111 protein-coding genes (2 of these 111 cut by a window edge) are annotated in these 114,091 nt (G+C 74.4%); 49 read left to right on the top strand and 62 right to left on the bottom strand.

The genetic code is table 11. The features are described from left to right. Positions 1-203: the start of a cyclase family protein gene (locus tag C8D89_RS10005; protein ID WP_243417989.1), read on the bottom strand. It extends 754 nt beyond the left edge of the window; 203 of the gene's 957 nt are visible here — the first part of the coding sequence; its start codon is at positions 201-203; its stop codon lies beyond the left edge, outside the window. 101 nt (positions 204-304) lie between these two features. On the opposite strand from C8D89_RS10005, the gene C8D89_RS10010 reads away from it, so the two are divergent. Beyond that, positions 305-1,102 (top strand): alpha/beta fold hydrolase, encoded by a 798-nt coding sequence (locus tag C8D89_RS10010; RefSeq protein WP_165825625.1) that lies wholly within the window; start codon positions 305-307, stop codon positions 1,100-1,102. Here the strand turns inward: C8D89_RS10010 and C8D89_RS10015 are convergent. Next, on the bottom strand, positions 1,097-1,948 hold the full coding sequence (locus C8D89_RS10015) for a DUF368 domain-containing protein (RefSeq protein ID WP_116707974.1): 852 nt from the start codon (positions 1,946-1,948) through the stop codon (positions 1,097-1,099). The genes C8D89_RS10010 and C8D89_RS10015 overlap by 6 nt on opposite strands. Positions 1,949-2,086: 138 nt before the next feature. Beyond that, the gene (locus C8D89_RS10020) at positions 2,087-2,344 is read right to left on the bottom strand and encodes a hypothetical protein (protein WP_133251864.1); all 258 of its coding nucleotides are present in this window, start codon (positions 2,342-2,344) and stop codon (positions 2,087-2,089) included. A gap of 384 nt (positions 2,345-2,728) precedes the next feature. On the opposite strand from C8D89_RS10020, the gene C8D89_RS10025 reads away from it, so the two are divergent. Continuing rightward, positions 2,729-3,925 carry an acyl-CoA dehydrogenase family protein gene (locus C8D89_RS10025; protein WP_116707976.1) on the top strand — a complete coding sequence of 399 codons (1,197 nt, stop codon included), beginning with the start codon at positions 2,729-2,731 and terminating at the stop codon, positions 3,923-3,925. Between the two features lie 12 nt (positions 3,926-3,937). Here the strand turns inward: C8D89_RS10025 and C8D89_RS10030 are convergent, their stop codons facing one another. Next, positions 3,938-5,323: a cytochrome P450 gene (locus tag C8D89_RS10030; RefSeq protein WP_243417990.1), complete on the bottom strand. Its 1,386-nt coding sequence runs from the start codon at positions 5,321-5,323 to the stop codon at positions 3,938-3,940. 59 nt (positions 5,324-5,382) lie between these two features. On the opposite strand from C8D89_RS10030, the gene C8D89_RS10035 reads away from it, so the two are divergent. From C8D89_RS10035 to C8D89_RS10055, 5 genes are all read left to right on the top strand, one after another. After that, positions 5,383-5,844, top strand: coding sequence for an SRPBCC family protein (locus C8D89_RS10035; RefSeq protein WP_243417991.1), 462 nt, complete (start codon positions 5,383-5,385; stop codon positions 5,842-5,844). 1 nt (position 5,845) lies between these two features. After that, positions 5,846-6,385 (top strand): metallophosphoesterase family protein, encoded by a 540-nt coding sequence (locus C8D89_RS10040; protein ID WP_116707978.1) that lies wholly within the window; start codon positions 5,846-5,848, stop codon positions 6,383-6,385. A 336-nt stretch (positions 6,386-6,721) separates the two neighbouring features. Next, positions 6,722-9,496, top strand: coding sequence for a glycosyltransferase family 2 protein (locus C8D89_RS10045; RefSeq protein ID WP_207787153.1), 2,775 nt, complete (start codon positions 6,722-6,724; stop codon positions 9,494-9,496). After that, positions 9,493-11,451 (top strand): radical copper oxidase GlxA, encoded by a 1,959-nt coding sequence (glxA, locus tag C8D89_RS10050; protein WP_243417992.1) that lies wholly within the window; start codon positions 9,493-9,495, stop codon positions 11,449-11,451. The genes C8D89_RS10045 and glxA overlap by 4 nt, the downstream gene beginning before the upstream one ends. 174 nt (positions 11,452-11,625) lie before the next feature. Continuing rightward, positions 11,626-12,738: a glycoside hydrolase family 6 protein gene (locus tag C8D89_RS10055; protein ID WP_243417993.1), complete on the top strand. Its 1,113-nt coding sequence runs from the start codon at positions 11,626-11,628 to the stop codon at positions 12,736-12,738. Positions 12,739-12,773: 35 nt separating this feature from the next. Here C8D89_RS10055 and C8D89_RS10060 read toward each other — a convergent pair whose 3' ends face one another. From C8D89_RS10060 to C8D89_RS10070, 3 genes are all read right to left on the bottom strand, one after another. Beyond that, positions 12,774-13,628: an NAD(P)-dependent oxidoreductase gene (locus C8D89_RS10060; protein WP_116707979.1), complete on the bottom strand. Its 855-nt coding sequence runs from the start codon at positions 13,626-13,628 to the stop codon at positions 12,774-12,776. 9 nt (positions 13,629-13,637) lie between these two features. Then, a complete protein-coding gene (locus C8D89_RS10065) occupies positions 13,638-14,216 on the bottom strand; it encodes a peroxidase-related enzyme (RefSeq protein WP_116707980.1) in 579 nt (192 codons plus the stop codon). 116 nt (positions 14,217-14,332) lie between these two features. Beyond that, complete coding sequence (locus tag C8D89_RS10070; RefSeq protein ID WP_116707981.1) at positions 14,333-14,791, bottom strand: hypothetical protein; 459 nt, start codon at positions 14,789-14,791, stop codon at positions 14,333-14,335. Between the two features lie 149 nt (positions 14,792-14,940). Here C8D89_RS10070 and C8D89_RS10075 point away from each other — a divergent pair, with 149 nt between their 5' ends. The 5 genes from C8D89_RS10075 (at position 14,941) to C8D89_RS10095 (ending at position 19,294) form a co-directional block, all read left to right on the top strand. Then, entirely contained in the window at positions 14,941-15,279 is a 339-nt protein-coding gene (locus tag C8D89_RS10075) for a DUF3024 domain-containing protein (RefSeq protein ID WP_165825626.1), read from the top strand. Next, on the top strand, positions 15,276-15,893 hold the full coding sequence (locus tag C8D89_RS10080) for an NUDIX hydrolase (protein ID WP_116707983.1): 618 nt from the start codon (positions 15,276-15,278) through the stop codon (positions 15,891-15,893). Before C8D89_RS10075 ends, C8D89_RS10080 begins: the two co-directional genes overlap by 4 nt. A gap of 132 nt (positions 15,894-16,025) precedes the next feature. Beyond that, on the top strand, positions 16,026-17,603 hold the full coding sequence (gene asnB / locus C8D89_RS10085; RefSeq protein WP_279323366.1) for an asparagine synthase (glutamine-hydrolyzing): 1,578 nt from the start codon (positions 16,026-16,028) through the stop codon (positions 17,601-17,603). Between the two features lie 97 nt (positions 17,604-17,700). Then, positions 17,701-18,531 carry an aldo/keto reductase gene (locus tag C8D89_RS10090; protein WP_116707984.1) on the top strand — a complete coding sequence of 277 codons (831 nt, stop codon included), beginning with the start codon at positions 17,701-17,703 and terminating at the stop codon, positions 18,529-18,531. Between the two features lie 133 nt (positions 18,532-18,664). After that, a complete protein-coding gene (locus C8D89_RS10095; RefSeq protein ID WP_116707985.1) occupies positions 18,665-19,294 on the top strand; it encodes a TenA family protein in 630 nt (209 codons plus the stop codon). Here the strand turns inward: C8D89_RS10095 and C8D89_RS10100 are convergent, their stop codons facing one another. Further along, entirely contained in the window at positions 19,295-19,678 is a 384-nt protein-coding gene (locus tag C8D89_RS10100; protein ID WP_116708184.1) for an HNH endonuclease, read from the bottom strand. 106 nt (positions 19,679-19,784) lie between these two features. On the opposite strand from C8D89_RS10100, the gene C8D89_RS10105 reads away from it, so the two are divergent. Continuing rightward, on the top strand, positions 19,785-20,309 hold the full coding sequence (locus C8D89_RS10105) for a hypothetical protein (RefSeq protein ID WP_116707986.1): 525 nt from the start codon (positions 19,785-19,787) through the stop codon (positions 20,307-20,309). Between the two features lie 73 nt (positions 20,310-20,382). After that, on the top strand, positions 20,383-22,008 hold the full coding sequence (locus tag C8D89_RS10110) for a glycoside hydrolase family 13 protein (protein ID WP_116707987.1): 1,626 nt from the start codon (positions 20,383-20,385) through the stop codon (positions 22,006-22,008). Here the strand turns inward: C8D89_RS10110 and C8D89_RS10115 are convergent, their stop codons facing one another. Further along, on the bottom strand, positions 22,009-23,340 hold the full coding sequence (locus tag C8D89_RS10115; RefSeq protein WP_116707988.1) for a DUF4032 domain-containing protein: 1,332 nt from the start codon (positions 23,338-23,340) through the stop codon (positions 22,009-22,011). It lies immediately after the preceding gene. Beyond that, positions 23,337-24,404: a LacI family DNA-binding transcriptional regulator gene (locus C8D89_RS10120; protein WP_243417994.1), complete on the bottom strand. Its 1,068-nt coding sequence runs from the start codon at positions 24,402-24,404 to the stop codon at positions 23,337-23,339. Before C8D89_RS10120 ends, C8D89_RS10115 begins: the two co-directional genes overlap by 4 nt. 222 nt (positions 24,405-24,626) lie before the next feature. Between C8D89_RS10120 and C8D89_RS10125 the strand changes: the two genes are divergently transcribed. The 4 genes from C8D89_RS10125 to C8D89_RS10140 all read left to right on the top strand — a co-directional run bounded on the left by C8D89_RS10125 (position 24,627) and on the right by C8D89_RS10140 (position 29,015). Next, positions 24,627-25,898, top strand: a complete 1,272-nt coding sequence (locus tag C8D89_RS10125) for an extracellular solute-binding protein (RefSeq protein ID WP_243417995.1) — start codon at positions 24,627-24,629, stop codon at positions 25,896-25,898. An 88-nt stretch (positions 25,899-25,986) separates the two neighbouring features. After that, positions 25,987-26,946 (top strand): carbohydrate ABC transporter permease, encoded by a 960-nt coding sequence (locus C8D89_RS10130; RefSeq protein WP_207787154.1) that lies wholly within the window; start codon positions 25,987-25,989, stop codon positions 26,944-26,946. Continuing rightward, on the top strand, positions 26,946-27,779 hold the full coding sequence (locus C8D89_RS10135; RefSeq protein ID WP_116707991.1) for a carbohydrate ABC transporter permease: 834 nt from the start codon (positions 26,946-26,948) through the stop codon (positions 27,777-27,779). The genes C8D89_RS10130 and C8D89_RS10135 overlap by 1 nt, the downstream gene beginning before the upstream one ends. Positions 27,780-27,782: 3 nt before the next feature. Then, positions 27,783-29,015 carry an ABC transporter ATP-binding protein gene (locus tag C8D89_RS10140; RefSeq protein WP_116707992.1) on the top strand — a complete coding sequence of 411 codons (1,233 nt, stop codon included), beginning with the start codon at positions 27,783-27,785 and terminating at the stop codon, positions 29,013-29,015. A 165-nt stretch (positions 29,016-29,180) separates the two neighbouring features. Here the strand turns inward: C8D89_RS10140 and C8D89_RS10145 are convergent, their stop codons facing one another. Together C8D89_RS10145 and C8D89_RS10150 are read right to left on the bottom strand one after the other, a co-directional pair. Further along, positions 29,181-30,146, bottom strand: a complete 966-nt coding sequence (locus tag C8D89_RS10145) for a hypothetical protein (RefSeq protein WP_133251865.1) — start codon at positions 30,144-30,146, stop codon at positions 29,181-29,183. Positions 30,147-30,180: 34 nt separating this feature from the next. Then, on the bottom strand, positions 30,181-31,536 hold the full coding sequence (locus tag C8D89_RS10150) for a sodium:proton exchanger (RefSeq protein WP_116707994.1): 1,356 nt from the start codon (positions 31,534-31,536) through the stop codon (positions 30,181-30,183). A gap of 167 nt (positions 31,537-31,703) precedes the next feature. On the opposite strand from C8D89_RS10150, the gene C8D89_RS10155 reads away from it, so the two are divergent. The 3 genes from C8D89_RS10155 (at position 31,704) to C8D89_RS10165 (ending at position 34,401) form a co-directional block, all read left to right on the top strand. Beyond that, positions 31,704-32,570: a mechanosensitive ion channel family protein gene (locus C8D89_RS10155; protein WP_116707995.1), complete on the top strand. Its 867-nt coding sequence runs from the start codon at positions 31,704-31,706 to the stop codon at positions 32,568-32,570. Positions 32,571-32,644: 74 nt separating this feature from the next. Continuing rightward, the gene (locus C8D89_RS29130; protein WP_165825627.1) at positions 32,645-33,562 is read left to right on the top strand and encodes a serine hydrolase; all 918 of its coding nucleotides are present in this window, start codon (positions 32,645-32,647) and stop codon (positions 33,560-33,562) included. Between the two features lie 23 nt (positions 33,563-33,585). Continuing rightward, on the top strand, positions 33,586-34,401 hold the full coding sequence (locus C8D89_RS10165) for a serine hydrolase domain-containing protein (RefSeq protein ID WP_116707996.1): 816 nt from the start codon (positions 33,586-33,588) through the stop codon (positions 34,399-34,401). Positions 34,402-34,552: 151 nt separating this feature from the next. Here C8D89_RS10165 and C8D89_RS10170 read toward each other — a convergent pair whose 3' ends face one another. After that, entirely contained in the window at positions 34,553-35,320 is a 768-nt protein-coding gene (locus tag C8D89_RS10170; protein WP_116708186.1) for a YaaA family protein, read from the bottom strand. A gap of 31 nt (positions 35,321-35,351) precedes the next feature. Here C8D89_RS10170 and C8D89_RS10175 point away from each other — a divergent pair, with 31 nt between their 5' ends. The 6 genes from C8D89_RS10175 (at position 35,352) to C8D89_RS10200 (ending at position 44,096) form a co-directional block, all read left to right on the top strand. Then, the gene (locus C8D89_RS10175) at positions 35,352-36,227 is read left to right on the top strand and encodes a phosphotransferase (protein WP_165825628.1); all 876 of its coding nucleotides are present in this window, start codon (positions 35,352-35,354) and stop codon (positions 36,225-36,227) included. 35 nt (positions 36,228-36,262) lie between these two features. Further along, positions 36,263-40,402, top strand: coding sequence for a TIGR02680 family protein (locus tag C8D89_RS10180; protein WP_165825629.1), 4,140 nt, complete (start codon positions 36,263-36,265; stop codon positions 40,400-40,402). Then, positions 40,399-41,868, top strand: coding sequence for a TIGR02677 family protein (locus C8D89_RS10185; RefSeq protein ID WP_243417996.1), 1,470 nt, complete (start codon positions 40,399-40,401; stop codon positions 41,866-41,868). The genes C8D89_RS10180 and C8D89_RS10185 overlap by 4 nt, the downstream gene beginning before the upstream one ends. Positions 41,869-41,974: 106 nt before the next feature. Beyond that, the gene (locus C8D89_RS10190; RefSeq protein ID WP_116707999.1) at positions 41,975-43,135 is read left to right on the top strand and encodes a TIGR02678 family protein; all 1,161 of its coding nucleotides are present in this window, start codon (positions 41,975-41,977) and stop codon (positions 43,133-43,135) included. A gap of 105 nt (positions 43,136-43,240) precedes the next feature. Next, positions 43,241-43,639: an ArsR/SmtB family transcription factor gene (locus C8D89_RS10195; protein ID WP_116708000.1), complete on the top strand. Its 399-nt coding sequence runs from the start codon at positions 43,241-43,243 to the stop codon at positions 43,637-43,639. Further along, positions 43,620-44,096 carry an SRPBCC domain-containing protein gene (locus tag C8D89_RS10200; RefSeq protein ID WP_116708001.1) on the top strand — a complete coding sequence of 159 codons (477 nt, stop codon included), beginning with the start codon at positions 43,620-43,622 and terminating at the stop codon, positions 44,094-44,096. Before C8D89_RS10195 ends, C8D89_RS10200 begins: the two co-directional genes overlap by 20 nt. Here C8D89_RS10200 and C8D89_RS10205 read toward each other — a convergent pair. After that, positions 44,087-44,836, bottom strand: coding sequence for an EI24 domain-containing protein (locus C8D89_RS10205; RefSeq protein ID WP_116708002.1), 750 nt, complete (start codon positions 44,834-44,836; stop codon positions 44,087-44,089). The two genes, C8D89_RS10200 and C8D89_RS10205, sit on opposite strands and share 10 nt — an antisense overlap. Positions 44,837-44,970: 134 nt before the next feature. On the opposite strand from C8D89_RS10205, the gene C8D89_RS10210 reads away from it, so the two are divergent. Further along, positions 44,971-45,852, top strand: coding sequence for an ABC transporter substrate-binding protein (locus C8D89_RS10210; RefSeq protein ID WP_116708003.1), 882 nt, complete (start codon positions 44,971-44,973; stop codon positions 45,850-45,852). Here C8D89_RS10210 and soxR read toward each other — a convergent pair. Genes soxR through C8D89_RS30165 form a run of 3 tightly spaced genes read right to left on the bottom strand, consistent with a single transcriptional unit; the run spans position 45,845 to position 47,917 of the window. Continuing rightward, positions 45,845-46,300 carry a redox-sensitive transcriptional activator SoxR gene (soxR, locus tag C8D89_RS10215; RefSeq protein WP_116708004.1) on the bottom strand — a complete coding sequence of 152 codons (456 nt, stop codon included), beginning with the start codon at positions 46,298-46,300 and terminating at the stop codon, positions 45,845-45,847. The genes C8D89_RS10210 and soxR overlap by 8 nt on opposite strands. A 29-nt stretch (positions 46,301-46,329) precedes the next feature. Further along, complete coding sequence (locus tag C8D89_RS10220) at positions 46,330-46,722, bottom strand: hypothetical protein (protein ID WP_116708005.1); 393 nt, start codon at positions 46,720-46,722, stop codon at positions 46,330-46,332. Between the two features lie 4 nt (positions 46,723-46,726). After that, positions 46,727-47,917 carry a DUF2786 domain-containing protein gene (locus tag C8D89_RS30165; protein WP_116708006.1) on the bottom strand — a complete coding sequence of 397 codons (1,191 nt, stop codon included), beginning with the start codon at positions 47,915-47,917 and terminating at the stop codon, positions 46,727-46,729. Between the two features lie 149 nt (positions 47,918-48,066). Here C8D89_RS30165 and C8D89_RS10230 point away from each other — a divergent pair, with 149 nt between their 5' ends. Beyond that, positions 48,067-52,653 carry an AAA domain-containing protein gene (locus C8D89_RS10230; protein WP_116708007.1) on the top strand — a complete coding sequence of 1,529 codons (4,587 nt, stop codon included), beginning with the start codon at positions 48,067-48,069 and terminating at the stop codon, positions 52,651-52,653. A gap of 108 nt (positions 52,654-52,761) precedes the next feature. Here the strand turns inward: C8D89_RS10230 and C8D89_RS10235 are convergent, their stop codons facing one another. From C8D89_RS10235 to C8D89_RS10255, 5 genes are all read right to left on the bottom strand, one after another. Continuing rightward, positions 52,762-53,829: an EcsC family protein gene (locus tag C8D89_RS10235; RefSeq protein WP_165825630.1), complete on the bottom strand. Its 1,068-nt coding sequence runs from the start codon at positions 53,827-53,829 to the stop codon at positions 52,762-52,764. 135 nt (positions 53,830-53,964) lie between these two features. Further along, positions 53,965-54,693: a uracil-DNA glycosylase gene (locus C8D89_RS10240; protein WP_116708009.1), complete on the bottom strand. Its 729-nt coding sequence runs from the start codon at positions 54,691-54,693 to the stop codon at positions 53,965-53,967. 1 nt (position 54,694) lies between these two features. Further along, positions 54,695-55,099, bottom strand: a complete 405-nt coding sequence (locus tag C8D89_RS10245) for a nitroreductase family deazaflavin-dependent oxidoreductase (protein WP_116708010.1) — start codon at positions 55,097-55,099, stop codon at positions 54,695-54,697. 18 nt (positions 55,100-55,117) lie between these two features. Then, positions 55,118-56,461, bottom strand: a complete 1,344-nt coding sequence (locus tag C8D89_RS10250) for a serine/threonine-protein kinase (protein ID WP_133251867.1) — start codon at positions 56,459-56,461, stop codon at positions 55,118-55,120. Further along, complete coding sequence (locus C8D89_RS10255) at positions 56,458-56,850, bottom strand: DUF3293 domain-containing protein (RefSeq protein WP_165825631.1); 393 nt, start codon at positions 56,848-56,850, stop codon at positions 56,458-56,460. Before C8D89_RS10255 ends, C8D89_RS10250 begins: the two co-directional genes overlap by 4 nt. Before the next feature lie 121 nt (positions 56,851-56,971). Here C8D89_RS10255 and C8D89_RS10260 point away from each other — a divergent pair, with 121 nt between their 5' ends. The 4 genes from C8D89_RS10260 to C8D89_RS10275 all read left to right on the top strand — a co-directional run bounded on the left by C8D89_RS10260 (position 56,972) and on the right by C8D89_RS10275 (position 59,706). Beyond that, a complete protein-coding gene (locus C8D89_RS10260) occupies positions 56,972-57,262 on the top strand; it encodes a hypothetical protein (RefSeq protein WP_165825632.1) in 291 nt (96 codons plus the stop codon). Then, positions 57,259-58,461: a WXG100 family type VII secretion target gene (locus C8D89_RS10265; protein ID WP_116708014.1), complete on the top strand. Its 1,203-nt coding sequence runs from the start codon at positions 57,259-57,261 to the stop codon at positions 58,459-58,461. Before C8D89_RS10260 ends, C8D89_RS10265 begins: the two co-directional genes overlap by 4 nt. After that, complete coding sequence (locus C8D89_RS10270) at positions 58,461-58,805, top strand: hypothetical protein (RefSeq protein WP_116708015.1); 345 nt, start codon at positions 58,461-58,463, stop codon at positions 58,803-58,805. Before C8D89_RS10265 ends, C8D89_RS10270 begins: the two co-directional genes overlap by 1 nt. Positions 58,806-59,007: 202 nt before the next feature. Next, complete coding sequence (locus C8D89_RS10275; protein ID WP_116708016.1) at positions 59,008-59,706, top strand: hypothetical protein; 699 nt, start codon at positions 59,008-59,010, stop codon at positions 59,704-59,706. Positions 59,707-59,712: 6 nt separating this feature from the next. Here the strand turns inward: C8D89_RS10275 and C8D89_RS10280 are convergent, their stop codons facing one another. The 4 genes from C8D89_RS10280 to C8D89_RS10295 are packed head-to-tail and all read right to left on the bottom strand — an operon-like array spanning position 59,713 to position 64,361. Then, on the bottom strand, positions 59,713-60,786 hold the full coding sequence (locus C8D89_RS10280) for a cobalamin-independent methionine synthase II family protein (RefSeq protein WP_116708017.1): 1,074 nt from the start codon (positions 60,784-60,786) through the stop codon (positions 59,713-59,715). Then, positions 60,776-61,807 carry a hypothetical protein gene (locus C8D89_RS10285; RefSeq protein WP_116708018.1) on the bottom strand — a complete coding sequence of 344 codons (1,032 nt, stop codon included), beginning with the start codon at positions 61,805-61,807 and terminating at the stop codon, positions 60,776-60,778. The genes C8D89_RS10280 and C8D89_RS10285 overlap by 11 nt, the downstream gene beginning before the upstream one ends. Then, positions 61,804-62,622 carry an inositol monophosphatase family protein gene (locus C8D89_RS10290; protein ID WP_165825633.1) on the bottom strand — a complete coding sequence of 273 codons (819 nt, stop codon included), beginning with the start codon at positions 62,620-62,622 and terminating at the stop codon, positions 61,804-61,806. Before C8D89_RS10290 ends, C8D89_RS10285 begins: the two co-directional genes overlap by 4 nt. Continuing rightward, positions 62,619-64,361 (bottom strand): PEP-utilizing enzyme, encoded by a 1,743-nt coding sequence (locus C8D89_RS10295; protein ID WP_116708020.1) that lies wholly within the window; start codon positions 64,359-64,361, stop codon positions 62,619-62,621. The genes C8D89_RS10290 and C8D89_RS10295 overlap by 4 nt, the downstream gene beginning before the upstream one ends. A 152-nt stretch (positions 64,362-64,513) precedes the next feature. Between C8D89_RS10295 and C8D89_RS10300 the strand changes: the two genes are divergently transcribed. The 5 genes from C8D89_RS10300 to C8D89_RS10320 all read left to right on the top strand — a co-directional run bounded on the left by C8D89_RS10300 (position 64,514) and on the right by C8D89_RS10320 (position 71,590). Next, positions 64,514-65,494, top strand: a complete 981-nt coding sequence (locus C8D89_RS10300) for an AraC family transcriptional regulator (protein ID WP_116708021.1) — start codon at positions 64,514-64,516, stop codon at positions 65,492-65,494. A gap of 76 nt (positions 65,495-65,570) precedes the next feature. Next, on the top strand, positions 65,571-66,773 hold the full coding sequence (locus C8D89_RS10305) for a DUF998 domain-containing protein (RefSeq protein ID WP_116708022.1): 1,203 nt from the start codon (positions 65,571-65,573) through the stop codon (positions 66,771-66,773). 55 nt (positions 66,774-66,828) lie between these two features. Next, complete coding sequence (locus C8D89_RS10310; RefSeq protein WP_116708023.1) at positions 66,829-69,099, top strand: M20/M25/M40 family metallo-hydrolase; 2,271 nt, start codon at positions 66,829-66,831, stop codon at positions 69,097-69,099. 80 nt (positions 69,100-69,179) lie between these two features. After that, entirely contained in the window at positions 69,180-69,947 is a 768-nt protein-coding gene (locus C8D89_RS10315; RefSeq protein ID WP_423716944.1) for a cyclase family protein, read from the top strand. Positions 69,948-69,955: 8 nt separating this feature from the next. Further along, on the top strand, positions 69,956-71,590 hold the full coding sequence (locus C8D89_RS10320) for a thiamine pyrophosphate-binding protein (RefSeq protein ID WP_116708025.1): 1,635 nt from the start codon (positions 69,956-69,958) through the stop codon (positions 71,588-71,590). A gap of 2 nt (positions 71,591-71,592) precedes the next feature. Here C8D89_RS10320 and C8D89_RS10325 read toward each other — a convergent pair whose 3' ends face one another. Genes C8D89_RS10325 through C8D89_RS10340 form a run of 4 tightly spaced genes read right to left on the bottom strand, consistent with a single transcriptional unit; the run spans position 71,593 to position 73,365 of the window. Further along, the gene (locus C8D89_RS10325; RefSeq protein WP_116708026.1) at positions 71,593-72,138 is read right to left on the bottom strand and encodes a nitroreductase family protein; all 546 of its coding nucleotides are present in this window, start codon (positions 72,136-72,138) and stop codon (positions 71,593-71,595) included. Then, on the bottom strand, positions 72,135-72,440 hold the full coding sequence (locus C8D89_RS10330) for a DUF6092 family protein (RefSeq protein ID WP_116708027.1): 306 nt from the start codon (positions 72,438-72,440) through the stop codon (positions 72,135-72,137). The genes C8D89_RS10325 and C8D89_RS10330 overlap by 4 nt, the downstream gene beginning before the upstream one ends. A gap of 15 nt (positions 72,441-72,455) precedes the next feature. Beyond that, complete coding sequence (locus C8D89_RS10335) at positions 72,456-72,752, bottom strand: antibiotic biosynthesis monooxygenase family protein (protein WP_207787155.1); 297 nt, start codon at positions 72,750-72,752, stop codon at positions 72,456-72,458. Between the two features lie 34 nt (positions 72,753-72,786). Next, on the bottom strand, positions 72,787-73,365 hold the full coding sequence (locus tag C8D89_RS10340) for a YdeI/OmpD-associated family protein (RefSeq protein WP_116708029.1): 579 nt from the start codon (positions 73,363-73,365) through the stop codon (positions 72,787-72,789). A 55-nt stretch (positions 73,366-73,420) separates the two neighbouring features. On the opposite strand from C8D89_RS10340, the gene C8D89_RS10345 reads away from it, so the two are divergent. Beyond that, complete coding sequence (locus C8D89_RS10345; protein ID WP_133251869.1) at positions 73,421-73,621, top strand: hypothetical protein; 201 nt, start codon at positions 73,421-73,423, stop codon at positions 73,619-73,621. Between the two features lie 44 nt (positions 73,622-73,665). On the opposite strand, the gene C8D89_RS10350 is transcribed toward C8D89_RS10345, so the two are convergent. From C8D89_RS10350 to C8D89_RS10390, 9 genes are all read right to left on the bottom strand, one after another. Then, positions 73,666-74,208, bottom strand: a complete 543-nt coding sequence (locus tag C8D89_RS10350; RefSeq protein WP_116708031.1) for a YbhB/YbcL family Raf kinase inhibitor-like protein — start codon at positions 74,206-74,208, stop codon at positions 73,666-73,668. A 151-nt stretch (positions 74,209-74,359) separates the two neighbouring features. Then, positions 74,360-74,881: an SRPBCC family protein gene (locus tag C8D89_RS10355; RefSeq protein WP_165825634.1), complete on the bottom strand. Its 522-nt coding sequence runs from the start codon at positions 74,879-74,881 to the stop codon at positions 74,360-74,362. Between the two features lie 281 nt (positions 74,882-75,162). After that, positions 75,163-75,519, bottom strand: a complete 357-nt coding sequence (locus C8D89_RS10360) for a DUF6247 family protein (RefSeq protein WP_279323367.1) — start codon at positions 75,517-75,519, stop codon at positions 75,163-75,165. Positions 75,520-75,546: 27 nt separating this feature from the next. Next, positions 75,547-76,554 (bottom strand): 1-aminocyclopropane-1-carboxylate deaminase, encoded by a 1,008-nt coding sequence (locus C8D89_RS10365; RefSeq protein WP_116708034.1) that lies wholly within the window; start codon positions 76,552-76,554, stop codon positions 75,547-75,549. Continuing rightward, positions 76,541-77,245 (bottom strand): GntR family transcriptional regulator, encoded by a 705-nt coding sequence (locus tag C8D89_RS10370; RefSeq protein ID WP_116708035.1) that lies wholly within the window; start codon positions 77,243-77,245, stop codon positions 76,541-76,543. The genes C8D89_RS10365 and C8D89_RS10370 overlap by 14 nt, the downstream gene beginning before the upstream one ends. Positions 77,246-77,327: 82 nt before the next feature. After that, positions 77,328-78,086 carry an SDR family NAD(P)-dependent oxidoreductase gene (locus tag C8D89_RS10375; protein ID WP_116708036.1) on the bottom strand — a complete coding sequence of 253 codons (759 nt, stop codon included), beginning with the start codon at positions 78,084-78,086 and terminating at the stop codon, positions 77,328-77,330. 266 nt (positions 78,087-78,352) lie between these two features. Next, entirely contained in the window at positions 78,353-78,613 is a 261-nt protein-coding gene (locus C8D89_RS10380) for a hypothetical protein (RefSeq protein ID WP_116708037.1), read from the bottom strand. A gap of 6 nt (positions 78,614-78,619) precedes the next feature. Beyond that, entirely contained in the window at positions 78,620-78,943 is a 324-nt protein-coding gene (locus C8D89_RS10385; RefSeq protein ID WP_116708188.1) for a DUF6247 family protein, read from the bottom strand. 84 nt (positions 78,944-79,027) lie between these two features. Further along, positions 79,028-80,065: an EcsC family protein gene (locus C8D89_RS10390; protein ID WP_133251870.1), complete on the bottom strand. Its 1,038-nt coding sequence runs from the start codon at positions 80,063-80,065 to the stop codon at positions 79,028-79,030. A gap of 196 nt (positions 80,066-80,261) precedes the next feature. Here C8D89_RS10390 and C8D89_RS10395 point away from each other — a divergent pair, with 196 nt between their 5' ends. Continuing rightward, positions 80,262-83,306 carry a DEAD/DEAH box helicase gene (locus tag C8D89_RS10395; protein ID WP_243417997.1) on the top strand — a complete coding sequence of 1,015 codons (3,045 nt, stop codon included), beginning with the start codon at positions 80,262-80,264 and terminating at the stop codon, positions 83,304-83,306. A 49-nt stretch (positions 83,307-83,355) separates the two neighbouring features. On the opposite strand, the gene C8D89_RS10400 is transcribed toward C8D89_RS10395, so the two are convergent. Continuing rightward, positions 83,356-84,126, bottom strand: a complete 771-nt coding sequence (locus C8D89_RS10400) for an SDR family NAD(P)-dependent oxidoreductase (protein ID WP_116708040.1) — start codon at positions 84,124-84,126, stop codon at positions 83,356-83,358. A 119-nt stretch (positions 84,127-84,245) separates the two neighbouring features. On the opposite strand from C8D89_RS10400, the gene C8D89_RS10405 reads away from it, so the two are divergent. Continuing rightward, entirely contained in the window at positions 84,246-84,914 is a 669-nt protein-coding gene (locus C8D89_RS10405) for a TetR/AcrR family transcriptional regulator (protein ID WP_116708041.1), read from the top strand. 244 nt (positions 84,915-85,158) lie between these two features. Here the strand turns inward: C8D89_RS10405 and C8D89_RS10410 are convergent, their stop codons facing one another. Next, positions 85,159-85,548, bottom strand: a complete 390-nt coding sequence (locus C8D89_RS10410; protein ID WP_116708042.1) for a type II toxin-antitoxin system VapC family toxin — start codon at positions 85,546-85,548, stop codon at positions 85,159-85,161. 7 nt (positions 85,549-85,555) lie between these two features. After that, the gene (locus tag C8D89_RS10415; protein WP_116708189.1) at positions 85,556-85,807 is read right to left on the bottom strand and encodes a type II toxin-antitoxin system VapB family antitoxin; all 252 of its coding nucleotides are present in this window, start codon (positions 85,805-85,807) and stop codon (positions 85,556-85,558) included. Between the two features lie 492 nt (positions 85,808-86,299). On the opposite strand from C8D89_RS10415, the gene C8D89_RS10420 reads away from it, so the two are divergent. Together C8D89_RS10420 and C8D89_RS10425 are read left to right on the top strand one after the other, a co-directional pair. Then, complete coding sequence (locus C8D89_RS10420) at positions 86,300-86,473, top strand: type II toxin-antitoxin system HicA family toxin (protein ID WP_243418021.1); 174 nt, start codon at positions 86,300-86,302, stop codon at positions 86,471-86,473. 68 nt (positions 86,474-86,541) lie between these two features. After that, the gene (locus tag C8D89_RS10425; RefSeq protein WP_243418022.1) at positions 86,542-86,757 is read left to right on the top strand and encodes a type II toxin-antitoxin system HicB family antitoxin; all 216 of its coding nucleotides are present in this window, start codon (positions 86,542-86,544) and stop codon (positions 86,755-86,757) included. Positions 86,758-86,819: 62 nt separating this feature from the next. Here the strand turns inward: C8D89_RS10425 and C8D89_RS10430 are convergent, their stop codons facing one another. The 10 genes from C8D89_RS10430 to C8D89_RS10475 form a co-directional block, all read right to left on the bottom strand. Next, complete coding sequence (locus C8D89_RS10430) at positions 86,820-88,007, bottom strand: TIGR02679 family protein (RefSeq protein ID WP_116708191.1); 1,188 nt, start codon at positions 88,005-88,007, stop codon at positions 86,820-86,822. Further along, positions 88,007-92,044: a TIGR02680 family protein gene (locus C8D89_RS10435; protein WP_116708044.1), complete on the bottom strand. Its 4,038-nt coding sequence runs from the start codon at positions 92,042-92,044 to the stop codon at positions 88,007-88,009. Before C8D89_RS10435 ends, C8D89_RS10430 begins: the two co-directional genes overlap by 1 nt. After that, entirely contained in the window at positions 92,041-93,291 is a 1,251-nt protein-coding gene (locus C8D89_RS10440; RefSeq protein ID WP_116708045.1) for a TIGR02678 family protein, read from the bottom strand. Before C8D89_RS10440 ends, C8D89_RS10435 begins: the two co-directional genes overlap by 4 nt. After that, positions 93,288-94,796 carry a TIGR02677 family protein gene (locus C8D89_RS10445; protein ID WP_116708192.1) on the bottom strand — a complete coding sequence of 503 codons (1,509 nt, stop codon included), beginning with the start codon at positions 94,794-94,796 and terminating at the stop codon, positions 93,288-93,290. The genes C8D89_RS10440 and C8D89_RS10445 overlap by 4 nt, the downstream gene beginning before the upstream one ends. Positions 94,797-94,931: 135 nt before the next feature. Continuing rightward, the gene (locus C8D89_RS10450; RefSeq protein WP_116708046.1) at positions 94,932-96,290 is read right to left on the bottom strand and encodes an FAD-binding oxidoreductase; all 1,359 of its coding nucleotides are present in this window, start codon (positions 96,288-96,290) and stop codon (positions 94,932-94,934) included. Positions 96,291-96,405: 115 nt separating this feature from the next. Next, positions 96,406-98,085 carry a helix-turn-helix transcriptional regulator gene (locus C8D89_RS30170; RefSeq protein ID WP_116708047.1) on the bottom strand — a complete coding sequence of 560 codons (1,680 nt, stop codon included), beginning with the start codon at positions 98,083-98,085 and terminating at the stop codon, positions 96,406-96,408. 65 nt (positions 98,086-98,150) lie between these two features. Continuing rightward, positions 98,151-98,513: a hypothetical protein gene (locus tag C8D89_RS10460; protein WP_116708048.1), complete on the bottom strand. Its 363-nt coding sequence runs from the start codon at positions 98,511-98,513 to the stop codon at positions 98,151-98,153. A gap of 112 nt (positions 98,514-98,625) precedes the next feature. Next, complete coding sequence (locus C8D89_RS10465) at positions 98,626-99,033, bottom strand: type II toxin-antitoxin system VapC family toxin (protein ID WP_116708049.1); 408 nt, start codon at positions 99,031-99,033, stop codon at positions 98,626-98,628. Continuing rightward, entirely contained in the window at positions 99,033-99,305 is a 273-nt protein-coding gene (locus tag C8D89_RS10470) for a type II toxin-antitoxin system Phd/YefM family antitoxin (RefSeq protein WP_116708050.1), read from the bottom strand. Before C8D89_RS10470 ends, C8D89_RS10465 begins: the two co-directional genes overlap by 1 nt. 54 nt (positions 99,306-99,359) lie before the next feature. Next, entirely contained in the window at positions 99,360-100,433 is a 1,074-nt protein-coding gene (locus C8D89_RS10475; RefSeq protein WP_116708051.1) for a glycoside hydrolase family 172 protein, read from the bottom strand. Positions 100,434-100,553: 120 nt separating this feature from the next. On the opposite strand from C8D89_RS10475, the gene C8D89_RS10480 reads away from it, so the two are divergent. Both C8D89_RS10480 and C8D89_RS10485 read left to right on the top strand, forming a co-directional pair. Then, the gene (locus C8D89_RS10480; RefSeq protein WP_116708052.1) at positions 100,554-101,291 is read left to right on the top strand and encodes a DUF4253 domain-containing protein; all 738 of its coding nucleotides are present in this window, start codon (positions 100,554-100,556) and stop codon (positions 101,289-101,291) included. 75 nt (positions 101,292-101,366) lie between these two features. Further along, positions 101,367-101,597, top strand: a complete 231-nt coding sequence (locus C8D89_RS10485; RefSeq protein WP_116708053.1) for a CopG family transcriptional regulator — start codon at positions 101,367-101,369, stop codon at positions 101,595-101,597. Between the two features lie 228 nt (positions 101,598-101,825). Here the strand turns inward: C8D89_RS10485 and C8D89_RS10490 are convergent, their stop codons facing one another. Both C8D89_RS10490 and C8D89_RS10495 read right to left on the bottom strand, forming a co-directional pair. Beyond that, entirely contained in the window at positions 101,826-102,602 is a 777-nt protein-coding gene (locus C8D89_RS10490) for an endonuclease/exonuclease/phosphatase family protein (RefSeq protein WP_116708054.1), read from the bottom strand. Positions 102,603-102,699: 97 nt separating this feature from the next. Beyond that, positions 102,700-103,971 (bottom strand): ferric reductase-like transmembrane domain-containing protein, encoded by a 1,272-nt coding sequence (locus tag C8D89_RS10495; protein WP_165825635.1) that lies wholly within the window; start codon positions 103,969-103,971, stop codon positions 102,700-102,702. Between the two features lie 88 nt (positions 103,972-104,059). On the opposite strand from C8D89_RS10495, the gene C8D89_RS29135 reads away from it, so the two are divergent. Further along, positions 104,060-104,449, top strand: a complete 390-nt coding sequence (locus C8D89_RS29135; RefSeq protein ID WP_165825636.1) for an NUDIX domain-containing protein — start codon at positions 104,060-104,062, stop codon at positions 104,447-104,449. Here C8D89_RS29135 and C8D89_RS10500 read toward each other — a convergent pair. Beyond that, positions 104,431-104,946, bottom strand: a complete 516-nt coding sequence (locus C8D89_RS10500) for an RNA 2'-phosphotransferase (protein ID WP_243417998.1) — start codon at positions 104,944-104,946, stop codon at positions 104,431-104,433. The two genes, C8D89_RS29135 and C8D89_RS10500, sit on opposite strands and share 19 nt — an antisense overlap. 45 nt (positions 104,947-104,991) lie before the next feature. Here C8D89_RS10500 and C8D89_RS10505 point away from each other — a divergent pair, with 45 nt between their 5' ends. Then, positions 104,992-105,894: a DNA polymerase domain-containing protein gene (locus C8D89_RS10505; protein WP_116708056.1), complete on the top strand. Its 903-nt coding sequence runs from the start codon at positions 104,992-104,994 to the stop codon at positions 105,892-105,894. A gap of 53 nt (positions 105,895-105,947) precedes the next feature. Here C8D89_RS10505 and C8D89_RS10510 read toward each other — a convergent pair whose 3' ends face one another. Further along, positions 105,948-106,967 carry a sensor domain-containing diguanylate cyclase gene (locus C8D89_RS10510; protein WP_116708057.1) on the bottom strand — a complete coding sequence of 340 codons (1,020 nt, stop codon included), beginning with the start codon at positions 106,965-106,967 and terminating at the stop codon, positions 105,948-105,950. Between the two features lie 325 nt (positions 106,968-107,292). On the opposite strand from C8D89_RS10510, the gene C8D89_RS10515 reads away from it, so the two are divergent. Continuing rightward, complete coding sequence (locus tag C8D89_RS10515) at positions 107,293-108,102, top strand: 3-keto-5-aminohexanoate cleavage protein (RefSeq protein WP_243417999.1); 810 nt, start codon at positions 107,293-107,295, stop codon at positions 108,100-108,102. Positions 108,103-108,294: 192 nt separating this feature from the next. Beyond that, positions 108,295-108,684: a hypothetical protein gene (locus C8D89_RS10520; RefSeq protein WP_116708059.1), complete on the top strand. Its 390-nt coding sequence runs from the start codon at positions 108,295-108,297 to the stop codon at positions 108,682-108,684. A gap of 247 nt (positions 108,685-108,931) precedes the next feature. On the opposite strand, the gene C8D89_RS10525 is transcribed toward C8D89_RS10520, so the two are convergent. The 6 genes from C8D89_RS10525 to C8D89_RS10550 form a co-directional block, all read right to left on the bottom strand. Then, positions 108,932-109,324, bottom strand: a complete 393-nt coding sequence (locus C8D89_RS10525; RefSeq protein WP_116708060.1) for a hypothetical protein — start codon at positions 109,322-109,324, stop codon at positions 108,932-108,934. A gap of 340 nt (positions 109,325-109,664) precedes the next feature. Then, entirely contained in the window at positions 109,665-110,879 is a 1,215-nt protein-coding gene (locus tag C8D89_RS10530; protein ID WP_116708061.1) for an amidohydrolase family protein, read from the bottom strand. 70 nt (positions 110,880-110,949) lie between these two features. Further along, entirely contained in the window at positions 110,950-111,891 is a 942-nt protein-coding gene (locus tag C8D89_RS10535) for an MBL fold metallo-hydrolase (protein WP_116708062.1), read from the bottom strand. Continuing rightward, the gene (locus C8D89_RS10540) at positions 111,888-112,793 is read right to left on the bottom strand and encodes a fumarylacetoacetate hydrolase family protein (protein ID WP_165825637.1); all 906 of its coding nucleotides are present in this window, start codon (positions 112,791-112,793) and stop codon (positions 111,888-111,890) included. The genes C8D89_RS10535 and C8D89_RS10540 overlap by 4 nt, the downstream gene beginning before the upstream one ends. Before the next feature lie 10 nt (positions 112,794-112,803). Beyond that, a complete protein-coding gene (locus C8D89_RS10545) occupies positions 112,804-113,895 on the bottom strand; it encodes a hypothetical protein (protein WP_116708063.1) in 1,092 nt (363 codons plus the stop codon). A 98-nt stretch (positions 113,896-113,993) separates the two neighbouring features. Beyond that, on the bottom strand, positions 113,994-114,091 hold the 3' end of the coding sequence (locus C8D89_RS10550) for a LysR family transcriptional regulator (protein WP_116708064.1). The gene runs 772 nt beyond the window's last position; only the last 98 of its 870 coding nucleotides appear in the window; its start codon lies off the right edge, out of view — the gene reads right to left on this strand; its stop codon occupies positions 113,994-113,996.

Consider the following 114,091-nt stretch of genomic DNA (forward strand, 5'->3'; position numbering starts at 1 on the left):
ATCTCGCCCGGCACGGCGATCTCCCAGGCGCACGACACGCTCCTGCCGTGGCGCACGACCCGCGCCGCCGCCCGCCGCACGTCGTCGGTGACGTGGTTCAGCGTGCCGAGCTCGTCGTCGTCGCCCCACCGCCCCCAGTTCGACAGCGTGTCGAAGTACCCCAGGACGTCGTCCCGTGTCGGCACCGACCACCCGGCCGTCATCCCGGCATCGACTCCCCCGGTCACGCGGTTCGAGAAACCGCCCGCAGGCTATCCGCCCATCGCGGATCCGCGATGGCATCCGAGTTGGCGAGGCCCGCGTCGTGATCCGGGGAGAGGTCGTCTCCGCTGACGGCACGCCGATCGCCTCCTGGCGGAGCGGCGCCGGGCCGCCGCTCGTGCTGGTGCACGGGACGGCCTCCGACCACAGCAGGTGGGCTCCCGTCCTGCCGGCGTTCGAGCAGCGCTACACGGTTCACGCCGTCGACCGTCGCGGTCGGGGCGGCAGCGGCGACGCCGAGGACTTCGCGATCGCGCGGGAGTTCGAGGACGTGGCCGCCGTGGTGGACTCGCTCGCGGAGCCGGTGAACCTGGTCGGCCACTCGTACGGAGCGCTGTGCGCCCTCGAGGGCGCCTTGCGCAGCCGCAACGTCCGCACGTTGGCGCTCTACGAGCCCTCGTTGGAGGGGGCGGGGACCGAGATCTATCCTCGCGAGGTCATCGAGCGGCTCGAGAGGTTGCTACAGGCGGGAGACCGGGACGGGGTGGTGGCGACCACCGCGCGTGAGGTCGCAGGACAGCCGCCGGAGGTGGTGGACGCCATGCGGCTCCAGCCCGCGTGGCGAGCCCGCGTGGCGGCGGCGCACACGGTGCCGCGGGAGCTGCGCGCGGTCACGACGTACCGTTTCGAGCCGGAGCGGTTCCGGGAACTCACGGTACCGACGCTGCTGCTGAGCGGGAGCGAGAGCCCGCCCGGGTATCGGACGGCCGTCGAGGCCGTGGACGGGGCGCTGCCGGACTCGCGGGTCGTGGTCATGCCCGGGCAGGGGCATGGGGCCGTGGACACCGGGACCGATCTCTACACCGCCGAGGTCGTCCGGTTCGTCGAGGGTTCCTCATGAACGCCGGCACGTCGGCGGGCGGCCGAGGTCGTCGGGGGCGAGCGCCCGCCGGTCCTGGCGGTGCTGGAGCAGCGCCAGCGCGGCCACCACGGCGGCGCCCACGAGCGCGACCGGGATCATCGCGGCGCCGGCGGCATCCGGGGCGAGCAGGCCGCGCTCGGCGTCCTGCCACGGCCACAACGCCCGCAGCGAGCCGAGCAGCACGCCGATGACGACCGCCATCAGCGCGCGGCGGTGCTCGCGCATCAGCCAGCGGAGCAACGACACGAACGACGCGAGCCCCACGACGGCGCCGCCGGCGAAGGCCGCGACGTAGGGCAGGTCGGCCTCGGCGACGGCGCGCAGCGTCGGCTCGTAGAGCCCCAGCACGAGGAGCAGGAACGACCCGCTGAGACCGGGCAGCACCAGCGCGGACACCGCAGCCGACGCCACGAGCGCGACCAGCCACAGCGACGGCGCGCCGGTGTCCCCCGGGCTCGGCAGCCCGGTGAGCCACCACGTCGCGACCGCGGCCACGGGGATCGCCGTCCACTCCCCGAGGCTGCGGGGCCGGCCGAGGGTCAGGGCCGGGACCAGCACCGAGGCGACGATCATCCCGAGGAAGAGCGCGTTCGTGCCCACGGGGTGGCGCTCGAGCAGCGGCGGCAGGGCGCGGGAGGCCGTCAGCAGGGCTACCACCATGCCCGCGAGGATCGCCACGAGCAGGCCCCACTCGACGCGACGCCAGGCCTGGCGGCTGCGCGCGTCACCCCGTCCGCGCAGGATGTCGGGGAGGCCACGCACGACGTCCACGAGGTGCCCCGCGGCGAGGAGGAGCCGCTCGTAGACCCCGACGACGAGGGCCATCGTGGCCGGCTGACGCCCGGGACGGTCTCGACCACACCGATCGCCGCGCCTCGGGTCACGTCCAGGGCGGCCCGCGCTCGCCGTCCGATTCGCACGGTTTCACCCTAGGAGGGCGATTCCGGCGGTCCTCGACCGCCCTCAGAGGTCGGTGTCGGGCACCGGTCCCCGGGGACGGGGCACGGCGACCGCGTGGTGGCGCGCGATGCGCACGTCCGCGGCCTGCTCACCGGCCTCCCACAGGGCGTGTCGACGTCGTGCGGCCTCGCGGCGGGCCGCGGCGAGACCGTAGGGCCCGTAGGCGTCGCGGAATCGTCCCGCGGTGTCGACCACGACCACCAGGTACTCGGGGACACCGTCGTGGCGGTGCCCGTGGGTCGGGTGTGCTCGTCCGTCCATCCACTCCCCCCGGCGGACCACCACGACGGGGTGGACGGCGTCCAGGCGCGGCCCGACGTGGGTCGTGCGGCCGTCGTAGGTGCGGCCGCACGGGTGTGACGAAGGTCCAGGTGTATACCCCATCGGGACGTCTGGCGAACGGCGCCGCGCCGGTTCCCTGCGCTGAGTGAGCACGGCGTTCGCCGAACGGACACGACGGTGCGTCGCCCGGCCCGCTCCGGGCACGACCGGCCCGCCGGGGTCGGCGAGGCACGGACGACACCGACCGGATCGGTCGGGCCGGGTCGACGGCCGCCCCGGGGGCGTGAGGATCGCGGGGAGGGGGAACGGATCCGGACCGGGCGGGCCCGCCGTCCGCGTCCGCCCCCGGCGAGGGAGTCCCCCATGACCGTCGACAGCCAGGCTCCGCTCACCGAGGCGCTCGGCACCGACTTCTTCTCGGTGCGGCGGCGGTTCACCGAGGCGCAGTGGGACACGTTCATGGCCGTGCGCCGCTACGTCGACCACGTCGTCACGCCCGCGGCCCCGGAGGCGTGGGACGCCGCGGAGATGTCGTGGGACGTCATCCGCGGGTTGCCCGACCTCGGCATCGTCGGTGACGACATCTCCGGCTACGGCTGCCCCGGTCATGACCCGTTGACCTGCGGGCTCGTGGCGATGGAGCTCGCGCGCGGGGACGGCAGCCTCGCCACGTTCTTCGCCGTGCAGTCCGGGCTGGCGATGAAGGCCGTCGACATGCTCGGTTCGGAGGAGCAGAAGCAGGAGTTCCTGCCGGCGATGGCGCGTCTCGACCTCGTCGGCGCGTTCGGGCTGACCGAGCCCGACCACGGGTCGGACTCGGTGGCCCTGGAGACGACGGCGCGGCGCGACGGGGACGACTGGGTGCTCGACGGGCGCAAGCGCTGGATCGGCAACGGCAGCATCGCCGGGCGCACCGTCGTCTGGGCGCGCGACGTCGAGACGCGCGCGGTGCTGGGCTTCCTCGTCGACACCAGCACCCCCGGCTACGAGGGCACGATCATCCCCCGCAAGGCGTCGATGCGGGCGGTGTGGCAGGCCGATGTCCGTCTCGACGGGGTCCGGGTCCCCGAACGCGACCGGCTGCCGGGCGCGGAGAGCTTCAAGGACGCGGGCCGGGTGCTGGCCACCACCCGCGGGACCTGCGCGTGGATGGCGCTCGGCGCGGCGACGGCGGGTTACGACGCGGCGCTGCGCTACCTGCTCGACCGCCACCAGTTCGGCCGCCCGCTCGCGCGCAACCAGATCGTGCAGGAGCGGCTGGTGAAGATGCTCGCCGAGCTGACCGGGATGCAGCTGTACTGCATGCAGATCGCCCAGCTCGCCGAGGACAGCGACCTGGCGCCGACCATCGCCGGTCTGGCCAAGATGAACAACACCCGCAAGGCCCGCTGGATCCTCGGCGAGGCCCGCGACCTGCTCGGCGGCAACGGCATCCTGCTGGACAACCACGTGATGCGGCACATGGCCGACATCGAGTCCATCCACACCTTCGAGGGCACCGAGACCGTGCAGACGCTGATCGTCGGTCGGGAGATCACCGGCTACAGCGCCTTCACCTGATCCGTCCCGGGGTCACCCGACGGCCGTCACCGCCGGGGTGAGGCGCACGGGCAGTTCGGTGTAGCCGCGCAGGATGCGGGTCGGGCGCCGTCGCGGCGCGCCGGCCGGCGCGAGCCGGGGGTGGCGCTCGAAGAGCGCCCGCAGCGCCACCTCACCCTCCATCCGTGCCAGCTGGGCCCCGAGGCAGAAGTGCGGTCCGCTGGAGAACGCGAGGTGCTCCCGCGCGTTCTCGCGGCCCACGTCGAACACGTGCGGGTCGGCGAACACGCGGGGGTCGCGGTTGGCGCCGGCGAGCACGGTGACCACCAGGTCCCCGGCGGCCAGCGCCTCGCCGGCCACCTCGGTGTCGACCCGGGCCCGCCGGGCGGTCCGCTCCACCGGCGGGTCGAAGCGCAGCACCTCGTCCACCGCGTTCGCCCACAGCTCGGGCTCGGCGACCAGGCGCTCGCGCTGCTCCGGGTGCGCGAAGAGCTGGGTCGTCCCGTTGCCGATGAGGTTGACCGTGGTCTCGAAGCCGGCGGCCAGCACGAGCAGCGCGGTCGACACGAGCTCCTGCTCGGTGAGGCCCGTCCCGTCGTCGTCGACCTCGCCGACCAGGCTGGACAGCAGGTCGTCGCCGGGCTCGCGGCGCAGCCGGCGCAGGTGGTCGCGCATCCAGTCGTGCAGCGCGGCGAGGTTGCGCTCCATGGAGGCGTGCGCCCGGCGGGTCAGTCCCATGTCGAGCGATGTCGCCGCGCCGTCGCCCCACGCCAGGAACTGCTCGCGCATCGACGTCGGCACACCGAGCATCTCGCTGATCACCGTGACGGGCAGCAGGCTCGCGTACCGGGCGACGAGGTCGACCGGCTCGCCCGCGCGGACGTCGCGGTCCATGTCGTCGAGCAGCTCCTGGGCGATCTCGGTGGTGCGCTCGCGCAGCGCGGCCACCCGTCGCGCCGTGAAGGCGCGGCTGACGAGCTTGCGGTAGCGCGGGTGGGCGGGCGCGTCCACGGCGAGCATCGACGGCGGGTCGATCGGTCCGGGGTGACGCGTCGGCCCGGCGAGCGCGAGCGCCGCCCGCGCGGGCGCGGGCACGACCTGGGTGGGGTGGGTGACGCCGAAGTCGTCGCTGCGCAGCACCGTGGTGGCGACGTCGTGGTGCACCGTCAGGCGCGCGAACGCCCCCGTCGCGAAGGGGCGGGTGGTGCGCAGGCGCTCGTAGTGCGGGAACGGGTCGGCCTGCATCGTCGGGTCGAGCAGCAGGCGCGCGTCCGGGTTGCCCGCCCGCACCCGGCGCCGGATGGCCGCGCGCATCAGCCCGTGGGTGGCGCCCCAGCGCAGCGTGGTGCCCAGCGGCGAGCGCGCGACCGACGAGGCGAGGGACGAGGACAACGACGACGGCAGCGACGACTGGGCCACGGCGGCCTCCCCGGGAGGTTCGGTACGTTTCCGTACCAGAGCGACCATACTCGGAGTATGTGTTCGTCGTCCAGCACGCGCCGGGGTACGTCCCCCGGGTGCAGACGACCCTCCGCGCCACCGGCCCGCTGCCCGCCGACGAGGCGTGGGAGCGCTACGCCGACCTCGACCGCTGGAGCCACTGGGCGCCCCAGATCTCGGGTGTGACGGTGACGGAGACGCCGGGGCCGGACGCCCGGCGGCTGGTCAACGGCCTGCGCGGCACGGTGCGCGCCGCCGGCCTGGTGCGCCTGCCCTTCGAGGTGACCGCGGTCGACGAGGCCGCGCGCACCTGGTCCTGGCGGGTCGGCGTCGGGCCGGTCACGCTGCACCTGGACCACGGGGTCGAGGACGCCCGCGCCGACGGCGATCCCCGCCTGCGGTCGCGCACCTGGCTGCGTACCACCGGACCGGCGTTCGTGGTGCTGCCCTACGCCCCGCTCGCGCTGGTCGCGCTGCACTCGCTGCTGCTGGAGCGATGACGTGCACCTCGTGCTCATGAGCGACACCCACCTGCCCGTGCGCCGGCCGACCCGCCGCGTACTGCCCGCCGAGCTCTGGGCCGCGGTCGACGAGGCCGACGTCGTGGTGCACGCCGGCGACTGGATGGACCCCGCCCTGCTCGACGAGCTCGAGCGCCGCAGCGCCCGGCTGATCGCGTGCTGGGGCAACAACGACGGCGACGAGCTGCGCGCCCGCCTGCCCGAGACCGCCGTCGCGGACCTCGGCGGCCTGCGGCTCGCCGTCACCCACGAGACCGGTGCCGCGGCGGGGCGCGAGCGGCGGTGCGACGCCCGCTTCGGTCCCGGCGGCGACACCCCGGTCGACGTCCTGGTCTTCGGGCACAGCCACATCCCCTGGGACTCGACGACCCCGGGCGGCGTGCGCCTGCTCAACCCCGGCTCGCCCACCGAACGTCGCCGCCAGCCCGCGTGCACGTACATGACCGCCGAGGTCGGTGACGGTGCCCTGGTCGCGGTCCGACGACACGCCCTCCCACCCGGTGCCGCCGTACGGTCGTGATCGCACTACCGTGTGTCGTCGAGCTCGGACGGGTTGCTGTGGGGTGTGCCGCCGGCCCGCCCTGGTCCGTCCGGGCCAACACTGCGGCGGGCGTCCGGTCCTGCGCCTGAACGGACGGGCGGGCGTCCCCCTCGGTGAGCACGGTGGGTGATGGCCTTAACGTTCTCCGGGCCGGTGGGACGCCGGTGATCCGGACGAGGAGCGACGGGAGGACGGCACGTCGGCGGTACCGCTCCCCTCGCGTGCCCGCGGGAGGAGTGACGACGACGGGAGGCTCGTGACCATCGCCGCCGCGGTGACGTCGGTGGTGTCGCGAGGATCGAGACGAAACGGCCGATGACCCTTCTTGCCGAGCGACCCCCGGACGAGGTCGACGAGTCAGAGCTCGTCGTCGGCCGTCGTATCCAGGAGTTCTCCCAGCTCGCGGGGCCCATCCGGGAGCCGGACCCCGCCGACGGTCCCTACCGCGTCGCCTACCGGGGCGTCGACGCGGTGCACGGCCGCGGCCGCGTCGCCCGCTCGCTGCTCGTCGCCGGCCTGAACTTCGCCTTCGAGGCCCTCTTCTTCCTCTGGCTGCTGCACCCGTCGCACCGGCCGGCGGTGACCGGCTCGGACTTCGCGATCTACGCGAACTGGGTGGTCATCGGCTCGATCGGCCTCATGGAGCTGCTCCGGCTCATCAACGTGCTCTCGCTGTCGCTGGCCTCGGTGATCGCCCGCGACCCGGTACCGGTGCCGCCCGAGCCCGACCGGCGCATCGCCTTCCTCACCACGATCGTCCCGGGCAAGGAACCGATCGACGTGGTGCGCGGGACGCTGCAGGCCGCCCTGCGCATCCAGTACGACGGCATCCTCGACGTCTGGATCCTCGACGAGGGCGACGACGACGACGTCAAGGCGATGTGCCGCGAGCTGGGGGTCAACCACTTCACCCGCAAGGGCATCGAGAAGTACAACCGCAAGAAGGGCGCCTTCAAGGCGAAGACGAAGCACGGCAACTACAACGCCTGGGTGGCCGAGCACGGGGCGTCCTACGAGGTCTTCCTCTCGGTCGACCCCGACCACGTGCCGCTGCCCAACTACGCCGAGCGCATCCTGGGCTACTTCCGCGACCCCGACGTGGCCTACGTCGTCGGGCCGCAGTGCTACGCGAACGACGAGACGTTCGTGACCCGCGCCGCGGAGTCCCAGCAGTTCCCGTTCCACTCGCTGATCCAGCGCGCCGCCAACCGCTACAACGCGGCGATGCTGGTGGGCACCAACAACGCCGTGCGCATCAGCGCGCTGGCCGGCATCGGGGGCCTGTCCGACTCGATCACCGAGGACATGGCCACCGGTTTGAAGTTCCACACCCGGCGCAACCCCGCCTCGGGCCGGCGCTGGAAGTCGGTCTACACGCCGGACGTGCTCGCCGTCGGCGAGGGCCCGTCGTCCTGGGGCGACTTCTTCAGCCAGCAGATGCGGTGGTCGCGCGGCACGTTCGAGGTCCTGCTCAAGGAGATGTGGCTGCGCCTGCCGCGGCTGTCGCCGGGCCGCGCGCTGCACTACGTGCTGATCACGACCTTCTATCCGTCGATGGCGATCGGCTGGGTGCTCGGCGCGGTCAACGCGTGCCTGTTCCTCGCCCTCGGCGTGCAGGGCGTGGTCGTGCCGGTCCAGCTCTGGCTCGCGCTCTACATCGACGCCACGGCCTTCCAGCTCTGGGTCTACCTGCGCAACCGGCGCTACAACGTGAGCCCCTACGAGCCCGAGGGCTCCTCGGGCATCAAGGGCATGCTCATGTCGATCTTCGCGGCGCCGATCTTCGCGGCGTCGCTGATCGCCACTGTGCTGCGGCTGCCCGCGAAGTTCGTCGTCACGCCGAAGGGCCTCTCGTCGAGCGCCGACCACATCCTGACCTTCCGGCGCCACCTGCAGTGGGCGGCGCTGCTCATCGGCGCGATCGTGCTGGCGGTGGTCCAGGGCTACGCCGCCCCGGCCGTGCTGCTCTGGCCGTCCGTGGCGCTCGCGGCCTGCCTGGCGCCGCCCGTGCTCTGCCTCGTCGAACGGATCGTCGGGCGCCGGCCGGCCATCGACCCGGCGCCCGTCCTGCCCGACGGCCGCGCGGGCATCACCACCGAGACCCTCGAGCGCGCGGCCCTGGACGCGCTGCTCGCCGCGGGGTCCACCACGCGTCGCTCGCCCCGGGCGAACGGCGCGGGCACGCCGGCCGGTGCCGAGTCCCCCGAGACGGTCGGGGCGCGACCGCGGCCGGGCGTCGCCGTCGAGGGCGACCTGCCCGCCGGGTGGGTGCGGACGTCGTCGCTCGCGGGCCGCGAGCGACGGCGCGCCGACGCGGCCCCGCCGGCCGACGGCGCCCGCCCCGCCGCCGAGGACGCGCCGCGGGCGGACCCCTCGCCCTCCCCGGTGCCGCGGCGCCCCCGACCCACGCCCGCCCCGCAGCCGGCCCCGCAGCCGGCCGCCCCGCCCGTGCGCCCGGCGGCGGAGCGTCCGCGGCACCCGGCCCCGCCGGCGGGGCAGCCCCCGGTCGCGCCGAGGCCGGTGGGCCGCCCCGCGCCGGGTCCGACGCCCGGGGCGCGCCCGCAGCCGGGGACCCCCGAGGCGCGTCCGCCCCGTCCGACGCCGACGCCGCGACCGGGCCCGGCCGTGACGCCCGGTCGTCCGGTCGAGCGCCCCGCGGCCGCCGAGCAGGGGCCCCGCTACGTCGCGCCCGGCGACCCGGCCGCGCCCGGCGCCCCGCGTCCGGAGGTCCGGCCCGGCACGCGGTCCACGCCGCCGACGCCGGTGCCGCGTCCCGAGGGCGGTCCGGCGCGCGGACCCCGTCCGGGGCCGCGCCGCGCGACCCCGCCGATGCTGCTCACGTCCCCGTCCGAGCTCGAGGCCGAGGGCCGCGGGGTGACCCCGGTCTCGACCGGGTCGAGCACTGGTAACGAATCGGCAACGCAGCACGACGGACGAGGGGGTGGGGCGCGCGCGTCCGACACCGTCTCGGCGAACGCGCCGACGGTGGCGGTGCGCGTGGTCGCGCTGGCCGCGGTGGCCGGCCCCGCGCAGCACGCCCAGGACGGTGCGCTGCCGGACCTCGAGGGACGACGGACGGAGGCGAGTTGATCGAGCAGGGGCTGACCCGACGCGTCAAGCGTCTCCTGCTCCTCGTCGTCGTCCCGGCGGTCATGCTCGGCGTCAACATCCCGCCGGCGTGGTCCTGGATCTCCGAGCTCCGCCACCAGCGGCTGATCAACAGTCAGGAGTACAAGGAGCAGTTCGGCAAGTGGGACGTCGTCGAGCTCCCGGACGACCAGAAGGTCAACGCGATCCACTCCGCGGTGCTCCCGACCGGCCGCATCCTGCTCATCGCGGGGTCCGGCAACAAAGAGAACATGTTCGCCGCGGGGACGTTCAAGAGCCTCGTGTACGACCCCGCGACGGGCCGTAGTCGCATCATCCCGACGCCGGCCGACATGTTCTGTTCCGGCCACACCTTCCTGGCGTCCGGCAACCTGCTCGTGGCCGGCGGGACCCAGCGCTACGAGCGTCTCGACGGGGCGGTGACCCACGCCGGCGGCGGGATCCTCGTCAAGAACGAGAACCCCGACTCGCCGGTGCAGTCGTTCCCGGCGGGCACCGAGTTCCGCTCCCCCGAGGGGCTCGTCTACCGCGCCACCCACGCGTTCGAGGTCGAGCCCGCGACGAAGGTGGCGACGCGTCGCGGCGCGACCGTGACGGCCAGCGAGACCCCGGTCTTCGCCGAGGCGGTGGAGCCCGGTCCGCGGTACGTCGCCCAGGGTCCGAAGCAGTACGTGGTGGGCGGCGTGGCCGCGGCCGAGGCGCAGAACATCTACGCGCTCGGGCAGGCGATGACCCTGCAGAAGCAGAACTACCAGGGTCTCGAGAACTCCTACGAGTTCAACCCGTACACCGAGACCTACGAGCGCGTCGGCGACATGGACTTCAAGCGCTGGTACCCGACGCTCACGGGTCTCGCCGACGGCACCGTGCTGGCGGTGTCAGGCCTCGACGGCACCGGGGAGATCCTCTACGGGCAGAACGAGATCTACGACCCCGCGACGCGCACCTGGGCCGAGCGGAAGGACCTCACCCAGTACTTCCCGACCTACCCGGCGATCTTCCAGACCGCGCGGGAGGACGTGCTCTTCTACTCCGGCGCGAACTCGGGTTACGGGCCGGCCGAGCAGGGCCGCATCCCCGGGTTCTGGGACCTCAGGACGAACCTCCTCACCCCGGTCCCCGGGATGCGCGACCCCGACCTGCTGGAGACCGCCGGGTCGGCGTGGGCCGGTCCGGTGCAGGACCAGCGGATCGCCGTGGTCGGCGGCGGTGGCGTCGGCGAGAGCCCGCGCTCGACCGCGCGCATCGACGTGATCGACCTGGACAGCCCGAACCCCACCTGGCAGCCGGGCCCGATGCTGCCCGAGGGTACGCGCTACCCCAACCTCACGACGCTGCCCGACGACACGATGCTGATCAGCAACGGGTCGCGTGACTACCGCGGCAAGGGCGCCTCGGACAACCACAACGCGCGCATCTACCGGCCGCAGACGAACACGCTCGACTACGCCGCGGACCCGCAGGTCGGACGCAACTACCACTCGGCGAGCATGCTGCTGCCCGACGGCCGGGTCATGACGGTGGGCTCGGACCCGCTCTTCGACGACGCCGCGAACACGATCCCGGGCTCCTTCGAGCAGCGGATCGAGATCTTCACGCCGCCGTACCTGTTCCGGGGGCCCCAGCCGACCATCGCCGACGCGCCGCCCGCCGTCGCGCCGGGCGACACCGTCACCGTGGCGACGCCGGACGCCTCGCGGATCGCGACCGCGCGGCTCATGGCGCCCATGGCGTCGACGCACGTCACCGACACCCACCAGCGCTCGATCGCGCTGGACATGACGCGCACCGCGAGCGGGGTGTCGATCACGGTGCCCGAGGAGCCCACGATCGCCCCGCCGGGGCGCTACATGCTCTTCCTCGTCGACGAGCGCGGCGTCCCGTCGGTGGGCCGTTGGATCGAGGTGCCGGCCGGCGGCGACGTGGAGGCGACGTGAGCGCCCCGGGGCCCGGTCCGGTGAGCGGACGCCGGGCGGAGCCGGGCGGTTCCTCCCCCCACGCGGGCGTCACGGGAGGGCCTGGGAGCCTGGGTCGCACGCACGACACGCCCGGGGGGTGGCACGACGGTGGCAGGTGAGACGCACGGACGACGCGGCCGCGCGGTGGGGTCGGTGACCCCGGACGCGCGCCGCGGCGGGGGCGACCCGTCGGAGCCCGCGACGCAGCCGATCCCGATCGACGGCCACGCGCGGCCCGGTGGCTCCCGCCGCCCCACGCGGGGATGGGTCGTGGCCGGGACGGCCGCGGTGGTCGCTCTCATCACCGCCCTCGGTCTCGCCGCCTGCGGCATCGGCTCGGACGAGGGCGGGCCCGGCGCCGGCCCGGCCGTGGACGCGGCGTCCTCGGAGTTCTGGGTCGACCCGTCGTCGTCGGCCGCGCGGCAGGTCGAGCAGTGGCGCTCCGAGGGACGCACCGAGGACGCGGCCCAGCTCGAGAAGATCGCCCGCCAGCCCGTCGCCATCTGGCCCACCGGCGAGACCGGCGGGGTCGAGGGTGAGGTGGCCGGAGTCGTGTCCCAGGCTCGCGATGCGGGGCGGACCCCGGTCCTCGTCGCCTACAACGTCCCCAACCGCGACTGCGGCCTGTACTCCAGCGGTGGCGCCGAGAACGAGGACGCCTACCGGGAGTGGCTCGGCGCCTTCGCCCGCGGGATGGGCGGCAACCGCGCCGTGGTCGTCCTCGAGCCCGACGCGCTGCCCCAGACGCTCACCAACTGCGAGGGCGAGGGCGAGCAGGAGGGCCGCGAGGAGCTGCTCGCCGAGGCCGTCCGAACCCTGTCCGGCGCCGGTGGCGAGGTCTACATCGACGCCGGCAACCCCGGCTTCGTCACCGACGTGGGCGAGCTGGCCGACGGCCTGCGCACCTCGGGGGTGCAGGAGGCCGCGGGCTTCGCGCTCAACGTCTCCAACTTCATGACCACTGAGCAGGTGCGCGAGTACGGCGACCGGGTCTCCGACGCCGTCGGCGGCGCCCGCTACGTCATCGACACCAGCCGCAACGGGCGCGGGGCGTACGAGGGGCCCGAGCAGCCGACCTGGTGCAACCCGCCGGGCCGCGCGCTGGGCACCCCGCCCACCCGCGACACCGGGTCGCCCCGCGTCGCGGCGTTCCTGTGGGTCAAGGAGCCGGGCGACTCCGACGGCGACTGCCGCGGCGCGCCCCCGGCGGGCGAGTTCTGGCCGCAGTACGCGCTCGACCTGGCCCGCAACACCCCGGGCGAGTAGCCCGCCTCGGGGGTCGCACGCCTTGAGGCGACCAGTCAGTAGCCGTGCACGACCGCGGCCATGTCCTCGTTGCCGTGGCCCGCGGCGGAGGCGGCGGCCAGGCGGTCGCGCAGCGCCCGGGCGAGGGTCTGGTCGGTGCCGGCGTCGTCCATGGCCGCGAGCACGAGGTCCACGTCCTTGATGACGCCGTCGAGCTCGAACGACGGCGTGAAGTCGCCGTCGATCATCGCCTTGCCCTTGAGCTGCACATAGGGCGCGTCGACCGCCTGACCCGACACCGCGTCGAGGAACTGCTGCGGGTCGAGACCCAGCCCGCGGGCCAGTGCCATCGACTGCCCGACGCCGTTGACCACGGTGGCGATCCAGGCGTTGACCGCGAGCTTGAGCTTGCTGCCGTCGCCGAGCTCCTCGCCGACCCACTGGGTCTTCTGCCCGATGGCGTCGAGCACCGGCCGGACCTTCTCCCGCAGCGAGGACGGGCCGGACGCGAGCACGACGAGCTGCCCGTTCTCCGCGGGTGCCTTCGTCCCGAGCACCGGGGCGTCGAGCATGGCGACGCCCTTGTCGCGGGCGAGGGCGGCGAGCCGCGCGGTGCCCTCGACGCCCACCGTGCTGGTCTGGAGCCACACCGCGCCCTCGCGGGCGTGGTCCAGGGCGCCGTCCATCGTCTCCGCGACCGCGTCGGTGTCGAAGAGCATGGTGATGACGACGTCGGCGGCGGCGACCGCGTCGGCGGCGGACTCCGCCACCCGGGCGCCGTCGTCGGCGAGGGGCTTCGCCTTCTCGGTGCTGCGGTTCCAGACGGTCACCTCGAGACCCTCGCGGAGCAGGCTGCGGGTCATGCCCGCACCCATGATCCCGGTACCGAGGACGGCGACGGACGGAGTCATGCCCGCGGCCTACCCTCGCGGCTGGCGGCCCATGCCGAAGAACTCGGGGTTGGGCCGCAGCGCGGTGAGGTGCGCGAGACGGTTCGACATCGCGAACAGCGCGGTGACGGCCCCGACGTCCCAGATCTCCTCGTCGGTGAGCCCGGCGTCCCGGGCCGCGTCGAGGTCGTGGTCCGAGAACGACGCGGAGTCGAGCGCGAGGGCGAGTGCGAGGTCGACGATCGCCCGCCGCCGCGGATCGAGGGCGGCGCCGTAGGGGTTGATGCCGACGTGGTCGGCGAGCTCGGGTTCCTTGCTGCGCACGCGCAGGATCGCGCCGTGGGCGACGACGCAGTAGGTGCAGTGGTTGGCCCCGGAGGTCGCGACGACCACCAGCTCGCGCTCGGCCTTGGACAGCGGCGACTCCCGCTCCATGACCGCGTCGTGGTAGTCGAGGAACGCCCGCAGCTCGGCCGGCCGGTGCCCGAGGGCGCGGAAGATGTTGGGCACGAACCCGGAGCGCTCGGCGATGGCGCCGATGCGCTCGCGCAGGTCGTCGGGGAGGTCGTCGAGCTCGACCACGGGGAAGCGGCTGACCGGGGTGTCCACGCCCGCGCACGCTAGGACCCGGACCGCGTCCCGGCCAGGAGGACGCCGCTGTCGTGGAGCGAGGGACGCCCTGGGTGCGTGGGACGCAGCGGGGGTGACCCTCGCTCCCTGCGCGGTCAGCCCGGCGGGCGGAAGGTGATCCCGCAGCGCTGCTGGGTGACCTCCTGGATGCGGGTCACCGCGGGCTGGGCCTCCCGCCGCAGGCGCTCGAGGGTGGCGGTGTCGATGCGTGAGGGGTCGCCGCCGGTGCCCGCGAGGCTGGCCAGGGCCTGCTCGGTCAGCGCCTGCACCGTGCGCCACTCGCCGGCGATCTCGGGCGGGGCGACGGCGACGAGGTCGGCGACCTGTCGCCGCGCCTGCTCCGAGGACGCCGGGACCCCGCCCTGCCCCGCACCGGGCGCGGCCTGCTCGCCCTGCACCCGGGTGACCGTGTCGCAGTAGGCCCGCGCGGCGGGGTCGGGCGTCGCGGGGGCGGACGTCGCCGCGGGGCTCGGCACGGTCGCGCCCGGGCCCGGTGGCGTGCCGCAGGCACCCACCCCCAGCGCGATCCCGATCCCGAGGACGACCCCCGTCATCCGGCGTCCCGCAGACCCCACCGTCTCGCCTCCCACCGCGTGGTCCCGACCGGCGCATGCTGGCAGGCCGACCCGGGGACCGCCGGACCGGGGCACGAGTGGCACGGCGCACTGTCAGCGGACGGGGACGGCGTGTCACAGTGAGGCCCGTGCAGGTCCCCGACGAACACCGCGCCATGGTCCGGCAGTGGTGTGCGCGCCGTGTCCCCGAGGATCAGCGCGACCAGCTGCGCATCTCCTACACCGAGCGCGCCGGCCGCATCACGATCTCGGCCCGCCGCGCGCCGGTGTTCCCCGAGCTCGGCACCGGGTGGACCACCGAGCCGATCGCCCAGCTGCGCCTGGTGCCGCACGAGGACCGCTGGATCCTGCTCTGGCCCGACTCGAGCGGGCGGTGGCACCGCTACCCCGACGAGACGAAGGCGGGCTCGCCGGCGCCGCTGCTCGACATCGTCGACGCCGACCCGACCGGCATCTTCTGGGGATGACCCCGGCGACCCCCTCCGCGGTGGCCGCGCGCGTCACCGCCCACCACCGCGACGACCGCCGCGCGGTCCACCGGCCCGACCTGCGCCACGCCGCGGTGGCCGTCGTCGTCCTCGACGACCCCGCGCGGGGCCCCGGCGTGCTGCTGACCCGGCGGACGTCGCGGCTGCGCGACCACCCCGGTCAGTTCGCGCTGCCCGGCGGCTCGCTCGATCCCGGCGAGGACGTCGTCACCGCGGCGCGCCGCGAGCTGGACGAGGAACTCGGGCTGCGCCTCGACGAGGAGGCCGTGCTCGGGCTGCTCGACGACTACCCGACCCGTTCCGGCTTCGTGATCACGCCCGTGGTGATGGCCGCGTCCGGTGCCGTCGCCGACCTGCGTCCCTCGCCGGACGAGGTCAGCGAGCTGTTCCACATCACCCTCGGCGAGCTCGACGTCGAGCCGCGCTACGTGGCGATCGAGGAGTCACCGCGACCCGTGGTGCAGATGCCGCTCGTCGGCCACTCCATCCACGCCCCCACCGCCGCGGTGCTGCTCCAGTTCCGCGAGGTGGCGCTGCACGGGCGGACCACGCGCGTCGACGGGCTCGAGCAGCCGGTGTTCGCCTGGCGCTGAGGGTCCGAGCAACCTCGGGGATCGTTCAAGCGCCGTGACGCGTGCGACGAATGGGTGCGGCGGTGGGCGACCCGTGGTTGTCTGGAATGTGCTCTACGGCTCAGCCGTGGTCCAGTCGAGAACACTGAGGATGTGGAACGCACCGTGTGCGGAATCGTCGCGGCGTACGGAGACATCGACCCCGAGAAGTGCGAGCGGATGCTCGCCCGCATCCACCACCGAGGACCGGACGACACCGGTCGCGTGCACCTCGAGCACGCGTGGCTCGGTCACCAGCGGCTCTCGATCATGGATGTGAGCGGCGGCAAGCAGCCGATCGCCGACGACACCGACTCCGCCTACGTCGTCGGCAACGGCGAGATCTACAACCACGAGGACATCCGCGACGTCCTCTCCGAGGTCCGCTTCGCCACCGACTCGGACACCGAGTCGGCGTTCCGCCTCGTGCTGCGCGACGGCTCGGCCGCCCTGCACGACCTGCGTGGCATGTTCGCGCTCGCCATGGCCCACACCGACGGCCGCGGCGCCGTGGCCCGCGACCCGATCGGCATCAAGCCGCTGTACTGGGCGCGCCGCGACGGCGTGACGCTCTTCGCCAGCGAGCTGCGCGCGTTCGACCCCGAGGACCAGCCCCTCGTCGAGGCCTTCCCGCCCGGGCACGTGTGGACGCCGGGCCTGGTGGGCGGGGCCGGCGACGACTACGCGGTGGGCGCCATGGTGCGCTTCGCCGACGCCGTCCCGGTCGAGGTCCGCCCCGCGCGCCTGGCGCCGGACAAGCAGTGGACCGAGGAGGACCTGGGGCACATCCGCGACGTGCTCTCCGACTCGGTCCGGCGCCACATGATGAGCGACGTGCCGGTCGGCGTGTTCCTCTCCGGAGGCCTGGACTCGGCGATCGTCGCCGCGATCGCCGCCAAGGTCGCCGAGGAGAAGGGCGAGCGCCTGCCGACGTTCGCCGTCGGCACCGAGGGCTCGGGCGACCTGCTCGCCGCCCGCGCGGTCGCCGAGTACCTGGGCACCGACCACCACGAGATCGTCCCGACGGCCGAGGACCTCGAGTCCGCGCTGGACGAGGCCGTCACCGTCATCGAGCACTTCGACCCGGCGCTGGTGCGCTCGGCCGTGCCGAACCTGCTGCTGGCCCGCGAGGCGGTCGAGCACGTCAAGGTGGTGCTCACCGGCGAGGGCGCCGACGAGCTGTTCGCCGGCTACGAGTACGTCCACAGCGAGGAGTTCTCGACCCCGGACACCCTGCAGGCCGAGCTGGTGCGCTCGATCGAGATGCTCCACGAGCTCAACCTGCAGCGCTGCGACCGGGCGACGATGAACTACGGCCTCGAGGCGCGGGTGCCGTTCCTCGACGCGACGGTGATGCGCGAGATGCTCGCGATCCCCGCGGAGTGGAAGCTGAAGATCCACGAGCGCACCGAGAAGCAGCTGCTGCGCGAGGCGTTCGACGGGATGGTGCCCCACGACATCATCTGGCGCGGCAAGGAGCAGTTCGGCGACGGCTCGGGCGCCAAGGACGTGCTGTCGGCGCTGGTCGAGAAGGAGAAGGCCAAGGAGGGAGCGCAGGACGCCGAGCACCCGACGGTCGAGCACGGCTGGGCGCTGCGCAGCGACGAGGAGGTCGCGTACTACCGGACGTGGCACCGCAGCTTCGCCGGCGTGCGCCCCGATCGCACCCTGGGCGCCTTTGCCACTGCGTGACTCGTGAGTGCCTGTCCGTGCCAGGGCACGGACAGGCACTCACGGGCGCGGAGCGCCAAACCGGTTGAGGGTCGCACCACCCCGGGTACACGGGCGTATGAGCGACGTCCCCGACATCGAGCTGAACAACGGCACGAAGATTCCCCAGCTCGGGTTCGGTGTGTTCCAGATCGACCCGGCCGACACCGCCGACGCGGTGACGAACGCGCTGGAGGTCGGATACCGCCACATCGACACCGCGCAGATGTACGGCAACGAGGCCGAGGTCGGCGAGGCCATCGCCAAGTCCGGCATCCCGCGTGACGAGCTGTGGATCACGACGAAGTGCAACAACTCGAACCACGGCTACGACGACGCGCAGTCGGCCCTCGACGAGAGCCTGCAGAAGATGGGGCTCGACCACGTCGACCTCTACCTCATCCACTGGCCGCTGCCCGGCAAGGACCTCTACGTCGAGACCTGGAAGGGCTTCGAGCAGGCCCAGCGGGACGGCAGGACGCGCGCGATCGGCGTCTCGAACTTCCAGCCGCACCACCTCGACCGTCTCCTCGCCGAGACCGAGACCGTGCCGGCGGTGAACCAGATCGAGCTCCACCCGCACATGCAGCAGGCGGGCCTGCGCTCCTACCACGAGCGTCACGGCATCCACACCGAGGCGTGGAGCCCGATCGGCCAGGGCAAGGGCCTCCTCGACGCCCCCGAGCTCGCCGAGATCGCGCAGGCGCACGGCAAGAGCGCCGCACAGGTGGTCCTGCGCTGGCACCTGCAGCTCGGCAACATCGTCTTCCCGAAGTCCTCCACCGCGGAGCGCATGCGGGAGAACTTCGACATCTTCGACTTCGAGCTCACCGTCGCCGAGATGGGCCGGATCGAGGGCATGGAGAAGGCGGAGCGTCTGGGCCCGGACCCGGACAAGTTCGACCGGTAGTCGTCTCCCGGCCGGCACGCGCCCGCACCGGCGTGCCGCCGGGACGCCCCGCGGCCCGGCCATCGGCGGAAGCCCCCGCCCGCCGATGTCCGGGCCGCGCCATGTCGGTGCCGTATCGGGGCACCCTGGACCCGTGAGCTTCTCGGACGAGCTGCGGACCCGGACGGCGACGACGTGGGAGGCCGCCACCGGCCACCGGTTCGTCGAGCAGCTGTGGGCGGGCACCGTCGACGACGCGGTGATGGGGCGCTACCTCGCCCAGGACGCCCTGTTCCTCGACCGTTTCGTCGCCCTCCTCGGTGAGGCCGTCGCGGCCGCCGACCGCACCGACGCGCGCATGGCGATCGCCCGCCAGCTGGGCATGGTCGCCGGCGAGGAGAACGACTACTTCGCCCGCGCGCTGGGACGCCTCGGGATCGTCGAGCCGGCGACCCCGCTGCCGCCCACGCGGGGCTTCCTCGAGCTCATGGACGACGCGCGCCGCTCCGGGGTCTACGGCAACGTGCTCGCGGTGCTGCTCGTCGCCGAATGGCTCTACCTCGACTGGGCCGCGCGCCCGGAGCCGTCGCCGCGCGACTGGCTGCACCGCGAGTGGATCGACCTGCATCGCGGCTCGGCGTTCGCGGCGTGGGTGGGGCTCCTGCGTGCCGAGACCGACCGCGTCGCGGCGGCCACCGACGACGCCGGCCGCGAGAGCATGGCCGGGGTGTTCACCCGCGCGGTCGAGCTGGAGCTCGCGTTCTTCGACGCCGCGTATCCCTAGTCAGGCCGCCGAGGGGAGGCGCTTGCGCAGGCGTCGCAGCTGCGCGTCCAGGTGCGGGCGGGCGCGCCGCTGGCCACCCCGCTCGACGATGGCCGCCGCCAGGGACGCGAGCACCCGCTCCAGGCGCGCGGCGTCCGGGCACCAGCCGCGGCGCTCGCACTCCTCGAGCCACTCGACCGCACCGCGGTGCCCCCGCTCGCCGTTGCACCGCCGGCAGGCCGCGACCTCGTTCTCCAGCCACGACGGCCCGCCCTTGATCTTGGGCACGACGTGGTCGGTGGTGGCGGCGACGGTGCCGGTGAGGGGGCGGGCGCACCACAGGCACGTGTCGCCGTCGCGCTCCTGCGCGGCGACCAACCGCTCCGCCCGCCCAAGCTGCCGCATCCCCTCCATGGTGCCACCGGATGCGCGCCGGGGTCGCGCAACTGCGAGCGCGGTGGGTGCCGACGGCCGATGCCGCCCGGGTGGCGCGCGCCTAGCGTCGAGGACGATGACCACCGATGGCACGACGTCCCGGTCCGCCGACGCGAGCGGGCAGATCCTCACCGAGGCGGCCCGCCGCATGCTGCCGGTCCTCGCCGGCCGCGTGCTCACCGCCGTGGCCGACCGCGCGGTCGAGAAGGTGGAGGGGCTCGCCGACCGGCTCGACCAGCACCGCGCGGGCGAGCGCCCGGAGCACGAGGGGGCCTCCGCCGCGCCGTCGACCGGGAGCTCGGGCGGGGGCGTGATGGGCACGGCCTTCGCCTTCGTCGTCGAGCAGGCCCGCACCCTCCTCACGCTGATCGTGCGCCTCGCGTCGCAGGCCCTCGAGATGCTGCGCCGGGCCACCGAGCAGCTGCGGGCCCGCCGCGCACCGGAGGGTATCGACGAGGCGCCGGAACCCGAGGAGGTCGTCGCGCCGGAGGACCTCGACGAGGACGACGCCGAGGACGACCTCGAGGACGACTTCGAGGACGACCTCGAGGACGACCTCGAGGAGGACGAGACCGAGGAGCGCGTCACGGCCGGCGTCTGAGGTAGCGGTCATCGGGCAGTGCCATCGGGCAGGGTGGGACGCGTCGTCCCCCGACCGACCCAGGAGCCGCCCGGTGACCGACCGACCCGATGTCTGGTGGCGCGACGCCGTGATCTACCAGGTCTACATCCGCAGCTTCGCGGACGCCGACGGCGACGGGATCGGCGACATCGCCGGTATCCGCGAGAAGCTGCCCTACCTGCGCGACCTCGGGGTCGACGCGCTGTGGATCAATCCCTGGTACGCCTCGCCGCAGGCGGACGCGGGCTACGACGTCGCGGACTACCGGGCCATCGACCCCGCCTACGGCACGGTCGCCGACGCCGAGAAGCTCATCGTCGACGCCCACGACCACGGGCTGCGCCTGATCCCCGACATCGTCCCCAACCACACCTCGGACCAGCACGCGTGGTTCCGGGCCGCGCTGGCCGACGAGCCCGGCGCCCGGGACCGCTACGTGTTCCGGCCCGGACGCGGGGAGCACGGCGAGGAGCCGCCCAACAACTGGCGCTCGCACTTCGGCGGCCCGGCGTGGACCCGGGTCCCCGATCAGGACGGCCGGCCGGGCTCCTGGTACCTGCACCTGTTCGCCCCCGGCCAGCCGGACCTGGACTGGTCGCACCCCGACGTGGCCGCCGAGTTCGAGGCGGTGCTGCGGTTCTGGTTCGACCGGGGCGTGGACGGTTTCCGCATCGACGTGGCCCACGGCCTGGTCAAGGATCCCGCGCTGCCCGACCTCGGGGACGCGAGCGACCAGCTCGGGCGCACCTACCCGGCGGGCGGTCACCCCTACGTCGACCGGGACCGGGTGCTCGAGGTCTACGAGTCCTGGCGGCGCGTGGCCGACTCCTACGAGGGCGACCGCATGTTCGTCGCCGAGGCCTGGACACCCGCCCCCGAACGCCTCGCCCGCTACGTCGCGCCCGGACGGCTGCACACCGCGTTCAACTTCGACTACCTGCTCGCCCCGTGGGAGCCGGCCGCGCTGCGCGAGACGATCGACGTCACCACCGGGCACCTCCGCGAGGTCGGCGCGGCGGCGACGTGGGTGCTGTCCAACCACGACGTGGTGCGCCACCCCACCCGCTACGGCCGGCCGCCGGGCGAGCCGGAGGGCGCGACCGACCTCGCGCTGGGCACCCGGCGGGCCCGGGCCGCGCTGCTGCTCGAAGCCGCGCTGCCCGGCGGGATGTACGTCTACCAGGGCGAGGAGCTGGGCCTGCCCGAGGTGGAGGACATCCCCGACGAGGCGTTGCAGGACCCGACGTGGGAGCGCTCCGGGCGCACGGTGCGCGGGCGCGACGGGGCCCGGGTGCCCCTGCCCTGGTCCGACGAGGGCGCGTCGGCCGGCTTCAGCCCGGCGGGCGCGGCGGCGCCGTGGCTCCCGCAGCCCGAGGGCTGGACGCGCTACGCCGCCACCCGCCAGGAGGGCGACCCCGACTCGGTGCTCGAGCTCTACCGCACGGTGCTGCACCGGCGCCGCGCGCACCCCGCGCTCGGCGACGGCGACCTGACCTGGGTCTCCGCGCCCGGCGACGCCGTGCTGCACCTGCGCCGCGCACCGGGCTTCGCCTGCGTCGTCAACCTGTCGGACGCGCCCGTCGAGCTCCCGGCGCACGACGAGGTCCTGCTGACCAGCGCGCCGCTGGAGGACGGGCGGCTGGGGACCGACGCCGCGGCGTGGCTCGCCGTGCGCTGATCACGCCCGGTCCGGCGTGGGCGGCACCTCCGGGTCCGGCGTGGGCGGCACCTCCGGGTCGGGCGCGACGATCGGCAGCTCGGAGGCGGTGTCGGCGACCAGAGCGCGGGCCGCGGAGTCGGTCGGGGCACGCTCGGCGAGGGCCTCGAGCGCCCGCTCGGTGCCCACGTCGGCCCCGGCCTGCTCGGAGAGCAGCCAGCGCACCTCGAGCAGGTCGCAGTAGGCCTGCACCGGCGTGCCGACGTGGCGCACGGCGGCGTGCGCCCGGCGCATGCCGGGGGTGAGCACGTCGTGCATCCAGCTCGCGATGGCCTCCTCCTCGCCCACCCGGTGCGGGTGCTCGCGGGCGATCGCGCGCTGGTGGGCGCGCAGGTCGCCGAGCAGGATGCGGGCCTGGCCCTCGCCCACCTCGAGCCCCGTCAACTCCTCGAGGTAGCGCGCGTGGTGGTTGCGCTCGCCGACGAGCAGCCGCAGGCGCACGGCGCCGCCGCCACCACCGTCGCCGCCACCGCCGCCCTCGGCGGGCGCGAGGCTGACCTCGTCGACGACGAAGCCGAGGTCGTTGAGCTCGCGGACGGTCCCCTCGATGCGGTAGCGGTCGCCGAACGCGAACTGCGGCTGGGCGTGCAGCGCCTCCCAGAGGGCCTCGTAGCGCGACGGGAGCTCCATGGCCTCGGCGATCAGCTGTTCCTCGATCTCGGGCGGCCGGCCCAGGCTCGCAGCCAGGTCGACCATCCCCGAGGCCACGTTCTCGACGAGGATCTCCAGGTCCTGGGCGCGCTGACCGTCGGACAGCGACGGGTGCACCTCGCTGGTCTCGGCGTCGACGAGCCACGCCTGGAAGAGCTGGCCGTCGCGGGAGAACAGGGTGTTGGCGAGGGAGCAGTCTCCCCAGTAGACGCCGTGGCGGTGCAGCTCGACGATCAGCCCGACCATCGCGTCGAAGAGTCGCGAGCGGTGGGCCGGCCGGTTCGGGGGCAGGCGCGCGATGAGCCGGCGGTACTGCCACGAGCCGGTGAGGTAGCGGGTGAGCAGGATCGAGCAGTCGTGGTCGGGCTGGGTGACGAGGCCCGCGGGACGCACGGCGGGCAGGCCGGTCTCCTCGAGGTGACGCAGCACGTCGAACTCGCGCCGGGCGATCCGCGGGGGCAGCTCCTTGAGCGCCCAGAGCCCGCCGTCGACCTCGACGAAGCGCACGAGGTGGCGGCTCGGGCCGACGGGCAGCTCGCGCAGCGGGACCTCGTCGGGGTCCCAGTCGCCGAGCGGCCGCTCCCAGGGCAGGCCGATGAGGCCGGGCGAGGGCCGGCGCAGCCGGAGGTCGGGCGGGGTCACCGCGGCACCCCCGGCGGCGAGGTGGTGCCGCGCAGCACCAGGCGGGTCGGCAGCATCTCGGCGGGGGGTACCCGTGGTGGCGGCCCCCCGCGCAGGGTGTCGAGCACCATCGCCCCCGCGCGCCGGCCCTGCTCGCGGACGGGCTGGGCCACGGTCGTCAGGTCGGTCAGTGCGGCGAGCGGGTGGTCGTCGATCCCGATGACCGAGATGTCCTCCGGCACGCGCAGACCGGCGCGGCGCAGGGTGCGCATCGCGCCGAGCGCCATCTCGTCGCAGTGGGCGAAGACCGCGGTCGGCGGCGCGCGCAGGCCGAGCAGCCGGGACATGCCCTCCGCGCCGCCCTCGCCGTCCCAGGGCACGGTGACCACGAGGTCGTCGTCGGGCTCGGTGGCCGCGTCGCGCAGCGCCGCCCGCCACGCCGACGCCCGCCCGTCGGGGTCGGGCGAGAGGCGCTGCTCGTCGCCGCCCGCGAGCATGCCGATGCGCCGGTGCCCGAGGTGGAGCAGGTGGTCGACGGCCTGGCGCCCGGCGCGGTGGTCGTCGATGCCGACCGACGGGTACGACGCGACCCGTCCGCCGGCGGCGACGACGACGACCCCGAGGGACGCGAGTCGGGCATGCTCGACCTCGTCCACGGCGAACGCCAGCACGACGACGGCGTCGACCCCCCGCCGCGCCGGCAGCCGCGCGAAGAAGGCGTGCCGTTCCTCCGGGCCGCCGACCCGGAAGAGCACGAGGTCGAGCTCGGCCGCCCGCAGTTCGGCCTCGAGCCCCTCGATGAGCTCGCCGAAGAACCAGCGCGACGGGTGGGGCACGAGGACCGCGACCCGGCCGGTCGGCCCCCCGGCGAGCCGGGTGGCCTCGGGGGAGGCGACGTAGTCGAGCAGCGCCGCCGCCTCGCGGACCCGGCGGCGCGTCGCCTCGGCGACGTGCGGGTGGTCGCCGAGCGCGCGCGACGCGGTGGCCGACGAGACCCCGGCATGGCGCGCGACGTCGTCGAGGGTGACGCGCGACGAGGGCCGCAGGGCGGCCGTGCCCTGTGGGTCCGTGGTGTCGCCCGTCACGGCCGGAGCATCGCACGGGTCCTGCAAGCGGTTCCAGGAGCGAGTGGCGGCGTTGGCTCCGATGCCCGCCCGGGTTGCCCCAGACGCCACAGCGTCACCGTGTGATCGCGAAGAGCACTTGACTTGTGAGACCCGCATCACCACAGTCCCCCGGAAGCGCTTCCAACGCCGCGGCTGGAGGGGGACGACCGAATGCACCCACGACGACGGCTGCGGTGGTCGATGACCATCATGGCCGCGGTCCTCGCCGCGCTCGCCTCGGCGTGCAGCTCCGGTCCGCCGGGGCCCCCGGTGCTCACCTGGTACATCAACCCCGACGACGGGGGCCAGGACGAGATCGCCGAGCGGTGCAGCGAGCAGTCGGGCGGGCGCTACACGATCGCCACGAGCCAGCTCCCCCGAGAGGCCTCCGAACAGCGCGAGCAGCTCGTGCGCCGTCTCGCCGCGGAGGACTCGTCGATCGACCTCATGAGCCTCGACCCGCCCTACGTCCCCGAGTTCGCGCAGGCCGGCTTCCTCGCGCCCATGCCACCGGAGGTGCAGGCCCGCGCCGCCGAGGGTGTCGTCCCGTCGGCGGTGGACGGCGCGACGTGGCAGGGCCAGCTCGTCGCCGTGCCGTTCTGGGCCAACACCCAGCTGCTCTGGTACCGCAAGTCCATGGTCGCGCAGATGGGCCTGGACATGTCGCAGCCGGTGACGTGGGACCAGATCATCCAGGCCGCCCAGCGGGCCGGGACGCAGGTCGGGGCGCAGGGCGCCCGCGCGGAGTCGCTGACGGTCTGGCTCAACGCGCTCATCGAGTCCGGGGACGGCGCGGTGATCACCAGCGAGAACCAGACCGACCCGGAGCTCGTCCAGCTGGGCCTGACGGCGCCGCCCGCGATCGAGGCGGCCCGGATCATGCGCAGCATGGTCGACACCGGTGTCGCCGGACCCGGCTTCTCCACCCAGGACGAGGACGCCACCGCCAGCGCCTTCCAGGACGGGCGGTCCGCGTTCATGGTCAACTGGCCGTTCGTCTGGGGCCAGGCGACCAGCGGCGTCGAGGAGGGGACGCTCGCGCCCGAGGTCGCGGCCGACTACGGGTGGACGCTCTACCCGGCGACCGTTCCCGGCCTGCCCAGCGCGCCGCCCTACGGCGGGATCAACCTCGGGGTGGGTGCCTACTCCGCGCACCCGGACCTCGCCTACGACGCGACCGCGTGCATCACCAGCGTGGAGAACACGGCCTACTACATGGTCAGCAACGGCAACCCGGCGGCGAAGTTCGCGGTCTACGACGACCCCGAGGTTCTCGCGGAGTTCCCGATGGCGCCGGTGATCCGGCAGTCGCTCACGCAGGCCGCGCCGCGACCGAAGACCCCCTACTACGCCGAGGTCTCCGAGGGCCTCCAGCGCTCGTTCCACCCGGTCGGCGGCATCGTGCCCGGACCGACGAACCAGGCGGCGCAGGACCTCATCCAGGCGGTGCTGGCGAAGGAGGCATTGCTGTGACCCCCCGCAACGACCGTCACCCCGGTCGCTCCCTATCGGCGTGCTGTCCTGATCTCGCGCCCATGCTGACGTCGGTCGGGGGTGGGCTGTGAGCCAGACGATCGATCGGCCGGCCGCCGGGGCGGTCGAACCGGCCGCGCGCGGCACCGAGACCGACAAGTCCCGCAGCGAGCGGCGCCTGGGGTGGCTGCTCGCCGGTCCGGCCTTCGGGGTGATGCTGCTCGTCACCGCGTACCCGATCCTGCAGGCGCTCTGGTACTCGCTGTTCGACTACCGGCTGACCGACCCGTCCAACCGGTCGTTCACCGGCCTGACGAACTACGGGGTGATCCTCACCGACGCGGTGTGGTGGAACGCCATCTTCGTCACGCTGCTCATCACCGTCATCACCGTGGCGGTGGAGCTCGTGCTCGGGTTCGCCCTGGCGCTGGTCATGCTGCAGGCGCTCAAGGCGATCCGCCCGGTGCTGCGCATCGTCATCCTCATCCCCTACGCGGTGATCACCGTGGTCTCGGCGTTCGCGTGGCAGTTCGCCTTCGACCTCGAATCCGGGTTCGTCAACTCCTGGTTCAACTGGATCCCCGGCATCACCGAGAACACCGCGTGGTTCGGTGACTTCGGCTCGGCGCTGTTCGTCATCTGCCTGGCCGAGATCTGGAAGACCACGCCCTTCATCTCGCTCCTGCTGCTGGCCGGTCTGGCCCAGGTACCCGACGTGCTGCAGGAGGCCGCGCGGGTGGACGGGGCGAGCTGGTGGCAGCGGATGACGCGTGTGACCATCCCGAACATGAAGGCCGCCATCATGGTGGCCGTGCTCTTCCGCAGCCTGGACGCGTTCCGTGTCTTCGACTCGATCTTCGTCATGACCGGCGGTGCGCAGGGCACCGAGACGGTGTCGTTCCTCGTCTACCGCCAGACCATCTCCCGGCTCGAGATCGGGCTCGGCTCGGCGACGTCGGTGCTGCTGTTCATCACCGTGGTCATCCTCTGCGTGGGCTTCATCAAGCTGTTCCGCGTGGACCTGTCGCAGGCCCGAGGGGGGAACTGATGTCCACCCGCGAGAAGACCCTGTGGATCATCGCCGGAATTCTGATCATCATCTACGCGCTCTTCCCGATCGCGTGGATCATCTCACTGTCGTTGAAGTCCTCGGCCGACATCTCCAACGGCCAGTTCCTGCCCACCGCGCTCTCGTGGGAGAACTACCGGAGCATCCTGGTCGGCGACGCGTCGGAGCTGTTCCTGCCGGCGCTGCGCAACTCGTTCGGCATCTGCCTCATCGCCACCGCGATCTCGTCGGTGTTGGCCATGTTCGCCGCCTACGCGATCGCCCGCATCGACTTCCGCGGCAAGAAGATCATCCTGTCGACCGCGCTCGCCGTGGCCATCTTCCCGGTCATCGCCATCGCCACCCCGCTGTACAACCTGTGGCGCGAGGTGGGCCTCTACGACACCTGGCCCGGGCTAATCCTGCCCTATCTCTCGCTGACCCTGCCGATCTCGATCTGGACGCTCTCGGCGTTCTTCCGCGAAATCCCCTGGGAGATGGAGCAGGCCGCCCAGGTCGACGGCGCGACCCCGTGGCAGGCGTTCCGCAAGGTGATCGTCCCGCTCGCCGCGCCCGGGGTGTTCACCACCGCGATCATCGCGTTCTTCCTCGCCTGGAACGACTTCGTCTACGGCATCACGCTGACCTCGACCGAGGCGTCCCGCCCGGTCCCCGCAGCGCTCGGCCTGTTCTCGGGTGCCTCCCAGTTCGAGTCGCCGACCGGCCCGATCGCCGCGGCGGCGTTGATCGTGACGATCCCGGTCGTCGTCCTCGTCCTGATCTTCCAGCGGCGCATCGTCGCCGGCCTCACCAACGGCGCCGTGAAGGGATAACTCATGTCCTCGATCGAGATGGACCACATCGTCAAGGAGTACGGCGACGGCTTCCAGGCCGTCAACGACGTGAGCCTCGACATCGCCGACGGCGAGTTCATGATCCTGGTCGGGCCGTCGGGCTGCGGGAAGTCGACGCTGCTGCGCATGATCGTCGGGCTCGAGGACATCACCTCGGGCGAGATGCGCATCGGCGGCGCCCGGGTCAACGAGAAGGCCCCGCGCGACCGCAACCTGTCGATGGTGTTCCAGAACTACGCGCTGTACCCGCACCTGAGCGTGTACGAGAACATCGCGTTCCCGCTGCGGCTGTCGAAGACGCCGAACGACGAGGTCGAGAAGCGGGTGAACCAGGCCGCCGACGTGCTGGAGCTGCACGAGCACCTGAAGCGCAAGCCCGCCAACCTCTCCGGCGGGCAGCGCCAGCGCGTCGCGATGGGCCGCGCGATCGTGCGCGACGCCGACGCGTTCCTCTTCGACGAGCCGCTGTCGAACCTCGACGCCAAGCTGCGCGGGCAGATGCGCACCGAGATCGCCCGCCTGCAGCGGCGGCTGGGCATCACCACGGTCTACGTGACCCACGACCAGACCGAGGCCATGACCCTTGGCGACCGCGTCTGCGTGCTGCGCAAGGGTCTCGTGCAGCAGGTCGCCTCGCCCCGCGAGCTCTACGAGCAGCCGGTGAACCTCTTCGTCGCCGGGTTCATCGGCTCGCCGCCCATGAACTTCCTGCCCGCGTCGCTCGAGGGCACCGCCCTGCGTACGCCCTTCGGCGATATCGAGCTGGGGGAGGAGCGAGCGGCCACGGTCCGGGGCCACGACGTGCTGCTCGTCGGGATCCGCCCCGAGTACTTCGAGGACGCGAGCCTGGTCGACGAGGCCAAGAAGCCGCACGGCGCGACCTTCACCGCGCAGGTCGACGTCACCGAGTGGCTGGGCGACGCGCAGTACGCCTACATCCCCTACGAGGCCCCGGCGGAGGTGGCCGAGCAGCTCAAGGAGCTCTCCGAGGAGCTCGATTCCGAGCAGCTGCGCACCCAGGCCGTCGTGTCGATCGACTCCACCAGCCGCATCCGCGAGGGCCGCGAGGCGGAGTTCTGGCTCGACACCCGTAAGATCCACATCTTCGATCCCAAGACGGGCGACAACCTCACCCGCGACGCCGAGGCGGGGCGCCGGCTCACCGAGATGGCCGAGGAGGACCGCGTCGAGCAGATGGACCGCGAACGGGTCTGATCGCGCCCACCGGTGCTGCAGCGAACGCGCCGTTCGCTGCTTCTACGGCGACGAACGGCGCGTTCGCTGCGGGCGGCGCCGAGGCTGGTTGGGCCGGGCGGGCGAAGTGCGGCGGTCCCGGTGACCCGCAGCCGTCGGGGCGCGATGCCCGCACGAGAGCGCAGCTCAAAGGCGGTGCCAGGCCTGGGCCAGCGCCGAGGCGATGGGGGCGACGACGCGGCGGTCGTTCCAGTAGTACGGGTGCGCCAGGGGCGTGGCGCTCAGGGGCCACGGGCCGACGGTGACGCGCCGGTCCTCGGCCACCGCGCCCGCCCACTTGTCGCTGAGCGGTCGCAGCGGGGACGCGATGACGTCGTCGGGGTCGTAGACGTTGACCCACTCACCTCGCTGGCGGGGGTGGCGCGTCGCGAACTCCGGGCTGGGCACCGTCAACGGCACGCCGAACCCCGGGTGGCGCTGCGCCCACAACGCCAGCGGGCTCCCCAGCGTGTAGAACCAGCCGAAGGTCTCGCCGCGCTCGAGCGGCGTGTCGCCGAGGACGGCGCGGGCCTGTGGCGCCAGGGGCGTCCCGGCGGACACGCCCTGCAGGTCGTAGAGGAAGTCGCTGGCGACCACGCTGCCCAGGCTGTGGCCGAGGACGGCCAGCGGCGCGTCGCCGCCCGCGGTCGCGGCGAGGTCGTGCAGTGCGCGGGCGAGCACGGCCTGCACCTGCTCGTAGTGCCCGGTCCCGTCGTCGCCGGAGTGGTAGGCGACCGCGTCGCCGAGATAGTGGACGATCAGCCAGCGCAGAGTGGGGAAGTGCGCGTCGCCGAGGCCCGGCAGCCAGCGCAGCCCGGCCGTCGACGCCGCCGCGAGCAGCGCCAACGTGGAGCCCTGGCTGGCCTGCGCGGCGAGCTTGTCGAGCCCCTTGACCAGCCAGCGGGATCCCTCGCCCGCGATGCGGTCGCTGAGGTGCTCCTGCCCCGGCTCGAACACCGGTGCCCAGAACGCCGGCTTCATCACCAGAGCGTCGCGGGCCGGCACGCCCGCGATGCGCTCGAACTCGCCGCCCAGCAGCTGCATGGCCCGGGCGGCGTACTGGTCGCCCGCGCTCTCGACGCCGTGGACGAGCATGACCGCGAGCTTCTTCACCGGGCCGGCTCCGTTCCGCCGCACGTCGCGTTCATCACTTCGCCTCGGTGAGCTCGGCGTACGGCGTGCGCAGGCCGTCGCGGACGAGGGCGACGAGCGCGTGGCGCTGTCGGACGAACAACACGATCGCGGCGGCCACGTAGACCGCGGAGAGGATGAGCAGCTCGAGTTCCTGCAGCGGCGCCGGCAGCGTCGCGGCCAGGACGAACTGGGCCACGAAGAGCCCGAGCAGGCTCAGCGCCCCGTACACGGTGATCGACAACGTCACCAGCAGCGCCACCGCGAACAGCGACTGCGCGGCCGTGATCAGCAGCTCCTCGCGCTGCACGGTGTCGACGGGCAGGCCGTGCAGCGAGCCCGCCGACAGCGCGAACACGATCGGCAGCGTGCCCACCAGCAGGGACCACTGGTTGACCTTCGACGACACCAGCGTGGCCAGGGCGTCGGTGGTCTTGAGCCGCCACGCGTAGAGGCCGGCGACGAGCAGCTCGGGCGCCTCGGAGGCCAGCGGCGCGAGCCACTGGACGAGGAAGAACTGGCTGATCCCGAGCTCGGTGCCGGTCTGCACCAGCGACTCGGCGAAGGGCTCGGCGCAGAGCACGATGATCACGGCGGCCGCGACGAAGAACGCGATGTAGCCCGTGCGCCGCTTCCCGGCGTCCATGCGGCCGACCCAGGCGGAGGGGCCGATGAGGTCGGGGTCCTCGGCGGGGGCCTTCGCGACCCGGATGCTGTACAGCACGAAGATCCCGACGAGGACGAGGGTGTCGATCAGCGTGATGCTCACCCGCAGCGGCAGGGTCAGCGAGTAGAGGGTCGCGAGGAGCAGGAACACCAGCGGCACCGCGTCGGTGCGCTGCAGGGTCACCCGCGTCGGGTGGCCCGGCCGGTGCGACGTGCCGGCGCCGCCCTCCTGCCCCGCGTCGGCACCGCCGCGCCGCAGCCGGACCGCCGCGAGCAGCACCACGAGCGCCCAGCCGACGCCAACGAGGATCCGGTTGGCGCCGGTCATGTTGGCCAGCGCCAGCCCGCACGGTGACTGCTCCGTGGAGCCCGGTGGCAGACACGTCGGCCCGTACTGGGCGTAGGCCTCGCCGCCCTGGATGGTGAACACGAAGTCGACGGCGTACTCGGGCAGCACGGCGACCAGCGCGAGCAGGGCGATCGCGAGGCCTGCGGAGATGTCGACCTGCGCGGCCTCCGCCGCCCACGACAGCAGGAAGGCGGCCCCGACGATCGCGACCCCGTAGAGCAGCGCGTCGACCGGGTGGGACAGCGAGATCCCGACGACGTGCAGCACGAGACCGGGTACGGCGACGGCCGCGGCGAGCGCGACCACCAGGGGGGAACGGTCGGGCCGGCGCGCCGTGGTCGCGCTGGGGGTGGACACGTTCCGTTCTCTACCCTCCTGCGCCGTTTCACACCCTCCTGACGCGCCCGCCCGCAACGACCTGCCTCGCCACCGGACGCCTGACCAGGGGATTTGTCCCCGGCGGGGTCGCTCGGGCACGGTGCGGGGCCGGCATCCGCAGCCCCGCGCTCCCCCGAGGTGGTCCCGTGCCGAGCTTCCCCGCCCCGACCGTCGACGTCCTGGCGCACACCGGCGCCGCGGTCGCCCTCATCGTCGTGATCGCCGTCGCCGTGCGTGCCGTGGTCGTCCGCGTCATCGGGCACGCCGCCGCCGGCGCCGGCGTGCCCGGCCTGCTCACGCTGCTGCGTCGTCGTCGCGGGATCAGCGACGCCGAGCGCATCCGGGCCTTCGGCTCCGCCCGCCGGGCGCAGCGGGCGCGCACCGTGGGGTCGGTCGTCGGCAGCGCGGCCACCATCCTGATCTTCGGGACCGCGTTCATGATGGTCCTGGGCCAGTTCGGCGTGAACCTCGCGCCGGTGCTCGCGTCGGCCGGTGTCCTGGGCCTGGCCGTCGGCTTCGGCGCCCAGAACCTGGTCAAGGACTTCCTGTCCGGCATCTTCATGCTGCTCGAGGACCAGTACGGCGTCGGCGACCACGTCGACCTCGGCGACGCCGTCGGCACCATCGAACGCGTCGGGCTGCGCACCACGACGGTCCGCGACGTCGCCGGGATGGTCTGGTACGTGCGCAACGGCACGATCGAACGCGTCGGCAACGGCTCCCAGGACCACGCGGTCGCCGTCGTCGACGTGCCGCTGGCCATCGACACCGACATCACCCGCGCCGCCGCCGTCGCCGAGGAGGCCGCCACGGCGGGCATCGTCGAGCACGGCCACGGCGGCGACGTGCGGGAGAAGCCGCAGGTGCTGGGCGTGGAGTCGCTCTCGGCGTCCGGGATGACGCTGCGCCTGACCGTCAAGACCGAGCCCGGGCGCCAGTGGGCGGTCCAGCGGTCCGCGACCGAACGCGTCGTCGCCGCGCTGCGTGCCGACGACGTGGCGCTCGCCGGGTGACGGGCGTGTGACGTCGGCGCGTCGCGGCCCGTCCCGACGCGCGGACTTCACACGAACGAGCGCATGATCGACGGGTGATCGTCGGCGGGACCCGCCACCCGGGTCGCCTCGTGGCTGCGGTGCTCCTCGTGGCGGCACTCGTGGGCGGGTGCGCCCGTTCCGAGAACCCCGCCGCCCCGCCGCCCGCCGCGGGCCCCGCCCCGTCCCCGGCGACGACCGCGCCGTCCCCGGCCGGGTCGTCGTCCGCGCCGGAGCCGGCCCCGTCGCTGGCCGGCGCCGCGGTGGACGCCACGGCGTCGGCCGGGCAGGAGAGGCGGAACGTGACGCTGGCCGTGGCGGTGCTCGACCGCACGACGGGCGACATCACGGCGAACGCCGAGGGCGACACGCCGCTGCGCGCGGCGTCGGTGGCCAAGCTGTTCACGGTCGTCGACATCCTGACGCGGCGCGCGGCGGGCCAGGCGACCGTGACCCCGGCCGACGAGCAGCGCATCCGCCGCGCGCTGAGCCTGAGCGACGACGAGGCGATGAACGCGCTGTACTCCGGGTTCGGGGGCCCGGAGGGCATCGAGCGGGTGTCGGCGCTGCTCGGGCTGGCCGACACGAGCCCACCGGCGCGGGTGGGGCAGTGGGGCGAGGTGGAGACCTCGGCGCGGGACGTGGCCGAGCTGTACCACTTCGTCCTCACGGAGCTGTCGCCGCCCGACCGCGAGCTCGTGCTCACCTCGCTCAAGGCGGCACCGGAGACCGCGGCGGACGGCTTCGACCAGGGCTTCGGCCTGCTCGACCCCGCCCGCCGGGGTGACGCGGTGGCCAAGCAGGGCTGGCTGTGCTGCCTCGACTCGAGCATCGACCTGCACTCCGCGGGGCTGCCGGACGCCGCCGGACGCTATGTCGTCGTGCTGCTGTCGAACCAGCCGCGCGGCTACGACGCCGCGCGCACGCTGCTGGACGACGCGGCGGGTGCGGTCCGGGACGCCCTGGCGAGCTGACGGCGACCTCTACCCTCGCTCGCGTGCAGAGCCTCGCCCTGATCGACGACTGGCCCGTCGAGCACGCCGCGGTGGGGGTGGTGGGCGCGGACGGCGCCGTGCGGGGCACGCGCGGCGACAGCGCCCGGCGCTTCCCCCTGGCGTCGGTGACCAAGCCGCTCGTGGCCTGGGCCGCGCTCGTGGCGGTCGAGGAGGAGGCGGTCACGCTCGACCAGCCCGCCGGCCCCGAGGGTGCGACCGTGCGCCACCTGCTCGCCCACACCTCCGGCCTGGCGTTCGGCGAGCACCGCGCCGTCGCCGAACCCGGCGCGCGGCGCCTGTACTCGTCGGCGGGGTTCGAGGTGCTGGCCGCGACGATCGAGGAGGCCACGGGCATCGCGTTCGCCGACTACCTGCACGAGGCCCTGCTCGCCCCGCTCGGGATGACGTCGACGACCCTCGACGGCTCGCCGGGACACGGGGCGACCTCGACCGTCGACGACCTCCTGCGCCTGGCCGCCGAGATGCAGGCGCCGACGCTGCTCCACCCGGAGACCGTGCGCGAGGCGATCACCGTCCAGTTCCCGGGGCTGAACGGGACGATCCCGGGCTTCGGGCACCAGAAGCCCAACGACTGGGGGCTCGGGGTCGAGCTGCGCGACGGCAAGAGCCCGCACTGGACCGGCGAGCGGAACTCCCCGGGCACGTTCGGGCACTTCGGGCAGTCGGGCACGTTCCTGTGGGTCGACCCGGACGCGGGTGCGGCGTGCGTGGCGCTGACCGACCGGGACTTCGGCGACTGGGCGAAGTCCGCCTGGCCGTCCTTCTCCGACGCCGTCCTCGCCGACCTCGGCACCTGACGCTCTCGGAGGGCCGGACCGCACACCTCCGGTGTTCGAGCGATGCGGCTTTGCTGGCGTCAGACGCCAGGATCGCCACATCCTCGCTCACGCGACACGCCGAGGGAGCCAACGCGCGAGGTCAGGGAGTCAGCGCGCGAGGTCGAGGGAGTCAGCGGGGTACGACGAGCACGAGCGCGTGCTCACCCGCCTGCTCCACACGCAGGCCCGCGTCGCGCAGGAGCGCGAGCACGCCGCCGGCGTCCCGCGGGCGTCGCCGCGACGAGGCGAGGAGCCGCGCCGCGTGGCCCTTGTGCGACTTGTTCGCGTGGCTGACCACCGTCCGCGAACCGTCGGCCGCCTCGCTGTGCACGTCCAGCGTCACCGCACCCCGCGCCGGGCCGAGCGCCGCGTAGGGGCCGGAGCGCAGGTCGACGACGAGGTCGTCCACCTCGGCCAGCAGCGGCATCAGCTCGGGCCGCCACAGGGTCCGCAGGCTTGTTCCCGTGCTCGAGCCCTGCGGCGCGGTGTCGCCCGCCCGCCCCGGCAGGGCGCTCCCGCCCGAGAGCCGGTACGCCGGGATCGGATCGGTGCCTCCCACCAGCCCGAACAGCGCCGAGCACACCAGCAGCCGCCGCCGCGCGGCCGGCGTCAGCGATGCCGGGTCCAGCGCGTCGTAGAGCACGCCGGTGTAGCGCCGCAGCGCCGGGGCCGTCGGCGAGGTCCACAGCGCGGCGTTGCGGGCGATCTCGTCGTCCTGGCGTTCGGAGAGGTCCAGCGCCGCCCGGGAGGCGGGGACGTCCGCGGCGAGCGCGACCAGCTCGTCGACCAGCACCTTGCGCGTCGGGTTCAGCGACGGGAACGAGAGCGCGTCGAGGTCCAGCGGGCGCCCGCGGCCGCCCGCGGCCTTGGTCTCCGACGGCGGCAGCACGACGAGCACGCCCGAGACGGTAACCGGCGACCATGGCGGTGTGGACGGGCGCGGCACCGAGGCCTGGCGGGAGGAGGCACTCGCGTGGATCACCGACGTCACCGGCCTGCGCCCCACCGGCGAGGTCACCCAGCGCCACCGCGCCTGGTCGACGGTGCTGCGGGTGCCGACGGCCGAGGGGACCGTCTGGCTCAAGGAGCCGTGCGCCGGCATGGCCCACGAGGTCGGGCTGCACGCGCTGCTGGCCCGCCGCGTGCCCGACGCCGTCGCCACCCCGCTCGCCGTGGACGGGGCGCGCCTCCTCCTGCCCGACACCGGCCCGAGCGTGCGGGACACCGCCGCCGACCCCGTGACGGCCATGACCGAGGCCCTGCCCCGCTACGCCCGCCTGCAGCGCGCCGTCGCGGACGAGATCGACGCGATGCGGGCCCTCGGTGTCCCCGACGCGACGCCGGAGGCGCTCCCGGCGCGGTACGCCGAGGCGGCCGCGACGATCGCTCCGGCGCCCGCCCCGGTCGCCGCCTGGGCCGCCGAGCTCGCGGGCACCGTCCCGTCGAGCGTCGACCACCAGGACCTGCACCTCGGCAACGTCCTGCTCGACGGGCGGTTCGCCGACTGGGGCGACGCCGTGCTCGCCCACCCGTTCGCCAGCCTCCTCGTCGCCCTCGCCTCGCTGCGCCGCACGGGCGCCGACGAGCGTGCCCTCACCCGGGCGCGTGACGCGTACCTCGCCGTCTTCGACGATCGGGCGCCGCGCCACGAGCTGGTCCGGCTGGCCGAGACCGCCTGCCGCGCCGCCGCGATCGCCCGCGCCCTGACCTGGCAGCGCGCGTCGGCCGGCGACCCGCAGTTCGTCGACACCCCCCGGGAGGTGCTCGCAACTCTCGGCGACCCTGACTGGCTGGCGGGCGGCTGACCCCCGCGCTGAATCTGCTCCGTACCCTCGTCCGGGTGCCGGGGGACGATCACCGTGACGATCAGCCGCGCTGGAAGCCCTCCCGCGCCGGCATCCTGAACGTCTACCAGTACCAGGACGAGGTGCTGGAGTTCGCCGACGGACGCCTGCTCCTGCGGGGGGTCAACGGGTCGGGCAAGTCGACGGCGATGAACATGCTGCTGCCGTTCCTGCTCGAGGCCGACGTCCGCAAGATCGATGCGGCGGGCGAGCAGCGCGGCGTCCTGCGCAGCTGGATGCTCTCGGACCACGACGACACCCAGCGCACCGGCTACCTGTGGATCGAGTTCGAGAAGGCCGGCGAGTACCGGACGGTCGGCTGCGGCATCCGGGCCAACCGCAGCACCGACCGCGTCGCGGTCTGGTGGTTCTCCACCGACCGCCGGGTCCGCGTCGACCTGCGCCTCACCGAGACCGACGTCCCGTTCTCGGCCGACGTGCTGCGCTCCGAGCTGGGCACGCGCGGGCAGGTGTTCACGTCGACCGCCGAGTACCGCGCCGAGGTCGCCCGCCGCTTCTTCGGCGGCGTCGATCCGGGCGCGTACTTCCGGCTGCTGCACCAGGTGCGCAATCCCCGCGTCGGCGACCGGATCGACACCGACCTGCCCCGCACCCTGCGCGAGGCGCTGCCACCGGTGCCCGAGGACGCGGTGCACGACGCCGCGCAGCCGCTCGAGGACCTCGAGGACCACCGCCGCAACGTCACCGACCTCGCCCGCACCGTCGAGGCCCTCGACGGCGCGATCGAGACCTACACCGACTACGCGCGCCGCGTGCTGGCCGCGGCGGTCGACGACACCGCGGGCGCGGTCGACGCCGCCCGGAAGGCCGGCACGAGACTCGACCGTGACCGCGCCGGGGTCGACAAGGCCGCTGCGGCCCGGGACGCGGCGACGCGGACGGCCGCGGAGCTCGCCGACGACCACGCCGCCGCCACCGCCGAGCGTGCCGGGCTCGCCGCGTTGCCGGAGTACACCGCCCACGCCGACCTCGTGCGTCGCCGCGACGAGCTGGGTCGCGCCGACACCCACGTCGCCACCCTCGACGGCCACCGGGCGCGGGCCCGCGAGCGGGTCACGGCCGCGGCCGCGACGGTGGCCGCCGCGCGCGGCCAGCTCGACTCGGACCTCGCCGGCGTCGCGGACCAGCTCCGCGCGGTGGCGGTCGCCGCCCGCGCCGCCTCTGCGCCGTCGGTCGCCGCGCGTCTGCCCGAGCCGCCCGTCCCGGCCACCGAGCCCCGCCGCGACGAGGCCGGGGAGACCACCGTCGACGTCCCGCAGGACCTGGACGACGACCCGATCGGGGACCTCGCCGCGGCCCTGGCCCCCGTTGCCGACGCCCTCCGCGCGCACCGCACGACCGTGCGGGAGGTCGCGGAGCGCGCCCGCGGCGCCCACCGCGCGACCGAGGCCGCCGACGCCGCGGACACCGCCGCCGGCGACGCGCTCGCCGCGCACGAGGCCGCCCGCGAGCAGGCCGCCACCGCGCGCCGCGCCGCCCGGGCCGCCGCGGACGACCACGCCGCCGGTGTCGGCACCTGGGCCCGCCGGCTCGCCGACCACGCCGCCGCCGCGCCGCCCGCCGAACCCGGAGGCGCGGCGGGCTGGCTCGCGGCGCCCACGGCCGAGGACGAGGACGAGGCCGAGGACGACGACCTGCGCCGCGCCGCCGACGCCCGCCGGAGCCGCGCGCGGCACGCGGCCGAGGAGGTCACCGGCGCCCTGACCGCCGCCCGCACCCGCGCCACCACCCACGTCTCCGCGATCGACGAGGAGCTGGCCGGCCTGCGCGCCGAGCACGCCCGGGTCGAGGCCGCCGCTGAGCTGCCGCTGCCGCGGGCGTCGTGGCACACCGACGACGACGTCGCCGACGGCGTCCGGCTGGCCTCGCTCGTGGACTTCCGCGAGCACCTCGACGCCGCCGAGCGCGCCGGACTCGAGGCCGCACTGGAGGCGTCGGGGCTGCTCGCGGCGCGGGTCGACGGGGACGGGACGCTCCGGTCCGGGGATCTCGTCGTCGGCTCCGGGACCCCGGCCGGCGGCCCGGTCCTGGACACCCTGCTCGTGCCCGTCGACACCGGCGCCGTGCCGGTGGCGGCGGTGGCGGGGGTGCTGGCCGCGGTGGGCACCGCCTCGGGTCCCGTCTGGGTCGCGACCGACGGCACGTTCGGCGCCGGCCCGCTGCGCGGCCGGCACACCAAGCCGGCCGCCGAGCACGTCGGCGCCGGGGCGCGCGCCCGGTCCCGGGCGCGCCGGCTCGCCGAGCTCGTCGCCGCCATCGAGGAGGCGCAGGCCCGGCGCGACGCGGCCGAGGAGGTCGCGGACGGGCTGGACGCGCAGGCCGCGGGCCTGCGCCGGCTCGTCGCCGAGCTGCCCGGCACGCGCGGGGTCGAGGACGCCGACGCCGCCGCGACGGGCGCCGTCCGCTACGCCGAGGGCGCCGAGGCCCGGCACCGCGAGCTCGCGGCCGCGGCCAGCGACGCCCGCCGGCGCGCCGACGACGCCTGGGCGACCCTGTCGCGCACGGCCTCCGAGGCGGGCGTCCCCACCGACCCGGACCGGTTGGACGGCCTGCTCGAGGCGCTCGCCGACGCCGAGCGCGCGCTCGCGGCGCTGGACTCCGCGCGGGACCGCGTCACCCGCACCGCGCGATCGTGGCGCGAGGCCGTCGCGACCTGGGAACGCGACGCGGCCGACCACACCGCGGCCGTGGGCGAGCACCGCGCCGCCGCGTCCCACGCCGCGGCGGTGCGTACCGAGCTCATGACGATCGAGGAGTCGCTCGGCGAGGAGCCGGCCAAGGTCGCCGCGCGCGTCACCGAGCTCGACGAGCGTCTGCGGGAGGTGGCCGGGCGGCTCGAGGGTGCGCGCGAGCAGCAGACCGCGGCGGCGGTGGCGCTGTCGAAGGCCGAGATGACGCTGGAGGGGACCCGCCGGGCCCTCGACGAGGAGCGGCAGGCCGCGCGGGCGGCCCGGGCGCGGCTCGCCGAAGCCGCGGCGGTGCCGGGGCTGTTGCAGGCCGCGGAGCGGGACGCTGTCGAGGACGCTGCCGGGAACGCTGGCGGGAACGCTGCCGAGGACGACGCCGGGTCCGTCCCCGAACCGTTGCCCGCGGTGCCCGACACGGTCGAGGGCGCCGAGGAGCTCGTCGCCGCGCTGCGCGACCGGCTGCCCGCACCGCGGCGCGCGGTGAGCGAGGACGCGCTGGAGAAGGCCTTGCGCACGGCGCGCGACGAGCTCGCCAGCGGGTGGGACATCGAGAGCCGCCGGGGCGCGGACGGCATGCCGCTCGCGGTGCACGTCAGCGGGCCGTCACGGGCCGTGCTCGCCCAGATGGTGCACCGCGTCGCGGTGCAGCGGCGTCGCGCGACCAGCCTCCTCTCGGCCCAGCAGGACCAGGCGCTGCGCAACCTCCTGCACGGCCGCATCGCCCGCGAGGTCGCCGACGCCCTGTTCTCCGCGCGCGAGCTCGTCGACCGGATGAACCGCATCCTGGGCGGGATCACGTCGAGCCAGGGCATCGGCGTGCGGCTCGAGTGGCGCGCCCGCGGCGACCTGGACCCGTCGACGGCGACGGCGTTGAAGCTCCTGGGGGTGCACCCGGACCGGCGCTCGGCGGACGAGGACGACCAGGTCCGCGAGGCGGTGAAGGCGCTCGTCGAGCAGGCCCGGCTCCGCGACCCCGAGGCGTCGTACCGCAGCGTCATCGCCGAGGTGCTCGACTACCGGACCTGGCACGAGATGCGGATCTACCTGCGGCGGCCGGGGCGGTCCGACGAGCTGCTCACGCGGCGCACGACGCTCTCGGAGGGCGAGAAGAAGCTGGTCACGGTGCTGCCCATGGCCGCGGCCGCGGCGGCGAGCGCGGCGGCCCACGACCCGCACGGGGTCGGCGCGCCGCGGCTCGTGCTGCTCGACGACGCGTTCGCCAAGGTCAGCGAGGACAACCACGCCAAGCTCTTCGGGCTGCTCGTCGACCTCGACGTCGACTTCGTCGTCACCTCCGAACGGCTGTGGGGCACGCACCCGACCGTCCCGGCGCTGGCGATCACCGAAGTGCTGCGCGACCCGGAGCTGCGCGCCATCGCGCTCGTGCACTACCGGTGGGACGGGGCGTCGCTGGAGGTGACGGCGTGACTGTCCCGGGCTCCGGTGTCCGGACCTCCGTCTTCGCCTACGTGACCGAGTCACCGGAGTACCGGGCGATCCTGTCGGTGTTCGCCGGCACGTTCTTCGCCGAGCTCACCCCGGCCGAGGTCACCGCGCGGCTGGACACGGATCTCGACGAGGCCACGGTGACCGCGCGGCTGGAGGCGCTGCGCGGCTGGGGCAACCTCGAGGTCTCGGCGTCGGTGGGCCAGGTCGGGACCGTCGAGGACTACTACCGCCGGCGCAACCGCTACCTGATCACCCGTGTCGGCCAGGAGGTGCACGACCTCGTCGAGGGCGTGCTCTCGCAGGTCGACGACGTCCGTGACGTCTCGCTCGGGCGGCTCGACCAGGTGCGGGCGGGGCTCGAGGCGCTGGTCGCGCTGGATGCCGGGTCGGCGCCTCCCGACCGGCTGGCCGAGGCCGTCCGCGCGGTGTTCGACCCGCACGTCGCCTTCTCGGCGGAGATCACGCAGTTCTTCGCGGCGATCAATCAGTGGCAGTCGCGCTTCGACCTCGACGAGGACGAGTTCGCGTTCTTCTCCGAGGTGCTCGTGGGCTACGTCGGCGAGCGGCTGGAGGCGCTGCGGCGGCGGGCCCGGCCGGTGGCCGCGTTGTTGGAGGAGGTGCTGCCGCGGGTCCCGGTGATCGTCGACCGGGCGGCGGACGGGCTGGCGGCGCGGGTGGCGGCCGCGGGGCTGGCGTCGGTGCGCGTGCGCCGGGAGCCCGGTGGTTCGCGGGCCGACTGGGACAACCTCGCGTCGTGGTTCGTGGGCGCACCCGGGCGGCCGAGCCGCGTCCAGGTCCTCGAGCGCGACGCCGTCGACGCCGTCCGGACGCTGACCCAGAACCTCACGCGGTTGTCGCGCACCGGGACCGCGGGGGCATCGCGGCGCGCGGACTACCTGCGCCTGGCGCTGTTCTTCGACCGCGGGGACCCCGCTGCGGCCCACGAGCTCGCCGCCGCGGCGTTCGGGCTCTCGGGCGCCCGGCACCTCGGGGGCGCGGGCGGCGACGACACCGACCCCGTCGACGCGGCGGTGTCGTGGTGGGACGCCCCGACCGCGCAGGTCCCGATCAGCCTGCGCGAGCGCGGCGACACCACCAGCCGCGGGCGCACCAGCCGCGTGCAGGACCGCAGCCAGGAGCGTCGCCACCTGCTGGCCCGCCGCGCCGAGGCCGAGAAGCGGGCGGCCGCGGCGCGCGCGGAGCTGCTCGAGGTCGGCGCCGCCGGGTTCGACGTGCGCCTGTCGGAGCCGGCGTTGCGGGAGCTGCAGCGCGTGCTCGCCCGGGCCGTCGCCGACCTGGGGCCGGCGGCCGGGTCGGGCACGGTGGCGCTCGACGGGGTGCGGTGCACGGTGACCCGCGCGCCCGGCGAGTGCGTCGTCGTCCCCACCCACGCCGGCGCCCTGCGCGTCCGCGACCTGACCCTGACCGTGGAGCCGGCGGCGTGAGGGCACGCGGTGGCGCAGCGAACGCCCTATCGGCGTGCTCCCTTGAACTCGCTGCTTCCAGGCGTACGAGATACCCGTTCGCTGCCGTCCACATCGGGGCCGCCCGGTGACCGCGCCGCGGAGCGACCCGCAGCGCGACGGCGAGCTGGTCGCCGCGACGCGGGCGCTGCTGACCCGGCCGTGGCGCACCGCGGAGCAGGACCCCGAGATCGTCGCGCTGGTCCGCCGGCACGCCGACGCGCTCGACGCGTGGTTCACCCAGGAGCTGAACTACCGGCTGGTCGTCACGGCCGACACCGTGCGGCTGGTCAAGGTCGGCCACGTCCCCGCCGACCGGCCGCTGCGCACGATCGCCACGACGCCGCGGGCGTTCACGCCGGCGGAGTACACCGCACTGGCGCTGGTCCTGGCGGCCACCACGTCGGGGCCCGAGCGGACGAGCCTGCGCGACCTGATCAACGCCGTGCACTCCGCCGCGGCCGAGGCGGGGATCGTCATGGACACCGACACGGCGTCGCGGCGGGCGCTGGTCACGGCGCTGCGGTGGCTGATCGCGCACGGGATGGTGCGCGAGCTCGACCGCCGCGTGGGGCTCTACGAGCACGACGCCGACGCCGACGCGCTGCTCGAGGTCCGCAACGACCGGATGGCGCTGCTCCCGACCGGCGCGGTGGCCGGGGCCGAGTCGGCCGCCGACCTGCTCGGCCGCGCCCGCGCGCGGGGCTCGACGTCGACGGCGGCACGGCGGCGGCTGGTCGAGGACCCGGTGGTCTACGCCGACGACCTCGAGCCCCCGCGGTTCGCCGAGCTGCGCCGCCACGTGGGCGACGAGGCCCGGCGGATCGAGGCGCGCACGGGGCTGGTCGTCGAGGCCCGCGCCGAGGGGTTCGCCGCGCTCGACGTCGACGGCGGCTGCTCCGACGTCGCGTTCCCCGGTGGTGGCACGGTCGCACACGCGGCGTTGCTGCTGGTCAGCGAGCTCGTGTACCAGTTCCGGCCCGCCGAGGACCCGGAGCCGATCCCCTGGCCATCGGTGCGCGACGTGCTCGCGGAGCTGGTCGCGGAGTACGGGCGGTACTGGTCCAAGGCCGCGATCGCCGATGCCGAGCGCTTCGCCGCCGACGTGGTGGGTCTGCTCGAGACGATGCGCCTCGTCGTCCGCGAGACCGAGGGCTCCCTGCGCGTCCTGCCCGCCGCGGCCCGCTACGCGCCGGCGGTCACCGTGGCCGACAGTGACGACGAGGACGTGCAGCCGACCCTGCTGTGAGGTGTCAGCCGTGGGCCACCGCAGACACTCGACGTCCGCAACGCCACACGCTCGTTACGACGTGTAGCTGGACGGTTAATGAAGAGTCTGGTTACATGACTGGCTGTGTTCCCCGCCGACGCGCTCGCCGACCCGGTCCGCCGGGCCATCGTCGAGCGCCTCGCGGACGGCGAGGTCGGGGCGGGGGAGATCGCCGCAGCGTTCCCGATCAGCCGGCCGGCGATCAGCCGCCACCTGCGCGTGCTGCGCGAGGCGGGCCTCGTCCGGTCGCGAGTGGCGGGGCAGCAGCGCATCTACGCGCTCGACCGCCGCCCGCTGGCCGAGCTGGACGCCTGGCTCGAGCGCTTCCGCCCGCTGCCGGTGACCCCGAGCGCTCCGCCCGGACCCGCGGGCCGGCTGGACGCGCTCGACACCGAGATGCACCGCGGCCGGCGTGCCCGCCGCGCCCGAGACCACGGAGACCACGGAGACCAGGGAGACCGCGATGACCGCTCCGCCGGCTGAGACCCGCACCGACCCCGACGGCACCACCACGCTGGTCTGGCGTCGCCCTTATCCCGACCCCGTCGAGGACGTGTGGGCCGCGATCACCGACTCCGAGCGTCTCGGGCGCTGGATCGGCACGTGGACCGGCGAGCCGCGGGTCGGCGGCACGGTCGCGTTCACCATGACCGGCGAGGTCGACGCCGGCGGCGAGGTCGCCGAGCCCGTCGACGTGCGCATCCTCGCCTGCGACCCGCCGCATCACCTCGCCGTCGAGATGCCCGAGTCCGACGAGCGCTCGTGGCACCTCGATCTGAGCGTCGAGCCCGACGACCGTGGCGCCGTGCTCGTCTTCGCCCAGCGCCTCGCCGGTGGCCTGCGGCGCGAGGACGTCGAGGCCGGCTGGCGCTGGTACCTCGACCGCCTCGAGGCGTCCCTGCACGGCGAGCCCATGCCCGACTGGGACGCCTACGCCTGAATCCGTGTCGGCTCCCCGCGCAGCTCCCGGGCGAGCAGGGTCGCCGCGGCGGATCCGGCCGGGATGGCGAGGATCGCGACGAGCGGGATCGCGGCGAGCAGATAGGTCGGTGTTCCGACGCCCCAGGTCAGGCCGCGGCGGGTGCGCAGGAGCCGTCGACGGTCGCGCATCGCGAGCCCGCGACGCTGCAGGGCGGGCGCGCTGAGCTCGATCATCAGCAGGCGCCCGCCCACCAGCGCCGCCGCGACGGGCGCGAGCACCGGGCCGACCACGGGCACCAGCCCCAGCACGAACAGCGGGACGGCCGCGAGGACGGAGAGCCCGATGAGGATCGACCCGTCGCGCACGCCCCGCGCGATCGCCCGGGCCCAGGAGCTCGGCGGGGCGGGCGGCGCGCCCAGGTCGTCGTCGACGATCTCGGCGAGCTTCTCGTAGAACGGTCCGCCGACCGCCAGGGTCACGGCCACGAACGTCACCACGGCGACCGCCGCGGCCGCCCCCACGATCGCCGCGCCGGCGGCCACGCGCGCCGTGGTCCGCGCGCCCTCCGACCATGTCTCGGCGAACGGCGTCAGACCTGCCGCGAGGTCGGGCAGCCACGCCATCAGCGTCGCGAGCGCGGCGACATAGAGCACCGAGACGATCAGCGCCGGCACCGCCCCGAGCAGCAGCAGCCGCGGCGAGCGGAACACCGTCACCGCCCCGCGCACGAACAGGCCCAGTCCCTGCACGACCTCCATGTGCGCGATCTTCGCGGCTGTACCCGTGAAATCCACGCACGAGGGAGGGGTGGGCTCACGTCCGCGTGAGGAGCAAGAAGTGCTGGAGCACTTCGATGTGCTCACGTGCGCGAAGCGCACCTAAGGTCGGGCCCGTGCGGATCGCGTCGTTGCTGCCCGCGGCCACGGAGATCGTCGGGGCGTTGGGGCTGGTCAACGACCTGGTCGCCGTGACCTTCGAGTGCGACCGGCCCGACGTCCGGGCCACGCGCCCCGTGGTCGTCGACAGCGCGCTGCCGGCCGGGCTGGGGCCCGCGGAGATCGACGCGATCGTCCGCGACCGGGCCGCGCGCGGCCTGCCGCAGTACACCCTCGACCGCGACGCGCTGCGTGACGCCGCCCCGGGGCTCGTGCTCACCCAGGACCTGTGCCGCGTGTGCGCGCTGCCCGAGTCGACGGTCGCCGAGGCCCTCGACGAGCTCGGGCTCGACGCCGCCGTGCTCACCGTCGACCCGCACACCCTCGACGACGTGCTCGACGCGATCGAGGCCGTGGCCCGGGCGGCCGGGGCGGACGACGCCGGGGCCGCGCTGGTCGGCGACCTCCGGCAACGCCTGCAGGCGATCGACGGGGCCCTGGCGGGACGGCGACGCCCCCGCGTCCTCGCCCTCGAGTGGACCGACCCGCCCTACCGGCCCGGGCACTGGGTGCCCGCGATGGTCCGGCGCGCGGGCGGCGAGCCCCTGGCCGGCGTGGACGGTGGGCGCAGCGTCGCGACGACCTGGGACGACGCCCGCGCCCAGCAGCCGGACGTCGTCCTCGTCGCCCCGTGCGGCTTCGGGCTGGACGACGCGATCGCGCAGGCCGAGGAGGTCCGCCGGCGGATGGCCGGCGTCCCGCTGCTCGCGATCGACTCCGCCTCCTACGTGGTCCGCGCCGGGCCGCGGCTCGTCGACGGGATCGAGGCGATCGCCCACGCCCTGCACCCCGACGCCCTCCCGGCGCCGCCGCCCGGGCGGATCACCGTGCTCAGCTGACCAGCCGCCGCGGCCCCGGCCCGTCGGCGGCGAGCCGGTCGTGAGGGTTGACCAGCCCGCACCTGTCGATCGACAGGCACCCGCAGCCGATGCAGCCGGTGAAGTCGTCGCGCAGCTGCTGGAGGCGGCGGATGCGGTCGTCGAGCTCGGCGCGCCACTGCTCCGAGAGCCGCTCCCAGTCCTTCCGGGTGGGCGTGCGCCCGTCGGGCAGGGCCTCGAGCGCCGCCCGGATCTCCGCCAGCGGGATCCCGACCCGCTGCGCGATCCGGATGAACGACAGCCGTCGCAGCACCTCGCGGCGGAACCGGCGCTGGTTGCCGGCGGTGCGGCGACTCGTGATGAGGCCCTCGCGCTCGTAGAAGTGCAGCGCCGACACGGGCACGCCGCTGCGCGCGGCGACCTCGCCGACCGAGAGCTCCTGGCCGGGGTGGGGTCGGGTCTCGCTCATGCCGACGACGCTAGAACCTCGACAATGGTTCAGGTCAAGGACGCGAGCAATCGCACCGTGGCCACCGCGGCCTCCTCGGTGCGCAGGCCCTCACGGTCGGCCCACGACGTCACGCTGCCGCCGCGGGCCAGCTCGGCGGCGAGCCCGGCCTTGCCGGCGGGCACCGGCACCTCGGCCGTGACCACGTCGCACGCGTCCAGCACCCGCTCGCGGCGGCGCGCGAGGTGCTCGACCAGCACGTGGCGCAGCTCGGTGAGCGCGGCCTCGTCGCCGGCGGCGAGGTCGGCGGCCGTGCTGCGCAGCACGCCCTGCAGCGCCTCCGGCGCCAGCCCCGGGTCGGTGAGCGCGGACGCGGGTGCGTGCCCGCGCTTCGCGTCGCGACGCCGCTGCTTGGCGGCGCGTCGCTCGCGGTTGCCGGGCACGGGCTCATCCTCGCGCCTGCCCCTGCGCGAGCGCGTCACGCCCCGGAGTGAGGCTGGCGGCGTCGGCCGCGGCGCGCCCGGCGGCCCAGCCGGCGCCGTTGCCGACGCTGAACCGGCGCTTCGTGACGCGGGGGAACAGCTCGTCGACCGTGCGCTCGACGACCTCCGCCCGCGCGGCGAGCACCGGCAGCAGGCCTTCGCCCAGCTCCGCGCGGGCGTGCGCCTGCGCCTCGTGCGCCGCGGCGGTGAGCCGTTCGCCGATGCGCGTGGCGTAGGCCAGCAGGAACGCGTGGCGGAACGAGCGCGTGCGTGAGCGGGGCACCGACCCGTCCTCGGCCGCGAGCATCGCGCGTCCCGCCTGCACCAGCAGGGACGTGACCAGCAGCTCCACGGTGGCGAGGTCGGCGGCGTGCCCGACGACGGTGACCATGTCCAGCGCGTCGAGGCTCACCGCGCGGCACCGGTTGGCGCCCGCCACCTGGTGCACGAGGCTGGACTTGGCCGCGGCGTAGGGCGCGTCGAGCCACAGGCGCCGGGCCGCCGCCCGCGGCGCCGACTCGGCCGGCCCCGCGACCACCGCCTGCTCCAGCGCGTGGCGGCCCATGAGCTCCTGCGCCTTGGCCGAGAGCGCCTCGGCCTCCTCGGGGAACTCGGTGGACTCCGCCTTCGCCAGCAGCGCCCGCACCCGGGCGAGCACCCGCGCGTCGACCCCGTCGGGCGCGCGCGCGTCGTCCCCGAGCCGGGGGAGGGCGGGCAGCGAGTGCAGCAGCGCCACCAGCGCGACCGCGGCGCCCAGCGCGTCGTCGGGGTCGAGCCCCCGCAGCGACGACCACTGCTCGACCAGCGGGACGTCGCGGACCGGGCGGGACGCCCCCAACCCCGCCAGGTCCGCCTCGGTCGCGGCGTCCCCGCGGGGGCGGCGGGCGGCGGCCGCGCCGAGCACGTCGACGGCGAGCACGAGCCGCCCGGCGGGCAGGCGCCGGCGCACCACCTCGGTGACGTCGCGCGGGTCCCACCCGCGGCCTTGCACCACGTCCGCGGCGTCCAGCAGCGCCAGGTCCGCCCCCGCGGCCAGCGCCCGCGAGCTGCCCCAGCGCGTGCGCAGGACGGTCACGACCTGCTGCGCGCGCCCGCCGGTCGTCGCCAGGCCCGTCACGAAGCGCGCGATCTCCCCCGGGTCGTCGGTCCCGCCCATCCGCCCTCCCTCGTCGATCCGTCACGGGGTTCGACGGCCGCCCGCGCCCCACGGTTCCATCGCGCCGCAGGGTGGGCGCGCGCGCCCCGGGTCGGGACGGGATGCGAGGCTGGTCCGCCGGGGGCCGACACGAGCGGGAGGGAGCGAGGGTGGTCGTGCCGCAGGAGCCGCTGAGGATCGCGGCCTTCGACCGGCCGGACGAACACCCCGAGCTCGACCCCGAGCTGCGCGACCGGGTGCAGCGCTTCGTCGGCGTCCTGCGCCGCGTGGCCCTCGCCCGGTCCCGGCCCGTGCGCCACACCCGCCACCACGTCGGCGAGCTGGCCCTGGTCGACGTCACCGACCAGACCGCGGTCCGCCGTCCGCGCGAGGCCGGCGACGAGGTCCTGCGCGCGACGGTCGACCGCCGCGCGACCTTCGACGCGCTGTTCGACCTCATGCGCGCCGCCGCCGACCAGCCCGAGGCCGTCGAGCTGGTGCTGGCCGGCGGGCTGCTACACGCGCCCGACCAGGACGTGCGGGTGCACCTGCTGACCCGACCGGTGCGCATCGAGCACCGCGGCGACGCGATGGTCGTGACCCTCGCCGGCGATGCCACGCAGTGGGAGGACGCCGAGCTCCTCGACGGCACCGGGCTGCTCGACGAGACCGCCGCCGCGCCCGACCCGCCCGCCTCGCCCCTGGACCCCGACCTCGTCGACGCCCTCGCCGCCTGGGCCGACCGGCGGCTGCGGATCGAGCACCGCCGCGGCGACGACTGGATCGGCCCGACCGGCCCCGGGACCGCGCTCGTGCCCGCCCCGGCGATCGTCGCCCGGCGCCGCGGGGCCGCCGCGCTGCGCACGTTCTACGACGCGATGGTCGCCGACCTCGCGGGATCCGGTGCGGGCGACCGGCCCCTGCCCGTCGGCCTGGCCCAGCTCGTCGCCGCGGTCGAGCCCGCCGATCGCGCCGCCTGGCTCGCGCGCACCGGCCACGACGCCCCACCCGTCACCGACCCGCTGTTCCCGCTGCCGGTCGGTGCCGCCCAGGGCCGCATCCTGCAGCGGCTGGGCCGCGACTCGGGCGTCGTCGTCGAGGGCCCGCCGGGCACCGGGAAGACCCACACGATCGCCAACCTGCTCTGCGCGCTGCTCGCCGAGGGCCGCCGGGTGCTCGTGACCAGCGAGAAGGCGCAGGCCCTGCGCGTGCTGCGCGACAAGCTGCCGCCCGGGATGCGCGACCTGTGCATCTCGCCGGTCGAGGGGGACGACGAGCGCGACGGCGCCGGCATCGCCGGGCTCGCCGCGCGCAGCACCGAGTTCGACGCCGACGAGGCCGACCGTGTGATCGCCGAGCTCACCGAGCGCCGCGACGGCCTGCGCGCGGAGCGTGACGCCGCGCTCGACGCCGTCGTCGCCGAGCGCCGCGCCGAGGCGACCGTGCAGCGCGACCTCGGGCCCGGCATGACCGGCACCCGCGCCGAGGTCGCCCGCCGCGTGCGCGCCGGCGCCGAGCGCGACGGCTGGCTCGCCGAGGTCGTCGGCACCGCCGTCTCGTCCGACACCGCCGACCTGCCCCGCGAGCCGCCGCTGTCGACCGCCGAGTTCGCCGAGCTGCGCCGGCTGCTGGCCGCCGAGACGCCCGCCCGCCGCGAGCGCGCGCGCCAGGTGCTGCCCCCGCCGGTGGAGCTGCCGCCGGAGGACCACGTCGCCGACCTGGCCGCCGCCGTCACCCGCGGCCGGGACGCGACGTCGGGCGACGCGGGCGAGGTCGTCGCCGCGCTGGGGAAGCTGCCGGGCGACGCGGCCGCGCACCTGCCGGCGGTCAGCCGCCGGGTCGCCGACGCGCTCGCGGGCCTCGAGGACACCGGCGAGGACTCCGACTGGGCGCACGACGTCGCCGACGCCGTGCTCGCCGGGCGCGCCGGGCACCTGTGGGCGCGCGCGGTGGAGGGCCTGCGTGCCGTCGACACCGTGCTCGACCACGACCGCCGGGCCGGGTCCGCGCAGGTCCGCGTCGACGACGGGGTGGACGCGGCGGCCGCGGCGCCGGCGTTCGAGCGGTTCGCGGCGTTCCTCGCCGACGGCGGCCAGGTGCGGCGGGTGTTCAAGCCCGAGGAACAGAAGGCCGTGGAGCCCTGGCTGGACCGCGTCCACCTGCACGGTGCGGATCCCTCGACGGTGTCCGGCGCGGCGGCGACCGCCCATCACCTGCGGATCCTCGAGATCACCGACCGGCTCTCCGAGGGTTTCGGCCCGCTCGGCCACCCCCTGCGCCGCGCCGAGCACCGCGCCCTGCTCGTCGAGCAGGTCCTGGCGCTCCGCGCGACCTGCCTCGCGGTGGGGGCCGTGCTCACGGCCGCGGTGCAGGTCCGGCGCCTGCTCGCCGCGCTGCCGCCGGCCGAGCGCCCGCGGGTCGACTCGCTCGCCCGGCTGCGGGTGCTCGCCACGCTGACCCTCGACGTCGACGACACCCGCGCGGCCGACCTGGCACGCGCCGAGCTCGACGAGGTGATCGAGCGTGTGGAGGGCGGCGTGCCGCCCGCGCGCCAGGCCCCGGAGCTCGTCGCGGTCCTCGACGCGCTGCGCCGCCGGGACGCCGACGCCTACGCCGCCGCGGTGCTCGCGGTGGAGACCGCGCACGACGAGGCCCGCAGCCAGCGGCGCGCCGACGCGCTCGCGGCCCGGCTGGAGGCGGCCGCGCCCGGCGTCGTGGCGTGGGTGCGCGCGCACGCCGACGAGCCGTGGCCCGAGCGCGAGGAGCGCTTCGAGCGGGCGTGGGCCTTCGCGCGGGCCGCGGCACGGGTCCGGCGGTGGGCGGCGGCGGACGCGGGGCCGGACCGCCTCGCCGACCTCGACGTCGAGCTCTCCCGCGTCACCGCGGAGCTCGCCGCCGCGCGCGCCTGGCGGGCGTGCCTGACCGGGGTGAGCGCCGAGCAGATGCGCGCCCTGCAGAGCCACCGCGCCTCGCTCGCCGCCGTCGGCCGGGGGACGGGCCGGCACGCCGACCGCTACCGCGCCGCCGCCCGCGAGGCCGTGGAGGTCGCCCGCGACGCCGTGCCGGCGTGGGTGATGCCGATCCGTGAGGTGCTCTCGGTCGTGGCGCCGCGTCCCGACGCGTTCGACGTCGTCATCGTCGACGAGGCCAGCCAGGCCGACCTGACCAGCCTGTTCCTGCTCTGGCTCGCGCCGCGGGTGATCGTCGTGGGCGACGACCGGCAGTGCACCCCCGCCGACGTCGGCGTCGGGTCGCTCGAGCCGGCGTTCGCGCGGCTGGAGACCGACCTGCCCGAGGTGCCGTTCTACCTGCGCAGCCAGTTCACGCCGCGGGCCAGCGTGTTCTCGGTGTTCCGCGCGACGTTCGGGCCGCCGATCCGGCTGCGCGAGCACTTCCGCTCGATGCCCGAGATCGTCGGCTGGTCGTCGCGGGAGTTCTACGCGGGTCCCGACGACGCCGGCGTGCACGGCGAGCCGCTGGTGCCGCTGCGCCAGTTCGGCGCCGACCGGCTGCCGCCGCTGCGCGGGACGTACGTGCCGGGCGCGTCGGTGCGGGGGCAGGGGTCGTCGCTGGCGAACGAGGCCGAGGCGGCGGCGCTGGCGGACGCCGTCGCTCGGTGCGCCGCCGATCCGGCCTACGCCGGCGCGACGTTCGGGGTCGTCGTGCTGCAGGGGCACGGGCAGGTCGAGCTGGTCGAGGACCTGCTGCGCGAGCGGCTGGGCGTGGAGCAGTGGGAGGCGCGGCGGCTGCGGGTCGGCGTCGCCGCGGACTTCCAGGGCGACGAGCGCGACGTCGTGTGGCTGTCGATGGTCGTGGCGCCGGGACACCGCGTGGTCTCGCTGACCGCCGAGCGCTACCGCCAGGCGTTCAACGTCGCCGCCTCGCGGGCCCGCGACCAGATGTGGCTGTTCCACTCGGTGCGCGTCGACGAGCTCGGCCCGAACGACCTGCGGCGCAAGCTCCTCGAGCACGTCACCGCGAGCGAACCCGACGGGTCCGCCGGCGCGCCCGAGAACCGTCCGGCGCCCGCGCAGGTCGACCCCGACCACCGGCACCCGGCGTTCGGGAGCCTGTTCGCCCAGCGGGTGTTCGCGCAGCTCTCCGCGCTGGGGTTCGCCGTCGTCCCGCAGGTGGAGGTGCACGGCCGCGCGCTGGACCTCGTCGTCACCGGCGCGACGGGCCGGCTGGCGGTGATCTGCGACGGCGACGAGCAGCGCCGCCCGGTGACCCGCGCCGACGTGGAGGCCGAGCACGACCTGCGCCGGTGCGGGTGGCCGGTGGTGCGCGTGGTGGAGTCGCGCTGGATCCTCGACCCCGACGGCGCGATCGTCCCGGTGCTCGAGGCGGCGACGGCCGCGGGGATCACGCCGTCGGCGCCCACCGGGCCCCTCACCGTCGTCGAGACCGCGCCGTCGGATCGCGCCGAGTACCGGCCGCGCCGTGGGCGCTCGGGCCGCGCGGTGCTGGGCGAGGACGCCCCGGAGACCCTCGACGACCTGGTCGACGACCTCGCCGCGCAGGGCTTCCCGCCCCCGCGGCGCGACGCGCGCGTGCACGACCCCCGCGACGGGACCGTGCTCACCGACGCCGCCGCGCTGTGGCCGACCGGCATCAGCCGCCGCGCCCTCGCCCCGCCCGTGGTGCTCGACCCCGACCTCGCCGCCCCCGCCGGCGAGCGCCTCCGGGCCCTCGGCTACCGGGTCTTCACCTCGATCCCCGACCTCCGCGCGCACCTCGACGCCGCGAGCGAGGGCTGAGCACAGCGAGCGAACACGGAGTGTTCGAGCAATGCGGCTTTGCTGGCAACCAACGCCAGGATCGCCACATCCTCGCCTTCGCGACACGCCGAGCGGCGGCGGCGTGTCTCAGGCGCCAGCGAAGATCTCGTCGCCCTCGTCGTCCATGTCGTCGCCGCCGTCGTCGACCTCGGCGTGGTCGACGTAGGGCTGGTAGGTCGCCGGGTCGAACGGCAGCTCGACGCCGAACGGCAGCTCGTACTTGTCGTGCAGGAAGCGCTCGCGGTAGAGGTGCTCGGCGGTGTCCACCACCTTCGCCAGCAGCCGCGCCGACAGCACCGCCCCGATCCCGATGCCCAGCACCGGTACGAGCTGCGCGACCTCCCGCTGCCCGATCTGGGTCAGCAGCCGCTGGTGCACCGCGTGCCCGAGCCGCTTGATCTGCGCCTGCTGCTGCTTGCGCTTCTGGCTCTCCTGCGACTTCGCGGTGATCAGCTCGCTGACCTCCTGGTACGCGCCGGGCGCGTCCTCGTCGCTCGAGAGCCCCACGGCGAGCACCGCCAGCGCGATGATCTGCTCGGACCGTTTCGTCACGTCGTAGCCGTGGTACGCCGCGACGTGCGCGACCGCCCGGGTGCACGAGGCGACGGTGAGCAGCGCGTCCCCGGTCAGCGTCGCGACCATCACCCCGACGGCCGGGATGCTCCCGAGCCCGGTGGCGCTCGTCCCGCCGGCCGCCGCGGTGACGCCGCTGCTGGTCAGGAAGCCGGTGACGCCCCCCTGCACGCCCGCGAAGATCGTGTAGCCGAGGTCGAGGCGCGGCATGACGGCCTGGACGGCGGCGACGTCGAGGTCACGGATGTCCTTGAAGTCGGTGACGTCGTGGCCCTGCGCCCGGAAGTCGGCGAACACCGCGTCGCGGCGCAGCGTGGCCGCCCCGGCGCCGGCGCCCGCGGCGGCGAGCTGGTGCAGCGCCCCGCTCACACCGGCATCGATCTGCGAGACCCCGGGGATGCGCCGCAGCGTCGCGGTGACCCCCGCCCGGATCTCGGCGACGCCGTCGCGCAGCGGGCTGAGCATGGTCGACGAGTGGTGCAGCGACCGGTCCTTCCACCGCACGACCTCACGCCAGTGCTCGACGTCGTCGGGGGAGACGTCGGGCGTCGCCGGCGCAGTGTCCTCGGTCGTCGTGCTCACCCCCGGGACGGTACCCACACGGACGACCCACGACCCCATCGGCGAGGTGACGCCTGCATGTCCACCCACCCGTCCGGGTGCCTGCGGGTTCGGGGAGCCGGGGCAGCTACGGGTGCTTCGACAACCGCAGCATCCTCAGAACGGTCGTCGCCGACCCGCCGGCCCACCCGCGGGCGGGCGCACCTTCTCCCCGCGGGCCCGCTGCCCGGCCAGCCGCATGGCCTCGACGATGAGGTCGCTGTTCCCGCGTCCGGTGGCCGCGTCGACGCGGGGGTAGACGAGCGGGCTCGGGTGCGGTGCCGTCGCCACGGTCGCCTCCCGCAACCCGTCGGGCAGGCCGGCCCGGACCAACCGCGTCCACGCCCGGGCCGCCGGCCGGCCCAGCAGCACGACCTCGCTCGGCGGCGGGTCGAGCATCTCCAGCAGCGCGACGAGGTAGGGCTGGGCGCGCACGGCCTCCTTCTCCAGCCGACGGACGGGCTTCGCCGGGTTCGCGACCCACCAGGGCACGACGTTCCAGTGCAGGGAGACGTCGTAGCCGAGCTTCGCGCGGTCGGCGGCGAGGTAGGTGTTGTGCGCGGTCGGGTCGTTGTTGTGCCGGCTGACGAAGCCCGATCCCTCCTCGGCCTCGCCCGACGGGTCCTGCAGCAGCACGAGCACCCGTGCCCCGGACCCTGCGGCCGCGGGGTCGAAGTAGGGCACGTTCTCGTAGGTGGTGTCCCGGACGTGGTCGACCCAGCGGTTGAGCTCGCCGATAAGCCCGTCGTAGCGCCGCGCCCAGCGTTCCGCGTGCACCTCGGGGGCGATCTCGCGACTGAGGAGCTCGCCGCGCCTGCTGGCGAGCGGGTTCCACACCCGGGGCATGTCAGCGCCGTTCGAGCAGCACCACGGGGATGGTGCGCGACGTCTTCGCCTCGTAGCCCGCGAAGCCGGGGTAGTCGGCCTTCTGCTTCTCCCAGATCGCCTCGCGCTCGTCGGCGGGCAGGTCGCGGGCGCGCACGGCGACGGTCTCGGTGCCGACCTCCACCTCGGCGTCCGGGTGCTCGAGGAGGTTGCGGTACCAGTCGGGGTGGGTGTCGGCGCCGGCCTTGGACGCGAACACGGCGAAGTCGTCGCCCACCGCCTGGTACATCATCGGGCTCACCCGCTCGGTGCCCGAGCGCCGCCCGACGTGGTGGAGCAGGAGCAGCGGGGCGCCCTCGAAGTTGCCGCCGACGCGGCCCTCGTTGGCGCGGAACTCCTCGATGACCCGCTGGTTGAAGTCGCTCATGACCACATCCTGCCGATCTCAGCCCCCGAGCGCCGCCGCCAGGATCATGAGGACGAACGCGCCCCCGAGCGCCGCCCAGGCCAGCCCGGCCCGACGCGGGCTCCGCCGCCCGGCCATCGTCAGGCCCGCGATCGCCGACGCCGTGCCGCCGCCCGCGACCAGGAACGCCACGACGGCGCCGACGCCTCCGACGCACGACGGCGTCCGGGTCGAGCACTCGGCGAACAGGTAGACGGCCACGGCCAGGCAGACGAACAGCAGCAGGGCCGCGACCGGTAGCGCCGCGGCCGCCGCCACGAGACGTCCCCGGGGGCTCCGGGTGGGTGGCGGCATCGGCAGGGGGACGGGGGTCGGTCCGAGGCGCGGCGGGCCCGGGTGCCAGGGCGTGGCGAACCCGGGCGGACCCGCGGCCGCGGGGGGACGGGGTGCGCCCGCCCGGACGGGGTCGGCCGGTGGCGGCGACGGGCGTTCCGGACGCGACGGGACCTGGGTCTCGACGCCCCGCTGCGGGCCGCCCGTCACCCCCGCATCCAGGGCGCTCCGGGCCGCCGCGGCGAGGTCGCCGGCCCGGGCGTACCGCGCGTCGGGGTCCTTCGCCAGGGCGCGGGCGACGACGTCGTCGAATCCCCGAGGCAACCCGTCGGTGATCCGTGAGGGAGCCGTCGGCGTGGTGTTGAGGTGCGCGTACATCAGGCTGGGGAAGTCGCGACCGGGGAACGGCGGCCGCCCCGTCAGCGCCTCGTGGAGCACGCAGCCGAGGGCGTAGACGTCGATGCGCGGGTCGGCGTCGACGCCGTCGGTGAAGCGCTCGGGTGCCATGTAGGCGGCGGTGCCGATGGCCACGCCGGTCTGGGTCAGCCGGGTGCCCAGGGCCGCGCCGGTCGCGATGCCGAAGTCGATGAGGTAGACGAAGTCGGCCGGCCCGACCGTGCGCTTCGACGGGGTGAGCAGCACGTTCGACGGCTTCACGTCGCGGTGGACGAGGCCCTCGTCGTGCGCGGCGTCCAGCGCCGACGCGACCTGCTCGATCACCGACACGGCCCGGGCGGGCGCGAGGGCGCCGTGCGACGCGACGACCGCGCCCAGGTCCTTCCCCTGCACCAGGCGCATGTCGAGGAAGAGTCGGCCCTCGATCTCGCCGAAGTCGTGGATCGGGATCACGTGCGGGTCGCTCAGCCGGGCCGCGGCGTGGGCCTCGCGGCGGAAGCGGTCCTCGAACTCGCGCTCACCGGTCATCTCCGCCGGCAGCCGCTTGAGGGCGACGGTGCGCGCCTTGCGGGTGTCGACCGCGCGCCACACCTCGCCCATCCCGCCGCGACCGAGGAGCTCGGACAGCTCGTAGGGCCCGAACCGCTCGGTCACGCCACCCTCCACCCCAGATCCACCGGAGCCGCATCGTCGCAGGCGAGCACCGTCCACGCCTCGCGACTCCACCGGAACACCGCGTCCTGGCCCCACGCCACGCCCAGCGCCCGGGCGGCGTCGTCGTCGAGGCCGACGACCAGGGCGCCGGCCTCGGCGTGCGCACCGTCCTCGGCGCCCGCGACCGTCCGCCAGTGCGTGAGCCCGCGGGCGTCGAGGTCGGCGTCGAGACGGGCCTGGCGCGCGGCGTTCTCGTCGTCGTCGAGGTGCGTGGCACCGGGGTTGTGGGCGGTGACGACGTGCACGGGACGGTCGAACGGGAACGTGCCCTCGACCCGACCGGGCGGCATCGGGCGCAGGACGAGCTCGAGCGCGGGGACGCGGAGCACCGCACGCGTGTAGTCCGCCGTTCGCCTCGCCCGTGCCGCGTCCATGCCCGCGGGATTCTGCCCTAGCGGATCTGACGGAACCGCACCCGGCGAGCGGCGCCGGTGCCTACCGTGCCCCTTCGTGGCCGACGTGCAGGTGGTGCTGCAGGCGTTGTTCGACGCCGCCCACGGCGTGGACGCGGCCATGGCGGAGCTCGCTGCGCACGACGTCACCGACCTGGCCACGACTCCCGCGGTGTTCGGCCACCGCACCCTGGGCGCGGTGGCGGTGGACTTCTGCGACCGGTGGTCCCACGGCGTCGCCAACCTCACCGACGACGGCAACGCGCTCGCCCGCGGCCTCGTGGACGCCGCGCGGGCGTACGCCGAGGCCGAGGACGTCGCCGTCGACGGGTTCCGCTGGGCCCGGTGACGGTGGCGGCCGAGCTCGGGGAGACCTCCGATCCGGCCGTGCTGGTGCCCGGTGACCCGGCGGGCGTGCGGGCGGTTCACACCGCGATGTCACGGCTGGGCGCGGCGCTCGTGGGCGCGGGGGACGGGCTCCGGCGCATCGAGACCGGCGAGTGGCAGGGGGAGGCCGCCGACTCGTTCCGCAGGGTGTTCGAGCCGGTTCCGCCCCAGTGGATCGGCACGGGCGAGGCCTTCCTCCAGGCCGCCGACGCCCTCGGCGACTACGCGGACGTCCTCGAATGGGCGCGGGGTGAGGCGGCCGCCGCGGTGCAGGACCGGGGCGCGGCGGACACGCTGAGTGCGCAGCCGCGGCCGCCGGACGCGCCGGACGCCGGCGCGGGCGGGCGCACCGCCGCGGCGGAGCGCCTGCGGGCGGCCCGGGCGGAGGTCGCCGCGGCCGGTGACCGAGCCGTACCGCTCGTGGCGTACGCCCGCGACCTCGCCCCGCCCGCGCCGTCGGTCGGCCAACAGATCGGCGGGGTCCTCGGCGACCTGCTCGGCGGCGCGTGGTCGGAGCTCTCGGGCACCGGCCAGTTCCTGTGGCAGATCAACCCGACACGCTTCCTCGTCGAGCCCGCGGCGGCCGTGGAGGGCTGGCAGGACCTCGGTGCGGGTGTGGCGCACGCCGCGACCCACCCGCGCGAGACGATCGAGCAGGCACTCCACCCGCGCGAGGCGGCCACCAACCCCACGCGGTGGACGGGCGAGGTGCTCACCGGCACGGCCCTCTCCGCCCTCGGCGGGGCCGGCGCCGCGGGACGCGTCGCTCGCGCGACCCGCGCGGCGGAGGCCGTGCCGTCCGACCCGCCGGACAGCGGGACCGCGACGCCCCCGACCCTCGGCCGGTACAACGGCCTGACGGCGGCGGAGCACGCGGGCAACCGCGGCATCCACATCGGCCGCCCGGGCAGTGCGAAGCGGATGAAGGTCCCGACGCGAGAACTCGGCACTGTCGAGGAGGTCGACGAGGTGTATCACGCACTGGCGGTCGGGGGGCAGGTCGTGAAAGTGGATGAGCACCGCACCGTGGTGCTCCTCGAGGACGGCACGTACCTGACCCGGCGGCCATCATCGGGGAGCACACCTGGTGAGTCGGCGGTCGACATCAACAGCCCGGGCGTCGACGTCGTTAAGGTCCACACGCCCAAGGCAGGACGCTGATGGTCGCCGACGAGCGGCTGAAGGCCGATCTCCTCGGGGAAGCTGAGGAGGAGCCGCTGGATCTGTTCCACGCGATCGCGGTGGTGAAGATCGTCGAAGGCGGAGAAGGTCGACTACCGCTCCTCCGGCGCACCGGACCGATGATGGTCGAGCTCGTACGCGATGGACGGTTCGTCTGCGGTGACTGGGCCAGCGGAGGGATCGGCTTCGAGGTGTGGGACATGACCGCTGATGAGGCAGCCGATCGTGTCCAGGACTATGTGCAGCGCGTCCTCGATGGTGAGCAGCAGTTCATCCCCGAGGAACCGTGCCTCTTCGCGTTGCCGGAGTACGTGCGCACGTAGACCTGCTGCGCCGCTCACCCCACCTGCTCTCCATGTCGATCTCCGCGAGTGTCACCAGCGTCGACAGCTCTGCCGGCACTCTCGAGAGATCGATGCGGCGAGCCGTGCCGCCGGCGTCCCCGACCGTCCACAGCCGCACATCGGACGGAACCGATCGGCACCTCGCGGTCTCCAACCCAGTGGAGACACCGAGGAGGCAGACATGGCGAAGCCCGGACGGGCACGACGGGACCGGTCGCGGACGGTGGCCGGGCGACGGCACGAGGACCTCGACGAGCTGGTGCGGAGAGTGCTGCCGCAACCGCCGGCGCGCGGCGAGCGCGCGGACGGCGGGCTGACGGTCCAGCTCCTGCCGCACTACCTCGCGGCGGGATCGTTGCCCGCGTTCCGCGTGGGCGACGACGTGGAGCTCGCGCCCGCGATCTACGCGGATGCCCACCTGCCGGTCGTCTCGGGCCGTGACCGGTGCACCGTCGACGAGTACGGGTGCGCCGACGCGCGCGGCACCATCGTCACCGCGCCGCTGGAGCCGGGCGCGTGCGACTGCGCGGTCGACGTCCTCGACGTCGGCGGCCGGCTCTTCCCGCTCAACTGGGCGGCGACGCGCCCCGCGTCCGGGCGGGTGTGGGTCGAGGGTGCGCTGTACTGGGCGCCCGAGCTCGACGCGGGCACCCCGCACGGCGAGGCGGTCACGCTGTGTCGACGGAGGTTCCGCGTGCGCGAGATGCGGCGCTACATCCGGACGGGGCACGTGCCGCGCTCGCCGGTGCGTCTCGGTGGGCTGCCGGACCCGGACGAGGTCGACGAGCACGCGGTCTACGTCGCCGATCTCCGGACGCTGGATGACGAGCGGGTCCCGACGACGGCCGCAGAACGTGCGCACGGGTCGGGACAGCGGTGAACGCCCCTATGACCACACGAGGCCGGCGGTCCGCACGACGGTCTCGAGCTTGCGCCGCTGGTCGTCGGCGGTGAGCTCGTTGCCCTCCCACGTGCTGGCGAACCCGCACTGCGGGCTCAGGGCGAGGCGCTCCAGCGGTACGTACGCGCTCGCCTCGTCGATCCGCCGGCGGAGGTCGTCGACGTCCTCGAGCTCGGGACGCTTGGTGGTCACGAGACCGAGCACGACCGTGCTCTCGGGCCGGACGTGGCGCAGGGCGTCGAAGCCGCCGGCGCGGGCGTCGTCGTACTCGAGCAGGAGGCGGTCGTAGCGGGCCTCGGAGAGCAGGACCTCGCCCATCTCGTCGTAGGGCACCGTGCTCTCGTACATGCTGCGGTAGTTGCCGCGGCAGATGTGGATCCCGGTGATCACGTCGGCCGGGAGCCCGTCGAACACGCGGCGGTCGTTGCGCACGTGGGCGGCGAGCTGCTCGCGCCAGTCCTCCGGGTCCGGGAACAGCCGGCGGTTGTCGAGGAAGGTGTACTTCGGCGCGTCGAGCTGCAGGTAGCGCACGCCGGCGTCGGCGAGCGCGCGGGCCTGGCGGTTCATGATCGCGGTCAGGTCGTCGAGGAACTCCTGCGGGTCGGGGTAGGCCCGGTCGGAGACCCCGGGCGTCCAGTAGGACAGGAAGTTCGTGGGCACCGGCAGGGTCACCTTGAGCGGCCGGTCGGCGTGGGCCAGCGCGAAGGCGGCCTCGACGTCGAGGAGGCTGCCGCGCTCGGTCAGCCGGGCCTCCACCACGGGCGACGTGTGGGACACGCTGCGCCCGTCGGGGTCGCTCCACGTGCGGGTGAAGCCCTCGGGATCGAAGCCGTCGGTGACGTCGAGGACCGGGCCGTGCCAGATGCGCCGGCGCATCTCGCCGTCCCCGACCACGGGCAGTCCGAGCTCGCGCTGCAGCGCCAGCACCTCGAGCACGGCGCGGTCCTGCACCGCCCGCAGCTGCGGACCCTCGACACCCGCGGCCATCGCGGCGTGCAGCTCCGGGGGGCGCAGCAGGCTGCCGACGGTCTCGGCGCGCAGGGTGAGGTCAACCGTCACGACGCACCCTCCGGGCGGCCTCGGCGGCCGCGGTCATCTTGGCCATGGCGAGGTTGCGGGGCACCCGCCGCAGCCCGCAGTCGGTGGAGATCTCCAGGGCCTCCGGCGAGCGGTACTGCAGGCAGGTCCGGAGGCGTTCGACGAGGTCGTCGGCCGTCTCGGCGTAGTGGGTCTTGATGTCCACCAGGCCGGCGCTCAGGATGCGGCCGGGGTCCCACTGGCCGACCAGGTCGATCTCGGCCATCTCCCGGCCACCGAACTCCAGGCTGAAGCCGTGGACATGGGCGTCCAGCAGGGTGGGGAACAGCCAGCGGTAGGTCCGCTTGGCGTAGGGCAGGCGCCGGAACGAGCCGAAGCAGATGTGCACGGTGAACGTGCAGCCGCCGAACCCGTCGACGACCTTGTTGATGATCTCGACCATCGACGCCGGGCTCCGGTCGTCGTCGGCGACGGCCGGGGTGATCGGCTCCTCGAGCTGGATGTAGTCGCAGCCGGCGTCGATGAGCTCGCGGATGTGTCCGCGCAGCGCCGGCACGAGCGCCTCCGCGCAGGCCTTGCGCGACGGGTAGACGTCGCGGAAGTCCAGCTCGGTGGTCATCCCGTAGGGCCCCGGCATCCCGACCCGGGGCCGGCGGTCGGTTGCGGCGCGCAGGAACCGGTACTCGCCGACGAAGTCCCACATCCAGGTCAGCTCGTCGAGCGGCTGGGTGACCTTCCAGACGTCGAGCATGTCGTAGCCCAGGGCCCCGAGGCGGCGCGGCGCGGGCTGCAGCACCAGGCCGGGGAGCGCCGCGGTGATGTTCTCGATCCAGCCGCGGCGCCGGTGCTCGCCGTCGGTGACGATGTCGAGCCCGCAGCGTTCCTGGTCGTCGATGGCGAGCCGGCAGTAGTCGTCGTAGAGCTCCGTCTCGTCGTCCGGGCCGAAGCGTCCCGCCGCCTCGGCCGGCTCGACCACGTCCCACCAACCGGGACGGGCCCACCCGCCGGTGGTCGTCACGGCCAGCGCGGTGTTGACGGTCATCCGCCCTCCTCGAAGGTCATGCCGGTGGCGGCGACGAGCTCGTCGTGCACGAGGCCGTTGCTGGCCACCAGGTCGTGGCGGGTCGAGGCGTCGCGGACGCGTCCGGCGAAGTCCGTGACCCGTCCGCCCGCCTCCTCGACCAGCAGCCGGCCCCCGGCGACGTCCCACGGGTCCATGTCGCGCTCGACGTAGGCGGTGTAGTGGCCGGCGGCGACGTGGGCGAGCACGAGTGCGGGCGCGCCGGGGAAGCGCACGCCGGCCGACACCGTGAGCATCGCCCGCATCAGGCGTGCGAACTCGGCGATCACGGCCGGGTCGGCGGACTGGGCCTGGACGACGACGAGGGCCTCGGCGGCGCGCGCGGTGGACGCGACCCGTAACGGGCGGCCGTTGCAGGTGGCCCCGCGACCGCGGATCGCGCGGTAGAGCTCGTCGCGCAGCGGGTCGTACACGGCGGCGGCGACCGCCTCCCCGGCGACCGTGGCCGAGACCGCGACGGCGAAGAACGGGACTCCGTGCAGGTAGTTGCGGGTGCCGTCGAGGGGGTCGACCCACCAGCGCAGCTCCCCGCCGGCGTCGTCGGTCGACCGGGTCGACTCCTCCCCGATCACCACGTGGTCGGGGTGCTCCGCGTGGATGGCGGCGGTGACCGCGTCCTGCGCCGCGAGATCGGCCGATGACGTCACGTCCACGCGGGCGTCCTTGAGCCGCACGTCGTGGACGCGGCCGCGGTGCTCGAGCAGGACCGCGCCCCCGGCGCGTGCCGCGCGCTCGGCGGTGTCGGCCCAGGTCGTGCGCTCGGCCACGACCGTCACGCCAGGACCTCGACCACGCCGCGGTCGCCGTCGATGCGCACCCGGTCGCCGGTGGTGATCGTCGAGGTGGCCACCCCGGTACCCACGACGCAGGGGATGCCGTACTCGCGGGCGATGATCGCGGTGTGGCACAGGGTGCCGCCGGTGTCGGTGACGCACCCCGCGACCAGCCCGAACACCGGTGTCCACTCCGTGGTGGTGCCGCCGCAGACGAGGATGTCGCCGTCGCGGACCTGGTCGATGTCCTGCGCGGCCCGCACCACCCGCGCGGTGCCGACGATCGTGCCGCGCGCCGCGGCGAACCCCGAGAGCGTCGCCGTGGCCCGCTGTCCCTTGATCGTCGCGAAGTAGTCGGGGGTGAGGCCGAACAGCTCGGTCATGATCGGGTCGTTGACCGCGTCGGGTACGGTACCCATGACGGGGGGCAGCTCGTTCCCGCGCGCCGACCAGTGGTCGTAGTAGTCGCGGCGGGCGGGGACCAGCGAGCGGCAGTCGGCAGGCCCGCCGCCGGTGAGCAGGTCGAGCAGCTCGTGGCGGAACAGGAAGAACACGTCCTCGCGGGCGTCCAGCACCCCGTCGGCCACGAGCCGGTCCGCGGCCGCGAGCGTGAGACGGCGGATCGGCAGGTGGATGCGCCGGTCGATGAGGAAGTTGTGCTCCTCGTTCCACCAGACGAAGTTGGCGGCGCGGTTGGACGCGAGGGCCTCGTCGAAGCGGGCGCGGTCGTCGTCGGCGATCGCCGCACGGGCCTCGTCGACGAGCCGGTCGCGCTCGGCGAGCACCTCGCGTCGCGCCGCGGCGAAGTCGTGTCCCTCGGGGCGGGTGAGGAACTCGCGGATCGTGCCCAGCGGCGTCGCCGGGTGCTCGGCCCACGACGGCCGGTCCATCGTCGCGGTCTCGTCGGTGCGCTGACCCCACACCGCGAGGAAGGCCTCCAGCTCGGCCCACCACGCCGGCCCGTTCGGCTCCTGCTCGAGCGCCGCTCGGACGCCCTCGACGGTCGGTGCGGCGAGGGCGTCGGCGACGCCGAGCTCGCGGGCGCGCCCGGCGAGTCGCCAGAGCCCCTCGTCGGTCTGCAGGTACGCGGTCTCCTCACCGGCGAGCCACTTCGGGATCTGCCCGGTCTCGAGCCCGAGGTCCGTGACCAGCTGGAACAGCGCGACGTAGTTGGCCGCGAGCAGGTACATGACCTCGAAGTGCACGCCCCAGCCGCGCCGGTGGAAGGCGATGGCGTCGAGCAGCGCGGCGTGCAGCTCCTCGCGGCTCATGGCGTCGACGTCGAGGCCGTCGAAGTGCGCGTACGCGGCCTCGAGCTCGGCGCGGTAGCCCGACCAGTAGCCCTCGAAGTCGGCGAGGCGCGGTGCGGCGAAGGCTCCGAAGCGCTCGGCGCGAGCGCCCATCTGCCACAGCGAGGTGATCGGACACTGGCCGAGGTAGACGTGCACGCCGGCGATCCGGTTGACCATCCCGGCGGTCGGCGGGATGCCGACGATCTCGGCGCCGTACTGGGTGCCCCAGGTCTGGGCGTCCTCGAGCAGCCCCATGCTCGCCGGGGTGATGCCCTCGGCGAAGTGCTGCGAGTCGCGCATCCAGAACCGGTCCTCGTCCGCCCGGGAGAACGGCGCGAGCGGCTCGGCCAGGAACGGCCGGGTCTCCAGGCGCGGCTCGTAGCCCGGGTAGAACCCGTTGTCGGCGTACTCGCCGAGGGGGATGACCGTGGGTGGGGGCTGGGTCGTCACCGGCTCACGTCCTCGTGCTCGGGTGGCCGTCGACGCTAGGAGCGGCCCGCCGGCGCTCCTAGCCGCTTCCGGCGGGGACGTCCGGTTCCGGCGGCTCCTTGACACCCGATCGGGGTCCCGACAGCGTCGTCGGGCGCGCGAGGAGGTGCGACGTGACGGCTCCGACGTCGGTCCCGGACGGCGTGCTGCGGGGTGGGTTCCGCACCGACGACCCCGAGGACGCCCACGAGCGCACCCAGCAGCTCATGACCGGACACCGGATGACGGTGCGCCGCGACGGCGCCCCGTTCCGGGCCGACGTCGGCTGGGTCGCCGGTGACGGGCTGGGCCTGCTGCGGTTCTCCTACGGCGCCGAGGTCGAGATCCACTCCCAGCCGCTCGACGACTTCGCGACGGTGCACCTCCCGGCGCGCGGCGGGTTCCGCGCCGAGCACCGGGGGATGCGGGTCCGCGCCGACGGCCGTCGAGGCGCGGTGTTCTCCTCGTCCGGGCCGCTGACGATGCGGTGGGACCCGGGGCTCGAGCTCCTTGTGCTCAAGATCGCCCGGGCCGACCTCCAGCGCGAGCTCGCCGCCCTGCTCGGGCGGGCCGTCGACCGGCCGGTGACCTTCGACCTCGAGACCCCCCGCGACCGCGGCGTCCTGGACGGGCCGGCGGACCTGGTGCGCCGCACGTGCGCCGCGGCCGGGCCGGCGGGCCCGCCGTCGCGGGTGTGGTCGGTGCTCAAGCACGCCGTCTGCACGGCGCTGCTGCTCGGTCAGCCGCACTCGTCGAGCGACGCGCTGCGCGCCCCCGCCCCGCCCGCGTCGTCGACGGTGGTCCGTCGCGTTCTCGACCGGGCCGCCGAGGACCCGGCGCGGCCCCCGACGGCCTCCGAGCTCGCCCGTCTCACCGGGGTCAGCGAGCGCACGCTCCGGGCGATCTTCCACGCCGAGTTCGGCGTCGGTCCGGTGACCCATCTCCGGCGCCGGCGCCTCGACGCCGTGCACCGCGACCTCGTCGCCCTGGACCCCGCCGGCGCCACCACCGTCGCCGACGTCGCCCACCGGCACGGCTTCGCCCACGCGGGCCGCTTCGCCGCGGAGTACCGCGCCCGCTTCGGGGAGACGCCGAGCGCGACGCTCGCCCGCTGACGTGCCCGCGAGGGTGTGCGTCCGCGACGGGTCGGGGTAGAACGCCGTCGACCACGACCGGGGAGGGAGCCGTCCCATGGCGCCGCGCCCGTCGAGCGTGACCCGCCGGGTCGACCATCTCCGTGGCTCCGCCGTCGTGGCGCTGGCCGTCGCCCTGCCCGTCGTGTTCCTCCTCGGCGGGTTCGCCGCCGAGGCCGCGCAGCCGCCGGGGACCTACGACGCCTCCGGGCAGACGGTCAGCACGCTCGCGGGTCGGGGCGCCGCCGAGCGCTGGATCATGGCCACCGTCCTCGCCGCCATGGGCGTGATCTACCTGCTCGTGGCGGCCGGCCTGCGGGGGGTGCCCCGGCTCGCGCGCCTCGTCCTGGGGCTGGGCGGCGCCGCCGCGCTCGTCGCCGCGCTCGCCGCCCAGCCCGCGCACGGCAGCTCGACGGTGCACATGGCCGCGACCGTCACGGCCGTCCTCGCCCTGATCCTCTGGACCCTCCCGCTCGCCGCCGACCGCAGCCTCGACCCGGGCCTGCGCCGCGGCTCGCTCGTCGCCGCGGCCGTGATGACCGCAGGCCTGGCGTGGCTGTGTGCCCAGGCGTGGACCGACGGGACGTGGCTGGGTGTCGTCGAGCGGGTGCTGATCCTCACCCAGACCGTCTGGCCGATCCGCGTCGCCATCGCCGCCCGGCGCGAGCCCGCGCCCACCCACGGGGACGGCGGCTGGGCCACGCTCGCCCTCGCCGTCCTCGCGCCGGTCGTCCTCGTCGTCGGGCTGGCCGCGGCGCAGGCGGCCTGGCCCGGCCCCGACCCGTGGAGCCAGTCGTTCAGCGCGCTCGCCGGGCTCGCCGCGCCCAGCCGCTGGATCATGACGGTCACGCTCGTCGTCGCCGCCGCGCTCCACGTGCTCGTCGCCGCCGGGCTGCGCCACCGCGTGCCGACCGCGGCATGGGCGCTGCTCGGCGCGGGCGCCGTGTTCCTGCTGGTCACGGGCGTGAGCCCGCAGCCCGCCGGCGGCTACTCCGCGGTGCACATGGTCGCGGGCGGCCTGGCCTGGGCCGCCTACACGCTGTGGCCGCTGGGTCTCGCCCGCTCGCCCGCGGTCGACCCCGGGCTCCGCCGGGCCTCGGCGCTCGCCGTGGCCGTGCTCGCCGTCCTCGTCGCGTGGTTCACGTTCCAGCTCGTCACCGACGGCCCGTGGTACGGCCCGTCCCAGCGGGTCGTGGTCCTCGCCCAGGCGGTCTGGCCGGTGGTCGTGGCCGCGAGGGCGCCGCGACGCCTCACCGACTGACGATCGTCGTCAAGATCGGAGGGGCGGCTGGCGGCTCGCTCCGGGGTGCGAGAGCGTGCACGCCGTGATCGGGCGCCTGGTGGCGGTGGTGCTGCTCGCGGTGATCGGCGTCTACGCCGTGCTGCTCGAGCGCCCGCCCGACCCGGTGCCGGCGACGGCCCCGCCCGCCGAGTTCAGCGCCGAGCGTGCCGCGACCACCGTCGACCAGCTGGCCCGCGAGCCCCGGCCCGTCGGCAGCCCGGCCTCCGACGTCGCCCGCGACGCGGTGGTCGCCCGCCTGCGCGCCGAGGGCCTCGACCCGCGCGTGGAGCCGACCGCCGCGCTCGCCGTCGAGGAGGGCCAGGCCCGGGCGGCGCGGGTCGACAACGTCGTCGCCACCCTCCCGGGCACGGCCCCGACCGGCGCCGTCGTGCTCATGGCGCACTACGACTCGGTCACCGCGGGACCCGGCGCCGCCGACGACATGTCCGGTGTCGCCACGCTCCTCGAGACCGTCCGGGCCCTGCGCGCGGGCCCGCCGCTGCGCAACGACGTCACGGTCGTGATCACCGACGGGGAGGAGGCGGGCCTGCTCGGCGCCCGCGCCTGGGTGCGCGACCAGCTGCCCCGTGACCGGCCGACCGTCGTCCTGAACTGGGAGGCCCGCGGCGTCGAGGGACCGTCGCTGCTGTTCGAGACCTCGCCGGGCAACGCCGGGCTCGTCGACGCCTGGGCCGCGAGCGTCCCCCACCCGCGCGGCGACTCCTCGCTGGTCGAGATCTACCGCTTCCTGCCCAACGACACCGACCTCTCGCCGGTGCTCGACGCCGGGCGCCCGGGCATGAACGCGGCCTTCATCGACCGGCCGTACCAGTACCACACCCCCGGCGACGTCCCGCCGAACCTCAGCCGGGCCTCGCTGCAGAACCACGGCGGCAACGCGCTCGCGCTCACCCGCGCGCTCGGCGACCGCGACCTCGCCGCGCTCGACCCCACCGCGAGCGGGCAACCGCCCACCGGCGACCGCACCTACTTCGCCGTGCTCGGCGTCCTCGTGACCTACGCGAGCGTGTGGGCCTGGGCGGTGGCGGGGCTCGCCCTGGTGCTCGCCGTCGTCCTCGTGGTCGTCGCCCGGGCGCGCCAGCGGGCCACGATCGGCGGCGTCGTCGGTGCGGCGCTGCTGTACGTCCTCGGTCTCGTCGTCGCAGTCGCGGCCGGGATCGGGCTCTGGCAGGGGCTCGTGTGGTTCCGCCCGGCCTATGCCGACATCGGCCCGTTCGTCGGCCGCCCGGGGCTCTACGAGGCCGCCGCCGGAGTGCTGGCGTTCGTCATCACCACGCTGGTCGTCAGCGTGGTGCGGCGCCGCCCCGGTGCGGTCGCCCTCGCCGCGGGGGCCCTGCTCGTCCTGGCGCTGCTGTCCGTGGCGCTCGCGGTCGTGGCGCCCGGTTCGGTGTTCCTGCTGGCCTGGCCCGTCGTCGGCCTGGCGCTCGGGGTGATCGTGGTGCTGTTCGCCGGCGAGCGCCCGTGGCTCGCCGTCCCGGTCTTCGTGCTCGGCGCGGTCCCGGCCGTGGCGTTGCTGATCCCGTTCGCGGTCGCGTCCTACGGCGTCGCGGGGATCTCCGACGGGCTGCCGGTCCTGGCCTTCACGCTGGTCGGCATCCCGATCGGGGCGGGCCTGTCGGCCCTGCCGCGGCCGGGCATGGCGCGCGGCTACGCGCTGCCGATCCTGGCGTTCGTGTGGGTGCTGATCCTCGCCGGCGGCGGACTGCAGCTCGACGACCCCGACCCGCGCACGCCCTACGGCAGCCAGCTCGCCTACGTTCTCGACGCCGAGGACGGGACGGCGCGCTGGATCACGACCGACACCGCCCCGGCCGACTGGACCCGCGGCTACGTCGGCGAGCCGCCCGCCCCGCTCGAGGCCTGGCACGGCGACGAGCCCGTGAGCCGGGGCCCGGCGACCCCGCTGCCGGTGCCCCCGCCGACCGCCACCGTGCTGTCCCGCACGCCCGACACCCTCCGGCTCCAGGTGGTCTCCCCCCGCGGCGCGCCGACCGTGATCCTCCGCGGCGACCTCGCCGCCCGGGCCGTCACCGTCACCTACCCGGGTCGGCCGGTGCTCTCCTCGCCGCTCGAGCCCGGGCCGCTGACGCTGCGGCTCGAGGACGTCCCGCCCGAGGGGGTGCTGGTGGACCTGCAGGTCACGGGCCCGGTGTCCCTGCGCGTCGACGACCAGACCCTCGGCCTCGCCGGCGTGCCCGGCTTCACCCCGCGCCCGCCCGACCTGCGCCAGGCCCGCGGCAACTCCAGCGACGTCGTGGTCGTGTCGCGCCGGGTGGCCGTCTGACCCTGTCGGCGCTCCGTCGCGTGCCGCATGATTCACCCGGCTCGGGGACGACCAGAAGGAGACCGGACGACGTGACCGCCGTGCTGCCCGCCCTCGTCGACGCCCTGCGTGGTGGTTCGGTCGAGGCCATCGACCTGACCGCGCCGCTGTCGGAGACGACACCGATCCTGCAGCTGCCCGAGCCGTTCGCGAACACCCAGCGGTTCCGGCTCGAGGAGCTGAGCCGCTACGACGACCGCGGGCCCGCCTGGTACTGGAACGACATCCACACCGGCGAGCACACGGGCACCCACGTCGACGCCCCCAACCACTGGGTGACGGGTCGGGGCGGGCTCGACGTCTCGCAGGCCCCGTTGGGCACGCTCATCGGCCCCGCCGCGGTGATCGACAAGAGCGTTGAGGCGGCCGCCGACCCGGACTTCCTGCTCGAGATCGACCACGTCCGGGCGTGGGTCGACGAGCACGGCCCGCTGCCCGAGGGCGGCTGGCTGCTCTACCGCACCGGGTGGGACGCCCGCAGCCACGACCAGGAGCTGTTCACCAACGCCGACGAGCACGGCCCCCACACCCCCGGTGTGTCCGCCGAGTGCGCGCGGTGGATCGCGGAGGAGTCGCCGGTCGCCGGGTTCGGCACCGAGACCGTCGGCACCGACGCCGGCGCCGCGGGCGGGTTCGACCCGCCCTTCTCCTGCCACCACTTCCTCATGGGCGCGGGCAAGTGGGGCCTGACGAGCCTGCAGAATCTCGCGCAGCTGCCGCCCACCGGCGCCGTCGTCGTGGTGTCGCCGCTGCCGATCGTCGGCGGGTCGGGCAGCCCGGCGAGGGTGTACGCGCTGGTCGAGCGGTGAGCTCAGGGGTGAACGATCAGTCGGTCGCCGAGGTCGTCGGCCGCACGCTCGCCGAGCTCGGGCTCGCCCACGTCTACGGGCTGGTCGGCAGCGGCAACTTCGCGGTCACCAACGCGCTGCGCGACGCCGGTGTCGGGTTCACCGCCGCCCGTCACGAGGGCGGGGCGGCGACGATGGCCGACGCGCACGCCCGCACCGCCGACGCGGTCACCGCCCTGTCGCTCCACCAGGGCTGCGGGCTGACCAACGCGATGACCGGCATCACCGAGGCCGCCAAGAGCCGCACCCCGCTGATCGTGCTCGCCGCCGAGCCGGCCGGCGCCGCGGTGCGCTCCAACTTCCGGGTCGACCAGGACGGCCTGGCCCGCGCGGTCGGCGCTGTGCCCGAGCGCGTGCACTCGGCCGCGACCGCGGTCGCCGACACCGTCCGCGCCTTCCGTACCGCCCGCCAGCAGCGGCGCACGGTCGTGCTGAACCTGCCGCTGGACGTCCAGGCCCAGCCGTGCCCCGACGCGCCGCCCGCTCCCGCGGTCCCGTCCCTGGCGCCGAGCCGTCCCGACGTCGCCTCGGTCGCGTCTCTGGCCGCGGTCCTCGCCGGCGCGCACCGCCCGGTGTTCGTCGGCGGGCGCGGGGCCCGGCACGCCGGACCCGAGGTGGCCGCCCTCGCCGAGAGGTGCGGCGCGCTGCTCGCGACGTCCGCGGTGGCCCACGGCCTGTTCGCGGACTCGCCGTGGTCGCTGGGCATCTGCGGCGGGTTCGCGACCCCACTGGCCGCGGAGCTCGTCGCCGACGCCGACGTCGTGGTCGCCTGGGGCGCGTCGCTGACGATGTGGACCACCCGGCACGGCGCGCTGATCGGACCCGGGACGACCGTGGTCCAGGTCGACGACGACCCGGCCGCGCTCGGCGCGAACCACCCGGTCGACCTGGGCGTCTGCGCCGACGTCGCCGAGGCCGCGCGCGACACGGCGGCCGCCGTGACGGCCTCTCCGGGCTACCGCAGCCCCAAGATCGCGGCGCGCATCGAGGCCGAGGGTCGGTGGCCGCAGGTGCCGGTCGACGACACCTCCACCACCGCGCGCGTCGACCCGCGGGTGCTCTCGGCACGCCTCGACGCGCTGTTGCCCGCCGAGCGGACCGTGACCACCGACTCCGGCAACTTCATGGGCTACCCCGCCGCCTTCCTCGCGGTGCCCGACGCGGCCGGCTTCTGCTTCACGCAGGCGTTCCAGTCGGTCGGGCTGGGGCTGTCGACGGCGATCGGCGCGTCGCTGGCCCGCCCCGACCGGCTGACCGTCGCCGCGCTGGGCGACGGCGGGTTCCTCATGGGCGTCGCCGAGCTCGAGACCGCGGCGCGGCTGGGGCCTCCGCTGCTCGTGGTGGTCTACGACGACGCCGCCTACGGCGCGGAGGTGCACCACTTCGCCGGCGCCGACCACGCCACGGTGACCTTCCCCGACCGTGACCTCGCCGCGGTCGGCCGCGGCTTCGGGTGCGACGGGCTCGTCGTGCGGTCGGTCGACGACCTCGACGGCGTGCGGGCCTGGCTCGACGGCCCGCGGGAGCGCCCTCTGGTGGTGGACGCGAAGGTCGTCGCCGACGAGCCGTCGTGGTGGCTGGCGGAGGCGTTCCGGGGCCACTGAGATCAGCCTTCGGGAACCCACCGCGTCAGGTCCCGCCACGTGACCCGACGTCCCGCGCTCATCGGCGCCGGCTGGACCGGGGCGGGGTGGCCGAGGCCGACGATCAGCTCCGGGCTCCACCCGTCGGGCAGGTCGAGGGCGACGGCCACGGCCGCGCGGCTGAACGAGCTCACCGGCCCCGCGCCCAGGCCCACGGCCTGTGCGGCGAGCAGGATCGTCGCCGTCGCGGTGCCCACGTCGATCCACGGGCCCGGGACGTCGGGGCGGAAGCCGTACTGCGCGGCCAGCTCGCGATCCACGCAGATGACGATCGCCGCGGGCGGCCGGGCGATCATGCCCGGCGACACCATGCGCACCACGCGCATCGTGCCCGGGTGGGTCGTGGCCACGAACCGTTGCAGGTGCCGGTTGCCCGCCGTCGGCGCCCAGCGCGCGGCCTCGAGGATCGTCTCGACGTCCGCGCGCGCGACCGGCTCGTCGGTCATGGCGCGCGTCACCCGCCGGCGGCGGATGGCGGCGAGGACAGGGTCGCGCACGGGGTCGGTCACGAGCCGTACCGGGCCTTGAGGTGCGCGGCCAGCGACCGGCACGCGGCGTCGAGCTGCTCGACGTACTCGGTGCGGTCGCGCGGCACGGCCAGCGTCGGCATGGCGGCCAGCGGCCCGCCCAGCGCTGCGGCGGTCTCCGGCGACGAGCGCGGGCCCATCGCCTCGGCGAGGCGGTGGGCGGCGGTCAGCAGGCGCATCGGCCCGTACTCGGCGGCCTCGTCCACCTGCGTCCGCGCCGCGGTCACGAGGTAGGCGAGCAGTTCCAGCGCGTCGTCCTCGTCGAGGACCCAGGGTGCGGTCACCCCGCCATCCTGGCGTCAGGCGCGGTCCTCGGAGACCACCTCGTACCAGGTCATCTCGCTCGGCCCGTCCTGCAGACCCTCCATGCGCTCGCGGGTCTCGAGGAACGCCTCGTCGGAGTGCCAGGCCTCCCACGCCGCGCGGGTGGTCCAGGTGCCGATCACCGTGCGCTCGTTCGGCGCGTCGAGCGGGATCACGAGCTGGTTGCCCAGCCAGCCCTCCTGGTCGCGGGCGGTCTCGAGCCGGTCGCGCATCGCCGCGTCCCACTCGGGTTCGCGGCCGGGCGTGAGGCTGACGTGGGTGATCACGGTCATCATGTCCTGACGACTACCCCGGGGCGCCCACGTCTCACGCGCGCCGCGGGAACGCCACCTCGCCGAGCGCCGCCCGCTCCGCGATCTGCGCGACGCGCTTCGCCCGGGTCTCGGGCTTCTTCGCCTCGACGACCCACGCGAGCATCATCCGGCGCGCCGACTTCGTGAGCGCCTCCCAGTGCTCCCGCGAGCCCGGGTGGGCGTCGAAGGCCTCGGCGAGGTCGGGTGGCACGACCAGGTCCTCGACGTCGTCGAACATCGTCCACGAGCCGTCGGCCTTCGCCGCGTCGATCACCGCCCGACCGGCCGGCTCGAGCAGCCCCGCCGCCTCGAGGCGTTCGATGCGCTGCTTGTTCGACCGGGCCCAGCCGCTGCGACGACGGCGCGGGGCGAACCACTGCGCCGAGCGCTCGTCGTCCAGCGAGCGCGCCGTGCTGTCGATCCAGCCGAAGCACAGCGCCTGCTCGACGGCCTCCGCGTAGCCGACGGTCGCGCGCCCGGTGCGGGCCTTCCACGTCACGAGCCAGACGCCGGTGCCGCGGTCGTGGTGCTCGGCGAGCCAGCGGCGCCAGGCGTCGACGTCCTCGGGGTGCACCTGCTCGTCGTTCGCCACGGCCCTCGAGCATCGCGCGCCGGGGCGGACGGCGGAAGCGCGTACCGTGCGCGGCGTGATCGCGCCCGGACCCGACCGCAGCGGCCGGCGTGTGCGCCTGCGCCTGCTCGTCGGGATCGGCGTCGTCCTCGGGCTCCCCGCGCTGGTGTACGGGATCGTGACGGCGTTGTGGGCGAGCGCGGCCGTCGGCGTCGTGCTGCTGGCCGTGGCCGTCTACGCCGTCGTGGTGCTGCGCGGGCTGCAGCGTCGCGGTTAGCCCCGGCGCCGTCGTGATGGTGCGACGCCGGGGCCGGACCCGCGTCAGCCCTCGATCTCGTAGACGGGGGTGATCCTGGCGCGCCCGATGCTGTGGAAGAAGAGGTTGAAGCCGAGGAATGCGGGCGTGGCGTCGGACCCGACGCCGAGGTCCTCCACGTCGACCGCGTGGACGACGAACATGTAGCGGTGCTCGCCGTGCCCGGGCGGCGGTGCGGCACCGATGTAGCGCTTGGCGCCGGCGTCGCCGGCCAACGTGATCGCGCCCTGGGGCAGGAGAGCCTTCTCGGGCTCGCCGGCGTCGGTGGGCAGCGAGGTCGTCGAGGCCGGGATGTTGACGACGGCCCAGTGCCAGAACCCGCTGGCGGTCGGGGCGTCGGGGTCGAAGCAGGTCACCGCGTAGCTCTTGGTGCCCTCGGGCGCACCCGACCACTCCAACTGCGGTGACTGGTCGTGGCCCCCGGCGCCCATGATGCCGCTGACCTGCGCGTTCGGGAGCGTCTTCCCGTCGCTGACGTCCGAGCTCGTGACGGTGAACGACGCCACCTCGGGCAGGAACTCGTAGGGATCGGGCGGCTGGTGGGACACGGCGGATCGCTCCTTCTCGACGACTGCTCTCGTCCGGCCAGTACCCCGTGGGCTCTCCCCGGCATACGTGCACCGCACACACGAGGCGAGGACCCACGGGGACCGGACGAGACGTCGACCACTCGACCCGTGGCGGGAGCCGATTCGCCGTTCAGCCTGCTGCTGCCGCCGCCCGCTCGACGGAGTCGGAGAGCTGCTCTTCGCTGATCATCGGGAACATGTTGCGGAACTGTTCGTCCGTGACCCCGCTCCAGTCGTAGGTGAGGGCGACCTCGGTGCCGGAGCCGTCGGGCTCGAGGGCCCAGGTGAACGTGTGGCCGGTCAGCTTCATGTCGCCGACCTTGTCCCGGTACGCGTCCTCCGGGTACAGATTTCCACCCCAGGTGATGAGCCGGTTCTCGTCGAATTCCCGAACGGTGATCTTCACCTGGTACTGGCCCAGGATCGGGTTGTTCATGTTCATCACGAACTGATCGCCGACCGCGCTGATCGGGACGTCGGGTCCCTCGATCCCCTGCAGCATGTTCGTCGAGTCGATCTCGGGGTGCCGAGAGGGTCTCGACAGCAGGGCGAACAACGTCTCCGGACTGGCGTCGACCTTGCGGGTGACCCGAATCTGCTTCTCCTCCGTCATCATCCCTCCCTGGGTACGGGCTCCGAGGTGGGCGCGCATGGTCCTCGTAGTGAGGGGTGAACACCAGGGTCTTCGTGCCTCCGAGTCCAGCTCATGCGAATGGCCGCGCTCGTCTCCGACCATCGCGAATTTGTTTGTCGGCGTGTAGCAAGATTGTGCCCGCGCCAACCGTTACCGGGAGCGAGGCGACGTCGAGATCGGTTCGCTCCTCGCGTGACCTCGTCGTCGTGGGCGTCTCGCCGCGCCAGTACTCGGGGCGTCGCGGTAGTCCCGCGTCCGGCGTCAGGCCCACGCGTGTCGAGCGCCGTAGATCCTCGGCGTCAGAGCCGAGCTTCAGAGGCCCGTGTGGACGCGTCCTCCGGTGGAGCCTTGCCCGTCAACTCCTCGACCGCCTCGCGGACGATGCGGCGGTGCTGCTCGCGGTCCCGTGTGATCCAGGCGCGACGGCGCCAGTGTTCGACCACCGTGTGCACCGGCCCGAGGTCGAGCTCCCGCGCCGCCTCCTCGAGTGCGTCGCGGAGCGCTCGGTCGAACGACTCGTGGTGCTCAGGGCGGAGCGCGGCGCGCACCTGACGAGGAGACGCACCGACCCGCGGAAGGGCCGGGAGCTCCCCCGACGAAGGGTCAGACACGGCGTTGCTCGCGGGAACGACGATAGCGAGCTCCACCGACAACATCGGAGAGATCCGGCGGGCGATCCCGTCTCAGGAGAACGCGCCCGCGTAGGCGTTGAGCGCGGGCTGTCCGCCGAGGTGGGCGTAGAGCACGGTCGAGTCCGGGCCGATCTCGCCGGCGCGGACGAGGTCGACCAGCCCGGCCATCGACTTCCCCTCGTACACCGGGTCGATGATCATCCCCTCGAGCCCGCCGGTCAGCCGGATCGCGTCGATCGTCGACGCCACCGGGATGCCGTACCGATCCCCGGCCCAGCCCTCCAGCACGGTGATCTCGTCGTCGCGCAGCTCGCGCCCCAGCCCGATGAGCTCGGCGGTGTGGCGGGCGATCCGCTCCACCTGGTCGCGGGTCTTCTCCAGCGTCGCGGAGGCGTCGATCCCGAGCACGCGTCGGGGCCGGTCTCGCCCGGAGAAGCCGGCGATCATCCCGGCGTGGGTCGAGCCGGTGACGGTGCAGACGACGATGGTGTCGAAGAAGACGCCGAGCTCGGCCTCCTGCTGCTCGACCTCGCGGGCCCAGTTCGCGAACCCGAGACCGCCGAGGCGGTGCTCGGAGGCCCCGGCGGGGATGCCGTACGGGGTGCCGCCGGCGTCGCGGACCTCCTCCAGCGCCCGCTCCCACGAGTCGCGGATGCCGATGTCGAACCCGGCCGGGTCCAACCGGACGTCCGCGCCCATGATCCGCGACAGCAGGATGTTGCCGACCTTGTCGTTCACCGCGTCCGGCCAGTCCACCCACTTCTCCTGCACCAGCCGGGCCTTGAGGCCGAGCTTGGCCGCGACCGCGGCGACCTGGCGCGTGTGGTTGGACTGGTAGCCGCCGATCGAGACCAGCGTGTCGGCGCCGGACGCGAGCACGTCGGGGACGATGTACTCCAGCTTGCGGGTCTTGTTGCCGCCGTAGGCCAGGCCGGAGTTGCAGTCCTCCCGCTTCGCCCAGATCGCCGCGCCGCCCAGGTGCGCGGTCAATCGATCGAGCCGGTGGACCGGGCTCGGCCCGAACAGCAACGGGTAACGCGGGAAGTCATCGAGGGACATCGGCGTCCTCCTGGTCGGGGCCGTCCTCCGGGCTGTCTCCCGGGCTGTCCAGCGGGCGCAGCGTCAGCCAGTTCTCCCGGTTGGCGCGGGCGGCGCCCTCGGCGTCGCCGGCGCGGGCGAGCTCGACGATGCGCGCGTGCTGGGCGACAGACGCGCGGCCGGTCAGCGACGCGAAGCGGGTGCGCTCCATGCGCCGCAGCAGCGGGGTGACGTCGTCGAGCACGGCGGCGAGCCGGCGGTTGCCGCTGACCCGCACGAAGACACCGTGGAACGCGTCGTCGGCGGCGATCGCGGCGTCGACCTCCCCGGTCTCGAGGGCTTCGGCGAAGGCGCCGTTGGCGCTGGTCATCGCGTCGAGGTCGGCGGCGGTCAGCGCCGGGACGGCCTCGCGGGCGGCCAGCTCGTGCATCGCCGCGGCCACGGTCTGGGCCTCGACGGTGGCGCGCACGTCGAGCGGGCTGACCGTCGTCGAGCTGCCGGGCCGGACGGTGACGAGTCCGATCTGCTCCAGCCGGGCGATCGCCTCGCGCACCGGCGTGCGGGACACCCCCAGCCACGCGCAGAGCTCGGCGTCGTTCAGCCGCTCTCCCGGCTCCAGCGTCCCGTCGACGATCGCGGCCCGTAGCGTCCGGAACGCGTGCTCACGCAGCAGGCTGCGCTCCGTCGCGGCACTTCGGCTCGGGACAGGCACGGCGGCGCACGGTATGCGATATTTCGGATGGTGTGAAGAGTTCCCGGCGGCTCGATCGCGGCCGCCGGGAGCTCGGGAGCGGTCAGAGCATCAGCCCGCCCTCGACCGGCACGGTCGCGCCGGTCATGTACGCGCTGTCGTCCGAAGCCAGGTAGAGGACCGTCTTCGCGATCTCCTGCGGGGTGGCGTGCCGGCCGAGGGGGATCAGCTGGTCGAACGCCGCGGCCGCCTCCTCCTGCGAGAGCCCGGTCGCGCGCATCTCGATGGAGTCCTGGAACGGCGTCGACGTCGGCCCCGGGTGCAGCGTGTTGACGCGGATGCGCCGCGGCGCGAGCTCCTTCGCCGCGGCCCGCATCATCCCGACCTGCGCGTGCTTCGCCGTGATGTAGCCGCTGATGCCCTCGAAGCCCATGAGCCCGACGACGCTGGAGGTGATGATGATGCTCGCGCCCTCGCCGAGGTGCGGCGCGGCGTGCTTGATCATGTGGAACGCGCCGAGGGCGTGGACCTGCAGCGTGCGCGCGAACTCGTCGGACGGGTAGTCGCTGATCGGCGCGACCGCCCCGGTGTTGCCGGCGTTGCTGAACACAATGTCGAGGCGCCCGAAGCGGGAGACGGCCTCGTCGACCGCGCCCCGGACGGCGTCCTCGTCGGTGACGTCGGCGCGCGTGAACCCGGCGCGGTCCTCGCCGAGCTCGTTCGCCGCGGCCTTCAGCGCGTCGGCGTCGAGGCCGATGAGGTGCACCTTCGCGCCCTCATCGACCATCGCCCCCGCCGACGCTCGCCCGATGCCGCTCTCACCGCCGGTGACGATCGCGACCTTGCCGTCGAGCCTGTTCATCGCTTCCTCCCCCATCTTGACCAGTCCAGAAGGAAGAGGCTGACGCAGCGTCAACGCGGTGGGGTCACGACGAGGCCACGACTCGCCGCGTCAGGTCGTGGACGCCCCTCCGTGCGGTGTCTCCCGAACACGCCGACGCATGCGAGAAGGCGCTGGGCGAGGCGCGCCAGCTGAGCGAGGTCGAGAGGATCGTGCGCATTGCGCGTTTGCGTGTGGTCATCACCGAAGGACGCGGTTGACCGTCGCAGACGCCGATGGCGATCCGGTCAGATGGGGGCGACGGTGACCTGCCACAGGGCGACGACGCGCTCGCGCTCCTGCACGACGTAGAGGACGAGGCCGCGACCCTCCGGCCCGAACGTCGCCGTACGCGAACCGCGCGGGTTGCTCGCGACGTAGGGACGACCGATGTCCCACGGTGCCTCTTGGAGCGAGGACCGCAGGTCGTCGAACGCGGGTACGAAGTCGCGGGGGAGGGCATCGATGGCGGCGTCGATGTCTTCGCCGACCGTCTCCACCCGGTACATCGGCGGCTACATGCCGGCGCGAGCGCGGGTGACCTCGAAGGGCTCGTCGTCGGGGACGGGTTCGCCGCTGAAGAACTCTGCCGCACGGCGAACCGAGCGGCGGAAGGCTGCGGGATCGGACTGGAGGATTGCGCGACGCCGCCATTCCTCGAGGAGCTCGTGGACCGGTGCGAGGTGGAGCATCGACCGCGCACGGTCGAGGGCGGCGCCGTAGGCCGCGAGGAAGACCTCGCGGTCTGCCGGGAGGAGCGCGGCGTGGATCGCCGCGGGTGAAGCGCCCTGGGCTAGTGAATGCTCGTCCTCACGCTCACCGGGCAACGAGGCGGTCATGGCCCAACGGTAGCGGGCGGGACCGACATCGCGGGTCGTCAAGGATTGGTGCGGCGGCCGCTGTTCCGCCACTGTCTACCTGGCTCACTGCTCGTCGTCCGCTCGATCCTCGTCGACGATCTCTGCGTCGATGATCTCGACGAGCTCGTCGTTACCAGGAGCTTCTTCGTCCGTCAGCGGCAACCCGTACTTCTCGCGGAGGAAGCGCTCCATGTAGAGGTGCTCGGCGTCGTCGACGACGCGGGCCAGAGTGCGGGCGTTGAGCCCGGCACCGACCGCCACGCCGACCACGGGAACTGCCGCGGCGAGCTTCTTCTTCATGATCGACATGCCGAAGACGTTGTAGACCGCCTGCACGACCCGGGCCACGCCGTTCTTGTTCAGCTGCTTCCAGGCTTGTCGCCGCGCGAGCTGCTGGACGATGTTGTTGAGCTCGCGGTAGGCCACGAGCTTCCCGGCGTCTCCCGCGAGGCCCATGTTCATCACGCCGAGGGCGTAGATGCGCTCGGCCGGGTCGTCGACGTCGTAGCCGTAATAGGCGGCGATGTGGGCGACCGCGCCGTTGGTCGCGATGACGTTGGCGGCGGCGTCTGCAGCCATGGCGCTCACGACGACGCCCACACCCGGTGCCGCGGCGACGCCGCCGGTGCCGACCGCTCCGACCGCGGCCAGGGTCGTGGCGCCCGAGGCCATGAAGCCGGTGCCCGCGCCCTCCGCCCCCGGCGATGTAGGCGAGGTCAAAGTCGCGGCCTTGACCTTCTGGACGTCCTTGCACTCGAGCTTCCGAATGTCCCCGAGCTCCTCGACCGCGAAGCCTTGTTTCCGGTAGCCCTCGAGGACCGCCTCCGTCCGGACCGATGCCGCCTCGGCGCGGGCGCCGGCCTCGGTCAGCCCCCGCAGCGCCTGGGCCAGCAGCTCGGCGAACTTCTCGGCGTTCGGGATCCTTTGCGCGGCGGCGCCGACCCCTTCCCGGGTCTTGCCCGACGCCTTCGACACTGCCGCGCGCCACGACGCCGGGACCAGCTCCCGCGGCGTCGAGTGCAACCGCTTGGCCTTCCACGCCGCGATCGCGTCCCAGTACCGCCGGTCGTCCGGCGTCATGTCCGACGGCTCGACAGCCACTCGTTCCCCCTTGTTCTCGCGGCTGCGACGGTATCGATCGCATATCGATGCTGACACGCCCGTGTCACTCACCGGGGACCTCCGACATAGCACGGTCTGCACGTGGCGCGGTGCGCCGCGCACATGTCAGGCGACCGTGGCGTTGTGCGCGGGGTCCGAGAGAGGGACACCTCGGGTCCATGTCAGGCTTCGAGATGTGCCGGGAGGCGTCGACGACGGGCTGTACGAGTCACTGCGCACGGCCCGCCTCGAGCGCCGGCTCCAGGCCCTTCCGGTCGGCGCAGCGGTGTGGGACAAGATCGGCAGCGCCGCGGCCCCCGAGGTGCTGGCCCGCCACGTCGCCGAGGTCGTCCGCCGCACGTTGAGCGACCACTCCGACAATGCCCGGCGGGAAGCGCTCGTCAACAGCGTCGTCGGGCTCCTCGAGGCGTCCGACGACGACGCCGTGGTCGCTCTCGAGCAGCTCCTCGCCGTCAGCGTCGCGCCCGGCGTGCACCGGGTGATCCGCCCGGCGACACCGCTGTCGGAGACCGCGCTGCTCACCAACACGCCCGACGAGCCCTCGCTCGGGGCCGAGCTCCGCGCCGAGATGGCCAGCGCCGACCAGGTCGACCTGCTGTGCGCGTTCGTCAAGTTCCACGGGATGCGCCTGCTCACCGACGAGCTCGAGGAGCTCCGTGCGCGCGGCAAGCGGCTGCGCGTGATCACGACGACCTACCTCGGCGGCACCGAGCGCCGCGCCGTCGACGAGCTCGTCCGCCGCTTCGGCGCCGAGGTCAGGATTCGCTACGAGGAGCAGTCCACCCGTCTGCACGCGAAGGCGTGGCTCTTCCGGCGCAACTCCGGGTTCGACACCGGATATGTCGGCAGCTCCAACCTCTCGAAATCCGCGCTCGTCGACGGCCTCGAGTGGAACGTCCGTATGTCCTCGGTCGCGACGCCGGCCCTCGTCCGCAAGTTCGAGGCCACGTTCGACACCTACTGGAACAACCCCGACTTCCGTCCCTACGACCCCGACCGCGACGCCGACCTCCTCGACCGCGCCCTCGGCGCCCAGGCCGGCGGCGGGTCATCGACGCTCGTCCTCTCCGGGCTCGAGGTCCGGCCTCGCCCGCACCAGGAGCGCATCCTTGAAGCGCTCGACGCGGAGCGCACCGTGCACGGCCGGCACCGCAACCTCGTCGTCGCCGCCACCGGAACGGGAAAGACCGTCGTCGCCGCCCTCGACTACCGCCGCCTCGGCGGGGCGGAGCGCTCCTTGCTGTTCGTCGCCCACCGCAAGGAGCTGCTCGAACAGGCGCAGCGCACCTACCGCGAGGTCCTCGGCGACGGCACGTTCGGCGAGCTGCTGGTCGGCGGCCAGCGCCCGACGCGGTGGCGGCACGTGTTCGCGTCGGTGCAGTCGTTGCGCGAGGTCGACCTCGGTGCCTACGACGTCGCCGTCATCGACGAGTTCCACCACGCCGAGGCGCCGTCCTACCGCGCGCTGCTGCAGCGCCTCGTCGTCGACGAGCTCCTCGGGCTCACCGCCACGCCCGACCGTACTGACGGCCTTGATGTGCGCGATTTCTTCGACGGCCGCACCGCCGTCGAGATCGGGCTCGGCGAGGCCCTCGAGCAGGACCTGCTCTGCCCGTTCCACTACTTCGGGATTGCCGACAACACCGACTTGTCGAGCATCGAGTGGAAGCGGGGCTCCTACGACGTCGAGGCACTCGACGAGCTCTACACCGGCAACGCCGCCCGCACGCGGCTCGTCCTCAACGCACTCGCTGACCGCGTCACCGACCCTCGCGGCATGCGCGCCCTTGGCTTCTGTGTCTCCGTCGCGCACGCCGAGTACATGGCGGCGACGTTCAGCGAGGCCGGCATCCCGTCGCGCGCCGTCACCGGGCAGACGCCGACGGTCAACCGGGACCAGGCTGCTACCGACCTGCGTCGAGGCGACGTGGCCTGCCTCTTCACCGTCGACCTCTACAACGAGGGCGTCGACCTCCCAACCGTCGACACCGTGCTCTTCCTGCGGCCCACCCAGAGCGCGACGATCTTCTTGCAGCAACTCGGCCGCGGCCTGCGGCGCGCGCCGGAGAAGGCCGTCCTGACGGTGCTCGACTTCATCGGCCAGCATCGTCGCGAGTTCCGCTTCGACCTCCGCTACCGCGCGCTGACCGGCTCGACCCGAGCCGGCCTCGTCCGGGACATCGAGCACGGGTTCCCCTACCTGCCGTCGGGGAGCCGGCTGCTGCTGGACCGCGTGGCCCAGGAGGTCGTGCTCGCCAACGTGAGGCAGGGACTGCGCGGGGGCCGGAAGGCGCTCGTGGACGACGTCCGCTCGCACGGCGACCTGTCGCTCCTCGCCTACCTGCGGGAGAGCGGCCACGAGCTCTCGGACGTCTACGGGCGCGCGGGCGAGAGCTGGACGGCGCTGCGCCGCGACGCCGGCTTCCCGACCGCCGAGCCAGGGCCGCGGGAGGACGAGCTGCTGCGACGGGTCGGCAGCCTGGTGCACGTCGACGACCTCGAGCGCGCCTCAACCTACTTGCGCCTGATGCTCCCCGACGGGCCGCGCCTCGCCGATCTGACGGCGCGCGAGCGCGTGCTCGCCCACATGCTCGTCTACACGATCTGGCCCGACCTCGGCGGTCACGCCTTGATCGAGGACGCGCTGACGACGCTGCGGGAGCACCCCGCTTTCGTTCGCGAAGCGATGACGTTGATGCGGCTCGGCGCCGACGAGGCTCGTGTCGTGCCGGGGGACCTCGGCATTCCGGGGGTCGAGCTCCGCTCGCACTGCACCTACCGCCGCGACGAGATCCTCGCCGGCATCGGCTGGGCCGACGGCACGCGCAAAACCCGCGGCCAGGCAGCGGGCGTCGTGTACAGCGAGGCGACGAACGTGGACGCGCTGCTGGTGACCCTCCACAAGGAGGACAAGGAGTTCGCCCCCTCCACGCGCTACCGCGACTATCCGATCTCCGCCGAGCTCTTCCACTGGGAGTCGCAGAATTCCACCACTCTCAACTCGGCGGCCGGCCGTCGCTACATCGGCGGCACGAGCCGGGTCCTGCTGTTCACCCGAGCTGCGCGAAGCGACGAGTTCGGGGGAGGGGCGCCGTTCGTCTGCCTCGGCATCGCGAGCGTCGTGGAGCATCACGGCGAGCGCCCGATCTCGATAACGTGGCGCCTGCAGCGGCCCATGCCCCAGCAAGTTCTGAACGCGGGTGCGCTCGATGCGGCCTAAGACCTGGTCCCAGAAAGTGAGGCAGGGGGTGCGGCTTCCGCGCGAGGGCTCAGGCCGGCAGTGCTGGGCCAAGCAGCAGCCCGCCGTCGATCACGAGCTCCGAGCCGGTGATGAAGGCGGTGTCGGGGGAGGTGAGGAACAGGAGTGCGCGGCTGATCTCGTGCGGCTCACCTTTCCGCGGGACGGCGAACGGCTCGGGGTCGAAGACCTCGGCGATGGCCGGTACTCCCTCGGCGAGCGGCTCGGTGATCAACGGTGTGGCCACCACGCCCGGGGTCAGCGACACCACGCGGATACCGTCGCGTCCCAGCTCCAGCGCCGCGGTTCGGGTCAGTCCGCGCACGGCCCACTTCGAGGCGACGTATGGTCCGAAAGCAGCCGTACCACCGTGGGCCATCGTCGAGGCAACGGTGACGATCACGCCGCCGCCGCCGCGGCGCATCGACGGTGCGACTGCTCGGATACCGAGCGCGGTGCCCGTGACGTTCACGGCGGTGACGGTGTCCCACAGGCTGCGGTCGGCGTTCTCGATCAGCGTCGGCGGGTGCTGAATCCCGGCATTGGCGATCAGGATCGAAATCGGCCCGAATTGCTGCTCGGCCGCGGTGACCGCCGCCGCCCATTGCTGCTCATCGGTCACGTCGAGTGGGACCGCGAGGGCTCTCTCCCCGAGCTGCTCGGCCAGCGCGATCCCGGCCGCTTCGTCACGCGCAGCGACCACCACGGCGGCGCCCTCGCGGTGGAACGTCTGCGCGTGGCTACGCCCCATCCCGCCGGTGGCGCCGGTCACGAACACTGTCTGGCCGTCGAACCGTCCCATGGCCCCCTCCTTGCCCTGAGGTGAGTCGAGCCGCTCACCTTGCGACCGAGATAACCACCGAGGGAGAAGTGAGTCAAGCGGCTCGCCTCGTGGAGCGAGGTCCGGCAGGATGGTCCGCGATGGACGGGAACGAGTCGGCTTGGGCCGCATCGGGCGCGGCGCGCTATCACCGCGACCTGGCCTTGAGGAACCGGGAGGCGCTGCTGGGTGCTGCTCGCAGGCTCTTCCTCGATCTCGGCTACGGCGGCACCTCGCTCGCGAAGGTCGCGGCAGAGGCGGGAGTCTCGCGCGCCACGCTCTTCAAGCAGTTCCCGACCAAGGCCGAGCTGTTCAGCGCCATGGTGACCAGCTCGTGGGCCACCGACGACGAGCAGGCCCCTCCCGTGCCCGGCGACCCCCTAACCGCTCTGTCGACGCTCGGCACCCGTTATGCGGCTCTCTTGACCCGTCCCGGCATGGCCGACCTGTTCCGCATCGTCATCGCGGAGCTCCCGCGCTTCCCCGAACTCGGCCGTGCGCACTTCAACTCGGGCAAGATGCCGTTCTTCGACTCGGTGCGCGACCACCTGCTCGCCGAGCAGCACGCCGGCACCCTGCAGTTCGACGACGCCGACCTTGTGACCACCCAATTCCTCGGCATGATCGCGAACTACGTCCTCTGGCCCCGAATGCTGCTGCTCGACTGGGACCCGGACTCAGCGAGCGTGGCGCGCGCCGTCGAGGAGGCCGCGTTGACCGTGCACGCACGACACTCGGTGAGATCCCCTCTCACGGGCCGGAGCGGGTGACGAGGTGGCGGAGGTGACGACCGAGACGGCGAGGAGCAGTAGTGGCCGGAGGGAGCGAACCTTGATCCCGGCCCGGTGCAAGTAGCGAGGGCAACGGGGGTAGACCTTCCCTTGTCGGCGCGCAGCTTCTCGGGACGACGCCGGGCGGTCCGGGTCGGTGGCGTGGGCCCCGCACACCGTGGACGGTGTCGAGCAGCGCTCCACGGATCTGGGCCGGGGAGGGCACGAATGTTGCCCGACCGGGTCAGAGCACAGAGGCCACGTCGGTCTGGGAGAAGTCGTTGCCCGTGAACAGCAAGGGGTCACCGTACGCTTTCGCCAGCGCGTAGGCGAAACAGTCACCGAGGTTCAGACCGGCCGGGTGTCTGCCCTTCCCGAACCGACGCCAGGCGTCGACGGCGAGCCGAGCCTGCGCGTCGTCGACGGGCTCGACGGTGACCGTGGTGGTCTCGAGGAGGAGGGTCAGGTCGCGTGCGGCGTCGGGGCCTTGGCGCGCCTCGACCACGATGCCGGCCTCCACCAGGTTGACCGCGGAGAGCAGACGGAGACCGGGTCTCGTCAGTGCCTCGGCGTATCGCTCGGCGTCGGGCTCTCCGAGCACGACGGCGACGACCGCGGACGTGTCGACGATCATGGTCGGCTCACGCCGGGAGGCCGTCAGGTCCGTACCCGAGGATCTCCTCGGACGGGCGCTCGTCGAGCGTCGCGCGCGCGTCCGCGACGCACGATCTGCGCCAGCGTGTGCTGCTCGACGTCCTGGCGCCCGCGCTGCCGAACCCGGGCCAGCCGCTCTCGACGGCCAGTCGCAACGCCTCGGTGATCGTCTCGCCGGTGGCCGCAGCGAGCTCGCGCGCCAGACGGTCCGTCGCCGCATTCTTGATGTCGAGGGCCACGGCGACAGCCCATTTGTTCTTCCTATACATATTGGCAGGAAGAGAGCCCGGATCTCTCCTCGCGGGGGCTGTAGCCGAACGCGTCGTGGCAGTCGGCGATGACCCCGGGCGGATTGGTGTTCCAGAGGTCGCGGAGGATGGCGCACTCGACGTAGACCGCGACCTGGTGCCGCTCGACGGGCAGCGATGTCGGCCCGCCCGCTGATCGCCTCGCGCGGGCCTTGCGGAGTCGCAAAGTCGTCGGCCAGGTCGGTGTGGGGCAGGACCGAGTGGTGGATCGTGCGCGGGTCCTCGCGCCGCCACCGCGGGCTCTGGTGCAGGTGGCTTCGCATCGCGTGCTTCGCCTTGAGGGCCTGCTCGACGGGGTCGACGCGCTTCGTCCCGCCCTGGAGGTGCTGGTGCGAAGCTCCGCCGGCGTACTCGACGACGGCGCCGTTGATCTCGATCGATGCGACGCCGACGCCGGGACAGACGACGATGGCGTCGGCGGCGATGTCGGCGGGCGGACCTACCGTCCGGGACGTGCCATTGAAGGTCGCGGAGATCATCCGACCCCTCGAGCGGGACGGTTGGTTGCTGCGTCGCACCACTGGTTCGCATCGCCAGTACGTTCACCCGCAGAAGTCGGGCCTGGTGACGGTCGCGGGGAAGCCGAGCGCACGTTGAAGCCGAAGGACCGAGGCGAGCATCCTGAAGCAGGCGGGGCTTCGAGGGGAGAGGTCGTGAAGGGCTACGTGGTCGTCTTCGAAGGCGACGAGGCGTCGGGCTACTCCGCCTACTCGCCCGACCTGCCCGGTGTCATCGCTGCCGGTGACACACGAGGAGAGACCGAGCAGTTGATGTGGGAAGCGATGATCGAGCACGTGGCCGCGCTGCGGGAGATGGGCGAGTCCGTGCCGGAGCCGGCGACGTGCGCCGACGCGACGGTGGTGGACATCTCGGCGGCGTAGGACTCGGGGTCGGGATCCTCGGCTCTTCCACGTCCCATCGACCGCATCGGTGCTCTCTCGGGTCAGCGGGCCACAGCTGCCATGTCGTCGAGGAGCGTGGCCGCCACCCGTTCCTCGTGCACCGCGACGCGGTGGGCCTCGAGGGCGGGAGCGAGGGCGGGATCCCACGGTGCCTCGCTCACCCGCCCGACCGGAGGTCCGGTCTGCGGCACCGAGGACATGTAGTCGTCGGCCGTCATCCGCCAGGGCACGGCTCCGAAGGTCGTCGCGAGGTGAGCCGCGATCCGCACGCCCTCGCCGTCGAGGTCGCCGTGGTACCGCACCGGAGGCAGGAGGCGCAGCAGGGTGACCGCGGCGCCGTTGGGCCAGCCGGCGGTGCAGACGAGCGGGGGGCACGCGGTGCCGAAGCGCTCGAGGGCCAGCGCGAGCACCGCGGGGTTCTCCACGGCGAACACCGGGCCGCCGACCTCCAGGGACCCGACCGTGCGCAGCTGGGCCAGGGTGAGCGCGGCCGCGTGCCCCGCGTCGGCGCAGGCCCGCAGCAGCGTCGGCACGAGGTCGGTGCCGGCCGGCCGGAGGCCGGCCGCGAGTACCGTCACCGACAGTTGGTCGCCCGAGACGCCGGCGCGCTCCCACAGCGCGTGCCGAGCCTCGGCGGTGGCCGGCACCTCGACGTCGTGGATCGCCGCGAGGCCGCGGAGCACGAGGTTCGCCAGCCGGGTGCCGTCGTCGAGCGCGTGGGGCCGGCCGAGCACCTGCTGGGCCAGCACCGGCAGGGGGCGGCCGTCGGCGGGCAGGGCGCCGAGCACGGCGAGCGCGTCCTCCCACAGCCGCCGGGTCGCCGACGTCGACCCGTCGGTGAAGCGCACCGACGCCGCCCACTCCGCCAGCGCGGGCTGTCCGGCGACCACGGGGTGGTCCCGTACCCGGGCCCGGACCTCCTCCCGCTCCGCCTCGGCGCGGGCGCGGTCGGCGGCGTCGTCGCGCAGCGGACCGTGGATCTCGGCGACCACCGCCCGCGCGTCGCGGCCGGCGGCGTCGAGCAGGACCGCGTCCAGCTTGGCCAGCGACACCCGGTAGACGCGGTCGGGACGCAGCCGCAGGTCGAGCAGGCCGGCCAGCGCCAGCTCCTCGTCGCGCGTGCGCGGCCGGAGCGTCACCGCCGACACCGGGCGGCCGCTGCTCAGCCGCTCGTGGACCTCCGCCCACAACGCCGCGAACTCGGGCCGGCGCAGCGCCGGGTCGAGCATCACGCCTCCTCCAGCGCGCGCCCGTTCCACACCCAGCGGGCGGTGGTGACCGCGTCGTCGGTGTCGTCGATGCCGGTGATGAGCTGGTGGACGGCGATCGCGTCGATCTCGCGGTAGAGGCACCACTCGTGATCGGAGGTGAGCACGAGGTCGAGGTCGAGCGCGGCGAGCAGCCCGAACACCTGGCCGCGGTTGATCTCGTCGACGCCGACGAACACCTCGTCGAGCAGGATCAGCCGCGGCGAGCCCGGCACCGACTCGTAGTAGGCGGACACGGCGGCGAACAGGGGCAGGTGCAGCGCGATCGCCTTCTCGCCGCCGGAGAGCGCGCCGTGCAGCTTGCGCGTGAGCTTCTGCCACGCCCCGTCGCCACGGTCGAGCTCGACGACGAACTGGTGCCAGCGGGTGTAGTCGAACACCTCGGCGAGCTGCTGCTCCCAGCTGCCGGCGGTGCCCTCGGCGCGCGCGGCGTCGATGCGGTCGCGGAAGAAGCGGTGCAGCGCCGCCCGGTCGTCGTCGGTCAGACGCACCGGATCGCGCAGGAGCAGGTCGCGCGCCACCCGCGTGCCGGGAGCGACGTCGTCGGCCACCGTCCACCGCAGGCGCACCGCGACGTCGGAGGCGGTCCGCACGCCGCCGAGCCGCTCGTTCATCGAGCGGACCAGGGCGTCGGCCTCGCGGATCCGCGCCGCGAGGTGCCGGCGGGTCTCGCCGGTGAGGGTGGTGTCGAACAGGTCCCGCTCGGCCTCGGTGATGTCGTGGCGGCTGCGCTCGGCCTCGGCGCCGATCGCCTCGGCGAGCGCCCGGGCGCCGACCGCGCGGCCGTTGAGCACCGCCCGCAGCACCTGGACGTCGTCCTCGGTCTCGAGCACGAGGTCGGCACGGGCGCCGAGCGATTCCCGGGACTCGTGGAGCGTCTGCTGCAGCCGGCCGAGGGCGTCGGCGATGTGCCGCGGCTCGTGCCGGACGTCGGGCCACGACCCGGCGATGGCGCGCGCGAGCTCGAGGGTGGCCTTGGTCCCCGGGCCGGCGAGCTCCGTCTCGGTGACCCCCGCGTCGGCCGGCAGCCCCAGGTGCCACACCGCTCGGAAGCCCTCCGCCGCGGCGTCGCGGGCGGCGACCGCCTCCTCCTGACGCTCCCGGTCGTGCGCGCGGGTGGCGGAGAGCTCGCCGATGCGTCCCTCGAGCTCGCGGCGCCGCGCCGCCACCGTCGCCGCCTCGCGTCGGGAGCCGCCGACCTCCTCCCGCGTCGCCGCGATCGCGGCGAGGACCTCCTGGTAGTCGGCGCCGACCGTGGCCTGCACGGTCTGCACCCGCTCGGCGAGCCGGCGCTCCTCGGCTTGCGCCGTCTCGACCTCCCCGGCCCGCTGCTCGGCGGCGTCGGCCGAACGCCGCGCCGCCTCGCCGGCCTGCTCCGCCCGCTCCCGGGCGTGCCGGGCCGCGGCCTCCGCGTCGAGCCACAGCAGGGCGAGGTGGGCGAAGGTCTCGAGGGCCCGGGTGAGCTGGTCGAGCGCACCGCGCTCGGCGGGCAGCCCGTGCTCGGCGGCGTGCGCGGTCAGGGCCCGCAAGGCCGCCGCGACGGTGGCCTCGGCCTCGGCGCGGCGGTCGACGCCGCGACGGACGGCCCGGTCGGCCGCGGCGACGGCGGCGTCGGCGTGGCGGCGGGCGTCGTGGGCGGCGTCGAGCTCGCGGTGGTCGGGACGGCCGGCGAGGTCGGCGTCGAGCCGGCCGCGGCGCCGCTCGAGCCGGGCCAGCTCGGCGTCGCGGTCGGCCAGCATCCGGTCCAGCTCGGCGAGCTCGCGGGTGAGCTCGGCGAGTCGCCGCGCGCGCGCCCGCTCCCGGGCCCGCGCCCCGACGTGCTCGGCCTCGTCCTTCGACCAGCTGCCGACGAGCGAGGCGAGGCGGAACCGCCCGTCGGGGGTGACGACGGCGGGATGGGCGTCGAGGTCGTCGCCGTAGGCGACGCCGCCGAGGACCCGACGCAGCACCTCCGGGTCGACCACGGCCGCTGCGTCAGTGGCGGCGTCGGGGTCGGGCACGACCACCTCGAGCAGCGACGCCCCGGGCGCGGGGGCGAGCTCGGTGACGAGGGTGTCGTGGCCGGCGTGATCCTCGAGGCGGCCGGACGGGGTGACCCAGGCGTCGAGCAGGCCCGCGGCCTGCAGCGCGGCCTCCACGGCCGCGGCGGTGCGCTCGTCCACGCCGTCGGCGAAGGCGACGAGCTGCCAGAGCGGCGCCCCGGGACGTCCGGCGCGGTCGGCCGTGCGGGTCGCCGGCGGGGTCGGGGCGATCTCGCGCTCGCCGGCCACCCGGTCGTGCTCGTCCTGCACCCGCCGGCGCTCGGCGGCGACGCGGTCGCGATCGGCGGCTCCGGTGGCCTCGGCGCGGTCGAGCTCGCGGCGTACGGCGCCCGCGGCCGCCTCCACCGCGGCGACCACGGCCGCCTCCGAGGCCACGTCGGCGAGCACGGTGTCGATCAGGCCCTCGACCGTCTCCGGGCCACCGAGCTCGCGGGCCCGGCGCAGCCACGACTCGAGCCGGGACGCCTGCGCCGACAGGGCCGCCTCGGCGCGTTCCTCGGCGTCGGCGCGGGCCGTGGTGGCCTCGGCGAGCGCGGCGCGGGCCTGGTCGAGGTCGGCCTCCCGGTCGGCTCGCACGGCCACGGCGCGGTCCCAGGTGTCGAGGTGGCCGCGCACCTCGCCGATGAGGTGGCGGCGGCTCTCCACCGCGCCCTGCAGCAGGCCCCGCCCGCCGCCCGCCTCGACCTGGGTGAGGGTGGTGGCCAGGCCGGCGTCGCGGGCCGCGCGCCGGGTCTCCTCCAGCCGGGTGGCGCCGAGCGCGTCGGCGGTCCGCGCGTGCTCGCGGGCGGTCTCGACCTGCGTGGCGTCGGCGTCCGCGAGGCCGGTGGCCACCTCGTGGGCGGCGCGGGACGTGGCCAGGGCCCGGCGGGTGTCGTCGAGCCGCGCCCGCAGCTCCTCGAGCACCACGCCCTCGCGGTACGCGTCGCTGTCGCGCAGCGCCTCGAGCCGGGCCTCGAGCGTCTCGGTGCGCTCGGCGAGCTCGCGGGCGCGCTCCTCGGCGGCGTCGCGTTCGGCGAGAGCCTCGGCGTGGCGCTGCTCGGACAGCCGGGCCGTGCGGGTGCGACCGTCCATGTCCGACGTCGCCCGGACCACGGAGCCGGCGCGGGCCCGCAGCACCCGCCGCGCGTACGAGCGCTGCTGCTCGGCCAGCCGGCGCGCCGCGGCGGCCTCCGCGTCGAGCCGGGCCAGGTGCTCGCGCTGGCGGTCGAGCCGCTCGAAGCCCTCCGCGAGGTCGGCCACCTCGCCCTCGCCCAGCGGCGGGAGGGCTCGGGAGAGCAGCGTGGAGAGCAGCGCCGGGTCGAGGCGCTGGGAGAGCTTCGGGGTCCGCAGCTGCAGCAGTGCGGTGATCAGGGCGTCGTAGCGCTGCTCGGCCATCCCCGGGAACAGGGCCTGCCGCACCGCGCGGCGGTGATCGTGCCCGTGCTCGTGGCGGGTGCCGCGCCCGGCCAGCGCCTCGTCGAGCTGGACGCGGGTCAGCGGGGTGCCGTTGTCGGTGGTGAGCGCGAGGTCGTGCCCGACCCGCTGATCGGTGGTGAAGTAGTCGGCGTGGACCCCGCTGGAGTGGGCGCTGGCCTGCAGGCGGGCACCCGCGGTGAACCAGCCGGCCCCCTCGTCGTCGCGCTCGTCGGCGCCGAACTCCACCCACACGTACCCGACCCGCGTCGTGCCGCTCGCGCCCTGGCCCATGAGGTTCCAGTGCATGGTCCGCTCGCCGGTACCGAAGGTCGACAGCCGCTGCGCGCGCAGGTTCGCGTCGAGCAGGAACGGCAGGAGCAGCTCGAGGGCCTTCGACTTGCCCGAGCCGTTCGCCCCGCGCAGCAGCAGCCGCCCGCCGGCGAACTCGAGGACCTCGTCGTAGTAGCGCCACACGTTGAGCAGGCCGGCGCGGGTGGGCCGCCAGCGGGCCGTGCCCCCGGCGGTGGAGTGCGCCGGGCGGGGCAGCGCGGTGACGGTCATCGCGGGTCCTTCCCCGGGGAGCGGGTGGTGACGCCGGTGAGGGCGTAGCGGGCAGCGGCGGGCCGGGCCTCGACGAGTCCGTGCTCGCGGCGGGCGAGGCCGAACGACGCGAGCACCTCGACGGCGTCGGCGGCCAGCCGGGCGGCGCCGTCGTCGGTGCGGTAGGCCTGGGCCCAGCGCGGCTCGCGCCGCAGCACGCCCTCGGCCTCCACCACCAGCTGCTCGTCGGTGAGCCCGCCCGGCGCGGCGAGCAGGACGTCGAGCAGCACGAGCGCGGCCACCCCGGCGTGCCCCTCGTCGGGGAAGCGGGTGTCGGTGGCGACGCCGTCGGGGTCGACCAGCAGCCACCCCTCGGCGCGTTCCTCAATGACCATCCCCGCCTGCTCGGCCGCGTCGCGCAGCAGGCGTCGCCCGGTGGGGGAGGTGAGGTAGCCGAGCTCGGCGTCGGTGAGCTCGTCGCGGTGGACCACCGGGTCGTCGAGCAGCCGGCGGAACACCGCGTGGCGCAGCCGCAGCGTGTGCTGGGCCTCGCTGCGGTCGCCGCCGCCGTAGCGCGGCTCGTGGGTCAACCGGGTGAGCAGGGCGTCGAACCGCTCGCCGATCTCCTCCGGCGGCGGCGCGATCGCCGACGGGCCGGTGGGCCCGGCCAGCAGCCGCAGCAGCAGCGTGGCGTCCACCCGGTAGAGCACCTTGGCCTCCGCCGACTCGACATAGGCCTCGGTGCTGCCGTCCTGCACCTCCAGGGCGCGCATCCGCTCGAGGTGGCGCAGCACGTCGACGTAGGCGAGCCGCTCGGAGCGCTTGGCGGTGTCGAAGTCGGGCACCACCGGGTCGACCGCGGTGGCCCGCTCGACGCGCGTGGCCAGCAGCCCGATGGTGGTGATTGGCGTGGCGAGCAGCTCCGCGGCGACGACGCAGAGCAGCGTGTAGCGCCGACGGTCGAACGGGGCCCGGCCGCTGCGCTCACGGCGCGCCGGGCGGCGGCCGTCGGCGTCGGCGCGCACCTTGGCCAGCCGGGCGTAGCCCAGCCGCGGCTCCACGGTCAGCGTCCAGCCGCAGTAGTACTCGAACCACTTGGCCAGGGGATCGCGGCGGGCGCGCAACAGCGCGAATGCCTCGGGGTCGTGGGCCTCGTGGACGATCGGGGTGCCGAGCAGCCGCCGGATGCCGCGGGCGACCTCGTCCTTCTCGGCGCGCACCAGCTGATTGGCCAGGTCGGCCTTGTCGGGGCGAGCCGGGGCGTTCACCGGACCACCGCCGCGGCCCGCTGCGGAGCACCGGCGACGCGGACGTCGACGACGAGGTCACGTCCCCGCAGGGTGCCGCGCGGCGTGGACAGGACGACCTCGCCGGCGTCGTCCGGAGCCCACAGCACGATCTCCACCCGACCGTCGGCGGTGACCGCCCGGCGCCGGCCGTCGCGCGGGGCGGCGTGGAAGGCGCGCCCGACCAGGTCGAGCAGGCGTGCGAAGGCGTCGTGCTCGAGCTCGCCGAGCGCCGAGAGGCGCACCGGGCCGCCCGTGTCGAGCCGGCGCCACGCCTCCTCCAGCTCGGCCCGCTCGGCCGCGGCGCGGGCCGCACGCTCGGCGCGCAGCGCGGCGACGTCGCGGACCCGTCCGGTGCGGGTGAACCGCTCGGTGCGTCCCGAGGTGCGCATCAGCGCCGAGACCGGCACCGACGGGGCCTGCGACCAGGTCGTGCCAGGGGCGACGAGCTCGGGGTCGGCGTGGTGGAGGTGCGCGTGGCGGGCCGGTGCCGAGCCGGTGGCCAGAGCCCACAGCCGGTGCAGGTCGGCGTCGGTGGGGGCGGCGGCGAACCAGCGGGCCAGCTCGCGGAAGTCGGCCACCGCGCTGCTCGCCCGGCGGCGCGACTCGGTCATGCGGTCGAGCGCCTGCAGCAGCGTCACCACCGCCCGGCGGGCCACCGTGTGCAGGTGCTCCACCCGCGGGGCCGACCCGTCGGCGGGCCGGAACCACGCCTGCAGGCCCTCCCAGCGCACCTGCCGGTGCTCCAGCCACGCCGGCGCCGGGTCGGTGCCGTGATGCGACGGGAGCTCGGCACCCCCGAGGGCCCGCTGGTGCAGGACGGCGACACCATGGGACTCCACCCGCGCGACGCCGACGGCGATGACGTGGGCGCGGTGGTCGAGGTCGGTGAGGAACTCCTCGAGGTAGGCCACGGTGGCGGCCTTGACGTCGGAGAACGTGGCGGTGTCGGTGCTCTCGGCGCGCAGCAGGCGCTGGAGCTCGCCGTTGAACTGCTTGGTGTTGTTGCGCAGGGCATCGAGGTGGCCCTCGAGCTCCGAGAGCGCCGTGAACACGCGCCGGTCGGACGAGGCCGGGTCGGCGAGCAGCGTCGTCAGCTCGGCCAGACGGTCGGCGATGGCGTCGAGCACGGCGGTCTGCAGGGCGCCGGTGGACGCCAGGGTGGCCAGCGCGTGCTGCACGCCGGCGAAGGCCGCCTCGCCGCGCCGGGTCAGCGAGTACTGGAGATTCCGCCGCTCGTAGTCGGCGGCGGTGCGGTAGTTGCCGGTGTTGTCCTGCACGACGTCGAGCAGCTGCCACGACACCAGGCGCCCGAGGGCGGCCGTGAGGTCGTCGTCGGAGAGCGGGTCGAGCCACCCCGGAGCAGAGAGCCGCTCGCGGACGGCGTCGAGCCCGAGCGCGGTCTCCAGCCGCTCGTTGGCACCGGCGAAGGCGGCCAGGATCGCCGAGTACAGCTCCGCGTGGTCGGCGACGGTGAAGCGGAACATGTCCGCGGGCACCCGGTGCGGTGGCGGCACACCAACCTCCCTCCCCCTACGAGGGACACGGTAGGGGGAGGGTCCGACGGCGTCGGTCGCCGCCGCGCCGACGGCGCTGGTGGCGTGGAGGAGACCGACGGGGTCCTACCGGTCCGCGGTCGGCGGGATGTTCTGGTTGCCGCGGAAGACGTTCTCGGGGTCGTAGCGCCGCTTGACCTCCACCAACCGCCGGTACTTGCGCTCACCGAAGGCGGCACGCACCCGGTCCTGCCCCTCGTCGCCGATGAAGTTCAGGTAGACCCCGCCCGAGGAGAAGCGGCGGACGTCGTCGCGCAACCCGCGGGCCCAGCCCATCACCGCGTCGTCGTCCGCCGGGTCCTCCCACAGACCGAACGGGTGCACCACCCAGGTCGCGTCGCGCTGGGCGAGCGGCGTCTCGTCCTCCCCGACCCGCGCGACGGCCCCGCCCCACGGAATGACCGCCGACTGCGAGGCGGCCGGTGCGTTCAGCGAGTACCGGTGCAGGACGTCGATGGCCTCGTCGGGGACGACGTGCAGGTACTCCGCGGTCCACCAGTTCCGCATCCCGGGCGGGTCGTCGAGCATGCACTGGAAGTCGGCGTACGCCATCGGCTCCACGAGGTCGGCCAGCGGGCCGAGCGCGCGGAAAGGCGCCAGGATGCGCTCGCCCTCGGCGACCGGCCCCACGTGACACACCGCCAGCGCGGCGACCAGCCGGCCGTGCAGCTCCGCGGGCAGCACCTCCTCGGGCGGCACCCGGACGTAGAGGACGGCGGGACCGAACTCCTCGGGCGCCTCCGGCACCACCTCGCGCAGCAGGCGCAGCAGGTCGTCGCCGCGGGACGCGGGGAAGAGCAGCAGCCCGGCGAGGACCTGTGGACCGACCGGGTGCAGCCGGAAGGTGAAGGCGGTCGCGACGCCGAAGTTGCCGCCGGCACCGTGCAGCCCCCAGAAGAGGTCCGGGTGCTCGTCGGCGCTCGCGGTGACGACGGACCCGTCGGCGGTGACCAGGTCCACCGAGACCAGGTTGTCGCAGGCCAGGCCGTGCCGCCGTTCCAACCAGCCGGAGCCGCCGCCCAGCGTCAGCCCGGCCACGCCGGTGGTGGACACGCGACCGCCGGTGGTCGCCAGGCCGTGCTCCTGGGTGGCGCGGTCGACCTGGCCCCACGAGCAGCCGCCCCCGACCCGGGCGAGCCGCTGCTCGGGATCGACCGTGACCGCGTGCATCGGCCGGGTGTCGATCACCAGTCCGCCGTCGCACACCGACATCCCGCCCACCGAGTGACCCCCGGACCGGACGGCGATCTCCAGTCCGCGCTCGCGCCCGTACCGCAGCGCCGCGGCGACGTCGGCGGCGCTCGAGCACCGCGCGATCGCGGCGGGCCGCTTGTCGATCATCGCGTTGAACAGCGTGCGCGCCTCGTCGTAGGCCTCACCGCCGGGGTGCAGGATCTCCAGCCCGGTCTCGATCGTCTGTGCCATCCTCGGCCTCCTCGTCGGAGGTCCCAGGGTGATCCGGTCGAGCGCTCCGGACATCGCACGCGCGGGCCATCCGCCGGATCGGACAGCGTGGCCGGAACCGGCCATACGGGCGGGGTCAGAGCAGGCCGGTGCGCAGCGCCTCGGCGACGGCGGCCGATCGGGACGGGCAGCCGAGCTTGCCGAGGATGTTCGCCACGTGCCGGTGCACGGTGTGTTCGCTGAGCACCAGGGTCGCCGCGATCGCGCGGTCCCCGTAGCCGTCGGCCACCAGCCGCAGCACCTCGCACTCCCGCCGGCTCAGCGTAGGGACGCGCACGGGCTCGAGGTCACCGGCCAGCCGGTCGGCCCGGTCGGCCTCGCGCACGGCGCCGATCCGGCGCAGGGTGGCCGCGGCGGCCCGCAGCTCGCGCAGCGCGTGCCGGGGTCGGCCCAGCCCGGCGAGCACGCGGGCGAGCTCGATCCGCGCCCGTCCCGCCTCGAAAGGCGCCTCGCACCGGTGGAACAGTCGCGTCGCGTCCTCGAACGCGACGCGGGCGAGCCCCGCGTCACCCGTGGCGGCGGCCACCGAGCCCACGGCGACGCGGGCCGTCGCCCGCAGCGAGTCGGTGCCGACCCCGTCGGCGATGAGGGCCAGCTCGTCCGCCGCGGCGCGGGCCGTGTCCGGCTCGCCGAGCGCGACGTGGGCGCGCACCAGCAGCTCCAGGCCACCCGCCCGGAGCGTCCCGATGTGGGACGGGATGTCGCGCAGGTACTGCGCGGCACGATCACGCGCGCCGGCGGGGTCGTCACGATCGAGACACAGCTCGGCCGTCCCGAGCAGGGCGAGCCCGTGCCCCTCGAGCTCCGCGAAGATTGACGCCGCCTCGTCGAGCCGGCCTTGACGGCGTCGCAGCTCACCGAGGCGGACGGTCGCCTCGGCCACCATCGGCGGCCGGATCGCGGCGAGCTGGGCGGCCGCGTCGACGAGGGTGCGCTCGGCCTCGGCCCAGGCGCCGCGGTGGATGTGCACCCCGCCGTGGTAGGCCCGGCAGGCCAGGTTCAGCATCTGCATCCGGGCCTGCGCGGTCAGCTCCTCGATGCGGCGGCACCACTGCCCGGCGCGGTCGTAGTCGCGGACCCGTTCGCACGCGTTGAGCATGTAGCAGCAGCACCAGACCATCGCCCACTTCTCCGCGAACTCGCCGCCGACCGCGGCGGCGACGGCCTGGTCCAGGCGGGACATGCCGGCGTCGAGCTCCCCGACGGTGACCAGGGCCAGCCCTTCCGTGGCGAGCCCCATCATCTCCAGGTCGACCGCTCGCCCGGCGCGACCGATCTCGGCGGCCCGGGCCCCGAGACCGCGCGCGGCCTCCGTGTCGTTGGCGAAGAGGCGCTTCTCCGCCTCGTGCACGAGCAACCAGCCGTGCTCCTCGCACGGGGCCAGATCCTCCAGCAGCCGACGCGCCCGGCCGTACCACCCCTGGGCGACCGCCGCCTCGCCCCGGAAGTCCACGTGGTCGGTGCCGAGCCAGGTCGCCATGCGGGCGGCCCCGCGGACGTCGCCCTCGGTGCGATAGGCGAGGTAGGCCCGCTCGCGGAGATCGAACATCGCCACGTCGTCGGCCAACCACCAGGCCGCCCAGCTCAGCCCCTCCAGCGCGGGGGCACCCGCGGCATCCCGGGCCGCCTCGAACAGGCGGCGGGCCTCGGCGAAGGCGCCCCGCGCCAGGGCGAGGCGACCGGCGGCGACCGGATCCACGAGGGCGGCCTCGCCCTCGTCCGGCTCCCGCAGGGTGGCGGCGCCGTCGTCCTCCACCGACCCAGGTTACGGCGCGCCGCCACCGACACGACCCCGCGCGGCGAGCGGGGTACCCGCCCGGCTCAGCCGACCTCGGACGACGACACCGCGCGCACGCCGCCGTCGACGAGGACGAGGTGGTCGTGGCCCGGCTCGCGGACGAGGATCGCCTCCTCGATCTGGGCCAGCAGGGTCTGCAGGCGGGCGGCCTCGGGGTCGTCGAGCTCGTCCGGCTCCTCGTCCAGCGACTCCCGCGCACTCGGGACGAGGCCGTCCTCGTCCCGCACGTGCTCGGCCAGCCGCTGCGCGCAGACGTGCAGGCGCACCGCGGGCTCGACGGGCTCGCCGTCGAGGTCGGTGAGGTCCACACCCTCGGGCGCGGTGCCCACGCCGGCACGGAATCCCAGGGCGGAGAGGAAGCGGGCGTAGCGCTCCTGGTCGTCCATCAGCTACCTCCGTAGTTCGATGCCCGATGGTGCGAGGAGCCCGCCGGGTCCTGCCAGCGCAGAGGGGTGTGACCCTGCCCGAGTGGACAGTGACGTCGGTCGCGGGACGGACTCACCACGCGGTCGGGCCCGGTGCCTGCGTCGGCACGCCGCGCTCCCGGGCGGCCGCGAGCAGCCGCTGGTCGTAGGTGAGGAACGCCGTGAGCTCCTCACCGGGCACGACGAGCGCCGTGGCGAGGTGGATGGCGTCGAGCGTGCGGAGCGTCGGGTCGGTGAAGGCGGCCGCGGTGGTCCGCACGGAGGCGTCGATCTCGCAGCGGTAGAGCCGTGCCAGCACGGCCGGTACGGCGCTGAGGAGGTCGGGCTCGGTCCGGCGCAACGCCCTCCCCAGCTCCACCTCGGCGAGCACCGACGTCACCCACGGCACGTCGGTGCGCTCGTCGAGCCACCCCGCCAGGGCGTCCGACTCGGGTTCGCGGCGCACCAGCTTCACGAGCGCCGCGGTGTCGAGGTAGATCACTACGCGCGCTCGTCGTCCCGGAGCTGCTCGAGGAGCGCTCCGGCCTCCTGCTCGGTGCGGACGGGGCCGCGGGGTCGGGGCGGCGGACCGCTCGAGGTGGGCGCGAGGACCCGGCCGGCGGCGACGAGGTCCGCGAGCGCGGACGGGGCCGCCGGGACGAGGTGGGCGATGACGCGGCCCCGCTCGGTCACCGCGACGTGCTCGCCGGCCTTCACACGAGCGAGGACGCGAGCGGTGTCTTGGTTCAGCTCACGGACGGGGACATCGGCCACACCGTCAATGTACTACGCGCGTACTACGCCGATGCCATGCCCCGTCATGCCTGCTCACCGCAACGGCAGCCGTTCCTCCACCGGCGCGAGCGCGAACGGGCGGTGGGGCTCGGCCTGGTACCAGTACGCGACCGACGACCAGTCGTCGCTGCGCCGGTTGGCGTGGCCGTGCTCGATGCTCACGCGGATGGAGCGCTCGAACACCACCGGGTCCTCGACGTGGAAGCGGTACAGGCTCACCGGGCCGCGCCAGTTCCGCCCGCCCGGCAGCGTCACGCCGTGGTACGGCGCCGAGTAGGTCTGCGTCGGGCACCAGGCGGTGTTGACGTAGTCCTCGGTGCCCGTGCCGTGCAGGGTCGGCGGCCACTCCTCGCCGTCGATGAAGATCATGTCGTCGCCCTCGCCGTACCAGTTCCACCGCCGCGTCCGGCGCCGGTTCTGGACGTTGAGCACGCAGCCGACGTAGTGCCCGTGGCCCTCGGCCTCGAGGATCGTGTAGTTGCCAGCCCCTGTCAGGTTCGTACCGCCGAACTGGTAGCGCGCGTTCGACGGGCCGGGCCTGACACCGGATGTCAGCTGTCGACGCCACTGGGCGTGGAAGCGGCCGACGTCGTCGCCCACCTCGTCCAGCTCCTCGTGGTCGACGTAGAAGTAGACGACCACGTCGGTCTCGGCCTCGTTCGTCACCTCCATCCGGGCGCCGGCGGCGAACGGCATCGCGAACCAGCAGTTGAACGCCTTGCCGTCCTCCGGGCTCATCTGCAGGGGCAGCGAGACGAAGTTGGTGGTGCGGCCGTGGCCGACGCCGAAGAAGTCGCCGAGCGGGACGGCGACACTCGGGTGCTCCTCGCCGTCCCACCAGGCGCGCAGGACGAGGCGGCGCAGCAGGTCGGGCGGGCCGCCGCGCGGTCGGCGCAGCGTCCGCGGCGCGGCGACGGTCATCCAGAGGTGGGTGACGACCCCGGCGTCGGCGACGTCGAGCATCGTGGCGGCGTGTCCGGGTCGCAGGGTCACGCGGTCGTCGTTGCCGCCAGTGCGGTCCCAGCTCGACGCGCGGCGCCGGCGGGTGCGCCGCAGTCGGGGCAGGTCGCGCAGGCTCGATCCGTGCGGGCCGTAGTCGACGGTCATGGGGACGCCTCTTCCGTCGGTCGATCGGTGAGCACCACCCTGCGTCGCGGTGATCCCCTCGGGCCACTCGCGCCGGGGACCGGATGGAACCGTTGGACCGCCGGCTCCGTCGAAGCTGGTGTGACCACTTCTGACATCTCGGCCTCCACCTCGGCCTCCGACGCCGTGGAACGCGTTCCCGGCGCCGGCCCGGACACCTATCGCGGGCTGCTCCGCGACGCCCGGACGGCGGGCCGCACGCCGATCTGGCTCGATCCGCAGGGCGACAACCGCATCGGGCTCCTCCCGGTGCCGGACGATCCCCTCGCGGAGATCCGTGCCCACGACCCGTACCGCGTCCTCGCGGAGTGGTGGCCGGGGCCCTGCCCCGCCGGGTGTGCGTGCCTGGAGCCCTTCACCGGGGAGCTCCCGGAGCTCGCCCGTGCCGGTGGTCCGGACCGCTCGACCTCACGGCGCACCATCCAGGAGGCCACCGCGATGGCCGACGACGTCGTGACCTACGCGACCGGGAACCTCGGGGTCGTCCGGTCGACGCGACCGGCCGACGTCCCGACGCTGGTGGGCTGGGGCGGGGCGTGCAACTACGACCACCAGGACAACGTCAGGATCAGCGCGGTGCTCCGCAGCTGGGAGGAGCGCTTCGGCGCGGTGCTCACCGTGATGGCGCGGGACACCCTCCTGCTCTCGGTGGCCTACCCGCCGCGGACGTTCCGGGAGGCCGAGCAGGTCGCCACCGAGCACTTCGCCTTCTGCCCGGACCAGCACGACCCCCAGGACATGGAGGGCACCGTCTACACCCCACGCAGCTACGGCAGGACGATCCGCAACGCGCGGTGGTGGCGGTTCTGGTGGGACTGATCGCCGCGACGGGGTGGCGTCCGCGGTCGCATCGCCGTGCGACGCGGGTGAGCATCGAGATGCAGCACGGATGACATGCGCACGACCGTTACCTTCGACGACGACACCTTCGCCGCGGTCGAGCGGCTCCGGCGGGAGCGGCGGCTCGGGCTCAGCGCCGCCGTCGACGAGCTCCTTCGTCGTGGCCTGCGGTCGAGCGACGCCCCGCCGGCGTTCGTGCAACGAACCTCACCGGGTCACGCGCGTGTCGACGTGCGCGATGTCGCCGAGGTCCTCGAGCTCCTCGAGGGGCCGGCGTCGCCCTGATGCTCGTCGACGCCGACGGAACGGCATGTCGATGTCCTTGGGGACCTCCTGCAACGCCACCAGCTGGTGGCCGGCGACGTGCCGGACGCCCACCTCGCCGCGCTGGCGGTGGAGCACGGCATCAGGGTCTGTTTCGGCGGACACCGACTTCGCCCGGTTCACCGAACTCCGCTGGGTGAACCCTCTCGCGGCGTGAGCGCGTCAGCCCCGAGCGCACGGGCGGGGTCCTCATTGCGCGACGACCAGGGTCGCGACGAGCGGCCGGTGGTCGGACGCCGTGACCTCCGGGGTCTCGGGACCCCCGACCACCGCCAGCCCGCGGTGGAAGATGTAGTCGATCTTCCCGCGCGCGGTCGTGGTGAGCTCGCCGGCGGGGTCGACCTCGGTGAACGCCGCCCGCAGCGGCGCCAGCTCGGGGGCGCCCGGGCCGACGTTGAGATCGCCGAGCAGGACGACGGGACCCGGGCCCGTGGCGGCGTCGGCAAGGAGGCGGATCTGGTCGGCCTGCACACCGTTCAGCCCGATGTGCGTCGTGACCAGCCGGAGCCCCGCGACCCGCACCCCCAGGTAGCCGCGCTGCTCGTCGCGGCGGTCGGGCGGGTAGAGCACGACCTGATCGTCGCCCACCGGCAGCAGGGAGAGCACCGCGAGCCCCCACTCGACGGCGTCGGGGTCGGTGCCGCATACGGGCCCGAGGGCGGCGTTGATCGGCGCGTTCGCCTCCTGCGATGTCGGCGGCCGGATGGGGGCGGGCACCACCGTGTACGGCAGGCCGTGGTCGCGGCGCAGGATCGCGCCGAGCTCCGCAGCCTGGTCGGTACAGATCTCCTGCACGGCGAGGACGTCCGGGCGCACCTGGGCCACCAGGTCGGCCCAGTCGTCCGGCTCGTGGGTGTGGCCCTGGACGTTCCAGGTCATCACCCGCAGCGTCTCGCCTCGCACCGGGGTCGATGCGGCCGTGGAGCAGGCGCCGAGCCCCAGGAGCAGGACGACCAGCAGGGCCACGAGAGCCCCTGGCGCTCGCCCACGACACCCGCTCCACGCCACGGTCCCATCTTCGTCGCCGGCCTGGACGCGGTTCGTCGGCGGTGCCGGGACGGCGTCAGCCGAACCGTTCGGTGGTGATCGCGCCCGCCGGGACTCCCAGGCGGCCGAGACCGTCGATCGCCGCCCCGACCAGCGGGGGCGGCCCGCACACGAAGTACTGGTGGCTCTGCGGGACGTCGGTGGGCATCACGGCGCGGAGCATGGACGGGTCGAGGCGACGCCCGCCGGTGCGCAGGACGGCGAGGTCGAGCCGCCGGGACAGGGCGAGGATCTCCGACGCGAACAGGGCCTCGCCCTCGCGCTCGGCGAGCAGGAGCGAATGGGCCCGCGGGTCGGCCGCGGCGGCGTGGGCGCGCAGGATGCTCATGATCGGGGTGACGCCGACCCCGCCGGCGATGAGCACGAGCCCGCCGTCGCGCGGGTCCGACCGGTCGGCCGGCACGAACGCTCCGTGCGGCCCGTCGACCCACACCGGCGTGCCCGGCTCGAGGTCGATGAGCCCGCCGCTGAACGGGCCCTGGTCGCGGACCGTCAGCTCCAGCACGCCCGAGCGGGTCGAGGCCGCGACGGTGAACGGGTGTTCCTCGGCGACCGGGAGCCGCCGCAGCCGCAGCCACACGAACTGACCCGGTTCGGGCAGGGTGGCGAGGGGCCGCTCGCCCGGCGCGAGGACGATCGTGGAGGTGGTCGCGGACTCCGGGCGGACGGCCGTGACGAGATGGGCGCCCCGACGCAGGGCCGGACGCACCACCCACCGCTGCAGCAGCACGGCCAGCATCACCGCCGCGAGCGCGGCACCGGACACGCCGACCAGCGGGTTCTCGCCGATGTTGCCGAGCAGCCAGATGTGGCCGCCGACCAGCAGGAACACGAGCACCCCGAGCACGGCGTGCACCCGGGCGACCTGCCCGTAGCGCCGCGCCGACAGCCGGGGGAGGACCAGACCGCCCGCCACCATGAGGGCGGTGGCGGCGATGCCGGCCTGCATCGACGGACCGACGGCGAACGGGTCGAGCAGGGCCGGGCCCCGCGGCGAGGACAGCACCGCGGCCACGACATGGGCCAGCGTGAACGCGGCGGACGCGACGCCGAGGCGGCGGTGGACGTTGTTGCCCAGCTCCACGCCGAGCAACCGCGTCAGCCCGCGGACCCGCGAGACCAGCACGACGACCAGCGCCATGAGCACCGTCGCGACGACCCCGAGCGCGCTGCCCCACGTGACGGTGTCGGCGAGGCGCGGCGACCCGAGTGAGAGCGCGACGGCCACCAGCGGCATGAGCAGCACCAGGCCCAGCCCCATCACCCACGCCCGCCCGCGCTCGGTCATGCCCGCGGACGGTAGGGAGGGCGTCCGCGCCGCCGGTGCGGTTCGGTGGGGCCGTGACCTGTTCGTGACCGAAAGGGGAGGACGCGCGGTGGAGCACATCGCCCGGGCGGTGGTGGTGCGGGACGGGGCGGTGCTGCTGGTCGAGGAGATCGCCGCGGACCACTGGTTCTTTCCCGGAGGCCACCTCGAGGACGGCGAGACGCCCGCGGACGCGCTGGTCCGGGAGCTGCGCGAGGAGCTCGACGTGGGGGCCACGGTCACCGAGGATCTCGGCCGGGTCGAGAACCACTGGACCCACGACGGCGTGGCGCACCACGAGACCAACCACGTCCTCGCCGCCACGATCGACACCGACGACCCGGTGAGCCAGGAGCCGCACCTCGGCGTCGGCTGGATCCACCTCGGCGACCTGGACACCACCGACGTCCGCCCGCGTGTCCTCGTCGACCTCGTCCTGGCTCAGGCGCGGCGCAGGTAGCGGGGCGCGAGCTCGTCGGCCAGCCAGGTGTCGGCGTTGCCGCGGAGGAAGACGTGTCCGTCCGCGGCGGCCCGGCCGGCGTCGACGTGCAGCACGACCGGCCGGCCGTGGCGCGCGCCGACCTCCCGGGCCGTGGCCTCGTCCGAGGAGAGGTGGACGTACTGCCGGGCGCCGGGCCGCAGGCCGTCGCGCAGGATCGCCTCGACGGTGGCCGCGCCCGTCCCGTGGAACAGGACGGCGGGCGGGTCGATCGCCGGCAGCTCGACGTGCCCGGGCAGCGAGTGCCCGTACCGCGCGCGGATGCGCTCGCCGGCCACCTCGAAGCGCTGCTTCGACCCGTGCGCGACCACGTCCTCGACATCGGCGCGTGACACCCGCAGCGCCGCACACACCGCGTCGAGCGGGGCCCAGCCCTGTGCATCGAGGACCAGTCCCACCCGCGCCGGGTCGTGCCGCAGCGCGCGGGACATGCGCTTGGAGAGCCGCACCCTGTCCACGGCCGGCGGGTTTGTCGGGAACCCGCCGGAGGCAAACGCCCCGGCATGGCCCGGAGCGAGGAACTCGTCGTCGCCGACGTCGGCGTGACGCACCCCGACAAGGTGCTCCTGCCGGCCCGCGAGGGCGGCGACCCCGTCACGAAGGCGGATCTCGCCCGCTACTGGGAGGCGGTCGCCGGCACGGTCCTGCCGCACCTCGCGGGCCGCCCGCTGACCCTCCAGCGCTTCCCCGACGGTCTCGACGCCGGAGGGTTCGTGCAGCAGGACGCGGGCAAGCGGGCCCCGGAGGGACTGCACATCATCGACACGCCGCGGCGGGAGCAGCGGTCGGGCGCCGACGAGGTCGTCCACCACCCCGAGGTCGAGGAGCTCGCCGACCTGATCCGGCTCGTCCAGTTCGGCACCGTGACGCTGCACGGCTGGAACGCCGTCGCCGGTGCGCTGGAGCGGCCGGACCGGCTGATCGTCGACATCGACCCGGGGGACACCGCCGACCTCGCGGGCATCCGCGACGTGGCGCGCGCCGTCGGGCGGGCCGTCGAGGACCGGGGCCTCGTCCCGTTCCTGCAGAGCACCGGCAGCCGCGGCTACCACGTCGTCGCCCCGCTGGACGCATCCGCGGGCCACGACCACGTCAAGGGCGTGGCGCAGGAGATCGCCGACATCGTCGCCGCGGGCAACCCCTCCGAGCTGACGACCGCCGTCCGCAAGGACGCGCGGCGCGGACGGACGTTCCTCGACATCGGCCGCAACGCCTACGGCCAGACCGCGGTGGTGCCGTACTCGCCACGCGCCCGCCCCGGTGCGCCGACCGCGACGCCGCTGGACTGGGACGAGCTCGGCCGCGTCCGCCCCGACCAGCACGACATCCGCTCGATCCCGCGTCGGCTGAGCCGCAAGACCGATCCGTGGGCGGGGTTCGCCGACCACGCGCGAGCGCCGGGATGACCCACCCGGCGCTGCGCTGGACCGCGCGGACGCCGACGAGCAGGCGCACCCCCTCAGGCCGTCGGCAGGGTCGGGCGGGGGTGGGGGACCTGCGGCGTCGGGCGGCCGCCGTCGCGGCGGGCGCGCTTGTCCTCGTACATCGCCGCGTCGGCCTCGGCGCAGGCGCCCGGGAAGCCGCCGACGACGGTGAAGGGCGCCGCGCCGATCGAGCACGGGACGCGGGCGGCGTCGAGGGCCTCGCGCAACCGGTCCACGAGCTGGTCGGCGTCCTCCGTGCCCACCTGCGCCACCAGCGCGAACTCGTCCCCGCCGAGGCGCGCCAGCGGGTCGGTGCTGCGGATGACCGAGCGGAGGACGGCGGCGGTCTGGCGCAGGTGGCGGTCGCCCGCGGCGTGGCCCTCGCTGTCGTTGACTGTCTTGAGCCCGTCGAGGTCGAGCGCCACCACCGTCGCCGGGTCGCCGAAGCGGCGGAAGCGCTCGTCCTCCCGCTCGAGCCAGCGCTCCCAGCCCCGGCGGTTGAGCAGCCCGGTGAGGGGATCGGTCTCGGCGTCGCTGACGGCGCGCTCCAGGGCCCGCGCCGAGTCGACCGCGGCGGTGTCGGCCTCGAGCACCGAGGACAGCAGGCTGGAGAGCAGGTCGAGCAGCGGCTCCTGGTCGACCAGCGTCGGGTCCACCGGCTCGCGGTTCAGCCCGACGACGGTGCCGAACAGCGCACCCTCGTCGGTGACGATCGGGGTGCCGACGTACGTGCCGATCTGCATGCCCTGCGCGGCGGCCTCGGACGCGAGCCGTTCCAACTCGGGGACCTCGCGGGTGTCGGGGACGATCCGCGGCGTCCGTCCCGCGGCCATCGGCCGGCACATTGAGCCGGCCCACGCCGCGCTCAGGCCGGGCGCGAAGCCGAAGCCGGAGTCCGCGGTGACCAGCACGGTCTGCTGGCCGTCGGCGACGCGGGTGACCGCCCAGGTGTCGAGCGGGACCACGCGCACGAGGTAGTCGACGACCATGCGGCACGCCGCGTCGAACGCCTTCGGCGGTGCGAGGCCCGTCGCGACCTGCAGATCGTCCGTCATCGGATCCCCCCTGCGTGCGCCCGTAGCCCCTTCCCGGCCATCCTCGGACCCAGTGTCGCCGTCGCGGGACGGCGGGGATCGGCCAGGTCGGGCTCATCACCCGTCCCGGGGACGGGGCCTGCCTCCGCCGTGCGGGCACCTTCTCGCTGTGGGACCTCCCTCCCCAGAGGGCTACTCGGACGTCGGGGCCCCGGCTGGCACGACTCGATCACGCTGAGGCCCGTGGCGGTGAGGGTGGGAACGACAACCCGTGTGGCCGGGAGAGCACGAGCGTGCGGTCCGGGGGTCGCCCTTGCCCGAACCAAGGGCGAGATTCGGTCATAGCGTGCAGACGCTCGTGCAGACGTTGCTTGCATCCCGTCGGGGGCCGAAGCTGGCGGGGACCGGTGAGCTGGCCGGAGGAGGTGACGGCACGGTGCTGCAGTGCTGCCCCAACGGTGCGCGCCCGGCCGATGCCTACCCGGCCGTTCCGGTGACTCCGCACCGCCTTGCCCGCGACGCGCGCGCGGTGTCCGCGCTCGGGGTGTTCAGCGTCCACGTGCATCCCCGCGACCGGGACGGTCGGGAGAGCCTCGACCTGGACACTGTCGGGGCGGTGACCAGCGCGATCCGCGAGATGGCGCCGCGTACGGAGATCGGGGTCACCACGGCGCGATGGGTCGAGCCCGATCCCGTCGCACGCACCGAGATGATCAGACAGTGGGGTCGGCTGCCCGCGCATGCCCGCCCCGACCTCGCCTCGGTCAACGTCCACGAACGCGGGTGGCAGCGGGTGTGCGCCGCCCTCGACGCGGTGGGCATCGGGGTGGAACTAGGAGTCTGGACCTCCGGCGACGCCGTGCAGCTCAGGAAGGCCGGCCTACCGCGGGGCACGGCCCGGGTCCTGGCCGAGGTCACCGTGACCGATCCGGGTATCGCGGTCGCCGAGGCAGTGCGCATCCTCAACGCGCTCGGGCCGATGCCCGCGCCGATCTTGTTGCACGGTGAGGAGGCCGGGGCCTGGCCCGTCCTGGAGTACGCCAAGCGCATCGACCTCGACACCCGGATCGGCTTTGAGGACACCCTCGAATGCCCGGGTCGCCTCAGGCGCGCCGTCAGCAACGAGGAGCTCGTGCGGCATGCGCTGACGCGATGAGACCCGTTGGCCCAGCCCGTGGTCGGAGTACGGGCAGCGAGGCCGGACCTGAGGTGAAGCGCCGCGGTCGCCCTCCGGTTGGTCAGGGCGCCGGAAGGGGTAGTCGGTGAGGCACGCCGCGCGCTCTGAGCCCTTTCCTGCACTTCTCTACTGGACCCATCGCGCTCCATACCTCAGCGAGGGCGGTGACCGGTGGAGGTCTCGACAGCCAGCTACGTGGTGACCGTGGTCATCGGCATCGTCATCGTCCTCGTGGTGGGTCAGCTCCTGCGCCGGCTGGGGTACGACTTCCTCAGGGAGATACACGGGGACCGAACGCGGACGACCTCGCTGAACTACCTGCTGGTCACCCTGTTTCACCTGATCGCCCTGGGTCTGCTGACCCTGGTGTCGACGGCGAACCTCGGGCTGAACGGCATTCAGCTGATCATCACGAAGACAGGGATCTTCCTGTTGGTTCTCGGGGCCGTGTACGGGCTCGCAGTGCTGGGCCTCGAGACCGCGCGCAAGCGCCGGCGGGAGGAGGCTCTCGAGGACAGCATCCGTTCGCGAGGACCAGACCGAGGGTCCCCCGCAGGTTAGGGAATCCCCGGCGGGCGCCACGGACGACCCCGATCCACTCTGTCGCCGTCACGACCTCGGACGTCGAGAACCAGAGGAAGCGGGTGGCGGTGGTGACCGGGTGGAACGTGGCGAGCTCGGCGACGCCGAGGCCTCGTGGTGGAGGAGGCGGTCGGAGGAGGTCACCGCAAGGGACAGCCCTGGGATGCGGCGCTCGGCCAAGACGCCGGCGACGGTGGCCCGGAGGTCGTCGAGGTCGGCTGTCGACCTACTCACCCGTGGTTTCCTTGACCGCGTCGATGCGATCGCGCATCGCCAGGAGGGCGTCGAACGCGGCCCGCTCGTCAGGCGCCAGTACCTCGTGGTCTGTATGACGCATCAGGACGGCCAGGGCGTCCATGATCCGCCCGAGCTGGCGGCCGTAGCTGGCCTCCTGGGTGACGATGCGCTGCTCGAGCTCGGCGCTTCCCGCGGCCTGTTCGTTGATGTTGATGAAGCCCAGCTGCGTCCCGGTCGCCCGCAGCAGCGAGGTGTCGATCACCTGACGCACGTCCCCCGACCACGGGGCGCGCAGACCGAGCATCGCCCACCAGGAGCGCACCATCTGCTGGGACATCTGCTGAGACCAGGACACGAAGGTCTGCGGATTGGAGGCCAGCATGCCTCACTGTGCGTCGCCGGACCGCCGTGCCGTCAAACGGCGCCACCCGCACGGCGCAACCGCGGTAGCCGTGAGTACACGATCGCTGACCGCATGGTCGTTGATCGGTCTGTGGAGTCCGCCGCTCACCGGACTCGTCGTCCATGAGTGAGGCTTCTCGCGTCGTCTCGGGCCCTCTAGCTCGCTCGCAAGACGGCGGTATATCGGGAGATCGTCACGGCGCCGTCCCCGAGGCGTCCTCCTCGGGTCGGTACAGCGAGGTGACGGGCATGAGTCGGAGCCTCGCGAGGATGGCGGGCAGGTCCGGTCCGCCATCGACGATCGTGTCGTATCAGATCGTCTAGTGCAGAGCCGAGACGGCGCGAGACCGCCCGATGTCCACGGGTACGCCGGCCCGCCACACGCGCCGGATGTCGCGGGTGGCGGTGATGTCGGCCAGCGGGTCGCCGGCGACGAGCAGGAGGTCGGCCCGGGCACCGACCGCGATCCGCCCGCGGTCGGGCAGGCCGAAGACGCGCGCAGGCGTGGTGGTCGCGGCGCGCAGCGCTTCCCGCGGCGACAGGCCGGCGCGGACGAGCAGCGCGAGCTCGAGGTGCATCGACGCCCCGTGCACCACCGCGGCCGCGTGCCCGGGCACGTCGTTGGCGTCGGTGCCGGCGAGGATCGTCGCGCCGGCGTCGACGAGGCGTCGCAGGTTGTCCTGCGCGTGCTCGTAGGACGCGCCGGCCGCGGAGCTCGTCGGCAGCCCGCCGCGGTCGCCGGCGCGCATCGCGGCGACGGCCTCGGGGTCGAGGCCCGCGATCAAGCGGCGGTCGGCGAGCAGCTCACCGGTGCTCGCGACGTCGGTGAGCGCCCGCATCATCGTCATCGTCGGGCAGACGACGAGCTCGGCGAGGTCGTCGTCGAGCGGGCCGTCGAGCGGGAGGTGGGTGAGGACGTCGACACCCGCGTCGCACGCGGTGCGGAACGCCCAGCGGGTCGGCGCGTGCGCGACGGTCAGCAGCCCGCGTTCCCGCGCAGCGGCGCACAGCGCGGCGACGGTCGCCGGCGCGAGCGTCGGTCGGGAGACGTCGGCCGCGTTCTCGACGAAGATCTTGAGGTAGTCGGAGCCCTCGCGCAGGCGGTCATCGACGAAGCGCTCGGCGTCCTCCGGGCCCGAGAGCCCCGGGATGCGCCAGCCCGAGGGGTCGGGCGGCAGCATCACCGCCGGCCACCCGTCGACCGCACCGGCCATGAGGCCTGCACTGCGCAGGTCGGCCTCGTCGCTCCGCACCGCCGCCCGCCGGCGCTCCATCGCGGTGAACTGCGGCGGCGCCGAGAACATGTCGAGCACCGTGGTCACGCCGTGGCGCACGGCCTGGCCGAGGTTGCCGGCCCCGCGCAGGTGCACGTGCGCGTCGATCAGCCCGGGCAGCAGCGTCGCGCCCCGCCCGTCGACGTCCCCGGCGCGCTCGCCGGGCACGACGGCGGTGATCACGCCGTCCTCCACCGTCACCGTGGCCAGGCCCCGCGCGTCGGTGCCGTCGAAGACCCGGGCACCCGAGATCGTCGTCATCGTCGCCTCCCCGTCGGCGGGTCCGAGTCGACTCCGCACGGGGACGGGACGCAAGGGGGCGCCGCCGGGATCAGGCGAAGCAGGTCAACGGACCGCCGTGGTAGGTCACCATGTCGTCCAGCGCGCCGAAGACGTCGATCGCCCCGCCGCGCTCGAGCCCGTCGAGCTCGGCGTAGGCGCGGTGGAGGTTGCCGACGATCCGCTCGGCGTCGGGCCAGTCGGCGAAGCGCCCGAGATCGGTGTCCCGGGCGGCCTGCAACGGCATGACGCCGGCGGCGCGCCCACGCTCGGCGAGGTCGAGGACGAAGCGCAGGTAGTCCAGCGTCGCGTCGAGGGGCGCGCGGTCGTGGAAGACGGGGCCGTGGCCGGGCACCGTGGTTCGGGCGTCGAGGGGGAGCAGGACGTTCTCGAGGACGTCGATCGCCCCGGCGACCGAGCCCATGAGCAGGAACGGCGTGCCGCCGTTGAACACCAGGTCGCCGCAGAACAGCGTCGAGCGGTCGGGGAACCAGACGATCGAGTCGTTGGTCGTGTGGGCCGGGGTGCCGACGTGGAGGACCTCGCCGCGCAGGTCGCCGGCGTGCACCGCGACGCGGTCGGTGAAGGTGACGAACGGGGGATCGAGTGGCAGGTCGCCCCAGTCGGGGTTGTGCCAGTAGGGCAGCTCGCGGGCGGGGCCGAAGGCGATGGCCTCGGTGCGCGTCCTCTCGTGCGCGATGATCGCCGCGCCGCCGAACAGGGCGTTGCCGAAGGTGTGGTCGCCGTGGTGGTGGGTGTTCACGAGCGTCCGCACCGGCCGGTCGGTGACGGAGGCGATCGCGTCGAGGAAGGCGCGGGTGCGGCGCTCGGTCGAGCAGGCGTCGATCGCGAGCACGCCCTGCGGCCCGACGACGAAGCCGGTGTTGTTGATCCACCACGTGCCGTCGGGCTGCACGTAGGCGTGGATGCCGTCGGAGACCTCCTCGCGGCGCGGGGGCCCGGGGACGGTGATGTCGTCGGTGCGGCTGCTCATCTAGGGTCTCCTCCGCGCAGCGGGATCGGGTCGGGGCCGGGGACGACGCCGGCGTCGATGGCCCCGAGCCCCTCGGCCTCGAGGTGGACGCGGTCGCCGGGCTGCAGCCACGGGTACGCGTCGGCCCCGTGGACGCGGGAGAGCTCGAGCAGGCAGCCGGTGCCGACCGTCCCCGAGCCGATGAGGTCGCCGGGCACGACGCGTGTCCCGCGGGACGCGTACGCGATCATCTCCGCGAAGCTCCAGTAGAGGGTGTCGAGCCGGCCCGCGCTGCACGGCCGGCCGTTCACCGAGGCCGTCATGGCCGCAGCGGGGGCGAGCTCGTCGGGGGTGAGCATCCACGGCCCGCAGCTCGAGGCGAAGTCCTTGCCCTTCGCCGGGCCGAGGTTGAGCTTCATCTCGGTGCCCTGCAGGTCCCGGGCGCTCCAGTCGCAGAACAGCACGTAGCCCGTGATGTGGCCGGCCGCGTCGGCGGGGGCGAGGTCACGGCCCTCACGGCCGATCACCGCCGCGATCTCCAGCTCGTAGTCCAGCGCCTGGCTGCCCGGCGGGACGGCGACGTCGGCGTGCGGGCCGAGCAGGGACGCGGGGTTGGTGAAGTAGAAGACCGGCTGGGAGTACCAGAGCGGATCGACCTCCAGGCCGATCGCCGCGCTCGCCGTGACGACGTGCTCCTCGAACGCCATGAAGTCGCGGATCGACGGCGGGCGGGGGATCGGGGCGAGCAGCTCGACGTCCCCCACCGGCTCCTGGTCCGCGGCGGCGTCCGCCGCCCCGCCGAGCCGGTCCTCGGCGATCAGCGTGAGCAGCGTCGTCTCCTCCGGCACGGGGTGCAGGCGGTCGCCCCGCCACACCCCGACCCGCTCCCGGCCGTCACGATCACGGACGGTGCTCCAACGCACGGCATCTCCCTCAGGCGAACTCGGCGCGCAACTGCTCGGCGGCCAGAGCCATCGACTCGAGCTTGCCGCGGGCCATCGGGCGCGGCAGCGAGAACAGGCCGCAGTCCGAGGTCAGGTGCACGCGGTCGGCCGGCACGTGCTCGAGGGCCTTGCGCACGCCGGCGACGATCGTCTCCGGTGTCTCGACCACCAGCCGCTTGATGTCGATGCAGCCGACACCGATGCCCTTGTCGCTGGGGTGGCGCGACCAGAGGGCGAAGTCGTCGTCGGGGAACCCGGTCTCGGCGAACGCGTACTCGACGGCGTCGACCTCGAGGTCGCTCGCCACCAGCTCGTGGAACCCCGCGTACGGCGTGATGCCGACGGGGACGCCGCTGGCGAGGTGGCAGATGTGGAAGATCGTCAGGGCCTCGACGCCGTCCAGGGCGCGGTTGAGCGTCTCGACGACCAGCGGGTAGTCCTCGGGCTGGTGCAGGGTGAAGCCGACGTCGTCGAGCTGCAGCACCTCGACCCCCGCGGCCACCGCGTCCTTGAACTCGGCGTTGTAGGCGTCGGCGAGGTCGCGGTACAGCGCCTTCTTGTCGCCGTAGTGCCGGTCGGTCAGCCAGCCCGCCAGGTTGGCGGGGCCCATGCCGCTGCAGAACTTCACGGTGCGGGGGCTCACGGCGCGGGCCGCGGTCCACAGGTCGGCGAGGTGCATGGTGCCGCGGCCGATGGGGCCGTCCACCGCCACCTCGCTCCATGTGCCGGCGAAGGGGGCGGAGGTCTCGCGGCCGAAGGCGGCGAACACGTGGTTCGGCGCGGGCTCCACGGTGATGCCGTCGAGGTGGTAGCTCGGGTAGAGCAGGAACGAGGAGATGAAGCCCTCGTGGCGGTCGTACCAGAGGTGCCCGTCGGTGGGCAGGTCCAGGCCGGCGTCGATCTGGTCGCCGATCATCGCGCGCACGCCGTCGGCGTAGGCCTCGGCGAAGTCGCCGCGGCGCAGCGCCACCCGGATGTCCTCGGCGCCGAGGTCGAAGGTGTTCCACCGCGGCCGGGGGTAGGAGCCCACCGCGGTCGTCGGGAAGAGGTGGCCGAAGTGCTCGCTGAGCCGGCGGGGCATGGCAGGCCTCCCACGACGTCGGGGTCGTGGGTTTCACCGTGGCGCGGGTGGGACGTCGGATCACGTGCCGGATCGGTTGCGATCGCCCCTTGACGTGCTCAGGCGTGGGTCAGCAGACCGACGGCCTGGCGGAAGGCGAGCGTCGCGCGTGACTCGTCGCCGGGGCGGGTCGCGAGCGAGACCTGGGCGCTCGGCC

It is taken from the genome of Actinomycetospora cinnamomea (assembly GCF_003096675.1).
Classification (GTDB): Bacteria; Actinomycetota; Actinomycetes; order Mycobacteriales; family Pseudonocardiaceae; genus Actinomycetospora; species Actinomycetospora cinnamomea.

Bases quoted from the DNA above. Each gene is read 5' to 3' on its own strand.
- soxR (WP_116708004.1), bottom strand. From the start codon at position 46,300: ATGAGCGAGACCCGACCCCACCCCGGCCAGGAGCTCTCGGTCGGCGAG.
- C8D89_RS10545 (WP_116708063.1), bottom strand. From the start codon at position 113,895: ATGCCCCGCCGGCTCAGCGAGCACTTCGGCCACCTCTTCCCGACGACC.
- C8D89_RS10430 (WP_116708191.1), bottom strand. From the start codon at position 88,007: ATGCTCGACCCGGCGCTGCGCCGGCCCGAGTTCGCGGCGTTGTGGGCG.
- C8D89_RS10400 (WP_116708040.1), bottom strand. From the start codon at position 84,126: ATGGGACGGTTCGACGGCCAGACAGTGTTCGTGACCGGCGCCACCGGC.
- C8D89_RS10450 (WP_116708046.1), bottom strand. From the start codon at position 96,290: ATGGCACAGACGATCGAGACCGGGCTGGAGATCCTGCACCCCGGCGGT.
- C8D89_RS10380 (WP_116708037.1), bottom strand. From the start codon at position 78,613: ATGTACCGGGTGGAGACGGTCGGCGAAGACATCGACGCCGCCATCGAT.
- C8D89_RS10410 (WP_116708042.1), bottom strand. From the start codon at position 85,548: ATGATCGTCGACACGTCCGCGGTCGTCGCCGTCGTGCTCGGAGAGCCC.
- C8D89_RS10080 (WP_116707983.1), top strand. From the start codon at position 15,276: ATGACCCCGGCGACCCCCTCCGCGGTGGCCGCGCGCGTCACCGCCCAC.
- C8D89_RS10140 (WP_116707992.1), top strand. From the start codon at position 27,783: ATGTCCTCGATCGAGATGGACCACATCGTCAAGGAGTACGGCGACGGC.
- C8D89_RS10125 (WP_243417995.1), top strand. From the start codon at position 24,627: ATGACCATCATGGCCGCGGTCCTCGCCGCGCTCGCCTCGGCGTGCAGC.
- C8D89_RS10420 (WP_243418021.1), top strand. From the start codon at position 86,300: ATGTCGGCGGGCGGACCTACCGTCCGGGACGTGCCATTGAAGGTCGCG.
- C8D89_RS10360 (WP_279323367.1), bottom strand. From the start codon at position 75,519: ATGTTGTCGGTGGAGCTCGCTATCGTCGTTCCCGCGAGCAACGCCGTG.
- C8D89_RS10385 (WP_116708188.1), bottom strand. From the start codon at position 78,943: ATGACCGCCTCGTTGCCCGGTGAGCGTGAGGACGAGCATTCACTAGCC.
- C8D89_RS10025 (WP_116707976.1), top strand. From the start codon at position 2,729: ATGACCGTCGACAGCCAGGCTCCGCTCACCGAGGCGCTCGGCACCGAC.
- C8D89_RS10530 (WP_116708061.1), bottom strand. From the start codon at position 110,879: ATGACGACGATCTCGGGTGCCCGGGTCTTCGACGGCACCGACGCGCGG.
- C8D89_RS10285 (WP_116708018.1), bottom strand. From the start codon at position 61,807: ATGACCGTCAACACCGCGCTGGCCGTGACGACCACCGGCGGGTGGGCC.
- C8D89_RS10435 (WP_116708044.1), bottom strand. From the start codon at position 92,044: ATGACCGTCACCGCGCTGCCCCGCCCGGCGCACTCCACCGCCGGGGGC.
- C8D89_RS10275 (WP_116708016.1), top strand. From the start codon at position 59,008: ATGGCGAAGCCCGGACGGGCACGACGGGACCGGTCGCGGACGGTGGCC.
- C8D89_RS10510 (WP_116708057.1), bottom strand. From the start codon at position 106,967: ATGACGGACGATCTGCAGGTCGCGACGGGCCTCGCACCGCCGAAGGCG.
- C8D89_RS10460 (WP_116708048.1), bottom strand. From the start codon at position 98,513: ATGGACGACCAGGAGCGCTACGCCCGCTTCCTCTCCGCCCTGGGATTC.
- C8D89_RS10015 (WP_116707974.1), bottom strand. From the start codon at position 1,948: ATGGCCCTCGTCGTCGGGGTCTACGAGCGGCTCCTCCTCGCCGCGGGG.
- C8D89_RS10070 (WP_116707981.1), bottom strand. From the start codon at position 14,791: ATGACGGGGGTCGTCCTCGGGATCGGGATCGCGCTGGGGGTGGGTGCC.
- C8D89_RS10105 (WP_116707986.1), top strand. From the start codon at position 19,785: ATGACCACCGATGGCACGACGTCCCGGTCCGCCGACGCGAGCGGGCAG.
- C8D89_RS10020 (WP_133251864.1), bottom strand. From the start codon at position 2,344: ATGGACGGACGAGCACACCCGACCCACGGGCACCGCCACGACGGTGTC.
- C8D89_RS10205 (WP_116708002.1), bottom strand. From the start codon at position 44,836: ATGGAGGTCGTGCAGGGACTGGGCCTGTTCGTGCGCGGGGCGGTGACG.
- C8D89_RS10305 (WP_116708022.1), top strand. From the start codon at position 65,571: ATGGCGCCGCGCCCGTCGAGCGTGACCCGCCGGGTCGACCATCTCCGT.
- C8D89_RS10200 (WP_116708001.1), top strand. From the start codon at position 43,620: ATGACCGCTCCGCCGGCTGAGACCCGCACCGACCCCGACGGCACCACC.
- C8D89_RS10525 (WP_116708060.1), bottom strand. From the start codon at position 109,324: ATGCTGGCCTCCAATCCGCAGACCTTCGTGTCCTGGTCTCAGCAGATG.
- C8D89_RS30165 (WP_116708006.1), bottom strand. From the start codon at position 47,917: ATGGGCGGGACCGACGACCCGGGGGAGATCGCGCGCTTCGTGACGGGC.
- C8D89_RS10485 (WP_116708053.1), top strand. From the start codon at position 101,367: ATGCGCACGACCGTTACCTTCGACGACGACACCTTCGCCGCGGTCGAG.
- C8D89_RS10365 (WP_116708034.1), bottom strand. From the start codon at position 76,554: ATGTCCCTCGATGACTTCCCGCGTTACCCGTTGCTGTTCGGGCCGAGC.
- C8D89_RS10335 (WP_207787155.1), bottom strand. From the start codon at position 72,752: ATGACCGTGATCACCCACGTCAGCCTCACGCCCGGCCGCGAACCCGAG.
- C8D89_RS10405 (WP_116708041.1), top strand. From the start codon at position 84,246: ATGGACGGGAACGAGTCGGCTTGGGCCGCATCGGGCGCGGCGCGCTAT.
- C8D89_RS10445 (WP_116708192.1), bottom strand. From the start codon at position 94,796: ATGTTCCGCTTCACCGTCGCCGACCACGCGGAGCTGTACTCGGCGATC.
- C8D89_RS10355 (WP_165825634.1), bottom strand. From the start codon at position 74,881: ATGCGCGCCCACCTCGGAGCCCGTACCCAGGGAGGGATGATGACGGAG.
- C8D89_RS10100 (WP_116708184.1), bottom strand. From the start codon at position 19,678: ATGCGGCAGCTTGGGCGGGCGGAGCGGTTGGTCGCCGCGCAGGAGCGC.
- C8D89_RS10535 (WP_116708062.1), bottom strand. From the start codon at position 111,891: ATGAGCAGCCGCACCGACGACATCACCGTCCCCGGGCCCCCGCGCCGC.
- C8D89_RS10505 (WP_116708056.1), top strand. From the start codon at position 104,992: ATGGCCCGGAGCGAGGAACTCGTCGTCGCCGACGTCGGCGTGACGCAC.
- C8D89_RS10060 (WP_116707979.1), bottom strand. From the start codon at position 13,628: ATGACTCCGTCCGTCGCCGTCCTCGGTACCGGGATCATGGGTGCGGGC.
- C8D89_RS10475 (WP_116708051.1), bottom strand. From the start codon at position 100,433: ATGACCGTCGACTACGGCCCGCACGGATCGAGCCTGCGCGACCTGCCC.
- C8D89_RS10090 (WP_116707984.1), top strand. From the start codon at position 17,701: ATGAGCGACGTCCCCGACATCGAGCTGAACAACGGCACGAAGATTCCC.
- C8D89_RS10245 (WP_116708010.1), bottom strand. From the start codon at position 55,099: ATGAGCGACTTCAACCAGCGGGTCATCGAGGAGTTCCGCGCCAACGAG.
- C8D89_RS10135 (WP_116707991.1), top strand. From the start codon at position 26,946: ATGTCCACCCGCGAGAAGACCCTGTGGATCATCGCCGGAATTCTGATC.
- C8D89_RS10240 (WP_116708009.1), bottom strand. From the start codon at position 54,693: ATGCCCCGGGTGTGGAACCCGCTCGCCAGCAGGCGCGGCGAGCTCCTC.
- C8D89_RS10375 (WP_116708036.1), bottom strand. From the start codon at position 78,086: ATGAACAGGCTCGACGGCAAGGTCGCGATCGTCACCGGCGGTGAGAGC.
- C8D89_RS10495 (WP_165825635.1), bottom strand. From the start codon at position 103,971: ATGACCGAGCGCGGGCGGGCGTGGGTGATGGGGCTGGGCCTGGTGCTG.
- C8D89_RS10045 (WP_207787153.1), top strand. From the start codon at position 6,722: ATGACCCTTCTTGCCGAGCGACCCCCGGACGAGGTCGACGAGTCAGAG.
- C8D89_RS10270 (WP_116708015.1), top strand. From the start codon at position 58,461: ATGGTCGCCGACGAGCGGCTGAAGGCCGATCTCCTCGGGGAAGCTGAG.